This is a genomic window from Amycolatopsis sp. cg9 (assembly GCF_041346945.1).
Classification (GTDB): domain Bacteria; phylum Actinomycetota; class Actinomycetes; order Mycobacteriales; family Pseudonocardiaceae; genus Amycolatopsis.
Window position 1 is genome coordinate 3136491 of the sequence record NZ_CP166850.1, and the last position, 113330, is coordinate 3249820.

Here is a 113330-nt window from a genome sequence, read left to right on the forward strand (position 1 = left end):
ACCTGCCGGACCCGGACCTCGCGCTGCGCGCGCTGGACACCGCCGGCTTCGTCGTCAGCCTCGAACTCCGCCACAGCGCGGTGACCGAGCGCGCGGACGTCGTGCTCCCGGTGGCGACGTCGGACGAGAAGGCCGGCAGCTACCTCAACTGGGAGGGCCGCACCCGCCCGTTCGACGTCACCATCGAAGGCACCGGCGCCCTGCCGGACTGCCGGGTGCTCGACACCCTCGCCGTCGAGATGGACGCCGACCTGTTCACGCAGACCCCGGCCGCGGCTCGCGGTGACTTCGAGAAGCTCGGCAAGGCTTCGGCGCTGAACTGGGCGCACGTCGCCGTCGAGGTGCCGGCTCCGGCGACGCCGGCCGCCGGGCAGGCCGTGCTGTCGACCTGGCGCCAGCTCATCGACAACGGGTCGCTGCAGGACGGCGAGCCGCACCTGAAGGGCACCCAGCGCACCCCGGTCGCGCGGCTGTCCGCGAAGACCGCGGAAGGCCTGGGCACCACCGTGCGGGTGAGCACCGAACGCGGTGCGATCACGCTGCCGGTGGAGATCGCGGACCTGCCCGACGGCGTCGTGTGGCTGCCGGGCAACTCCGACGGCTCCGCCGTGTTCAAGACCCTCGGTGCCGGCCACGGCGCCCTGGTGGACCTCGCTGGGGGTGAACAGTGACACCGTTGCTTACCGAGGCCGCTGTCGGGAGCGTCCCGGACGCGGCGACGCGGGCGGCGCTGCTGGCGGACGACCCGTTGTGGCTGATCCTGCTGAAGTGCGTGGTCATCCTGCTGATCGGGCCGATCTTCACGATCTTCCTGATCGTCTGGGAGCGCAAGGCCGTCGGCCGGATGCAGAACCGGCCCGGCCCCAACCGCGTCGGTCCGGGCGGCTACCTGCAGTCCCTCGCGGACGCGATCAAGCTGCCGTTCAAGGAACAGATCATCCCGGACACGGCCGACCGCAAGGTGTACTTCCTCGCGCCGGTCATGTGCGTGGTGCCTTCGCTGATCGCGCTGTCGGCCATCCCGTTCGGCCCGGTGGTGTCGATCTTCGGCGAGCGGACCGTGCTGCAGCTGCTCGACCTGCCGGTCAGCGCGCTGGTGATCCTGGCCTGCTCCTCGATCGGCGTGTACGGCATCGTGCTCGCCGGCTGGGCGTCCGGCTCGCCGTACCCGCTGCTCGGCGGCATGCGCAGCGCGGCGCAGGTGATCTCCTACGAGATCGCGATGGGGCTCTCGATCGTCGCGGTGATCCTGCAGGCCGGCTCGCTCGACCTGGCCGACATCGTCGGCAAACAGCAGCCGGCGTGGTTCCTGTACCTGGTCCCGAGCTTCGTGATCTACCTGATCTCGATGGTCGGCGAGACCAACCGCGCCCCGTTCGACCTCCCCGAGGCCGAGTCGGAGCTGGTCGGCGGCTTCCACACCGAGTACAGCTCGATGAAGTTCGCGATGTTCTTCCTCGCCGAGTACGTCAACATGGTGATCGTCTCGGCGTTCGCGACGACGCTGTTCCTCGGCGGTTGGATGGCCCCGTGGCCGCTGTCGCTGATCGGGAACAACGTCCTCAACACCGGCTGGTGGCCGGTGCTGTGGTTCTTCGCCAAGATGTTCGTCCTGCTGTTCGGGTTCATCTGGCTGCGCGGCACGCTGCCCCGCCTGCGCTACGACCAGTTCATGCGCCTGGGCTGGAAGGTCCTGGTCCCGCTGAACCTGGTGTGGATCATCATGGTGACCTTCGCGAAGGTCATCGCCTGGAACACCGCGTCGATCATCATCGCCGCGGTCGCGATCTTCATCGTCGTCGCCCTGTTCTTCTACGTCCGCGCGTCGGGCCGCGAAGAGGAGAGCGAGACCGTTCCGGTGACCGGCGGCGGTTTCCCGGTCCCGCCGCTGGACCTCAAGGTCCCGCAGACCACCCCGCGTCAGAAGGCTTTGGCCAAGGCCGAGGCGAAGGCGGCCCGGCGCAAGCCGGCCGCCGTCGGTACCGCAAAGGAAGGAGCGCAAGATGGGGTTTCTTGATCCCGTCAAGGGCTTCGGCGTCACCTTCGGGATGATGTTCAAGAAGGTCGCCACCGAGGAGTACCCCGAGGCCGGCGCCCCCGCCGCCCCGCGGTACCACGGCCGGCACCAGCTGAACCGCCACCCGGACGGCCTCGAGAAGTGCGTCGGCTGCGAGCTGTGCGCGTGGGCGTGCCCGGCGGACGCGATCTTCGTCGAGGGCGGTGACAACACCGAGGAAGCCCGGTTCTCCCCTGGCGAGCGGTACGGCGCGGACTACCAGATCAACTACCTGCGCTGCATCGGCTGCGGCCTCTGCATCGAGGCCTGCCCGACGCGGTCGCTGACGATGATCAACTTCTACGAGCTGGCCGACGACGACCGCCAGCGGCTGATCTACACGAAGGAAGACCTGCTCGCCCCGCTGCTGCCCGGCATGGAGCAGCCGCCGCACCCGATGCGGCTCGGCGAGAACGAGCAGGACTACTACGTGAACGGTCCGGAGCTGGCTCGTGGGGAGGCCGCGAAGTGATCTCCGCACTGCTGGCCCAAGCCCCGACGGGCGCCGCGGCCGGCGTCTCCACCGGCGAGGCCATCGCGTTCTGGATCCTCGGCCCGCTCTGCCTGCTCGGCGCGCTCGGCATGATCTTCTCCCGCAACGCCGTGCACTCGGCGCTGTGGCTGGTCCTGACGATGCTGAGCCTGGGCGCGCTGTACATGATCCAGTCGGCGCCGTTCCTGGGCTTCACGCAGATCATCGTCTACACCGGCGCGATCATGATGCTGTTCCTGTTCGTGCTGATGCTGGTCGGCCGCGAGAGCTCCGACTCGGTCGTCGAAGTCCTCCGTGGACAGCGGCTGGCCGCCACCGTCCTCGGCATCGGGATGGCCGCGCTGCTGGCCACCGGCATCTACCGGGCGATGGAGAACGTCACCCCGGCGACGCCGCTCGACTCGGCGACGCCGGCCGGCGGCGGTCCCAAGGGCCTCGGCAAGCTGATCTTCACCGACTACCTTTTCCCGTTCGAGCTGACGTCGGCGCTGCTCATCACCGCCGCCATCGGCGCGATGGTGCTGGCCTTCACCGACCGGCACGCCAAGGGCGGGAAGCGCACCCAGAAGGAACTGGTCGTCGCCCGCTTCCGCGGCGAGCACGACCGGCCGTCGCCGCTGCCCGGCCCGGGCGTCTTCGCCACCGCCAACTCGGTGGCGACGCCGGCCCTGCTGCCGGACGGCTCGGTCGCCCCGGAGTCGCTCTCGGCGATCATCGAGTCCACCTCGGCGATCGAGCTGGCGAAGGAACGCAAGCTCGTCGCCGACGACGTCGAGCACCCGGACGCGCACGCGCTGGTCGGCTCGGACAGCTCGGAATCCGAAGGGGAGAAGGCATGACCCCGACGTACTACCTGCTGCTGTCGGCGCTGCTGTTCGCGCTGGGCGCGGTCGGCGTGCTGGTGCGGCGCAACGCGATCGTCGTGTTCATGTGCATCGAGCTGATGCTCAACGCCGTGAACCTGTCGCTGGTCACGTTCGCCCGGATCAACGGCGGGCTCGACGGCCAGATCATGGCGTTCTTCGTCATGGTCGTCGCGGCCGCCGAGGTCGTGGTCGGCCTGGCGATCATCATGGCCATCTTCCGCACCCGGCGCTCGGCCTCGGTCGACGACACCAACCTGCTGAAGTACTAGGAGACCCCCGAGTGACCGCATCATCGTGGCTGCTGGTGGCCCTGCCTGGCCTCGGCGCCCTGATCCTCCTGCTGGCCGGGAAGCGCGCGAAGGCCTGGGGGCATCTGCTCGGCTGTGCCACCGTCACCCTCGCCTTCGTCTACGGGCTGATCCTGTTCTTCACCGCCGACACGGGAACCACGACGGACACCAAGGTGTACTCGTGGATCCCGGTCGGCCAGCTGCAGGTGGACTTCGGGCTGCGGATCGACGCGCTGTCGCTGACGTTCGTGCTGCTCATCACCGGCGTCGGCATGCTGATCCACTACTACTCGATCGGCTACATGGCCGACGACGAGGGCCGGTACCGCTTCTTCGCGTACCTCAACCTCTTCGTCGCCTCGATGCTGGTCCTGGTGCTGGGCAACAGCTTCGTGACGCTCTACCTCGGCTGGGAGGGCGTGGGTCTCGCGTCCTACCTGCTCATCGGCTGGTACCAGGGCCGCCCGTCCGCCGCGACCGCGGCGAAGAAGGCGTTCCTGATGAACCGCGTCGGTGACGTCGGGCTCGCGCTGGCGATCTTCATCATGTTCAAGTACGCGGGCTCGACCGGCTACGCGCAGGTCTTCCAGGCGGTCGGCGACGGCAAGTTCTCGCCGGCGGCGATCACCGCGATGGCGATCCTGCTCCTGCTGGGCGCCTGCGGTAAGTCCGGCCAGTTCCCGCTGCAGGCCTGGCTCCCGGACGCGATGGAGGGCCCGACCCCGGTCTCGGCCCTGATCCACGCGGCGACCATGGTCACCGCCGGTGTCTACCTGGTGGCCCGCTCGAAGGACATCTTCAACGCCACCGAAGACGGCCGCCTGATCGTGACGCTGGTCGGCACGGTGACGCTGCTGCTCGGGTGCATCATCGGCTGCGCGTACGACGACATCAAGAAGGTCCTCGCGTACTCGACGGTCAGCCAGATCGGCTACATGATGCTGGCGGTCGGGCTCGGGCCCATCGCGTACGCGCTCGGCATCATGCACCTGGTCGCGCACGGCTTCTTCAAGGCCGGGCTCTTCCTCGGGGCCGGGTCGGTCATGCACGGCATGAACGACGAGGTCGACATGCGGAAGTTCGGCGGCCTGCGCAAGAAGATGCCGATCACCTTCATCACCTTCGGCCTCGGCTACCTGGCCCTGATCGGCATCCCGCCGCTGTCGGGCTTCTTCACCAAGGACGCCATCATCGAAGCGGCGTTCGGCCAGGGCGGCTGGCGCGGCTGGGTGATGGGCGGCGCGGCGCTGCTCGGCGCCGGGCTCACCGCGTTCTACATGACGCGCCTGATGGTGATGACGTTCTTCGGCAAGGAGCGCTGGAAGGACATCAAGTCCACCGACGGCCGCGACTTCCACCCGCACGAGTCCAAGCCGATCATGTGGGTCCCGATGGCCGTCCTGGCCGTCGGCTCGGTCGGCGCCGGCTTCTTCTTCGCCCAGGGTGAGCGCTTCGCCCACTGGCTGACCCCGTCGGTCGGCGAGCTGGAGGAAGCGCACCACGCGCCGTTCGACGCCTGGGTGATCTCGGTGGCGGCGGTCGTGCTGTCGCTGCTCGGCGTCGCGCTGGCGTACCTGATCTTCCGCCGCGAGATCCCGGTCGAACAGCCGCAGCGGGTCTCGTTCGTCACCCGCGCCGCGCGCAAGGACCTCTACGGCAACGCCCTCAACGAGACGCTGGTCGCCCGCCCGGGCACCTGGCTCTCGCGGGCGCTGGTGTTCGTCGACAACCGCGGCGTCGACGGCGCGGTCAACGGTCTCGCCGCCTCCCTCGGCGGCGGCTCCGGCCGGCTGAGGCGGCTCCAGACCGGGTTCGTCCGGTCCTACGCGCTGTCGATGCTCGGCGGCACGTTCCTGCTTCTGGCGGCTCTCCTGCTGGTGAGGTTCTCCTGATGACCTGGTTGCTCATCCTCATCCTGGTGCCGCTCGCCGGCTCCCTGGTGCTGGCGTTCCTCAAGGGGAACGACCGCGCCGCGGTGCTGGCCGCGCTGGCGTTCTCGATCCTCGAGTTCCTGCTGATCATCCCGTTCTGGCTCAGCTACTCGCCTTCGGGCGCGCGGCTGCAGATGACGTCGAGCTTCGACTGGATCCCCAGCTTCGGCGTGCACATCGCGTTCGGCACCGACGGCATCTCGCTGATCATGATCGCGGTGATCGCGCTGCTGGTGCCGATCGTCGTCGGCGGGCTCGGCACGCTGGACAAGCTGCCGGCGGGCCGCAGCGCGGGCGGGTTCCTCTCGCTGATCCTGCTGCAGGAAGCGCTCACGATCGGCGTGTTCGCCGCGACCGACGTCTTCCTGTTCTACGTGCTGTTCGAGATCATGCTGATCCCGATGTACTTCCTGATCGGCGGCTACGGCGGCGCGAACCGGCAGTACGCGGCGGTGAAGTTCTTCCTCTACTCGTTCCTCGGCGGCCTGATCATGCTGGCGTCGGCGATCGGGGCGTACTCGCTGGCGGCGGACAAGCTCGGGCACGGCACGTTCGACTGGGCCACGCTGGTGACGGTGGTGCGCGACGCGCCGCTGTCCACGCAGATCTGGCTGTTCCTCGGGTTCTTCCTGGCCTTCGCGATCAAGGCGCCGCTGGTGCCGTTCCACACCTGGCTGCCGGACGCGGCGGGGGAGGCGCCGATCGGCGTCGCCGTCCTGCTGGTCGGCGTGCTGGACAAGGTCGGCACGTTCGGGTTCCTGCGCTACTGCCTGCCGATGTTCCCGGACGCGAGCAAGACGCTGGCGCCGCTGGTGCTGGTGCTCTCGGTGGTCGGTGTCCTTTACGGATCCATCCTCGCCGCGGGCCAGCGGGACATGAAGCGGTTCATCGCCTACGTGTCCATCGCGCACTTCGGCTTCATCTCGCTGGGCATCTTCGCGTTCAACGAGCAGGCGATGGTCGGCTCGGCGACGTACATGCTCAACCACAGCCTCGCGACCGGCATGCTGATCGTGGTGATCGGCCTGGTCATCGCGCGCGGCGGGTCGTCGAAGATCTCGGACTACGGCGGCATGGCCAAGGTGACGCCGCTGCTGGCGGGGATGTTCCTCCTGGCCGGTCTGTCGACGCTTTCCCTGCCGGGCACCAACTCCTTCGTCTCGGAGTTCCTGGTGCTCATCGGGTCCTATGTGGACCAGCCGGTCTACACGATCCTCGCGACGGTCGGCATGGTCCTCGCCGCGGCCTACGTGCTGTGGCTCTACCAGCGGGTCATGCAGGGCCCGGTCCGCGGTGACGCCCTGATCGGCGTCGGCGGGGGCCCGGGCACCGCGATGGCGCCGGAGCTGGGCGCGAAGAAGGCGATCACCGACCTGAACGGCCGCGAGATCGCGATCCTCGCTCCGCTGGTCGTGCTGATCCTCGTCCTCGGCTTCTACCCGAAGCCGGTGCTCGACACAGTCACCCCGACGGTGCAGCAGACGCTGTCCGCGGTCCAGGGAGGCAAGTAACCGTGCTCGACATCCTCCTGACCCAGGCACCGGAGCCGGTGCAGGTGCCGTCGGTCGACTACCCGGCCGTGCTGCCGGTGCTGATCGTCTTCGGCGCGGCGTGCGTGAGCGTGCTGGTCGAGGCGTTCTTCCCGAAGGGCTCGCGGTTCCGCTCGCAGGTGATCCTGAGCCTGCTGGCGATCGTCGGCGCCGGCGTCGCACTGGTCCTCTACGCGACCGGGTCCGCCCCGGCGGGCGGCGTCACGACGTTCAGCCGCGCGATCTCGATCGACCGCCCGGCGCTGTTCCTCTGGGGCACGTTGCTCGCGCTGGCCCTCGGCGCGGTCCTGCTGATTTCGGACCGCGTGGTCGAGCCGGGCGGCGCGCTGGTCGCGCAGGCCGGCATCCGCCCGGGCACCGTCCAGGACCGCGCCCAGACGGCGACGGTCATGCAGACCGAGGTGTTCCCGCTGACGCTGTTCGCCCTCGGCGGCATGATGGCGTTCTGCGCGGCGAACGACCTGCTGACGATGTTCATCGCGCTGGAAGTGCTTTCGCTCCCGCTGTACCTGATGTGCGGCCTCGCCCGTCGTCGCCGCCTGCTGTCGCAGGAGTCGGCGGTCAAGTACTTCCTGCTGGGCGCGTTCTCCTCGGCGTTCTTCCTCTACGGGCTGGCGCTGCTCTACGGCTACGCGAACTCGGTGAAGCTGGGCGACATCGCCGCCGCGGCGGCCGGTTCGGACCGCTCGGACACGCTCCTGTTCGCGGGTCTCGGTCTGCTGGTGGTCGGCCTGCTGTTCAAGGGTTCGGTCGGCCCGTTCCACACGTGGACCCCGGACGTGTACCAAGGAGCCCCGACGCCGGTGACGGCGTTCATGGCGGCGTGCACGAAGGTCGCGGCGTTCGGCGGGATCTTGCGGGTCCTGTCGGTGGCGTTCTCGTCGACTTCGTGGGAGTGGCGCGGGGTTCTGTGGGGCGTGGCGATCATCTCGATGGTGATCGGCGCGGTGCTGGGCCTGACCCAGACCGACGTCAAGCGCATGATCGCGTACTCGTCGATCGCCCACGCGGGCTTCCTCCTCATCGGCGCGATCGCGATGACGAAGGACGGCCTGTCGAGCACGCTGTTCTACCTGCTGGCGTACGGCTTCACGACGCTGGCGGCGTTCGGCGTGATCAGCCTGGTCCGCGATTCCTCGGGCGAGGCAACGCACCTCTCGGCGTGGGCCGGGCTGGCGAAGCGGTCGCCCTTGGTGGCGGCGGTGTTCACGTTCTTGCTGCTGGCCCTGGCCGGGATTCCGCTGACGTCGGGCTTCGTCGGCAAGTTCGTGGTGTTCTCGGCGGCCCTCTCGGACGGAATGGCCCCGCTGGTGGTGGTGGCCCTGGTGTTCAGCGCGGTGGCGGCGTTCTTCTACCTGCGAGTGATCGTGCTGATGTACTTCTCGGAGCCGGCGGCCGACGGCCCCTCGGTGACGGTCCCGGGCTTCGGCACGGGAACGGCGATCTTCCTCGGCACGGCGGTCACCCTGGTGCTGGGCCTGGTGCCCGCGTTCGCACTGGGCTGGGCCGGTTCGGGCGGTTTCGCGCTCTGAGGTTTTCAGGCCGCCACCCCCGCGCTCCGGTGCGGGGGTGGCGGCTTTTTCAGCGCAGTTTGCCGCTCAGCTGTTTCGGCGCACCGGGCACGACGCTGATGAAGCCGTCAGCGAGCGCGATGCCCACGCGGCCGGCTTCGAGGTCGAGGTAGCTGACGGTCTTCCCGTCGGTCCGGAGCTGCCCGACGCCGAAGTGGGGCTGCTGGAGGAGAGCGTCGAGCTCCTGAGCCTCGCGGCTGCGAGCGGGGGCGTCGTCGAAGACGTCACTGACGGGCTGGTCCGGCCGAAAGTCCGCCTGCGGCAAGGTGAACGGCTTGATCGCCGCGGGTTCACCGGGCGGCAGTTTCGCGACGAGCGCGTCGGCGAGGTGGGTGTCGGGCGATACTCCATCGAGTTCGACCCGGTTCCCCCGGCAGACGACGGTGACCGCGGTCCGTCCGGTGGCGACGGCGAGAATGCCGATCTGCTCGGTCAGGTCGCGGGCGTAGGCGTGGAGCTCCGTCGCGGGCCGGTCGATGAGGTGGAGGACGTCCTCGAACTCGGGCGTGAAGCCGTTGCCTTGGGTGAAGCCGTATTCGCTGAGTTCTTCGAAAGCCGCGCGATTCACGTGGTTCTTCGCGGACGGCGGGATGTAGCGGAGACCGCCGGCGAAGACGGGGTGCGGGTCGCCACCACCGGTGTTGCGCAGGGCGGTGAGGAGGGTGTCGAGCGAGAAAGCGGCCTTGAGCATTACTTCTTGATCCGGTTTTCGCCGATCACCGGGGGCATCGGTTTTTCGGTGAAGCCGCCGAAGGTTTCGTCGGGGTCGGGGTTTTGGAGGTAGGTGTTCTTCTTCTTTTCCCGGTCTTCTTCCTTGCCGCGGCCGCCTGCTACGGGAGCGCCGATGGGCATGCCGTTGGCCCCGCGAGCCCCGGCGGCGCCTCGCGCGGGGGCGCCGGGGAGGCGTTCCTCGGGAAGCCGGGCTCCGGTTCCGGCGCCGGGGTTGCGTACGCCTGCGGGGTTTCGTTGGCCGGGCTGGTTGGTGCCACCGGAGTTGTAGCCGCCGGTGCCGTTGCCGCCGGTGCCGTACCCGCCGGTGCTGTACCCGCCGGTGCTGTACGGGCCGGTGCCCGGCCCGAATCCGGCGTTCCCACCGAGGTTGCTGATGGGCTGCCCGATGGGCCCGAACTCATAGCCGGTCTGTGCAGCGGGGGGCATGACGGGCTTGGGAACGTAGCTGTCGGCGTGCGTCTGGTCCGCGGTCCCGGGGCGGTTCGCGTGCGTGTCGCCGCCGATCCCGGGTTGCTGGACGTGGTTCCGGTCCTGGGCTTGAACCTGCGTCTGATTCGGCCGCTGGTCCTGCTGGGTCCGCTGGTCCTGTTGGGTTCGCCGGTCCTGTTGCGCGGGCACCGCGGGCTTCCGCGCCCACTCACCGGTGTCGGTCTGGTTGGTTTTGGGTTGCGTGCCATCGTCCATGGAGACGGGCGCCCCGGAGTCAGCGAGCTGCGCGTACTGGGCGGGCATCTGCCCCCCGTTGGCGGTGCTGGCGGAGTGGTAGGCACTGAAGGCGTCGATGTTGGCCTGGCTGTCGGCCTGCCACTTGGTGACTTTGGTGTTGTAGGAGTCCCAGCCTCCGCCGTTGAGCGCGTTGATGACGTCGTCGGCGCTGAGTTCGGGCGGTTGAGGAGCCACGGGCTTGACGGAGTTCTTGGCGGTCCCGAAGGACCCCATTTGAGCCCCGACAGCGGTCTGCGCGGTCTTGAGGTGAACAGCGTCGTCGGCAGCGGCGCGAACAAGGGGGAGCGTGGCGTCGGCGGCCGCGTCACCGGCACCGCCCTGCCAGCCGGACATGGTCTTGGCGCGGAGGGCACTGATCCGCTGAGTCCGCTCGACCATCCGATTGGCCAGCTGATCGGCACTGTCATGGGCGTCGCCCAGCGAGTCGATGCCTTTGCCACCCGTGATCTGCTCATAGATCTGCGCCGCAGTGAGCGGCCCTTCGGCGACCATTATTTCACCCCGCGAAGGTTGCCAAGTACCTGAGTGGCGATGTCGTGAGCGGCCACACAAGGATCTTTTTTGCCGATATTGCTTTCGGATTGCGCGACGTGGATGTCAACAGCCTGGATGTCGCTCACCCCGACCGCGACGGCACATCGGCCACGAGACGTCCGCTCGTCGTTGACACCGTAGGCGACGAGGGGAAATCCATTGATCGCTTCCAAAGGTTGGAAGAACTGATACTGCTTGTCCTTAGCCTCGTAGACGCTCGTCAGCCCCAGTTGGTCTGCGCTCATGAAGATGACTCCGACGCCGGCTTGGGAAACGTCCGCCGAATCCCACGAGCAAGTTGGTCCGGCGGGAGCCTGTAAGTCAGGCTTCCCTGACACATTGGAACCCAGGAGCTCGGCTATTTGAGAGTCAGTCAATGCGTCGCACGGAGCCTGTTTGAACCGGGTCACGTCGATCGGATGCTCCACCTTGGGAACCCCCGGGCCCGGTACTGCGCTGCTGCTCCCGGATGAGTGGCTCGCGCTGGGCGTAGGGCTGGAAGCCGACGGCGTTCCTGGGTTTGTTGTCGAGCACGCGGCCGCCGCGAACAACAATGCGCTGAGCATCGGGACGGTGCGGCGCATCAGAGGCTGCCTCCGGTCTGCGTGATCTCTGTGGAGTGGTCATCTTCGGCCCGTGCGTATTTGCCCAACGCGGCCTTGAGCTTGGCGGCCATGCTGCGGCAGTACTCTTCCCGGTCGGCGAGGGTCGACAGCAGTGCGTTTCCGGACTGCTGGATCTTCTCCGCGTTGCCGCCACTCGCGTACTCGAGGCCAGGGCCCTCGACGCGCGTGAGTGTGACGGCTTGCTCCTGGTCATGCTTGAACTCGTTCGCCAGCTCGTTCCACTCACGCACCAGCTCATGCAGCGTGGCCTCGTCATACCGAAACCCCGCCCCACCAGAACCATCCCCACCCGCCGGCCCATAGGACCCGGCCCGCCGTACCCCGTTCGGGCCCGGCAACTCCCAATCCTCACCCGGTGCGTAAACCGGCGGCTCAGACACACCCCACCACCGAAAACGTCGTCATCAGCTCTCCCCTAGCCAACAGCGTGCTCCACCCCGAGCACCCTGCGTATCCGACGCACCGCACCTTACCAGGGTTCCCAAACCCCGAACCCGGGCGCGAAACGGGGGCCGCGAAACCGTCGCGGCCCCCGGAAACGTCACGGTGTGGGAGAACAGGAAGTGTGTCCCAGCACCACCTGGCCGCTGATCCCCGAAGCCGGGAGGAAATCGATCCGCAGCATCGTCAACCCGATGCTTCCGTCGCCCGGGAGGTTCTGGATGTTGAACACCGCGTTCGCCAGTACCGTTCCGTTGGACTTCTTGATCGGGGACACGTACCCCACCGGTACCGGGCTCGGCGGGTTCGCGATGCCCGACATCCCGCCGAACGACCAGCTCGCGTTCGTCTGGGTCTGGGTGGCCGCGCACTTCACCGTGAACGTCGACAGCTTGACGCGCGGGCCGCCCGTGCTCACCAGGGCCGAGAGTTCGAAGTTCTTGCCCGTTGCCGTGGACATGGTCGATGTCGCGTCCGTTTCCGGGTCCGTCACCGTGGTCGTGCAGGACGAGGTGCCGCCGCCGAAGGTGATGCCCGTTTTCGAAACGACCTGGGCCGTTGCGCTGGTGGGGCCGTCGATCGAGCAGTGGCCCTGGGTCGGGACCTTGATCGTCGAGCCCGCTTTCGTGAACTCCGCCGAGCCGATGTTGGCCACGCCCGGTTGCGGGCTGGCCTGGGCCGGCGCCGCGAGTCCGGCCAACAACAGCAGCGTTCCGGCGAGAGCGGTGGTGGTGCGCATGTCGCTGTCCTCCTTGCCGACCGGGAGAGCCGCCGGTCCTCAAGGCTGAATATCCGCTCGCCGGAGACGTCCGTTGCGCCCGAAATCGTCAACCACCCGTTCGTGGATCATGAACCACCCCCTCCGGTGACCCGGGCGGGTGTCATGTTCGTCACCGTTTCCGCAGGACAGCGGGTAAACGACCGCGCGGGGTAGCCACTACGCTCAAGGGACAACCCGACCGGTGCACGAGTAGAAGCGGAGCCGACGTGTCTGTGCCTTCCCCAGCCCCCGGGGCGGGATCCCTCCCCGCTGCGCCGGGTGGCGCCCTCGAGGACCTGCGGGCGTCGGTCGGCTTGCGCATCGCCGACGAAGCCCTGCTCCGTGCGATCGCCGGCGGGCTGGCCGACGTCGAGAAGCTGCTGCGCGAGGTCGTCCGCAGCGACGTCCAGGCCGTCAACGACGCCGCGTTGCACCTGGTCGAGGCGGGGGGCAAACGCTTCCGTCCGCTGTTCACGCTGCTGTCCGCGCAGTTCGGCCCCAAGCAGGACGACCACGTCGTGATCGCCGCCGCCGCGGTCGAGCTGGTGCACCTGGCCACGCTCTACCACGACGACGTCATGGACGAGGCCGACATGCGGCGCGGCGCCGAGAGCGTCAACGCCCGCTGGGACAACACCATCGCCATCCTGACCGGCGACTTCCTCTTCGCCCACGCCTCGCGCCTGGTCGCCGACCTGGGCACGGACGCCGCGCGGATCATCGCCGAGACCTTCGGCGAGCTGGTCACCGGGCAGATGCGCGAGACCGTCGGCCCCGGACCGGGTGACGACGCCGTCGCGCACTACCTCACCGTGATCGCGCAGAAGACCGGCTCGCTGATCGCCACGTCCGGCCGGTTCGGCGGGATGATGTCCGGCGCCGCCGAGGAGCACATCGAGGCGCTGCGCCGGTTCGGCGACATCATCGGCACCGCGTTCCAGATCTCCGACGACATCATCGACATCGCGTCGCCGTCGGCCGAGCTCGGCAAGGCGCAGGGCACCGACCTGCGCGAAGGCGTCCGGACGCTGCCCATGCTCTACGCGCTGGCCGACCCCGGGACCGACCCCCGGCTGTTCGAGCTGCTGTCCGGCCCGATCGGCGACGACGCCCTCGTCCGGGAGGCGCTGGAGCTGCTGCGCGCCAGTAGCGGACTCGAACGCGCGCGCGTCACCCTTTCCGACTACGCTCAGCGCGCGCGAGCCGAGCTCACCGCGCTGCCCGCGTCCCCCGCCCGGGACGCGTGCGAATCGGTTGCCGACTACCTGGTCGCGCGCACGCACTGAACTAGGGGCAGAGATAGATGTCCATTTTCGGACAGGTTTGGCTGTGGAGCCTGGCGGCGTTCTTCGTCGGGGTGTTCCTCACCTGGCTGGTGCTGGTGCTGCCGCTCCGCAAGAGCGTCCGCAAGCTCGAAAGCGCGCTGGCCCAGGCCCACGCCGACGCCGCGCGCACGCCCGCGAACGCCGGCGCGGCGGGCACCCAGGTGTTCTCGCGGCCGGAGCCGCGGCCCGAGCCGGAGCCGTCCCGCCAGGAGACCTCCTACCCGGGCACGCTGGTCTCGACGCCGCCGATCCACCGCGACGACGTCCACGACGACATCGACCAGGACTTCGCCGAGCTCGACTCGCAGGTGCCGTCGCGGACGCCGCCGGAGCCCGAGCGCGAGGAGACCTACGAGCCGGAGCCGGAGCCCGCGGACGACGACGACCCGTACCGGACCGCGGCGACGCAGTTCCTGACGCCGGTCCCCGAGCCCGAGCCGGAAGCGGACCCGTACCGCTCCACCGCGACGGAGTACCTGGTCCCCGACGACGAACCCGAGCCCGCCACCCCGGCGCTTTCGCGCCTGGAGCAGCAGCTCGACCCGGACTCGACGGCGGGCTCGCTGTTCCAGTCGCCGTCCGCGGAGCAGCACTCCCCGGATCCGGACTGGTTCGACCACGAGCCGCCCGCCGAGCGGTCGGCGTTCGAGGAGCCGATGGAGCGCACGCGGTACCTCAGCGCACCCGTCGGTTCGGCGGAGGAAGAGGTCGAAGAGGCCGAGGAAGCCGAGCCGCCGCAGTACGCGTTCGGCGGTGACGAGGCGACCGGCGGCGAGCTGGACGTGCCGCCGGAGACCCCGGCCGAGGCGACCCAGGTCCTGCCGAAGCGGCAGCCGCGCGAGGCGACGGTCCGGGGTGGCTTCGACGCGCCCCAGCCGATCCAGCCGTCGATGCGCACGGTCGAGCGGCGCGACCCCGACCTGTCCGGCGGGCACAGCGGCTCGCTGTTCGAGCCCTCGGTGCAGCCGAACCAGGCCGCGGTCTCCGCGCCCGAGCCGCCGCCCGCGCGGCAGGCGGCCGGCGACGCGGTCCCGCCCGGCCCGTTCGGCCCCGGCTCGGCGATGCCCCGGCCCGGCGGCGGCGCGCCCAGCGACAGCTTCGCGGTGAAGGCGAGCGTCACGGCGTTGCGGTACTGCACGGAGGAGTCGGCGCAGTTCCCGAAGATGGTCGCCGAGGTCTGGTTCCGGACCGCCGAGGACGCCGAGCGCGTCGGGTTCCGCCCGCTCACCTGAGTTCCGTTTCGGCCGCCTGGAACAGGACCAGGGCGGCGCCGCCGGGGTCGGTGACGACCACCAGGGAGCCGACCGGCAGGTCGGTGCGCTCGCGCACGAGGGTTCCGCCCAGTGCCACCGCTTTCGCGGCCGCGGCGTCCACATCGGGCACCGGCGCGTAGGGCAGCCACTGCGGGGCCCGGTCGTCACCGGGGGCCAGTTCGGTGAGGCCGCCCCACGGTGCGCCGTCCGACGTCAGCAGGGGGCCGGTCGCCTCCCAGCCCAGCAACTCGGCGAAGAAGCGCTTGCTGCCGTCGGCGTCGGCGGTGCGGACGTCGAAGAACACGAAAGGTGAATCAGGTCGCATGACCTGAAACTTAGGACACCTGTCCCAATGGAGGCAACCCCAGCGACGAGGAAGGCCGCCACGCGCTGGGCGTGGCGGCCTTCGGAAGAGCGAAAAACTAGGCGACCGTCCAGGTGTCCTTGCCGCGCAGCAGACCCTGCAGGTCCGGCTTGCGGGCCGCGCGGGCCTGCTCGACCTGGGCGCGGGCGCCGTCGTCGTACGTCGGGCGCTCGACCTGGCGGAGGATGCCCGTCGGCACGTGGTTGAGGCTCTGGTCGCCCAGGCGCGACAGCGCGAACGCGTACGACGTGTCGTGGATCGACGGGTCGTGCACCACGACGTTGTCCTCGCCGATGTCGGCGACCTTCGCGACGTCCAGGCCGCCCCAGTCGCCCCGCTTGACGCCGAACTCCTGGTTCGGGCCGAAGCGGATCGGCTCGCCCGCGCGCAGCGGGATCAGGCGCGTGGCGGCCTCGTCGGCGTCCTTGAGGACGTCGAACGCGCCGTCGTTGAAGATCGGGCAGTTCTGGTAGATCTCCACCAGCGCCGACCCGCGGTGCTTCGCCGCCGCCTCGAGGACCTCAGTGAGGCCCTTGCGGTCGGAGTCCATCGCCCGGCCCACGAACGACGCCTCCGCGCCGATCGCCAGCGACAGCGGGTTGAACGGCGTGTCCACCGAACCCATCGGCGTCGACTTCGTGACCATGCCCTGGCCCGACGTCGGCGAGTACTGGCCCTTGGTCAGGCCGTAGATGCGGTTGTTGAACAGCAGGATCTTGATGTTCACGTTGCGGCGCAGCGCGTGGATCAGGTGGTTGCCGCCGATGGACAGCGCGTCGCCGTCGCCGGTGACGACCCACACCGACAGGTCTTCGCGCGTGGTCGCGAGGCCGGTCGCGATCGACGGCGCGCGGCCGTGGATCGAGTGCATGCCGTAGGTGTTGAGGTAGTACGGGAAGCGCGACGAGCAGCCGATGCCCGAGATGAACACGATGTTCTCGCGCTTGAGCCCCAGCGTCGGCAGGAACGACTGGACCGCGTTGAGCACGACGTAGTCGCCGCACCCCGGGCACCAGCGGACTTCCTGGTCCGACTTGTAGTCCTTCGCTTTTTGCGGCTCTTCGGTGGTCGGGACGAGGTCCAGACCCCCGAGAGTCGGCAGCCCCAGATCGATCGCGGTCACTTCGCCGCCTCCGTAGTAACGCCGGTGATGATCTCCGAGAACAGGTCCTGCAGCTCCTCGGCCTTGAACGCCATGCCGGCGACCTTGGTGTGGCTGTGCACGTCCACCAGGTACTTCGCACGCAGCAGCAGCGCGAGCTGGCCCAGGTTCATCTCCGGCACCACGACCTTGTCGTAGCTGCGCAGGACGTCGCCGAGGTTGGCCGGCAGCGGGTTGAGGTGGCGCAGGTGCGCCTGCGCGATCGGCATCCCGAGCTTGCGCACGCGCCGGCACGCGGCTCCGATCGGGCCGTAGGAGGAGCCCCAGCCCAAGGCCAGCACGCGCGCCTTGCCGCCGGACGGGTCGTCGACCACGACGTTCGGGACGTCGATGCCGTCGACCTTCGCCTGCCGCAGCCGGACCATCTTCTCGTGGTTGGCCGGGTCGTAGGAGATGTGACCGGTCTTGTCGGCCTTCTCCAGCCCGCCGATGCGGTGCTGCAGGCCCGGGGTGCCGGGGATCGCCCAGGCGCGGGCGAGCGTCTCGGGGTCGCGGACGTACGGCCAGAACTCGCCGGAGTCGTTGTCCGCGTTGGGCTCGGACGCGAACTCGACGCGCAGGTCGGGCAGCGTCTCGACGTCCGGGATCAGCCACGGCTCGGAGCCGTTCGCGATGGCGCCGTCCGAGAGCAGCAGCACCGGCGTGCGGTACTTCAGCGCGATGCGGGTGGCCTCGACGGCCGCGTCGAAGCAGTCCGCGGGGGACAGCGGCGCGACGATCGGGACCGGCGACTCGCCGTTGCGGCCGAACATCGCCTGCAGCAGGTCGGCCTGCTCGGTCTTGGTCGGCAGGCCGGTGGACGGGCCGCCGCGCTGGACGTCGATGACGACCAGCGGCAGCTCCACCATCACGCCGAGGCCGACGGCTTCGGACTTGAGCGCGACACCCGGGCCGGACGTCGAGGTGACGCCGAGCGCGCCGCCGTAGGACGCGCCGAGCGCCGCGCCGATGCCGGCGATCTCGTCCTCGGCCTGGAAGGTGATGATGCCGAAGTTCTTGTGCTTGGACAGCTCGTGGAGGATGTCCGACGCCGGCGTGATCGGGTACGTGCCGAGCAGGATCTGCAGGCCGGAGCGCTGCCCGGCCGCGACGATCCCGTAGGCCAGCGCCGTGTTGCCGGTGATCTGCCGGTAGGTGCCCTGCGCCAGTTTCGCCGGGGCGACCTCGAACGTCGTCGCGAAGGACTCGGTCGTTTCGCCGTAGTTCCAGCCCGCGCGGAAGGCGAGGATGTTCGCCTCGGCGATGTCCGGCTTCTTCGCGAACTTCTCGCGCAGGAACCGCTCGGTGCCCTCAGTGGGCCGGTGGTACATCCAGGACAGCAGGCCGAGCGCGAACATGTTCTTGCAGCGCTCGGCGTCCTTCTTGCCGAGGCCGGTGTCCGCGAGGGCGCCCTGGGTCAGGGTCGACATGGCGACCCGGTGCACCTGGTAGGCGGCGAGGGTGTCGTCGTCCAGCGGGTCGGTCGCGTAGCCGACCTTGGTCAGGTTGCGCTTGATGAAGTCGTCGGTGTTCAAGATGATCGTCCCGCCCTGCGGGACGTCGCTGAGATTCGCCTTCAGCGCGGCCGGGTTCATCGCCACCAGGACGTCCGGCCGGTCGCCGGGGGTGAGGATGTCGTAGTCGGCGAAGTGCACCTGGAACGAAGAGACGCCCGGGATGGTGCCCTGCGGGGCGCGGATCTCGGCGGGGAAGTTCGGCATCGTCGACAGGTCGTTGCCGAAGGCGGCGGCTTCGGAGGTGAAGCGGTCACCGGTCAGCTGCATACCGTCACCGGAGTCGCCCGCGAACCGGATGACCACCCGGTCGAGCTTGCTGACCTCGGTCGTCCTGGTCGCGGCGAGCGAGCCGTGACCAGCGCCGTTGCCGTTCGCACTCGTGCTCATGAGTCAGGGAATCCCTCTCTCCCGACGTTGCGGCCGTCGATCGCCTGCCCGGTGTCGCGACAGGCGGATCACCAGGCACTACCACGAGGTTAGCTCGCGCCCGGCGCCCATGTTTCCGCGCGTCCGGGGTCGCTGGCGACCTCTGTCATGCGCTGTCGGTCCTCTGTGCTGGTCCGACAAATACCTGTAACCGATGGTAACGGTTAACTTAGGGGCCCTGCTGTGATGCGCGTCTCGCGGCGCCGCGTCCACCTGGTGGGATTCAGGAGCGGGACCGGATCCGTGCCCGCATCGCCTCGACCCGTTCGGCGAACTCCGGGGACGCCAGCGACGCCAGCTGCGGCTCGAGCTCGACGTCCACGGCGTCCGCGTGGGCGGCCAGCGACGCGGTCGTCCGCAGGCTGCGCTTGGTGGCCAGGAGGGCTTCGCGCGGCGCGGCGACCGCTGGGGCGGCGAGCTCGCGGGCGGCGGAGAGGAGGTCTTCGTGCTCGCCGTCGACCACGCGCAGCGCCAGCCCGGCGCGAACCGCGCCCTCGGCGTCGAGCGGCTGCCCGAACAACGTCATCGCGGCGGCCTGCTGCGGCCCGGCGAGGCGCTGCGTCATCCAGGTCATCCCGCCGCCCGGGTGCAGCCCGAGCTCGAGGAACCGGGCGACGAACTTCGCCCGCGGCCCGGCGAGCCGCACGTCGGCGGCGAGCGCGAGGTTCAGCCCGGCCCCGACAGCCGCCCCGCCGACGGCGGCGATGGTCGGCAGCGCGCAGCGCGCGACGGCGAGGAAGCCGCCGTAGATGGCCCGCAGGCCGGCTTCGTCGGCGTGGGTGAGCGCGGCGAGGTCGGCACCGGCGCAGAAGGCCGGCGGCGCCCCGGTGACGACGACCGCGTGCACGGATTCGTCCCGCTCGGCGGCCTCGACGGCGGCGGCGAGCTGGGCGGAGAGCTCGAGGGTCAGCGCGTTGCGGCTCCCGGGCGCGTCGACGGTGAGGAGCGCGACGCCGCCGGCGTGCTCGCTGACGATGCTGTCGGTCATCGGGTCAGGGTATTAGTGGAGGCATGGGGGAACTGCTGGTGGTGCTGGTGGGCAACCTGCTCACGATGATCGACATGTCGGAGCTGTTCGGCGCCCGCCGCCGCCGGGCCAGGGCCGCGTCCTTCGCACGTGGTGAGCGGGTCTCGGTCCCGGCCGTGCTGCGCTCCGGGGAGCTGACGGAGGGCCGCGAACGCCGCGGCTGGATCGCGGTCGGCGAGGGCCCGGCGACGTGGCGGACGCCGGGCGCGGAGCCGGCACCGTTCGACCCGGGCGAGCTGACCATGCAGGCGGTCGACCAGCAGTCGGTCACGTTCCACGCGGCGGGCGGCCGCACGGAGCTGCGGCTGCACCCGGACGAGGCCCCGCTGGTGCTGCGGGCCCTGGCGGGCTGAGCGGCCGGAACTGTCGGCCCCCGCCGATAAGCTGGAAGACGGGGGCCGGAGGCACGCCCCGCGAAGCCGCCGGGCATCGTCGCGGGAGCGCGCGGCCGACGCGAGAACTCGCGAATGAGCACTCGAGGCGCGGTGACAGCCGCCCGAGGCGAGGGCCCCTACCGGTGGCAGGGAAAGGCGCACGCGGTCGGCGCGAGAACTCGCGAACGAGCGCTTGGGGGCCCGTGGCGAGGTTTCCCCTACCGGTGGCAGGGGAAAGGCACACGCGCCCGGGGCACGAGTCGGCCGAGTGGATCGCCCGCCTCACTCCTCCGGCGTCGGCGGCCGCTCCAGCAGCCGCGAAAGCACCACCGTCGACACCGTCCGGTCCACGATCTCCAGCCCCCGCAGCCGCTCCAGCGCTGTCTCCAGGTGGTGGATGTCCGCCGCCCGGAGGTGCACGATCGCGTCCGCCGCGCCCGACACCGTGTACGCGGCCACCACCTCCGGCAACGGCTCGAGCCGCGCCCGGATCCGCGCCGGCGTGATGTTGCCCTGGCACGTGACCTCGACGAACGCCTCCGTGCCCCAGCCGAGGGCCTCCGGGTCGACCACCGCCGTGAACCCGCGGAGGATGCCCGTTTCGAGGAGCCGGTCGACCCGCCGCTTGACCGCCGGGGCGGACAGGCCGACCACCTTGCCGATCTCCGCGTAGCTGGAGCGCGCGTTCGCCACGAGGCACGAAACGATTCGCTGGTCGATGGTGTTCACACGCAACACTTAGCACAGATGTGCGCATGGAACAGCGATTGATTGCGATATTAGGCAGACCTTACCCTGCAATCATGCAGGGAACATCGCCGATGCGCGTACCGACCACCCGTCGATACCTGATGTGCCCGCCGCGCTTCTTCGCGGTGGACTACGTGATCAACCCCTGGATGGACCCGACCCAGCCGGTCAGCGCCGACGTCGCCGTCGCGCAGTGGACCGAGCTGCGCGACACCTACCGCCGGCTCGGCCACACCGTCGAGGAGATCGACGCCCAGCCCGGCCTGCCCGACATGGTCTTCGCCGCCAACTCCGGCACCGTCGTCGACGGCCGCGTGCTCGGCTCGCGGTTCCGCGCGCCGCAGCGGGCCGCCGAGGCCGAGCACTTCCGCCGCTGGTTCGTCGAACACGGCTACCGCGACATCACCATGCCCGAGAAGATCAACGAGGCCGAGGGCGACTTCGCCTGGACGGGCACGCTGCTCCTCGCCGGCACCGGGTTCCGCACCGACCCGGCCGCGCACGCCGAGGCGCAGGAGGTGCTCGGGGTCCCGGTCGTCTCGCTGCACCTGGTCGACCCGCGTTACTACCACCTCGACACGGCCCTGTTCGTGCTCGCGGAGGCCACCGACACGACGCGCGCCCAGATCGTCTACTACCCGGAGGCCTTCTCGGCCGGCTCGCGCCGCGTGCTGGAGCGGTTGTTCCCGGACGCCGTGCACGCGACGAAGGAAGACGCCGAATGTTTCGGCCTCAACGGCGTCTCCGACGGACGCAATGTCGTCCTCCCGGTGGAGGCCACTCGATTGGGTGATCTGCTTGCGGAGCGTGGTTACGAGCCGGTCTACGTCGACATCTCCGAGCTGCGGAAAGCCGGTGGCGGGCCGAAATGCTGCACGCTGGAGATTCGCAAGGGGTGAATCCGTCCGGAACCTGTAACTCACCCGTTTGCCACGGCGATTAATCGACGTAACAAATCGACTACTCGCGGTGGCAGGCGGTGGAAGTGGTGGCGGTGGTCCTCGCTGTGCACGGGATAGGCCGGCCGGCTCGCCAGCTCGACCCGGGCGAGGACGAGCGCTGGCTGACTGTCGAGCAGTTCGACGACGTGCTCGACGTCGCCGAGCGGGACGACGTTCACCTGACCTTCGACGACGGCAACGAGTCCGACGTCGAGATCGCGCTGCCGAGGCTGGTCGACCGCGGGCTCACGGCGGAGTTCTTCCCGCTGGCCGGCCGCCTCGGGCAGCGCGGCTACCTCGACCGCGACGGCCTGCGCGAGCTCGTGCGCGCCGGGATGGAGATCGGCTCACACGGCTGGGAGCCGCGCGACTGGCGGCGGCTCGACGACCGCCACGCCCGTCGCGAGCTGACCGACGCGCCGAAGCTCCTCGGCGACCTGTGCGGGAAGCCGGTGCGGCGGTACTCGCTGCCGTTCGGCGCCTACGACAAGCGCGTGCTGGAGCGGCTGCGCCAGGCCGGCGCGACGCGGGTCTACACGAGCGACGGCGGAGCGGCTCGGCGCGACGGCTGGCTGCAGGCGCGCACGGAGCTCCACCACGAGCTCGACGTCACCTGGCTGGAGGGCGTGCTCGAAGGCGGGTACCGGCGGCCGAACTGGGTGACGCGGCTGTTCCGCCGCGGCTAGCGCCGGTTTTGTCCGGTCGTCCGACCAGCCGCTTTGCCGGTGACCGGCACACGGTCCAGACCAATTTCCCGAGCCTCCGCGCGATGAGCAGCGTTTTCGTCAAATCCGGCCGCACGATGGGAAATTCCCGCACCCGGAGGTCTTGAACCCGGCGCCGCCGGCGGTGCATCCTGGTGCCCCGCCGCCGTAAGGAAAGTTTCCTAACTAAAGGGAGCACCAGGAAATGCGGAAACTGATCCTGCTCGCGACCCTGGCGCTGGCCTCGGCCATGATGCCCGCCACGCTCGCCACCGCCGCGCCCATCGCGCCGGCGGCACCGGCCACCGTCGAAGCCGGCCCGACCGCGGCCCAGCTGCTGGCGAAGACGACCAGCTGCCGCCAGATTTCGAACGGCAAGTACAAGACCGACGAAGACGTCTCGGGCAAGACGGTCGCCGTCTGCGACGCCACCGGCGCCGTGTTCTGGAAAGCCGACATGGACATCGACTGCGACGGTCAGCGCACCACGCAGTGCAACGAAGACACCGACTGCTGCTTCCAGGACGACACCGCGTTCCACCAGTCCGACGGCAAGGCGCTCAACGCCGCGAAGCTGCCCTACATCGTCGTGCCGAGCTCCAGCAGCATCTGGAAGTACACGTCCTCGCAGCTGAAGGGCGGCGGGTCCTGCGCGGTGATCTACAACGGCAAGGTCGAGTACGCCGTCATCGGCGACACCGGCCCGTCGCAGATCATCGGCGAAGCGTCCTACGCGACGGCGAAGGACCTCGGCATCAACCCCGACCCGTCCAACGGCGGCACCGACTCCGGCGTCACCTACATCTGCTTCAAGAACTCGGCCGTCTCGCCGATCGAGAACCACGCCAACGCGGTGAGCAAGGGCGAGAGCCTCGCCACCACCTTCGTGAACAACAACTGAACCAGCGCATTCCCGGGGGCCGATCCGTTCAAGACGGATCGGCCCCCGGCTGCTGTGCTGGGCCGATGAGCAAGGAACTGCTGAAGCTGGCCAACATCGGTCCCGCGATGGTCCGCGACCTCGCCCGGCTCGGCATCACCGAGCCCGCGCAGCTCGCCGGGCGCGACGCCGTCGAGCTGTACGAACGCCTCTGCGAGACCGACGGCGTCCGGCACGACCCCTGCGTGCTCGACACCTTCATGTCGGCGGTCGACCAAGCAGGCGGCGCGCCGCCGCGGCCGTGGTGGACCTACACCCCGGAACGGAAGCGCCTGCTCGGCAGCCGCTGACCGAAACCGCGGCCACCGGGTTGATCACCCACGTGCACCTTGCAATTCGAGACCCGATTTTTACGCGAAAACCGTTACGCCTGACGGCCGTCTCACGCATTACCCCGTTCGCCACCCCCGCGGTAACGATCCAGGGGTGCCCGCCGACCAAGGGATGGGTCGCGCGGGAAAAGCGGAGGTTTGGCGTGAAGATCAGTGTCTTCGGGCTCGGTTACGTCGGTTGTGTTTCCGCCGCGTGCCTGGCGGGGCAGGGGCACCGGGTGGTCGGCGTGGACGTCAACCCGGTCAAGATCGACCTCATCACCGCCGGCAAGGCGCCGGTGGTCGAGGAGCGGATCGGCGAGCTGACCGCCGAAGTCGTCGCGAGCGGCGCGCTGAGAGCCACGACCGACGTCGCGGAAGCCGTCGCCGACAGCGAGATCTCGCTGGTCTGCGTCGGCACGCCGTCGGCGCCGAACGGCAGCCTCTCGACGGTCTACCTCGAGCGCGTCGCCGAGGAAATCGGCGAGGCGATCGCGCAGAAGAGCGAGCGGCACACCGTCGTCTTCCGCAGCACGATGCTGCCGGGCACCTGCCTGGACCTGCTGATCCCGATCCTGGAGAAGGCTTCGGGCCGCACCGCGGGCGTCGACTTCGGCGTCGCGGTGAACCCCGAGTTCCTGCGCGAGGGCACCAGCGTCCGCGACTTCTTCGACCCGCCGAAGACCGTGATCGGCGAGATCGACGAGGCCAGCGGCGACGCCGTCGCGGCGCTGTACGAGGGCCTGCCCGGGCCCGTCTTCCGCGTGCCGATCCCGGTCGCGGAAATGACGAAGTACGCCGACAACTCCTTCCACGGCCTGAAGATCGGCTTCGCGAACGAGCTCGGCTCGATCTGCCGGGCGCTCGGCCTCGACTCGCACCAGGTGATCGACGTCTTCCTCGCCGACACCAAGCTCAACGTCAGCCCGGCCTACCTCAAGCCCGGGTTCGCGTTCGGCGGCTCGTGCCTGCCGAAGGACCTGCGCGGGCTGGTCTACGCCGCGCACCGCGCCGACGTCAGCGTGCCGATCCTGTCGCACGTGCTCGCGTCCAACGACGAGCACCTGCAGCGCGCGTTCGACCTGGTCGCGCGCACCGGCAAGCGCAAGGTCGGGCTGTTCGGCCTCTCCTTCAAGCCGGGCACCGACGACCTGCGCGAGTCCCCGCTGGTCGAGCTGGCCGAGAAGCTGCTCGGCAAGGGCTACGACCTGAAGATCTACGACGCGAACGTCAGCCTCTCGCGGCTCATGGGCGCGAACCGCGAATACATCGAGGGCCGGCTGCCGCACCTCGGCCAGCTGCTCGCCGGGACCGTCGAAGAAGTCATGGACCACGCCGACGTCCTCGTCGTCGGCTGCAAGGACCCGGACGTGCTGGCGGCCTTGCCGCACGGCGGCGACCGGGTGCTCGTCGACCTCGTCCGCCTGCCCGACGCGGCGACGCGTCGCCTTGAAGAGGGATATGCCGGCCTTGCCTGGTAAAGCGCTCATCCTCGTCGAAAACCTCTCCGTTCCCTTCGACCGGCGGGTCTGGCAGGAGTCCACGACCCTGCGCGACGCCGGGTGGGAAGTCCACGTGATCTGCCCGCAGGGCACGAAACGCGACACCGAGGCCGAAGCCGTCGTCGACGGCGTCCACATCCACCGCTACCCGCTCAAGGCGGCGACCGGCGGCCCGGCCGGCTACCTGCAGGAGTACGGCAGCGCGCTGTGGCACACGCTGCGGCTGGCGCGGAAGGTCGGCCCGGTCGACGTCGTGCACGCCTGCAACCCGCCGGACCTGCTGTACGTGGTCGCGAAGGTGCTGAAGCGCCACGGCGCGAAGTTCGTCTTCGACCAGCACGACCTCTGCCCCGAGCTGTACCTCTCGCGCTTCGACCGCGGGCAGGACCTGCTCTACCGCGGGGTGTGCGCGCTCGAGCGCGCCACCTACCGCGCCGCCGACGTCGTCATCTCGACGAACGAGAGCTACAAGCAGGTCGCCCGGATCCGCGGTGGCAAGCGGCCCGAGGACGTCTTCGTGGTGCGCAGCGCCCCGGTCGTCGAGCGGTTCCACGAGGTCCCGGCCGAACCCGAGCTGAAGAAGGGCAAGCCCTTCATGCTCGCTTACCTCGGCGTGATGGGCCCGCAGGACGGCGTCGACTACGCCTTGCGCGCGCTCGCGAAGCTGCGCGACGAGGTCGGCCGCACCGACTGGCACGCGGTGTTCGTCGGCTCCGGCGACGCCTTCGACGACATGGTCGCGCTCTCGGCGAAGCTCGGGCTGGCCAACCAGGTCGAGTTCACCGGCCGGATCTCCGACGAGGACCTGGTCCGCTACCTCTCGACTGCCGACGTCTGCCTGTCGCCGGACCCGCTCAACCCGCTCAACGACGTCTCCACGATGAACAAGGTCATGGAGTACATGGCGATGAGCAAGCCGATCGTCTCGTTCGAGCTGCGCGAAGCGCGCGTCTCGGCCGGCGACGCGGCGGTCTACGCCCCGGCCAACGACGAGTCGGCGTTCGCGAAGCTCGTCTCCCAGCTGCTCGACGACCCCGAAGAGCGGGTCCGGATGGGCAAGCTCGGGCAGGCCAGGGTCGCCGGCGCCCTCTCGTGGGAGAACTCGGCGAAGAACCTGCTCGCCGCGTATGAGCACGCCGTGAAGTCCTGATCGCCGTTAGGTCAAGAACTCACCAGACCTGTAACCAATGCTCCCGGTCCGACGACGGTTCGGGTAACCGGCCGATCCACTGACCCCGTTCGGCGTACCCGTCTCAGGAATGGAGATACCGCCGTTGACTGAAGACACGGTGCGCCTGGCCCTGATCGGGCAGGTCGTCCGGCGACGATGGCGGCTGCTGGTCGCCCTCGCCGTCCTGGGCGCGGCCGTCGGCGCCGCGGCGTCGTTCCTGCTCTCGCCGGGCTACCAGACGTCGTCGAGCGTGCTGCTGCAAGGACCGCGGCAGGCCGACGAGCTGCTGACCCAGGCCGAGGTCGCGACCAGCTCGGTCGTCCTCGACCGCGCCGCCGCGCAGCTGGCCTGGCACCCCTCCGGCGCCGACCTGAAGAAGCAGGTCAAGACGTCGGTGGCGAACGGCAACGTCGTGACGATCACCGTCTCGGCCGACACCGCCGAGCACGCCCAGCAGCTCGCCGACCAGGTCGCGCAGCAGTTCGTCAAGTACTCCGGGCAGCTGGCGAGCAACTCCGCCGACGCCTCGGTCCAGCTGGCCCAGGAACAGCGCGAGACGCTGCGCAACCAGGTCAAGCTGACCACCGAGAAGATCAGTGACATCGCCAAGAACGTCGGCGGGGACCTCACCGTCGAAAGCGTCCAGGTCCGCACCCAGCTCGAAGGGCTGCGGACGTCGCTGGAGCAGGCCATCAACGACCTGAACCAGGCCGACCTCGCCACCGGTGTCGGCAACACCGTCGTGATGGGCAGCGCCGAACGCCCGGACGGGGCGGCCGCGCCGACGCTGACGCAGCTCGCCGTCGGCGGCGCGGTGCTGTTCTTCCTCGCCGGCGTGTTCGGCCACCTGTTCACCGCCCGCGCCGACCGGCGGCTGCGCGGCGAACCGCAGATCGCGTCCGCGCTCGGCGCGCCGATCCTCGCCGGCGTCGACGTCACGACACCGCAGGGCGACCAGCTGCCGGCGACCGGCTTCGCCGGCAAAGTGCGGCGGCTGCTCGGCGGCGACCGGCCGTGGGTGCTGCCGCCGGTGGCGACCTCGGCCGACGAGGTCAACCGGGACATCCGCTACCGGCGGGTGCTGGCCCGGCTGTCCACCGGCCCCGCCGACGTCCTGCTCCTGGTCGGCGACGACGACGAGACCGGTCGCCTGGCCGCCGAGCAGCTCGCCGGGCTGGCCGACCGGCTGTCCGTGCCGCTGCGCGTCTTCGAGTACTCGGCCGAGCGGCCGACCGTGCCGGACGCCGGTCCCGACTCCGGCGTCCTGGTGGTCCTCGGCGCCGGCACCCGCACCGCGTGGGAGCTCGTCCGGCTCGCCGAGGCCTGCGCCGACGCCGGCCAGGAGATCGTCGGAGCCGTCCTCACCCACCCCGTCCGACCGGCCGAGCCGGCGAAGAAACCCGAACCCGCGGCGGAAGCCCCCGAGAAAGCCCTGGCAGGTTCGGCGTGACGACTCCCTCCGAAACCCCGGCCGCGCCGCTGGTCGACCTCCAGCGCCTCTTCGTCGCGATCCGCCGCCGCAAGCGCTTCTGGCTCGCCACCGCACTGCTCGGGCTGGTCGCCGGCGCGGCGGTCGGGATCGTGCTGCCGGCCCCGCCGACCGCGGTCGCCAAGGTGATCGTCGTCCACCAGGACGACTCGCCGACCGACAGCGGCACGCTCATGCGCACCGACGTCGCCGTGCTGCAGACCACGCAGATCGCCGAAGGCGCGCTGAAGAAGCTCAACAGCACCGAAGCGCCCGAAGAGTTCATGAAGAACTACGCGGGCCTGGGCGTGACGAACAACGTCCTGCAGATCACCGTCAAGGCCAAGAGCAACGAAGAGGCCGTGGCGCAGGCACAGGCGCTGGCCGACACGTTCATCGCCGACCACGTCCAGCGCAGCCAGGCCGCGGCGGCCGCGCAGTCCAAGGCCATCCTCGACCAGCGCAAGAACGCCCAGGACGAGCTGGCCAAGGTCGACCAGCAGATCGCCGACGAGACCGGCAAGGGCCGCAACGCCAACGCCAGCACCCTGGAAGGCATGTACGGCCGCCGGGCCGCGCTCGCCTCGCAGGTCTCCGACTTCGACTCCCGCGCCCAGCAGGCCGGCATCGGCAGCCCGCAGGTCGCCGCGGGTACGCAGATCGTCGACGCGCCCCGCGCGCTCCCGAAGGCGTTCCTCAAGACCACCGCGACCAACTCCGGCATCGGGTTCGCGCTCGGCCTCGCCCTCGGGCTGGCGCTCGTCGCGGTCGGCGCGGTGTCGCGCGACCGGCCGGTGCTGCGCCGCGAAATCTCCGCGCACCTCGGCGCGTCCGTGCTCGCCCAGCTGCCGTCCAAGCGCCGGGGCCTGGCCAGGGTGTGGAAGCGCTCGCGGGTGGTGTCCGAACGCGAGCGCGTCGCCACGACGCTGGCCCGCGTGATCAAGAAGGACCCGCGCGGGGTGTCGGTCCTCGAACTCGGCGCGCCGAAGATCGCCGCCGCGCTCGCCCTCGACATCGCCGGGCAGCTGGCGGACGGCGGCCGCGCGAGCGTCGTGGACGACCTGCCCGGCGAGGACGTCCGCAAGCTGGCGGCGGAGACCAAGTCCGACGTCCCGGTGGTCGGCGCCGCGGAAGCGGACGGCGAACCGGGCGAGCGCCGCATCGGCGTCGGCACGGTCGCGCCCGGCACGGCGTGGACCGACCTGGAGCACCTCGGCAAGGAGACCGTGCTGGTCGTCAAGGCCGGGCACGCCAACACGCTCTGGCTGCACACCGTCGCGCGGCAGCTCGCCGACCAGCGCATCCCGATCATCGGCGTGGTGCTGGTCGACCCGGACCCGCGGGACAAGTCCGACGGCACCCTGTGGGACGGCCTGCACACGGCGTTGCGCGGCCGCGCCGGACAGGCGCCGGCCGCCCCGCCGGTCGTGGCGGAACAGGAAGAACGCCTGGACGAGCTGGCCGCCCGGATCGCCGAGCGCGTCGCCAAGGCCGAGCCGCCGACGCGCCGGTTCGCGCCGGTCCGGCCGGTGCTGCCGCCGGCGCTAGCCACGCCCAAACCGCCGGCGGCACCGCTGCCGGCCCCCGGCTCCGTCAGCGTCCCGGACCACCTGGACGCCCCGACGAAGAAGTTCGCCCCGGTCAAGCCCCCGAAGCGGCCGACGCCGTTCAAGCGCGACCACGGCGAGCCCGCCCACACGGGCGAACTGAACGCCGGACTCGAGCCAGAAAAGAGCGCGGAGGTCTCCTGACCCGCGCCGCGACCGAAGGGGAGCCCACTCGAGATGTGCGGCATCGCAGGCACCTACCTCTGGCCGGACGGTGGGCCGCTGACCGACCGGCTGACCAAGACGCTGGCCCACCGCGGGCCGGACGGCTCCGGCCGCTACGAGCACCGCGCCGGCCCCGGGGAAGTCCACCTCGGCCACCGGCGGCTGTCGATCGTGGACCTGTCCGAGACCGGGGCCCAGCCGATGGTCCACGACGGTCTCGCGCTGAGCTACAACGGCGAGCTGTACAACGCGCCCGAGCTGCGGGCCGAGCTGGAAGCCGCCGGCGTGCGCTTCCGCGGCACGTCGGACACCGAGGTGCTGCTGCAGGCGTGGCGGCGCTGGGGCACCGGCTGCCTGCCCAAGCTGCGCGGGATGTTCGCCTTCGCCATGTTCGAAGAGGGCACCGGCGAGCTGTTCCTGGTCCGCGACCAGCTGGGCATCAAGCCGCTGTTCTTCGTGCAGCGGGGCGGCGGGATCGCGTTCGCCTCGGAGCTCAAGGCCCTCGCCGGTGAGCTCGGCGGCTCGCTGCAGGTCGACAGCGGCGCGCTGATCGCGTCGCTGCTCTACTACTGGGTGCCGGACAGCCGCTGCGCCTACCAGGGCGCGGAGAAGCTGCAGCCGGGCACGTGGCTGCGCTGCCGCCCGGACGGCCAGGTCGACCGCGGCCGGTTCTGGTCGCTGCGGGAGGTCGCCGAGGAGGGCGCCGCCTTCGACGGCGAGGTCGACCTGCATTCCGTCATCGCGGAATCGACCGCCAAGCACCTGCTCTCCGACGTCCCGGTCGCGACGTTCCTTTCGGGCGGCCTGGACTCCAGCTACCTGACGGCGCTGGCCGCGCGTTCGCAGCCGGGCATTTCGGCCTACACCATCGGGTTCCGCGCCGAGGACGCCAAGTTCGAGGCGATGCCGGACGACCTCAAGTACGCCCGGATCGTGGCCGAGAAGTTCGGTGTCGACCTGCACGAGATCGAGATCGCGCCGCAGGTGCTCGACCTGCTGCCGAAGATGACCTACCACCTCGACGAGCCGATCGGCGACCCGGCGGCGATCAACTCGTTCCTGATCTGCTCGGCCGCGCGCGAGGCCGGCGTCAAGGTGATGCTGTCCGGGATGGGCGCCGACGAGCTGTTCGCCGGCTACCGCAAGCACCTCGCGAACCTGATCGCGCTGCGCTACCACAAGGTGCCGGGCGCGGTCCGGCGCCCGGTCGAGTCCATTGTGGACCGGCTGCCGGTGGCGTCGGCCAAGCGCGGGTACCGGTCGGTGCGGTTCGCCAAGCGGTTCCTGTCCTTCGCAGGGCTGCCCGAGGAGACGGCGTTCCGGCGCAGCTACACGATGTACGACCGCGCGGAGCTGCTGTCCCTGGTCAACCCGGACCTCGCGCCGGTCGTCGACGACGTCCTCACCGAGCACTCGGACACCTACCACGACCAGGCGCTCGACGACTTCGTCAACCGGATGTGCCTGGCCGACTCGCGATTGTTCCTGCCCGGGCTGAACCTGACCTACACCGACCGCTCGACGATGGCGGCGTCCACCGAAGTGCGCACGCCGTTCGTCGACGTCGAGGTCGTGCGGGCGGCGTTCAAGATCCCGGGGAACAAGAAGATCGTCGGCCGCGCCGGCAAGGTCGCACTGAAGAACGCGGCGCTGAACATCCTGCCCAGCGAGATCGTGCACCGGCCGAAGGGCCTGTTCAGCGCACCGCTGCGGGCGTGGATGAGCCGCGACCTGGCGCCGCTCGTGCGCGAAGTCGTCAACGACGGCGTGCTCGTCTCGTCCGGGTTCCTGCAGCGGGAGGCGTTGCAGCGCATGGTCGCCGAGGACGCCGCCGGTCAGGAAGACCGCGGCAAGCACCTCTGGCACGTCTTGACCCTTGAGTACTGGTACCGGAACGCGATGTCTGGAGCGGGAGCGAAGTGAAGCAGGTAGTCCAGAACTACAAGAGCGGGGAACTGGCGCTCCTCGAGGTCCCCGAACCCGCCTGCAAGCCAGGCGGGGTGCTGGTGCGCACGGTGTACTCGCTGATCTCGACCGGCACCGAGATGATGAAGGTGTCCGAGGCCAGCATGTCGCTGGTGGGCAAGGCGAAGGCCCGGCCGGACCAGGTCGCCAAGGTCATGCAGAGCGTCGCCACCAACGGGCTTTCGGCGACCTACCGCAAGGTGACGTCCAAACTGGACTCCTACACCCCGCTCGGCTACTCGCTCTGCGGCGTCGTCGAGCAGGTCGGCGACGGCATCACCGACGTCAAGGTCGGCGACCTCGTCGCCTGCGCGGGCAACGAGCACGCCCTGCACGCCGAGCTGAACTGGGTGCCCAAGAACCTCTACTCGCCGGTGCCCGCCGGCGTCGACCCGCGGCACGCGGCGTTCGGCACCGTCGGGTCCATCGCCATGCAGGGCGTCCGCCGCGGCGAACCGCAGATCGGCGACGTCGCCCTGGTCATCGGGCTCGGCCTGATCGGCCAGCTCGTCGTCCAGCTGCTGACGTCGTCCGGCGTGCGTGTCGTCGGCGTCGACCCCGACCCGGAGCGCTGCAAGCTCGCCGAGAGCCTCGGCGCGCTGACCTGCGCGCACCCGGCGTCCGGCATCGTCGACAACGCCGTGGCCGAGCTGACCCACGGCGCGGGCGTCGACCAGACGTACCTCGCGGCCGGTGGCAACACGAACGACCCGGTGGAGCTGGCCGCGAAGCTGTCCCGCGACCGCGGCCGCGTGATCGACATCGGCAAGTGCAAGCTCGACCTGCCGTGGAACGCCTACTACGAGAAGGAACTGGACGTCCGGTTCTCCCGCTCGTACGGCCCGGGCCGCTACGACCCGTCGTACGAGCTCGAAGGCCGCGACTACCCGATCGGCCAGGTCCGCTGGACCGAGCGCCGCAACCTCGAGTGCGTCCTCGACCTGATCGCGCGCGATCGCCTGGACGTCGAGCCGCTGATCACGCACGTCTCGGACTTCTCGTCGGCGGTCGAGACGTACAAGTCGCTGAACGAGGGCGAGCTGAAGGCCGTCGCGGTGCTGTTCCGCTACCAGGACGCGGTCGCCCGGACGGAGCCGGTCGTGACGTCGGCGCGCGTCGGCGTGGCTGCACGGACGGCCGCCGCGCTCCCCGCGGGACAGCCCGTGCGCCTCGGCTTCATCGGCGCGGGCAACTACGCGTCGTCGATGCTGCTGCCGCACCTGGTCGAGCGCTCGGACGTGCAGCTCAAGCACGTCGCGACGACGTCGGCGCTGTCCGGCGCCAACGCCCGCCGCAAGTTCGGCTTCGCCGAGGCGTCCACCGACATCGACAACGTCCTGGGCGACTCCTCGATCGACGCGGTCTTCGTGGTGACGCGGCACAGCTCGCACGCCGAGCTGACCCGCCAGGCGCTGCTGGCCGGCAAGACGGTGTTCGTCGAGAAGCCGCTGGCGCTTTCGGAGCCGGAGCTGCAGAAGGTGCTCGACGCGATCGAGGAGTCCGGCAACGACCGCCTCCAGGTCGGCTTCAACCGCCGGTTCGCCCCGCTCCTGAGCGAGGCCAGGGCCCAGTTCGGCCCCCGCGTCGGCCCGGCGACGGTCCGCTACCTGGTCAACGCAGGCCGCCTCGACCACGGCAGCTGGTACAACCAGACCGACACCGAGGGCTCCCGGTTCGCGGGCGAGGGAGGCCACTTCATCGACACGGTGAGCTGGCTGCTCGACGCCGACCCGGTGTCGGTGTACGCGACCGGAGACCTCCAGGTGACCCTCGGCTACGCCGACGGCTCGACGGCGGTGATCACCTACGCCGAGACGGGCTCGTCGGGCTTCCCGAAGGAAACCCTGGACCTGACGGCCGACGGCAAGGTCCTGAAGTTCGACGACTTCGTCCGCGCCTCGGTGTATTCGCGCAAGAAGTGGGCCAGCTCCCGCATCCCGAAGGGCCGCGACAAGGGCCAGGCCGCCGAGGTCGACGCCTTCCTGACGGCGGTCCGCACGGGCGCGCCGATGCCGATCTCGGTCGCCTCCCTCGCCGCGACGACGTTGGCCACGCTGGCCGCGCAGGCGAGCGTCGCGAACGCGGCCCCGGTGCGGATCGAGCTGCCGCAGAAGGCGGGTGCCCCGGCATGATGGGTCCCGGCTGGTACCTGCGCCGGCTGTCCCGGATGGGGCCGGCGGAGGTCGTCGGCCGCGCGCGGCACGCCGTCGTCCAGCGGCAGTGGCGGTCGGCCTTGCCGGCGGCGCCGGACTGGCCGTCGCACCCCCGGTTCACCGCGGCGCTGCCGGCCGGCGTGCTGGGCAAGGTGTCCGCCGAGGCGGTTTCACGGCTCCTGACGACCGCCGACGAGCTGATGGCCGGCCGCGCCGAGTACTTCGGCGTGGTCCGCACGGACCTGGTGTCACCGGACTGGTTCCTCGACCCGAAGACCGGCCGCCGCGCGCCCTCGGACGTGTACGCGTTCGACGTCCCGTACCGGTCGGAGGACGCGGTCGGCGACATCAAGCAGATCTGGGAGCCGTCGCGCCACCAGCACCTGACCGTGCTGGCCGCGGCGTACGCCCTGACCGGCACCCCGGCGTACGCCACGCGCGTGGCCGCCCACCTGCGTTCGTGGTGGGCGGAGAACCCGCCGCTGCGGGGCCCGCACTGGGTGAGCGGCATCGAGCTGGGCATCCGCCTGCTGTCGTGGGTCTGGACGCGCCGCCTGCTCGACGGCTGGGCGGGGGCGCCCGAGCTGTTCGAGGACAATCCGGACTTCCAGCTCCAGCTGTGGCACCACCAGAACTGGCTCGCGACCCTGCGCAGCCACGGCTCGTCGGCCAACAACCACGTGATCGCCGAGGACGCGGGCCTGCTGGCGGCGGCGTGCGCGTTCGGCTGGTTCCCGGAGTCGGCGGCCTGGCGGGCTTCGGCGACGCGTTCGCTGGACGTCCAGCTCGGCCGCAACACGTTCCCGTCGGGGCTGAACGCCGAACTCGCGTCGGAGTACCACGGCCTGGTCCTGGAGCTGGGCCTCGCGGCCGCGCTCGAGGCCGACGCGGCGGGCGCACCGGTGCCGGACTCGACGTGGGACGTCCTGCTCCGGATGACCGACGCCCTGGCGTCCATTGTGGACAACAAGCTGCACCCCCCTCGCCAGGGCGACGCCGACGACGGCTTCGGCCTGATCGTCGACGGCGTCTCGACCGATCGCTGGGCGTCGCTGCTGGCCACCGGCGAGGTCCTGTTCGGCCGCCTGGCTTGGTGGCCGGCGATCCCGGGCGACGACGTCCGCACGCCGCTGCTGGCGGCCATGGCCACGCGCACCCCCCGGGCATCGGGCACCCGGCCGGCCCGCCGCCCGTCGCACCTGCGCGACGCGGGCATGACGATCTTGCGCTCAGGCCCGGTGTGGGCCCGCTGCGACGGCGGCCCCCACGGCTTCCTGTCGATCGCGGCCCACGCCCACGCGGACGCGCTGTCAGTGGAGATCCGCCACGACGGCGTGGAGATCCTGGCCGACCCGGGCACGTTCTGCTACCACGGCGAGCCCCAGTGGCGGTCGTACTTCCGCTCGACCCTCGGCCACAACACCCTCGAGCTGAACGGCCGCGACCAGTCCACCTCGGGCGGCCCGTTCTTGTGGACCCGCCACGCGGTGACGAAGGTCCTGGACATCCGCACCCCACCCGACGGCCCCAGCCACTGGTCAGCGGCCCACGACGGCTACGCCCCGGCGATCCACCGCCGCACGGTGGAGCTGGACGGAGAGGTGGTGACGATCCTCGACGAGGTACTGGGCGAAGCGGGTTCGGCGGGCCGTCTGGCGTTCCACCTGGGCCCGGAGGTGACGGTCATGCTCGACGGAACAACGGCCCACCTCCGCTGGCCTGCCCCTGACGGGGTGGCTGCTGCGGTCGCCGCAGGTGGGGCGGGGCGGCCTGGTTCCGCCCCTGGCGGGGTCACGGCTGCGGCCGACCAGCCGAGCCGGCCCGGGTCCGCGCCGGGCGGGCCGAGCCAGCCCGGATCCGCGACCAGCACTGGCGCCGGTGGCGAGCTTGAGCCGCTCGCCGGCCGGGCGTCGGGTGTCGTCAGCGAGGCCGGGTCCGAATCCGCGCCCGGTGGCGTGGACGGTGTCGCGACCGCGGGCCAAGAGGGCGCGGCCCAATCCGCCTCCAGCAGTGCGGCCGGGCCCGATTCCCAGCTCGGTGCTCCTGCCGCCGGTCGGGCGGGCGCGGCCGATCCGCTCGTCGGCCGGGTGTCCGGTTCGCTCGCCGGGGCCGGTGGGGGCGTGCGGACCGCGGTGCTCGAGTTGCCGCCCGAGTTGTCGTGGAGCGTGCACCGCGGTGAGGTCGAGCCGCCGCTCGGCTGGTACTCCGCGGGCTTCGGCCGGAAGGAACCATCGACCACCCTCATCGGTTCCGGGACTCCCGGACAGCTCACCACCCTGCTCCGCTTCAGTTAGGACCTCCCGTGACAGCCCGCCGCCTCCGACTCCGCCGTGCCGCTCCGCTGCTCGGTGTCCTGCTCACGGTCGCGGCGTGCTCGGGCGGCCCGGATACCGACGGGGGACCGGCACAGGCCACTCCCGCGCCCAGCGGTTCGGTCGCCGCCGTGTGCGACAAGGAGCCCGCCGGTCCGACGGCCGCGCCGGCGGGAGCCGTCATCGTCGACCCGGGGGTGCCGGGTGACCTCGCGGCGAAGACGCGCTCGGCCGGGCCGGGCACGACGTTCTGGCTCAAGCCGGGCAAGCACGTCCTCGGCGACGACAAGTACGACCAGGTGTCCCCCAAGGACGGCGACGTCTACATCGGCGCACCGGGCGCGATCGTCGACGGCCGCAAGATCAACCAGTACGCCTTCACCGGGCACGCGGTGAACGTCAAGATCACCTACGTGACGGTGCAGGGCTTCGCGGCACCGCACGACGAAGGCGTCGTCAACCACGACTCCGGCGACGGCTGGGTGATCGAGCACTCGACCATCCAGGACAACGACGGCGCCGGCCTGATGGCGGGTGCGCGCCAGCAGGTGCGCGGCAACTGCCTGCGCCGCAACGGCCAATACGGGATCAACGCCTACTCCGGCAGCACCCCGCTCACCGCGCTCGTCGTGGAGGGCAACGAGATCGCCGGCAACAACACCGGCGACTGGGAGACGAAGATCGAGGGCTGCGGCTGCAGCGGCGGGATCAAGTTCTGGGACGTGAACGGCGCCGACGTGCGCGGCAACTGGGTGCACGACAACCGTGGCACCGGGCTCTGGGCCGACACGAACAACAACGACTTCCTCATCGAGGGCAACCTCATCGAGGGCAACGACGGTGCCGCGCTGATCTACGAGATCAGCTACAACGCCGTCATCCGGGACAACACGATCCGCAAGAACAACTGGGCCGACGGCCGCCGGTACGCCGACCGCGGCGACAACTTCCCGACACCGACGATCTACATCTCCGAGTCGGGCGGCGAGCCGCGGATCAAGGCACGCACCGCGAAGATCGAGATCTCGCGCAACTACCTGGAGAACAACTGGTCCGGGATCACGTTGTGGGAGAACGCCGACCGCTTCTGCAACAGCCCGGCCAACACCTCCTCCGGCGACTGCACCCGGCTGGTGCCGAACGTGAAGCAGTGCGCGGCCCCGGCCATCACGACCGGCCCGCTGCTGGCCGACTGCCGCTGGAAGACCCAGCACGTCGACATCCACGACAACAAGTTCATCCTCGACCCGGCGGTCGTCGGCTGCCAGGCCGCGTGCGGCCGGATGGGCCTGCTGTCGAACTTCGGCACCTACCCGGACTGGTCGCCGTACAAGGGCGAGGCGGTCCAGGAATCGATCACGTTCAAGCAGGACAACCGCTGGCACGACAACAGCTACGCCGGCCCGTGGACGTTCATCGCGTACACGACCGACCGCATCCTCGAGATCGGCGAGTGGGAAGGTTCGCCGTACTCGCAGGACACCGGGAGCACGTACACCGCACAGGGCGGGGGCTGACATGACGGCGCACACCGCATCGGTGGCGGGCATCCGCGGCGAGGCCGCGGCCGAACCGACGTCCGCGACGCCGAAGTGGGCGGGGCTGGCCTGGGCCCTGCTGATCCTCAACACGCTCGGCTCGACCGGCGCGAAGACGGTCATCCCGCTGCCCCGCTCGGTCAGCCAGCTGGTCACGATGGGCGCGCTGATGACGGCCTTCGTGATCGCGCTGGTGCTGAACAAGCACCTGCGGATCCGCCCGAGCGCCTACCTGCTCCTGCTGACGCTGCTGCTGATGTCGAGCATCCTCTCCAGCGCCGATCTGAAAGAAGGCGCCGGCGCGCTGTTCCGGTGCTTCCGGCTGACGATCTTCGTGACCACGCTCTGGCTGCTGACCCGCTGGTGGGACGGTGGCTTCGCGTTCGTCCGCTACCACATCCGCACCTACGCCGTCGTGCTCGCGTCCGTGGCGATCGGCCTGGTGATCTCCCCGGGCAACGCGATGCCGGACATCTACGGTGGCCGGCTTTCGGGGGCGATCTGGCCGCTGACCCCGCCACAGATCGGCCAGTACGCGGCGGTCATCGCCGGGCTCACGCTCCTCCTCTGGTTCGGGCGCCGCACGACGTGGCGCAGCGCGGTGTTCATCGTGGTGCCGGTGGTGGGGCTGCTGATGCTCACGCACACCCGTACGGCAACGCTCGGCCTCGTCGCCGGGCTCTCGGTGGCCTTCCTTTCGATGCTGCTGACCAGCGCCCGCGCGCGGAAAGTGTTCGCGTGGACGGTCGGCGTCGGCGGGGTCGCCGGCCTGGTGCTCGCGGGCGCGCTCCAGACGTGGTTCCTCCGCGGGCAGAGCGCGGACAACTTCTCCAGCCTCACCGGCCGGGCGAAGGTGTGGGACGCCCTGCTGGAGGCCCCGCGGACGACCGCCGAATACATCTTCGGCGTGGGCCTGACCGACAAGTCCTACGACGGCCTCCCGATCGACAACAGCTGGCTCGCGGTCTACCACGAGCAGGGCTTCGTCGGAATCGCCCTCGTCGCCGCGTTCCTCCTGACGCTGATCGTCGTCGCGCTCCTGCGACCGCCTTCGCTGGCGCGGGCGTGCGCGATCTTCCTGATCACCTACTGCGTTTCGGCCTCCTATACCGAAGCTGGTCTCGGCGACGCGTCGCCGTATCTGCTGCACCTGGCCGTGGCCGCGTCACTGCTGGTCCGCGGGGTGCCGCAGTCCGACGAACAAGCATTCATCCCGGCGAAGGGGGCAAGCGCGTGAGGGTGCTCGTGGTGCACAACCGGTACCGGTCCGAGCAGCCGAGCGGCGAGAACAACGTCGTCGACGCCGAAGTCTCGCTGCTGGCCGAGGGCGGTCACGAGGTGTCGCTGTTCGAACGCCGCAGCGACGACATCGCGGCGATGCCGCTGCCCCGCAAGGCCGCGGTGCCGCTGATGGTGCCGTGGAACCCGGCCGTGCGGAAGGAGCTCGCCGCCCGGCTGCGCGCGAAGCGCCCGGACGTCGTGCACATCCACAACACGTTCCCGCTGCTGTCGCCCTCGGTGGTCGCCGCCTGCGCGGACGCGGGGGTGCCCGCGGTCGCGACACTGCACAACTACACGATGGTCTGCCCGCCCGGCACGCTCCACCGCGACGGCCGCATCTGCACCGAGTGCGTCGGCGGCTCGCCGTTGCCGGCGGTGAAGCACGGCTGCTACCGCGGTTCGAGCGCGGCCACGCTCCCGATGGCGGCGAGCATGGTCGCGAACCGGCGCCGGTGGTGGACGGGCGTTTCGCGGTTCTTCTGCATTTCGGCGGCGCAACGCGACCTCCTGGTGTCGGCCGGGATGCCCGGCGAGCGGATGGCGGTGAAACACAACTTCGTCACCGACCCCGGCGTCCGCCGCACCGGCGACGGGTCGCACGTCCTGTTCCTCGGCCGGGTCACCGAGGAGAAGGGGGTCGGCCTGCTGATGCGGGCCTGGGACCGCCTCGGCGGCGCCCTGGGTGTGCCGCTGGTCATCGCCGGCACGGGACCGATGCAGGACGAGGTCGCGACCTGGGCGGCCGGACGTTCCGACGTCTCGTACGTGGGTCTCCGCAACAAGGCCGAGTGCCGCGCGCTCACGGCCGACGCGGTCGCGGTGGTAGCCCCGTCGACGTGGCTGGAAGCGTTCGGCCTCGTGGTGGTCGAGGCGATGGCGGCGGGCGTGCCCACGGTCGCGGCCGCCCACGGGGCGTTCCCGGAGCTCGTCGAGGACGGCATCACCGGCCTCCTGCACCAGCCGGGCGACGAGGTGTCGCTCGCGGAACGGCTGCGCGAGATCGTCGGCGACCGCAACCGCGAGATGGGCGACGCGGCCCGCGTCCGGTACGAGAAGGACTTCACCCCGGCGGTCGGCCTGGACCGGCTGATCGCCGGGTACAAGGCGGCGATCGAGGCGTGAAGCAGCTGGTCCGGACGGCACCCGCGGTCCTGCCGGCCGCGCTGCGCACCCCGCTGGCGATGTCGGGAGCGCTGGCGACCGCGGTGCTCGTCGCCCTCGGCATCCTCCACTTCCACGACTCCGGGTTGACGGGGATCGACGCCGCCGTCCTGCCGTCGCTCGACGGGGTCGAGCCGCCGTGGCGGTACGTCGCGCTGGTCATCGACTTCGGTGGCGAGCCCGTGGGGTCGGTCGTGCTGGTCGCCCTGATCGCAGCGGTGTGTTTCCTGGCCCGCCGTGCCCGGACCGCCGTGCTGACGGTGCTGGGCGTCCTGGTCACGGTGGCGGTGACGACGGTCCTGAAGCCGATCGTCGGGCGCACCATCCACGGCGAGTTCCTGTCGTACCCGAGCGGGCACACGGCCTTGGCGACGGCGCTCGCGCTGGTCATCGGCCTGCTGCTGGTCGACCGGCTGGGACTCGGCCGCGGAACCGCGGTGCCGTTGGTCCTCGGCTTGGCGTTGGTCGCCGGGATCGCGATGGGGTGGGCCGAGGTGGCGTTGGGGGCGCACTACCCGACGGATGCCGTCGGGGGGTTCTGCGCCGCGCTGGCGGCCGTCCCGGCGACCGGCTGGGTGGTGGATCGGGTCGCCGACCGGCTCTGAGGTTGAGGTGGCGGCCGCTTGGTAGCGGAGCCACTCTGACGGTTGGCCAGTGGACGGTTCCGGCAGCGGGAGGACGTCGGCGACCGGCTCAGCCTGTCGACCGGCGGGACCGGGCCCGCGGACCGCGCTGATCGGTCCGGCGGCGCTGTCGGTCCGCGTGGGTTTCGTTCGTCGGTGGGGTGTCCGACTCGTGAAGGAGATCCCCATGATCGAAGAGCTGATCGCCGCCGAACGGCGGGAGCTGGCTGCCGTGCTGGACGGGCTTTCGGCGGCCGACTGGCCGGCGCCGACCTTGTGTGCGGGCTGGCGGGTGCCCGAGGTCGTCGCGCACATGACCATGCCGTTCCGGTTCTCGGGCGGGCGGTTCGTGCGTGAGCTGCTGAAGTCCGGCGGCCGCTTCAACGCCATGGCCGACCGCGTGGCCCGCCGGGACGCGGCCGAACTGTCCCGGGAAGCGCTGGTCGCCTCGCTGCGCGACAACGCCGACCACCCGTGGCGGCCGCCGGGCGGTGGTCCGGAAGGCGCCTTGAGCCACGACGTGATCCACGGGCTGGACATCACGACCGCCCTCGGCCTGGAGCGCCGTGTTCCGCGGGAGCGCCTCGAAGTGATTTTCGCTGCGATGAAGCCGAAGCAGGTCAAGTACTTCGGAACCGACCTGGACGGCGTCGCCCTGCGCGCCGACGACCTCGACTGGTCGTACGGCTCCGGCACTCCGCTCACCGGGGCGGCCCAGGACCTGCTGCTCGTGCTGTGTAATCGGCGGTTGCCCGCCGGACGTCTTCGAGGGGAGCCGAGCGCGCGCTTCACCACGGTCTGAGTTCCTTCCGCAGCTGGTCCATTGTGGACAAATTGGGTGCGCCGAAGCGCAACGCCTGGAAACCGGCGTCACGGGCGGCGGTGACGTTTTCTTCGCGGTCGTCGATGAGCAAGACCCGTTCGGGCACCACGTCGAGCCGGTGGCACAGCGTGGCGAAGGCTTCCGGATCGGGCTTGCGCACGCCGATGTCCCCGCTGACGAACCAGTTGGTGAGGTACTCGCCGAGCCCGAACCGCTCGCGCAGCAGCTTCGACCACTCGCTGACGTCGTTGCTCAGGCAGGCGAGCCGCACGCCGGTGGGTTCGAGTTCGGCGAGCAGGGCGACCGCGCCTTCGGTGAGGCGGTGGTTCAGGCAGTATTCCTCGTCCGATGCCCGGGGCGTGCCCGCTGCCGCCCAGAAGTCCGCGGAAGACATCTTGCCGAGGCTGCATTCCCGGTACAGCTGAGCGATTCCGGCCCGGTCCAGCACGCAGCCGTGGCTGCGGAGGTACGGCACCAGCAGGCCCGCGACATCGTCGGCACACGAGTAGAGCACGCCCATGGCGTCGAACGCGACGACGTCGATCGCGTCACGGTCGCGGGCCGGGGGAACGGTGGTCGAAGGAGCCATGTCTTCGACGGTACCGAACACACGTGCGACCGCCATCGCTTGATCGGGTGAAGCGAACGCTGTCCGAAATTCTCCGCTCGCGACTTTTCCCTTGTGTGACAGGGGAAAGAGCGATGGTTGAAGCGAGGTGTCACTGGAAACTGTCGGACCCGGTCGGCAAGCTCGTGATCAGCAGCCGGCGGACCCACCGTCGAACGAAGAGCATTCGTCCTGCGAGTAGGGCTCCGCCCGCCAGCCCGCAGCGTCGACCGTCCTGGAGGTGTCATGCACGACGAAGGCCCACGGCCCGGTGTAGGAGTTGCCGTGCCACCGGTTTCCCTGGTGGAACGTGATCGCGTCCTCGACGACGGTTCCCTTGTAGGGGGACCAATCCGGGAAGGTCCCGTAGTTCGAAAGCAGCGCCATCCGCCCGCACAGGCTCGTGCAGCCGACCCGGCCGGGGTCGAACCGGAAGGTGTTCCCGTGGACTTCGACCAGCTGCGTCTTCCAGCGGCAGTCGTCGTAGGCGGGCGGTTTCTCGATCGTGCCCGCGGCGCACGACGACTTCTGCGCGACCTCGGTGCAGTAGCCCGAAGACGTGTTCGCCGGGCTGTTGCAGAAGCGGTCGGCGTTCTCCCACACCGTGATCCCGGACCAGTTGTCTTCGAAGGTGTTCCCGCTGATGTCGACGGCCGAGGTCCGCGCCGGCACGCGTGGTTCACCGCCGGATTCCGACAGGTACACCGTCCCCACCGGGAAGTTGTCGCCGCGGGCGGCGAACGCGCGGCCCTGCACCAGCGTGTTGCCGCGGAACGTGTTGCCGCGCAGCACGAGGTTGTAGCTGGTCTCGTAGAACAGCGCCTCGGCCGCGTTCGCCTCGAACAGGTTGTCCTCGACGAGGAAGTCGTTGTTGTTCGTGTCGGCCCACAGGCCGGCGCCGTGGTTGCCGTGCACCCAGTTGCCGCGGACGTCGGCCCCGTTCACAGCCCAGAACTTGGCCCCGCCGCTGCACCCGCAGCCCGGCACCTTGGTCTCCCAGTCGCCGGTGTTGTTGCCGGTGATCTCGTTGCCCTCCAGGACGAGCCCGGTGATGCCGTCGCCTGCCTGGTAGGCGTTGAGCCCGTACTGGCCGTTGTCGCGCAGGCAGGTGTGCCGGACGACCTGGCGCGCGCCGGCCATCAGCCCCGCGCCGGCGTTGTTCTCGATGGTGGTGTTCTCGATGAGCCAGCCGTCGCCGGAGTCGTGGTTGACCACGCCCTGGTCCTGGCGGGCGGCGAAGCCGCGGATGGTGAGCCCGCGGATTTCGACGTCCCGCGCCCGCTGGGTGAAGGCCGCGAGGTTGACGCCCCGGCCGTCGACGACCGCGCCCGGGGCGCCGAGGTAGACGTCGCCGTCCTTCGGGGCGACCTGGCCGAACTCGTCCGTGCCGAGCGTGTGGGTGCCGGGGCGGAGCCAGAACGTCGTGCCGGGCGGGTGCGCCGCCGTCTGGGCGGAGAGGTCTCCGTCGACGCCCGGATCGACGGAGACGGCCCCGGAAGGCGCTTCCTCGTGCTCCGCGGGCTGGTGGTCGCACACCGGCCCGGGCCGGTCGGCGGCCCGCGCGATCGCCGGGCAGGCCACGGCGATCAGGAGCGAGCAAGCAGCGACGAGAACCGCACGAGATCTGCCCATGGCAGGAAGCTACGCACGAACGGGCCGGAAAGCAGTCCCCCTCCGGTGTCCTCATCGGACCCAGGGGGTGAATCCGGCCCGGCGGCGCGGTCGGCGATGCCCGCCGGGGAGTCCGCGAGGCGGGTTCCCCGGCCGGCCTCCGGCGGTGCCGGGTCAGGCGTGCTTGCGGAACACGGGCTGCACCGGGCGCCCGCCCATCCACGGCGTCGGGTCCTGGGCGTCGAGCGCCTTCCGGTACACCGTGCAGGCCTGGGCGACCACGTCGATCGTCTTGTCGATGTCGGCCTCGGTGAGCGCGGCACTGACCACGAAGGACGGTCCGAGCACGCCGCCGCTGATCAGCTCGCGCAGGAACAGCGTCCGGTAGGGCTGCGACGGCCTGCCCTGCTCGTCGAGCGTGCCGAAGACGAGGTTGCTGGCCCGGCCGCGGACGACGACGTGGTCCTCGACGCCGATCCCGGCCGCCACCTCGCGGACGCCTTCGGCGAGCCGGTCGCCGAGGGCGTGGAGCCTGCCGACGACGTCCTCGTCGCGGTAGACGTCCATCACCGCCATCGCGGCGGCGAGCGAGTGGGTCTCGGCGCCGTGAGTGGTGGACAGCAGGAACACCCGCTCGCGGTCGGTGCGCAGGCCGCCGATCTCCATCAGGTCCCGCTTGCCGGCCAGCGCCGAGACGGCGAAGCCGTTGCCGAGCGCCTTGCCGAACGTCGAGAGGTCGGGCGTGACGCCGTAGAGGCCCTGCGCGCCGTGGGCGGACCACCGGAAGCCGGTGATCATCTCGTCGAAGACCAGCACGACGCCGTACTTGGTGGTCAGTTCGCGCAGGCCCCGCAGGTACCCCGGCGGCGGCTCCACCGCCGCGGCCGCCTCCAGGATCAGGCACGCGATCTCGCCGTCGTGGCGCTGCAGCAGTTCCTCCGTGGCCTGCAGGTCGCCGTACGGGAAGGACACCGTCGCCTCGGTCGTCTCGTCCGGGATGCCGGCGTTCATCGGCGTGGTGCCGATGAACCAGTCGTCGGTGGAGAAGAAGGCGTGGTCGGCGCACTTGGCGACGAGCTTGCGGCCGGTGGCGGCGCGGGCCAGCCGGACGGCGGCGGTCGTGGCGTCGGAGCCGTTCTTGGTGAACTTCACCATGTCGGCGGTCGGCACGTTCTCGAGGAACCGCTCGGCGGCCTCGGCTTCGATGATCGACGGGCGGATGAAGTTGCTGCCCTTGTCGAGCTCGCCGCGGACCGCTTCGAGGACCCTCGGGTGGGCGTGGCCGAGGATGACCGCTCGCAGGCCCGCGCCGTACTCGATGTACTCGTTGCCGTCGACGTCCCAGACGTGGCCGCCGCGGCCGTGGGAGATGACCGGAGCCATCCCTTCGGGATACTGGTCCGAGCCCTTGGCGTAAGTGTGCGCACCGCCCGGGATGACCCGGTGCAGCCGCTCGTTCGCCTCCGTGGAGCGGGGCAAGTTCGTTCCCATGGGGGTCACCTCGTTGGTTTCAACGCCTCTCCGAGAGACGGCGCGAGCTCATCCCGGTCACTGACCATTGTGACCGACAGTGGCCACGAAATGTCCAATTCTGGGTCTTTGTACGAAATTGTGATGTCTTCCGACGGGTCGTGGGGCCGATCGATACGGTACGACACGTCAGAGACTTCGGTGAGTGACTGGAATCCGTGCGCGCAGCCCGCCGGGATGTACACGGAAACCTGCGTCTCACCGGAAAGTTCGAACGTTTTGACATTGCGGAACGTGGGCGAATCCGGTCGGAGATCCACCACGACGTCGAAGATCGCGCCGTACGAGCACCGCACCAGCTTCGCCTCGCCGGCCCCGCCGCGCAGGTGCATCCCGCGGACGACTCCCTTGCGGGAGCGGGAAAGGCTGTCCTGGGCGAAGCCGTCCGGATCGATCCCCACCGACGCGACGACCTCGCGGTCGAACGTCCGGCTGAAGAAGCCGCGCTGGTCCGCGTGCGGAGTCGGCTCGAACAGGTACGCGCCCTCGATCTCGGGCACCGGAATGGCCTTCATCGCGCACCCCCGAAGAGGGCCGCCGAAAGGGCGGCGAACTGGTCCTTGAGTCGTTGAACGTTGTTCTCGTTCCGTTCCGCCAGGATTTGGCGCAGTTCCGGTGAACGGTTTTCGAGTTCGGTGAACTGCTCGACGAGCCGGTCGAAGTCGACGGTCTTCGCCCGCTGGGTGAAGCCGTCGAGGCCCATCTCCGCCATGAGCACGTCGTTCTTCGGCGCGTACCCGATCGCGACGGTCGGTTTCGCGACCTTCAGCGCGCAGAGCACGTTGTGGTAGCGCGTGGCCACCACGCTGTCCACCGCCGCCATCTCGTGCATCAGCTCGTCCAGGGTCTCCGCCGGAGCCGCCGTCACCAGCGGGGAAGCGGTCTTCTCGAGGATCTCGTCGACGACCTGCCGGTCGATCTGGTCACCGATGAACAGCCGGACGGGTCTGTCCTGGTCAACGAGCCAGGCGACGAACCGGTTCATCGTGTCCACGTAGTGGCGGTAGATGCGGTCGCCGTCGGCGCGGTCGTCGTTGCCGCCGTAGTAGGCCATCACGCCGACGCCGACGGTGCCCGGCGGGCCGTCGGCGGCCGGAGTGGGGAGGGAGAACGCGAGGTCGGGGTAGACCTCGTCGCGGCTGGTGTCGACACCCATGGCGCGCATGGCGTCGCGGGAGATGTCGTCCCGGTAGGAGCGGTAGGCGGCCAGGCGGCCGGCCCAGCGGACGAGCGTCCGGGTGGCCCGCGCGCTGATGTGGTTCGCGCCGACGCTGACCAGTGCGATCTTGGTACCGAAGAGTCGCCCGGTGGCGGAAAGGAGGAAGAGCGAATACGGGAAACCCCACGGACGCAGCGGAAGCGTCGCTTCGAGGACGCCCATGCCGGGCACGATGACGACGTCCTGCTCGCGGACCCAGGCGGCCGTGCGGCCGATGTCGACCAGCTTGCCGAGTCCCTTGAGGACGATCGACCGGAGGCCGGACGCCGTCTCGTACTCGGCCTGGTTCCAGTGCAGGGGCGTGGTGTCGACGCCGTACCGCTCGCGGACGATGTCCGGGCCGCCCACCAGGCCGGTCAGGACGGCGTCCGGGTGTTCGGCGCGCAGGTAGCCGAGCACGGCTTCGAGGGAACCGTCGTTGCCGAGGTTCCCCGAGCCGAGCAGGCCGAAGACGCCGACGCGCGGGGCACGCTTCACGCGAGCCTGCTTTCCCGGCCGGCCACGATCTCGTTGACCGTGGTGACGTCGGAGGCAGTCGGGGCGCGGTCCTCGACGCGCTCGCCGTGGCCGGAGCGCGCCCGGTTGGTCAGCCAGGCGCCGAGGTGCCCGAAGCACTCGCGCTTGTCGGCGGCCGAGATCGGCGCGCGCCGGATGAGGTCCGCGAACCCGTAGACGTACTCGCCGAGCAGGCGGACGGTGGGATTCCGGAGCCGGTTCGCGCGCCGCGGGTCCAGATTCGCGCACCGGCTCCGGATGGTCGGGTTGGCCCGTTCCGCGCGGCCCGGGTGGTCGCGGCGGAAGTAGAGCAGCTCGGGCACCTGGTGGAACGGGCCGTGCAGGGCCATCTCGGCCGAGTACGTCCGGTCGGCGTGGTGGTAGCTGTCGAGCGGCTTGACGCGGCGGAGGACGTCGGCGCGGATGACGCCGTAGAAGTCGTCGCCGCCGGGCTCGAACAGGATGCTGCGGAACCGGTCCGGCGCGTGCGGGGACGCGGTGTCCAACGTGTACTGGAGCGGCTGGACGATGCGGCCGTCGCCGTCGATGATGGCCTGGTCGCAGTGGGCGAGGATGACGTCCGGGCGCTCGTCGAGGGCGTCGACGCACCGCTTGAGCAGGTCGCGGGCGTACAGGTCGTCGTGCGAGACCCACTTGAAGAGCTCGGTGCGGGAGACGTCGAACACGAAGTTGTGGTTCGGCGTCGCGCCGATGTTCTTCGGCTGGCGGACGTAGCGGATGCGCGAGTCCTTCTCGGCGTAGCGGCGGCAGATCTCGTCCGTGCCGTCGGTGGAGGCGTTGTCCGAGATGACCAGCTCGAAGTCTTCGTAGGTCTGGCCGAGCAGGGCGTCCAGCGACTCGGCGAGGTACTCCTCGCCGTTGTACACCGGGAGGCCGAGGCTCAGCCGCGGGACGGTGGTCATGGAGTCCTCATTCCTTGATGGGCTCTTTGATCGGCTCGAAGACGACGGTGGGCTCGTCGGCGCCCGGCGGGACGTAGTCGCGCAGCCCGAGCCGCAGCTGCAGCCACCAGACGACGGAGCCGGTGAGCGTCGCGGTCGCGACGCCCCACGCGGACCCGGCCGCACCGCCGAGGAAGGCGCCGGCGATGCCGAACGTGACGTAGAACAGGGAGGCGATCAGTTGCGAACGCAGGCTCCGCTTGGCCGCGCCCAGTGCGCGGAGGCCGGCGGCCGCGCCGGTGGCGAAGCTCGCGCCGACCACGGCCAGGGTGACCGGGAGGATCAGCGGGGACGACGAGTCCCACACCGAGCCCATCACCCAGCGGCCGGCGCGGTCGGGCAGCAGGAGCAGCAGGCCGAGGCCCCAGCACAGGGCGGCGGCGGCCTGCCCGCCGCCGAGGATCATGCAGAAGTGCTTCAGCCGGTGCGGCGCCCGCTGAAGCACCCGCGCGCCCTCGGCGACGGTGACCAGGGAGAGGCCCATGAGCAGGGCCAGGAACGGGCCGAGGAGCTGTTCGGCGCCGCGGACCGCGCCGACCGCGGTGATGCCGGTGATGGCGCCGAGGCCGTACGCGCGGAGCTGGGACGCGCCGCTGTTGCTGACGTTCTCGACCAGGTACCGGACGCTGAGGTCGCGTTGGTTCCGGAGCCAGCCGGCCAGCTCGCGCGGGTGCGGGAGGATCCCGGTCTGGAACCAGCCGTAGACCGCGGCGATCGCGGCCGCGATGCCCCAGGCCAGGACGAACGCGACGACCGTGCCGACCCGGCCGGCGATGAACAGCGCCGGGAGCAGCGCGACGCCGCACACGAGGTCGTTGAAGAACGCCTTCTTCCCCTGGCCGCGGGCGAAGAACGCGAACCGCCAGGCGTCCTGCAGCAGCAGGCCCGGCAGGACCACGGCGAGCGCGACGAACGCGTTGCCGAGCGGGCCGCCCGCGGCCAGCCCGGCGACCAGGCTGATCAGGCCCGTCACGCAGCCGACGCCGATGGCGGTGCCCGACGCGCTGGCGACCCCCAGGCGCCAGCGGTCTTCGGGCACCGCGCTGAACCGCACCATCAGCGGGTCGGTGGCCAGGCCGCGCGACACGTTCAGCACCACGCCGTAGGTCACCCAGGCGAGGCTGAAGATGCCGAACGCGAACGTGCCGAGCTCGCGGGCCACGTACAGCCCGACGGCGAAGTTGGTCAGGCTGGACACCGCCTGGTCGCCGAGGCCCCAGCTCAACCGCCCGGCCATCGCGCGCACCGCGCCCGATCGGAAGATCGAGCGCGGTGCACGGCGGTGGTTGGCCACGTCGCTCACTCCTTGACCAGACCGGCGTCGTGCAGGGCGCGGGCGGCGACGTCGACGATGTCGAAGGGCAGCCCGGCGCGCTCGGCGATGTCCAGGAGGCTGTGCTCGCCGTCGGAGAGGTTGAGCACCCACAGCATCGCCATCTGGGCCTGCTTGGCGTCGCTGCGGCCGCCGAGCGAGTCGTACAGCCCACGCTTGCCGAGCTGCGGCTCGCCGTACGGGCTGAGGTTGACGTACCGGCGGTTGCGGTCCAGGACGCCGACGGCGTCCCGCAGTGCGCCGAGCGTGTCCTCCATGGCCGCGGGCGAGACGAAACCCGGGTTGTCGGCGGAGGTGTGGTACTCGGGGTAGCCCGCGTACGGCGTCCGCGTCAGGGAGCCGACGCCGAGGTTGAAGCCCGGCGAGCAGAACTGGCGCTCGTCGTAGCCGTACGGCGAGAAGTCGACGACGCGGTGTTCGCGCGAACGCAGCACGTGCTGCAGCACGCGGTCGATCTCGGCGTCGTCGCGGCGGGACTTCTTGTACGTCAGCGGTCCCGGGTCGCCCGCGCAGGCCAGCACCAGCCCGTGACGGACCTTCTCGATCCGCGAGGCGTTGCGGGCCAGCCAGGTGATCGAGCCGATCGTGCCCGGCATGAACAGGAACCGGTAGGTGTAGTGCGGCTGGGTGAGAGCCAGCTGCTGCGCCAGCGAGACCGCCACCGCGATGCCGGCCAGGTTGTCGTTCGCCAGCGACGGGTGGCAGACGTGGCAGGACACGATGACCTCGTCGGTGACGCGCCCTGGCACGACGTGCTCGCCGTAGGTCAGCGAGCCGTCTTCCAGGGTCGAGTCGATGACGACGTCGTACTCGCCGTCGGGCAGCGCGTCGAGCTTCTCCTGCGCGAGGCAGAAACCCCAGGCCGGGGCGTAGTAGCTGGTCCGGTAGGGCACCCACGACGGCTGGTCCGGCAGCGTGTGCAGGTGCTCTCGCAGCTCGCTGAGCGGCATCCGCTGCCGCACTGGGACGCTGTACCCGACGACGTGCAGGTTCGACTCCTGGAAGTCGATCACGCGCTCACCAGAGGGAGCCGCGACGTAGGCGTCGCGGATGTTCCACTCCTGCGGGATCGTCCAGTCCAGCACCGCCGTGCCGGTCGGGACCTCGTGCCGCTCCAGCGCGATGTGCTCGCCGATGACGTCCAGGGTCTGCCGCACGCCGTCGCCGGTGATGCTGCGGCAGATCGGGTACAGTCGCTCGACCAGGGCATGCAGCTCCGCGCCCGTCCGCAGCTGCGAGCCCGCCATCAGCGTCGCCGCATGGTGTCGTCGATGCGGCCGGCTTCGCCCTCGCTCTTCAGCCAGGCGAGCCGGGTGAACAGCTGCTGGAACGACTCGCGGGTGAGCCCGAACTTCCGGTAGGCCTCGATCAGCTCGACGGCGCCGTCCTTGACCGACCACTCGCAGGCGAAGCCGGGGATGGCCGCGCGGAAGCGCGAGAAGTCGACGCGGTAGGAGCGCGGGTCGGAGCCGGCCTCACCGGTGATGTTCAGCGTCGAGCCCGGCACGGCCTCGACGACCTCCTGGGCGATCTCGGCGACGGTGACGTTGTTGTCCTCGGTGCCGATGTTGAAGGCCTTGTTGTGCACGGCCTCCTTCGGCGCCGTCAGCGCGGCGGTGAACGCGCGCGCGATGTCCTGGGCGTGCACCAGCGGCCGCCACGGCGTGCCGTCCGACAGCACCAGCACCTCGCCGGACAGGTGAGCGTGCGCGGTCAGGTTGTTCAGCACGATGTCGCCGCGCAGCCGGGGCGAGTAGCCGAACGCCGTCGCGTTGCGCATGTAGACCGGGGTGAAGTCGTCGTCGGCGAGCTCGTGGACGTCGGCCTCGACGCGCACCTTCGACTCGGCGTAGGGCGTCACCGGCTTCAGCGGGGCGTCCTCGTCGACGAGGTTGTCGCCGCCGGCGCCGTACACCGAGCAGGTCGACGCGTAGATGTACCGCTGGACGCCGGCTTCCTTCGCCAGCTTCGCGAGCTTCACCGACGCGTGGTGGTTGATGTCGTAGGTCAGCTCCGGCGCGAGCGAGCCGAGCGGGTCGTTCGACAGCGCGGCCAGGTGGATCACCGCGTCGAAGCCGGTGACGTGCTCCGCGGTGACGTCCCGCAGGTCGACGACGTGGCCGGCCGGGTCGGCCGGGACCGGACCGAGCAGGCAGGACTCGAACAGCCCGGAGTCGAGGCCGACGACCTCGTGGCCGGCGGCGGCGAGCACCGGGGCCATCACCGTCCCCAGGTAGCCCTTGTGCCCCGTCAGCAACACCCGCATCGGATTCAGCCCTTCAGGTCGAGAGTGAGTTTCTTGACGAAAAACGCTTCGGCGTACTTCGCGGCCGCTTCGATGCCGCGGATCCGGGCGAGCCCGAGGAAGGCCTCGCGGTCGTACCAGGGCCGGTGCCGCTGCGACGCGTAGTGCGTCTGCAGCAGCCGGACCTTCTCCTCGGCGACGTCGTCGTCGAGCGGCTGGTAGACCGAGGGAGCGCCGAGGTCGCCGTCCCACTTGACGATCTCGTAGCCCAGCGCCAGGTGGTCGCGGAACGCCGTCGGCACCAGCTTCGCGAGCCCGCGGTGGTCCTGGTGCGCGTCGTCGGTCCGCGGCGCCAGGATGACGTCCGGGTCGGTCCGCCGCCGCAGCTCCTCCAGCGCGTTCTTGGCCTCTTCCCAATGCGCCGGGAAGCGCCCGTCCGGCAGCTTCAGCACCGTGACGTCGACCTGCGCGCCCGGGCAGAACGCAGCCAGGGCCGCCCGCTCCTCGTCCTCGCGGGGCGTACCGCCGCCGGAGAGGACCAGGGCGTCGACGCGCAGGCCCGGCCGGGACGCGCACAGCGTCAGCAGCGTGCCGCCGGCGCCGATCGCGATGTCGTCGCAGTGCGCGCCGAGTGCGACGACGCCGCCGAGCCGTCCCGGCCGCAGCCCGATCACGCGGTGCTCGCGACGGGCTGCTCCCAGAGCGCCCAGGGCTTCTTGCCGCGCGTGTACGCGTCGTCGAGCGCCGCGCGCTCCTTGACCGTGTCGGTCGGCTTCCAGAACCCGCGGTACGGGTAGGCCAGCAGCCGGCCGCGCTTGGCCAGCTCGCCGCAGCCGTCGGCGACCAGGTCGCCGTTCTCCGGGATGTGGTCGAAGACCTCCTGGCGCAGCACGAAGTACCCGCCGTTCTCCCACAGCGGCATTTCGCTGACCGCGGTGATCGAGCCGACCATGCCGCCTTCGTCCATCTCCACGCAGTGGAACGACGACTGCGGCGGGACGACCATCATCGACGCGCCCGCGTCGGTGTTCGAGAACCGCTCGATCATGTCGGGCAGCGGGACGTCGGACAGGACGTCGGCGTAGTTCGCGAGGAACATTTCGTCGCCGTCGAGGTAGTCGCGGACGCGGCGCAGGCGCTCACCGATCGGCGACTCGATACCGGTCTGCACGAAGGTGATCGTCCAGTCGGCGATGTCGGTCGACAGCAGCTCCGCCTGCCCGTTGCGCAGGATGAAATCGTTGGAAATGGTTTCCTGGTAGTTCAGGAAGAAGTTCTTGATGTGCGCCGCGCCGTAGCCGAGGCACAGGATGAATTCGGTGTGGCCGAAATGCGCGTAGTAGCGCATCACGTGCCAGATGAGCGGTCTCGGCCCGACCATCGCCATCGGCTTCGGGACGTCGTCGGCCGCGCCGTTGCGCATCCGCATCCCGTAGCCACCGCAGAAGAGAACGACCTTCACGTCACTGCACCTCGACGATTTCCAAGTGGGGGATCGGGAACACGAGCTTTCCGCCCCAGGCCCCGATGTAGGAGAGTTGTTCGGTCAGTTCCTCCCGGAGGTTCCACGGGAGGACGAGCACGTAGTCGGGCCGATCGGCTTCGATCCGCTCCGGCGGCAGCACCGGAATGCGCGTACCCGGGGTGAACCGGCCGTGCTTGTACGGGTTGCGGTCGACCGTGTACTGCAGCAGGTCCGTCCGGATGCCGCAGTGGTTCAGCAGGGTGTTGCCCTTGCCGGGGGCGCCGTAGCCGACGACGGTCTTCCCGTCGTTGCGCGCCTCGATGAGGAACTTCAGCAGGTCCAGCCGCACGCGGGTGACGCGCTCGGCGAACTCGGTGTACCCGGACAGCTCGTGCAGCCCGGCCGCCTTCTCGCGCTCCAGCACGTCGGTCATCCGCTCGCTGGGCTCGCCCGCCACCTCGGCCGGCCGCGCCCACAGCCGGATCGACCCGCCGTGCGTCGGCACGAGTTCGACGTCGACCACGGTCAGGCCGCCGGTCGCGAGGGCGCGCCGCGCGGATTCGACCGTGTAGTACTGGAAGTGCTCGTGGTAGATCGTGTCGTACTGGTTCTTTTCGATCAGCGTGAGCAGGTGCTGGACCTCGATGGAGACCCAGCCGTCGTCGGCGACCAGCGCCCGCAGGCCCTTCGTGAAGCCGAGGACGTCGGGGATGTGCGCGTAGACGTTGTTCGCGGCGACGAGGTCCGCGGGCCCGTGCTCCTCGCGGACCTGCAGGCCGGTTTCTTCGGAGAGGAACGCGGTCAGGGTGGGCACGCCGGCGTCGCGCGCGGCTTGCCCGACGTTCACCGAAGGTTCCACGCCCAGACACCGGACACCGTGGCCGACTACGTGCTTGAGCAGGTAACCGTCGTTGCTCGCGACCTCGACGACGAAGGACTTTTCGCCGAGCCCGAGCCGCTCGACCGCGCCGTCGACGAACCGCTTCGCGTGCTCGACCCACGACGTCGAGAAGGACGAGAAGTAGGCGTACTCGGTGAAGGTTTCGTCGGGGTCGATCAGCGGGGGGATCTGGGCGAGCCAGCAGTCGGTGCACACCTTCAGGTGGAGCGGGAAGGTGGCTTCCGCCTCGTCGAGCTGTTCGGCGGTCAAGAATCGCTCACACGGGGGAGTCGCGCCGAGGTCGACGACGCTGGCCGTGTTTGTCGAACCGCAGAGTCGACATGTGGTCATCTACCAGGCTCCTTGGCTCGCGGTCGCGATGTGCGCTTAACACGTCGAGCAGGAACGGATCGCCGTTACAGCGACGCGTGTGGGCCTGGTGGACCGATTCGGAACCGCAACCTGGAGCGGCAAACTGTGGCGGAGATCACCGAGGGTACCCGTCCGGACCCGTAACGTCCACAGTGGACCGGTCCTAGGCTGGTCGGATGACTTCGGAGACGGGTCCCCGCCTGAGCGCGGTCGCGGGTGTGGTGCTGACGATCCGCTTCCTCACCGAGCTGGCCCTGCTCGGCGGCCTGGCGCTGGCGGGCACCCAGCTCGGCAGCGGCGTGGCGCTGGCGATCGTCGACGCCGTCCTGCTGCCGCTGGTGGCCGCCGCGCTCTGGGGTCTGTTCATCGCTCCGCGCGCCCGCCGCCGGCTCCCGGAACCGGCCCGCTTCCTGGTGGAGTTCGCCCTGTTCGCGGGCACCGGCGTGGTGCTGGCGCTGGTCGGGTGGGTGGTCGCGGGGATCGCGCTGGCGGTGGTCGGCATCGGCGTCGCGGCGCTGACCCGCGTCGTCGCGAAGGACGGTTGATTTTACTGTTCGATTACCCGCCGCTCTGCCGTTAGCGTGATGAACAGAAAGCGTTCCGTCACCGGGGAGGGTGAGGTGGGCACGCTGCGGGTGGATTTTTCGGCGCTGCGGGACCAGGCACAGGCGCTCGACACCGCCTTCGACCAGGCGGAAGAGCTGCTCACGCGGCTCGAACAGGAATTGAGGGACGCGCTCGGCGAGTGGCTCGGCGACGGGCAGTCCGCCTTCGCGCGGCGGTACGCCGACTGGGTGGCCGCGGCGCGCGAACTGCACGCCGATCTGCCGCGAATGCGGGACCTCGTGCTGACCGCGCACGACAACCACGGTGCCGCGCTGTCGGCGAACCTGGACATCTGGCGTGGCGCGGATCGATGACGGCGGGGCGCCGCAGGGCGTCGTCGACGTCACCCCCGAGGACTTCCACGCCGTCGCGCTGGACTTGGCCGACGGGCAGGAGCGGCTGCACCGGATCCGGCTGGACCTGTTCGCGGCGCTGGACGGAAACGCCGGCGCGGCGGGTGCGGGTGACGGAGCGGAGGCCTTCGACCGCGGGTACCGGAGCGCGATGCGAACGGCGGTCGCGGCGTTCTTCCGCGCCTACGACGTGCTCGGCTCGGTCGCCGCGGGGATCGATCAGGCCGGTCTGAACCACTGGACCGCGGACAACCGGTCCCACCCCCGGCCGGGCGAGCCGCCGTGGACGCCGCTCGTTCCGCCGAAAGCAGGCGGTGACCCGGCGTGGCCGAGCCTGCTGGGCGCGGAGCAGTGGTGGCTGCCGCACGAGATCGCGCGGTACGTGCCGAACGCCGACACGGGCAGGCTGACGAACATCCAGATGGCGTTCGAGCAAGCCGGCGACGCCGTCCGAGCGCTGGTGGCCGACCTCAAGAACCGCATGTTCACGCTGGTGGAGAACAACGACTCCGCGGACGTGGATGCGCTCAACGCCTTCTGGGATCGGTTGGCGGGCGGCCATGATTCCGCGATCTTCTTCGTGCTCCCGCAATTTCTCGAAAAACTGTCGACGGCTTTCGCGGACTTCCGCGTCTGGGTCGTCGACACCCGCCAGCGCATCGAAGACTCGGTCCGCGACGTGGTCGACGGCGCCGGGCTCGGGCTCGCGATCGCCGGCATCGTCAGCATCCTCACCGAGGGCGCGTTCGACGTCCTCGCGGGCGCGGCCGAACTACTGGGGATCGACGTCATCGGCGTGCTGGCGGCCCCGATCGCGGAGCTGTCGGCCGGCGCGGTGGCAACGCTCGAAGGCGCGGAAGTCCTCGGCGCGGTCGCGGGCGGGCTGACGGCCATGGCGATGGCGATCGAGAACACCCCGGAGCCGAACATCGAGCAGGCGGACACCGCGAAGCTCGGGGACGAGCTCGGTGAGCAGCCCTCGCGGAAGCCGGAGCCGAAGTACCCCGAAAAGCAGCTGCAAAGTCATTTCAAACACGCGAAGGACTTCGGAGTGGACTCCAATTGGAGCCGCGCGGCCGCGAAAGAGTACGAGCAAGCGCTCCGGCGGTTCGCCGAAGATCCGGCGAACGAGGTGAACCTCGCCGGCACCTATCGCGGCGATCCCGCTATTCTGATCTACAACCGGTCTTCGCGGGTGTGTGAGGTCCTGCGACCCGACGGCACGTATTGGACCGGCTGGAAGCTGAACCCGCAGCAGCTCGAGAACGTCGTGAAACGGGGGTCGCTCTGAAATGACGCAGCACGTGGATCCGGCGAAGGTCCGGACCGATCTGCGGCCGTACGTCGAGGTGATCGACCTCTTCGTTTCAGGTGCCATCGGCGCTCCCGAGTTCGAGACGCGCTATCTGGCACTCGCCAAAGCGGACGAAACGATTCGGGACCAAGCCGCCTACGACGTCCTCCAACGGCTTTTCGGTGATGTGGACGAATACTTCGACGATCCCGACGAAAGCCCGGAGGAGCGGGCGAGGGTGGCTGAGCTGCTCCGCGGACAGGCACATGACGCGCTCGCCGAGCTGATCCGGTTCTGAAGCAGAACGCGCTGAGGCCCCCGCGCCGCACCGCGGAGGCCTCAGCGAACCCGCGGCTCAGATCTTTTCCGCCGCCGGGATCACGTCCGTGCCGAACTTCTCCAGCACCGCCGGGTTGTGGACGTGCGGGACCATGCCCAGGGCCACGTCGATGCCCAGCCCGTGCAGGCGCTCCAGCTCCGCCAGCAACTCTCCGGACTTCGAACCGTCCTCGCCGATGTCCAGGATGTGGTAGACGGTCTTGGTGATCGAGTCGTAGTCGCGGCCCTCGTTCTCGCAGTGCTGCTTGAGGACGTCGAGCTTGTGCTCCAGCTCCGGGCTGTTGAACAGGTTGCACTGGTCGGCGTACTTCGCGACCAGCCGCAGCGTCTTCTTCTCGCCGCCGCCGCCGATCATGATCGGGGGGCGGGGGTCCGACAGGGCCTGCGGGACGTTCAGCAGCCTCGACGCGTCGAAGTGCTTGCTCTTGAACGGCTCGTCGCCGTCCGCCCACATCTGGAGCACGTACTGGAGGTTCTCCTCCAGCAGCTCGAAGCGCTCCGCGACCGGCGGGAACGGGAAGCCGAGGCCGCGGGATTCGTCCTCGTTCCAGCCCGCGCCGATGCCGAGGATCGCGCGGCCGCCCGAGAGGACGTCCAGGGTCGTGATCGCCTTGGCCAGCAGGCCCGGGTGGCGGTAGAGGACGCCGGTGACCACCGTCAGGAGCTTGGCGCGCTCGGTGTGCGCCGCGATGAAGCCGAGGGTCGTGTACGCCTCGAGCATGTCGTTCTCGACGGGGCCGACCCCGCCGATCTGGAAGAAATGGTCCATCACGGCGATGGAGTCGAAGCCCGCGCTGTCGGCGGTGCGGACGACGGCGGCCAGGTCGGCGCCCAGCGCGGACGCCCCGTTCGGCCAGGTGAAGTCGGGGATCTGCAGTCCGAGTTTCATGCTTTCCGACCGTATACCTGGAGTCGCCCCAGCTGCGGGCTCAGAAATCGCCGACGACCGAAACCCGTCCGTTCAGGGGATCGGTGACCCACACCGCGCGCGTGCGCTGGTCGACCGCGACGTCGCCGGGGTTGACGCCCAGCGACAGCTCGCCGGTCAGCGTGCCCGTCGCACCGTCGACCCGGCTGAGGCCGTTCTGGCCGCCGTTGGTGTACACCGTGTTCGTGCCCTGGTGCACGGCCAGCGCGGAGGATTCGCTGCGCAGCAACACGGTCTTGCGCTCGGCGTGGGTGGCCGCGTCCACAATGGACATGTGGTGGATGCCGGAGTTGGCGACGTACACCGTGCCGCTCGCCGCGTGCACCGCGACGGCCGTCGGCCGCGCCCCGACCTTCACGCTGGCGACGAACTTGCCGCTGTCGATCGAAAACACCTCGACCGAATCCGTCGCCGTGCTGGCGCAGTAGGCCAGCTTGCGGCCGGGGTCGACGGCGATCCCGGCGAGGCTCGGCTTCGGGCCCGGCACCAGGGCCGCCAGCGTGCAGCTGACGCCGTCGAGCACGGCGAGCGTGCCGGTACCGGCGCTCGCCGCGTAGACGCGGTTGGCCTGCTCGTCCACCGCCAGCGCCGACGCGCCCGTCCCGGCGCCGACCACGCTCACCAGGTCGTGCGTGCGGGCGTCCAGCACCACCACGGTGCCCGCCGGCGGGTTCGCGACGTAGATCCGCCCGGCCTTCGCGTCGACGGCGACGTCACCCGGCTCGCCGCCGACGTGGACCAGCGCGACCACCGAGGCGCTCCTCGGGTCGACGACGGACACCGCGCCCGACTCGGGATCGGCGACGTAGGCGAGCCCCGTGACGGGATTCACCGCCACCCCGGTCGGCGTGCCGCCGACGTCGATCGAGCGGACCTCCTCCGCGCGTGCCACCCCGGGCAGGACCAGTGCCCCGGCACCCGCCGTGACCAGCGCGAACAGGGTCCTCCGGCCTATCGGGCGACCTCGCATCGGCGCCTCCGCTCGTGATCAACTCGCCTCCCGAGGGTAACCCGCGCGATCCTCATGTGAAGGAACTTCGCGTCGCCCGATCGCGTTGTTTCCGATGGGTAACCCACTTCCAGAGCGGACGGAGGCGAGCGCGCGTGCACGGGCACCAGAACGGACTCAAGACGGCGTTGCTGCTCGGCCTGCTGTCGGCGATCATCGTCGCGATCAGCGGGCTGTTCGGGCGCGGCGCCCTGGTCATCGGCCTGGTCATCGCGCTCGGGATGAACGCGTACGCCTACTTCAACTCGGACAAGCTGGCGCTGCGCGCGATGCGGGCGCGGCCGGTGTCCGAGGTCGAGCAGCCCGCGATGTACCGGATCGTGCGCGAGCTGGCGCACGTCGCCCGCCAGCCGATGCCGCAGCTCTACCTGAGCCCGACGGTCGCGCCGAACGCGTTCGCGACCGGCCGCAGCCCCCGGCACGCGGCCGTCTGCTGCACCACCGGCATCCTCGACCTGCTCGACGAGCGCGAGCTGCGGGCCGTGCTCGGGCACGAGCTGTCCCACGTCTACAACCGCGACATCCTGATCTCGTGCGTCGCCGGCGCGCTGGCCAGCGTGATCAGCGTGCTCGCGAACATCGCGCTGTTCTTCGGCGGCAACAACCGCGACGGCAGCCCGCTGGTCAGCCTCATGTTGATCTTCGTGGGGCCGATCGCGGCCGCGGTCATCCGGATGGGCGTGAGCCGGTCGCGGGAGTACCAGGCCGACGCGTCCGGCGCGGAGCTCACCGGCGACCCGCTGGGCCTGGCCTCGGCGCTGCGGAAGCTCGACGCGGGCACGCGGGCGCGGCCGCTGGTCGCCGAACCGCAGCTGGTGTCGCAGTCGCACCTGATGATCGCGAACCCGTTCCGGCCCGGCGAGGGCCTGAGCAAGCTGTTCTCGACCCACCCGCCGATCGCCGACCGGATCCGGCGGCTCGAGGAGATGGCCCGCCGCGGGCCGGGCGGGCTCTAGGCCGACGCCCCCGCCGCGACGGCGACCGCCTTCACGTAGTCGCCGTAGCCGGACTTCGCCAGCTTCGCGCCCAGCGCGTAGCACTCGTCGGCGTCGATGAAGCCCATCCGCAGCGCGATCTCCTCCAGGCACGCGATGCGCACGCCGGTGCGGTGCTCCAGCACCTGCACGAACTGGCCGGCCTCGAGCAGCGAGTCGTGCGTGCCGGTGTCGAGCCAGGCGAACCCGCGGCTGAGCTCGACCAGCGTCGCGCGGTCCTGGCGCAGGTAGGTCAGGTTGACGTCGGTGATCTCCAGCTCGCCGCGCTTCGACGGCTTCAGCGAGCGCGCGATGTCGACGACGTCGTTCTGATAGAAGTACAGCCCGGTGATCGCCTTGTTCGAGCGCGGCTTCTCGGGCTTTTCTTCGATCGTGCGCAGCTTGCCGTCCGGGCCGACCTCGCCGACGCCGTAGCGCTCGGGGTCCTTCACCGGGTAGCCGAACAGGACGCAGCCGTCGAGCTCGCGCACGGCCTGCTGCAGGCGGCTGGAGAAGCCCTGGCCGTAGAAGATGTTGTCGCCGAGCACGAGCGCCACGTCGTCGTCGCCGATGAAGTCCGCGCCGATCACGAACGCCTCGGCCAGCCCGTTCGGGCTGGGCTGCTCGGCGTAGGAGAACGAGACGCCGAACTGGTCGCCGCTGCCCAGCAGCCGCCGGAACATCGGCAGGTCGGTGGGGGTGGAGATGATGAGGATCTCGCGGATCCCGGCCAGCATCAGCACCGAGATCGGGTAGTAGACCATCGGCTTGTCGTAGACCGGCAGCAGCTGCTTCGACACCGCCTGCGTGATCGGGTGCAGGCGGGTCCCGCTGCCTCCGGCCAGCACGATGCCCTTCATGAACTGCCTCCCTTTCCTCGGCCACGACTGCGTCCCCACCCTACGGGCTGGGCCGGTGCGGCCGATCGAGAAGCGCTAGAAGGCCGGTCCTTTGCCGAAGTAGGCCTTGCAGCCCAGGTTGTACTCGGTGGCGACCTCCAGCACGTTCTTGCCGCCGTCGACCGGCAGCAGCGTCGAGGAGTAGTTGGGGCAGAAGTTGTTGTAGATGCCGGTGATGTGCACGGGAGCGGGCAGCTCGTACCAGTGACCGGTGCCGAAGTTGTCGTTCGCCAGCAGGACCTGCCCGTTGTTCGGCTGCGGCTTCCCCTTGGCGTTGGTGTAGATCTGCCCGACCATGACGATCCGCACACCGTTCGGGCCGCCGGGGAACAGCGTGATGGTCTGCGCGTGCTGGAAGTAGTTGCCGTTCGCGGTGTTCACCCGGGTGCCGGGGTCGGCGGGGTCGCCCCAGTTGGCGCCGTCGGCCGAGATCTTGAAGTACGGGTCGCAGTAGCGGTCGCGGTAGTTGCAGATCTCGTAGGCGAAGTAGTAGCGGCCGTCGGGCAGCCGCCGGATGATCGGCATGCCGGGGCGGACGCGGTCCGGCGGGATCGCCATGGTGAGCTGCTTGGTGCCCCAGGTCACACCGTCGGTCGAGGCGACCCGGTTCAGCACCTGCGCGTACTTCGGCGCCTGCGTCTCGTCGGCGTAGTGCAGCCAGAGCGTGCCGCCGGCGTCGACCGTGAACTCGGGCTCCCAGATGCCGTCGATGTTGTGCGACCGCGCGGCCTCGGCCAGGAAGCTCCACGCGCGGCCGCCGTCCTTGCTGGCCCAGATCCGGATCCCGACGCGGCGCTGCGGACCGGCGTCCTGCCGGTAGGACGCGGCCCACAGCAGCGTGCCGGCGCGGAGCTTGCCGACCCGCTGCGGCAGCTCGTAGACGGTGCCGCAGCACATCCCGTAGCGGCCGTCGGGGTCGTGGATCTCGCCGATCTTGTGGAACGACTCGCCCTCGTCCGTGCTCTCCATGACGGGGGTGAACTTGCCGCCGGCGTCCTCGCTGGTCAGCGTGGCGATGATGCGCCCGCGGCCGATGATCGAGTGGTCGAGCCGGATGAGCCGCGCGTACGAGCCGTACCCGGGCACGAGCTGCTTGCGCTCGGCCGCGCTCGCGGGGGTGAGCAGCGTCGCGAGGAGCGTCAGCGGCAGCACGAAGACGAGAAAACGGCGCATCCTGACCCTCTTCCACGCGGTGACCGCGCGATTACAACACGCTGATCGGGTCCGCCGTGGACAGTCACACGGCCCATTCGCGCGTTCGGGGGGTTTGCTGTGCGCCATCGGGTGATCAATTGCGCTGGGTGACGGTAACGCGGCGGCGGAGAACGTCGAAAGATCACCGGAGGGCCGAGTGGTGGCCCCGAGGGGGAACGATGAAACTACGGCTGTTCGGCGTGCTCGTTGTGGTCTTCGCGGCGGGCTGCGCACCCGGCGGCGGCTACGGGACGATCGAGACGGCCTCGCCCGCCGCTTCGGCGCAGCTGCCGACGTCGACGGCGCCCCCGGCCCCGCGCGAGGTGCCGGCGGAGACGCACACGGGCAAGGGCAGCGGCGAGTTCGAGACCAGCTGGCCGGCCGACCAGATGGGGTTCTTCACGTTCGACTGCCCGAAGTGCACGTCGAACGTGATCATCGACTCCGACGGCGGCGAGCACGGCCTGGTCAACGCGATCGGCGCGTACAAGGGCACGACGTGGCTGAACACGTACGAGGACCGGCCGACGAAGCGGGTGACGGTCCACGCGAACGCGGCGTGGACGGCGACGATCTCGGACTTCCGGAGCCTGCCGACGGCGGTGGCGGGGCAGGAGTCGAAAGGCAGGGGCGAGGCGGTCCTGCGGCTGCCGGCCGGGGTGTCGAAAGTGAAGTTCGCGGCCAAGACGCGGGGGAACATCGCGCTGTGGATCAACGCGGGCGACTTCCGCGATCTGCTGCTGAACCAGATCGGGGACGTGCAGGTGGAGCGGGACGTCCGGGGGCCGGGGTACCTGAAGGTGAACGGGTACGAGGCGAGCTGGACGCTGACGCCGTCCTGAGCGGGCACCCGGTGGCCGGGTGCCCGCGCCGACGTCAGCGGTAGTTCGTGAACTGCAGCGCGATCTCGAAGTCCTTGCCCTTCAGCAACGCGATCACGTCCTGCAGCTGGTCCTTCTTCTTGCCCGACACCCGCAGCTGGTCGCCCTGGATCTGGGCCTGGACGCCCTTCGGGCCTTCGTCGCGGATGAACTTCGCGATCTGCTTCGCCTTGTCCGAAGCGATGCCCTGGAGGATCTTGCCGCCGATCTTGTAGATCTTGCCCGAGAGGGCCGGCTCGCCCGCTTCGAACGCCTTCAGGGAGATGCTGCGCTTGATCAGCTTCTCCTTGAACACCTCGACCGCGGCCAGGGCGCGCTCCTCGGTCTCGGACTCGATCGCGATCGCCTCCTCGCCGGACCAGTTGATCGTCGTGCCCGTGCCGCGGAAGTCGAACCGCGTTCCGAGCTCCTTGCTCGCCTGGTTGAGCGCGTTGTCCACCTCCTGGCGGTCGACCTTGCTCACGACGTCGAAAGAGGGATCCGCCACGTGTCCTCACACCTCGTACTCGCTTGTCAGGGGCCACCCAGCCTAGCCCCCACCGGGGGATGGGTATCCCGGTTGACCCCCGCCCGGACCCGTTGGGTAAGCTTCTCCCCGGCCGGTTCGCCCGGCCTTGGCGGGTTACCCGAGTGGCCAAAGGGGACTGGCTGTAAACCAGTTGGCTTACGCCTACGGGGGTTCGAATCCCTCACCCGCCACCCCGGGAAAGCCCCGTGTCACGATGTGAGCCGTGACACGGGGCTTTTTCGTCGTTCGTCAGCTATGCCGCGATTGTGTGAATTGTCGATGAATAACGCCGTGCTGCGATTGACCACACGATTCGGCGGGCGTTGTGCCGCGCAACGGGTGAAGATTCATTCGCCCTTTCGCCCGCATTTCGAAGTATTTCCTTGAATCGGTAACGGCCTTCGGGATCCTCCCGACCCCTGCAGGGGGCAGGGGACAATCCAGTGGAGGTGCGCATGCCGGTACGCGGGACGCTCGAAGACCCGACGCGCGAGCAGCTCGTGCGGGTCCAGTACGCCGATGCCGAGCTCGTCGCCGACTACGCCGATGCCTACTCCGGGTGGGGGCCGGCCGCGCGGTACCACCGTTCGCGGCTCCACGCCGTCGACCGGGTGCTGCGGGAACACCCGGGTGGCGCGCTCCTCGACGTCGGGTGCGGGCCGGGGATGATGGTGCGGCACCTGCTCGACGACCGGCCGGGGGACTTCGCCGTGACCGGGTGCGACCGGTCCGCCGCGATGGTCGACGCCGCCCGGCGGCGCGCCGGAAAAGGTGCGGATTTCTCCGTCGGTGACATCCGGGAAATGCCGTTCGCCGACGGCGCTTTCGACATCGCGCTCGCGATGGGCGTGCTCGAATACGTGGACATCGGGCCCGCACTGCACGAAATCGCCCGCGTGGTCCGGCCCGGCGGGCTCGTGGCCGTCACCATGCTCAACCCGCGCAGTCCGTACCGGCTCGTCGAATGGGGGTTGTACTGGCCGGCGCGCCGGATGCTCGGCGGGCTCGAAGAAGCTTTCCACGTCCCGCGGCGGCACGGGGCGCGCCGCACCGGGATCCGGGCTTACGCGCCGCGGCGGCTGCGCCACGAGCTGTGGCGGGCCGGGCTGCAGGCCGAGGACACGCTCTTCTACGACGTCACCGCGCTGCTGCCGCCGTTCGACCGGCTCGTCCGCCGGCCGGACCGTCCGGAGAGGACGGTCGCGCGCGGGATCGCGGGCCGGCTCGGCACCGGGTACCTGATCGCCGCCCGGCGGCTCTGAGCGTGCGCGAACGGCCGGTTTCCCTGGGGGGAAGGGGGAAACCGGCCGTTCGTCAGGTGGCGGCGCTCGGGGTTACGCCGCCTGGGGAACCGGCGTGGACGCCGGGGTCAGTGCGAGGTCGAGGACCTCGCGGACGTTCGCCACCGCGTGGACGTCCAGCTGGGACAGCACTTCGGCCGGGACGTCGTCGAGGTCCGGCTCGTTGCGCTGCGGGATGATCACCGTCTTCATCCCCGCCCGGTGCGCGGCGAGCAGCTTCTGCTTGACGCCGCCGATCGGGAGGACCCGGCCGGTCAGCGACACCTCGCCGGTCATCGCGACGTCCGCGCGGACCACGCGGCCCGAGAGCAGCGACGCCAGCGCCGTCGTCATCGTGACGCCCGCCGACGGCCCGTCCTTCGGGACCGCGCCCGCCGGGACGTGGACGTGGATGCCGCGCTTCTTCAGGTCGCCCACCGGCAGCTCCAGCTCCGCGCCGTGCGACCGCAGGTACGACAGCGCGATCTGCACCGACTCCTTCATCACGTCGCCGAGCTGGCCGGTCAGCTGCAGCCCGGACGCGCCGGACTCCTCGTCGGCCAGCGACGCCTCGATGTAGAGGACGTCACCGCCGGCGCCGGTCACCGCCAGGCCGGTCGCCACGCCCGGGGTCGCCGTGCGCTGGGTCGAGGCCGGCAGCGACGACTCCGGGATGTGCCGCGGGCGGCCCAGGTAGGTGTCCAGGTCGGGCGCGTCCACCGTCAGCGGCAGCGAAACCTCGTCCAGCGCCACCTTGGTCGTGATCTTCCGCAGCACCTTCGCGATGGTCCGGTTCGCGTTGCGCACGCCCGCCTCGCGGGTGTACTCGGTGGCGATCCGGCTGAACGCGGCGTCGGTCAGCACCACGTCGGCGGTGCCCAGGCCGGCGCGCTCCAGCTCGCGGGGGAGCAGGTGGTCGCGGGCGATGGTGACCTTCTCGTGCTCGGTGTAGCCGTCCAGCGTGACGAGCTCCATGCGGTCCAGCAGCGGGCCGGGGATGGTCTCGAGCGCGTTGGCCGTGGCCAGGAACACGACGTCGGACAGGTCCAGCTCGACCTCGAGGTAGTGGTCGCGGAACGTGTGGTTCTGCTCCGGGTCCAGCACTTCGAGCAACGCCGCGGTCGGGTCGCCGCGGTAGTCGGCGCCGACCTTGTCGATCTCGTCGAGCAGCACGACCGGGTTCATCGAGCCGGCTTCCTTGATGGCGCGGACGATCCGGCCGGGCAGCGCGCCGACGTACGTGCGGCGGTGGCCGCGGATCTCCGCCTCGTCGCGGATGCCGCCCAGTGCGACGCGGACGAACTTGCGGCCCATGGCCTTCGCGACGGACTCACCCAGCGACGTCTTGCCGACCCCGGGAGGGCCCGCGAGGGCGAGCACGGCGCCGGAACGACGCCCGCCGACCGGGGCGAGACCCGATTCCGCGCGGCGCTTGCGCACGGCCAGGTACTCGATGATGCGTTCCTTCACGTCGTCGAGGCCGGCGTGGTCGGCGTCGAGCACCGCCCGGGCGGCGGCGATGTCGTAGACGTCCTCGGTGCGCTCGTTCCAGGGCAGCTCCAGGACGGTGTCCAGCCACGTGCGGATCCAGCCGCCCTCGGGGGACTGCTCGGACGTGCGGTCCAGCTTGTCCACTTCGGCCAGTGCGGCCTTCTTGACGGCGTCGGGCAGTTCGGCGGCCTCGACGCGGGCGCGGTAGTCGTCGTCCTCGGCGGTGCCGTCGAGCTCGCCGAGCTCCTTGCGGATGGCTTCGAGCTGGCGGCGCAGCAGGAACTCCTTCTGCTGCTTCTCCATGCCCTCGGCGACGTCCTTGCGGATCGTGTCGGTGACCTCGAGCTCGGCCAGGTGCTCCTTGCTCCACTCGAGCGCCTTCTCCAGGCGCGCGCTGACGTCGAGCGTGGTCAGCAGCTCGACCTTCCGGTCGGTGTCGAGGTACGGCGCGTTGCCGGAGAGGTCGGCGATCGCGGACGCGTCTTCGACCTGCTGGACGGCGTCGATCAGCTGCCAGCCGCCGCGCTGCTGGAGGATCGAGATGACGACGGCCTTGTACTCGGCCGCGAGCTTCGCGGTCTGGTCGTCGGTGGTTTCGGGGGCGTCCTCGGCGTGCACCCAGCGGGCGGCGCCGGGGCCGTCGGCGATCCGGCCGACGAGCGCGCGGGACGTGCCGCGCAGCAGCACGGCGGCCTTGCCGCCGGGCACGCGGCCGATGCGCTCGACCGTGGCGACGGTGCCGAACTCGGCGTACTCGCCGTGGACGCGCGGGACGATGAGGACCTCGGCCTTGGCGGCGCCGGTCGACCGGATGCCGGGGAAGGACGCCTGGGCCGGGGTCTTGGCCTGGGCGGACTCCACCGCGGCCCGCGTCTCGGTGTCGCTCAGGTCGAGCGGGACGACCATGCCCGGCAGCACGACGTCGTCATCGAGCGGGAGCACGGGCAGGAGGCGGGTGTCGGACATGTGCACTCCTCGGTTAGTTGAGTCTGCCTAGCTCAACTCTCCGATGGGTGTGTTTGTTTCCGATGGTGCGTTCGCCCACAGCGATCAAGAAAACCGCAGGTCAGCCGCCTGGTCGTGCCGCGATGCCGCACCACGCGTACGGGCGGGCTTCCGCCTCCAGCGCGTTCAGCTTCCGGTCGGGCCGCCAGTCCGGCAGGTGCACGATGCCGGGTTCCAGCAGCGGCCAGTCGCCGAACAGCGGCGCGATCTCTTCGCGGTCGCGCAGCCAGACCGGGTTGCTCGTCTTGCGGTACTGCTCGACGAACCAGCGCAGCCCTTCGAGCGTCTCGCCGCTGCCGTCGCCCTCGCTCATCTGCGAGATGGCCAGCCAGCTGCCGGGCGCGAGCGCGTCGCGGTACCGGGCCAGCAGCCCCTCCGGGTCGTCGTCCGGGCCGACGAAGTGCAGCACCGCCATCATCATCAGGCAGACCGGCTGCGAAAAGTCGATGAGCCGCTTCGTCTCCTCGGCGCGCAGGACGGCCTTCGCGTCCCGCATGTCCGCCTGCACGATGCCGGCCCAGTCGGTCGCCGCCTCCTCTTCGAGGATCAGCGTCGCGTGCGCCACGGCGACCGGCTCGTAGTCGACGTAGACGACCCTGGCGTCGTGCTCGTCGGGCAGCTCGGCCTCGACGACCTCGTGCACGTTCCCGGCGGTCGGGACGCCGGAGCCGAGGTCGATGAACTGCCGGATCCCCGCCCGCAGGGCCGCCCGCACCGCGCGGTTCATGAACTCGCGGTTCTGCTTCGAGCCGGGCCGCACCAGCGGCCACTGCTGCTCCATGCGCCTGCCGAATTCGCGGTCCACGGCCCAGTTCTGGGTGCCGCCCAGGTACCAGTCGTAGATCCGGGCCGCGGACGGCTTTTCGGTGTCGACGCCCTCGGGCGCTCTCGGCGCGGAATCCCGCTGGTCGCTCACTCCCGGCTCCCCTCGCTCTGCGGGAGCCAGCCTATAAGGACCGCGCGCCGCCGGTAATCCTCCGTTTGTTCAGCGCACGGCCGGGCGGCGCTGCCAGTACGTCCACAGCGGCCGGTACCCCTGGGCGTACCAGAACGGCGTCGACAGCGGGTTCGCCGCCGCGTGGTGCAGCAGGACGACGTCGGCGCCCCCTTCGTCCAGGACGTGGTGGGCGTGGGTGGCCAGCGCGGTGCCGACGCCGGACGAGCGCGCCGCCTCCGCGACGGCCAGCCACGACAGGTAGCCGACGCGGGCCGCGGCGACGCGGTCGCTGATCCACCCGGTCTCGCCGGGGTGCTGGATGCTCACCATGCCGAGCGGGCGGCCGTACAGCTCGGCGATCCACAGTGGCGGTTCCGGCCGGTTCAGCTGCTCGGCCAGGTCCTTGGCGAGGATGTCCTCGACACCGGTGCGCCAGTTCACCGTGCCGTACTGGGCGTCGTAGGAGTGCAGCTCCATGCCGAGCTCGACCGCGGTTTCGAGGTCGCCGGGCTCCGCGCGGCGGATCTTGACGCCCGGCGTGCCGAGCGGGGTCGCCGGGACCATCCGCTGGGACGGCCGCACGGCGACCACCCGCAGCGGCGCGAACCCGTGGTGCAGCATTTCGCGCGCGCCGGCGGCGTCCCGGCTCGCGCGGGGGACGACCGCCGCGGTCTCGGTGTCGCCGTGCTCGGCGACCGCGCGCAGATGTTCATCCCATCGAGTGAGGAGGGCGTCCAGGGCCCCGGCCGGCTGGGGGCCGGCCAGCTGGAGGTCGAGGCGGTGCTCGGTCAGCGCGCGCCAGGGCGCGTTGGGGGCGTCGCGGTCGACCTGGACGCGGGAAGCGAGCCCGGAAGCGGCGGAGTCACCCGTCGCCACCTCCAGGACCACGGCGTTTTCGGCCGCTTCGAACGGGGTCGAGCCGGGGAGCAGGGAGTCCACCGCCGCGAGCCGTGCCGCGTGTTCGGTGGCGATCGCATCGCTGTGCATGGGGCACATTCAAGCGCTACCCGGGCCTCGATGCGCCAGGAACCACCCGAGCGTCGCACACCTGCTGTTTCACCCCTTGGTCCACGCAGGTCAGCGCCGTCGAGGCATTGTTAACCCTGGGGTGATCTCCTACTGTCTCGAAAGGGACACGGGTACGCCCTACGGGGTACGGTATGGCCCTTGTCCACACCCGAAGTCACGGATCAGCACCGGTGGACAAGCCGGGAGGGAAGGTCGGATGCCGGACACCAACGCCCACGGCGACGCCGTCGCGCAGGCGCAGCCCGGGCCGGGAGCCGCTTCCGGGACACCACCGCAACCCGCCGCCTCCGCCGAAGCCCGCACGGACGAACGCCGGTTCCGCGCCTACACCTTCGCCGTACTGAGCCTCGGGCTCGTCGCCGCGTTCGCCGTCGGCTCGTGGCAACCGTTCCACTGGGACAGCAAGCTGCTGTGGATCGGGCCGGTGCTCGCGGTCGCGTTCCTGCTCGCCGAGCAGCTGGGCATCAACGTCGACGTCCGCAGCGGTATCTCGTGGACCATCTCCTTCACCGAGATCCCGCTCGTCATCGGGTTCTTCGTCGCGCCGTTCGAAGTCGTGCTGGCCGCGCACCTGGTCGCCGGGATCGGCACGCTGCTCGCGCGGAAGGTCGCCGGCCGCGTCCTCTACAACGCGGGCGCGTTCCTGCTCGAGATCACCGGCGCGTTCGCCGTCGCCGGGCTCGTCAAGTACGCCGTCGGGGCCGGCACCGGCGACAAGTTCCCGTGGGTCGCCGCGCTGGCGGGCACCCTGACCGCGCCGCTCGTGAGCACCCTGCTCGCGCTGGCCGCGGTCCGCGTGCTGCGGCGCCGGATGCGGGTCAGCACCGCGGTCCGGCTCACCGCGCGGATCCTGGTCGTCGGGTTCGTCAACGCGTCCGTCGGCCTCTCCGGCTACCTCGTCATTTCGAACACGCCCAAGGCGTGGCCGCTGGTGCTCGCCGTCTTCCTCGGCCTGACCGCGCTGTACTGGGCCTATTCGGACCTGCTGCGCGAGCAGCGGGACATGGAAGCGCTCTCCGACGTCAGCCTGATGGTGGCCCGCTCCGGCCAGCTGGCCGCGGCCCGCCCGGCCGGTCGCGCCGACGAGCTCGTCGGCGGCGTCGACGTCCGCGAGTGGGCGACGATCGCCGAGCGCATCAAGGACCAGCTCGCCGCGGGCCGCGTCGTGCTCCGGCTGCGGCTCGAGGCGAAGGACCCGCTGCGCGTCGTCGTCGCGGGCGACGACCTGCCGCCCGCCGACCCCGCCGCCGACGACCCGCTGCTGCGGCTGCCCGGCGCGCACGTCCGCCACTTCCGGATCACCGAGGCCAACCCCGACGTCCGCGCGGCGCTGCTCGACCGCGGCGCGCAGGAGGCGCTCGTCGTCCCGCTGCGCAGCGCGAACCAGCTGCTCGGCGTCGTCGAGGCGCACGACCGGCTGTCGCGCTGGCGCGGGTTCGGCAAGTACGACGTCCAGCTGCTCGGCACGATGGCCAGCCACCTCGCGACGTCGCTGGACAACCGGCGGCTGCTGGCGACGCTGCGCCACGACGCCTACCACGACCCGCTCACCGGGCACCTCAACCGGCTGGGCTTCCGGCAGGTGGCGAAGGAACCGCTGCGTGACTTCGCCACCAACGCCGTGGTGCTCCGCATCGACCTCGACGTCTTCTCCACGGTCAGCGACGCGCTGGGCTACGCCTGGGCGGACCGGATGGTGATCGCCGCCGCCCGCCGCATCCGCGACGCGCTCGGCCCCGACGTCCCGCTCGCCCGGCTCGAAGGCGCGTCCTTCGCGGCCCTGCTCGTCGGCTGCCCGCCGGAGGACGCCCACCACGCGGCGGAACGGCTGCGCGAAGGGCTTTCCGCGCCGTACCCGGTCGACCGGCTGTCGGTCGAGGCGAACGCGATGATCGGCTACGCGACGACGACCCCCGAGGAGTCGGGCGACGTCGTCGACATCGAAGGCCTGCTGCAGCGCGCCGACGTCGCCGTCCGCGCCACGAAGGGCGGCGAAGAGGTCCGCGGCTACGTGCCGAGCATGGGCCAGATCTTCCTGCGCCGCTTCCAGATGGTCACGCAGTTCCGGCAGTCCCTCGAGGACGGCCAGGTCAGCGTCCACTACCAGCCGAAGATCACGCTGCCGAACCGGCAGGTGGCCGGCGTCGAGGCGCTCGTCCGCTGGGTGCACCCGGAGTTCGGGCGGCTCGGCCCGGACGAGTTCGTCCCGGCCATCGAAGCGGCGGGCCTGATCGGCGTCCTGACGTCGTTCGTGCTCGGCGAGGCGCTCAAGCGCTGCCGCAAGTGGCTCGACGAAGGCCTGCGGATCTCGGTGGCGGTCAACCTGTCGGTGCGCAACCTGGCCGACGAGGACTTCCCGAACAAGGTCGCCCGCGCGCTGGAGCACCACGGCATCCCGCCCGAGCTGCTGACGTTCGAGCTCACCGAGTCCGGCGTGATGTCCGACCCGCAGAAAGCGCTGCCGATCCTGCGCGAGCTGCACTCGCTGGGCATCGTGCTGGCGGTCGACGACTTCGGCACCGGCTACTCGTCGCTGGCCTATCTGCGGCAGCTGCCGGTCGACCAGGTCAAGATCGACAAGAGCTTCGTCCTCGGCATGGGCACCGACCTCGGCGACCTCGCCGTGGTGCGGTCGATCGTCGAACTGGGCCATTCGCTCGGGCTCACGGTGGTGGCGGAAGGCGTCGAGGAGGACGTCGCCCGAGACCAGCTGGAGGCGATGGGCTGCGACGTCGCCCAGGGCTACCTGATCTCGCGGCCGCTGCCGGAGGACCGCCTGGAGGCGTGGCTGCAGGCCCGCACCGCGCGCTCGCCGGGCCGGCACTCCGAGACCGTGCTGACCCTGCTGACCTGAGGTTTTGTGCTAAGGGGACCCCGGTTGCACGGCCGGGTGACGGGCCTTGCTAATCTTTCCAAGTCCTCGCGAGAGGCCAGGCCCCTTTAGCTCAGTCGGCAGAGCGTCTCCATGGTAAGGAGAAGGTCTACGGTTCGATTCCGTAAAGGGGCTCCGCGAGTGGGCGAGCTATGCGCGGGGAAAACCCGCGCCTAGCTCGCTTCGCGGTGTCCGTCTGGGGGCCAAGCCCCCAGGCCCCGCCAGGGGCAAGCCCCCTGGACCCCCGGGGTGGGCACGACAGGGCGGTGTAGCTCAGTTGGCAGAGCAAGCGGCTCATAATCGCTGTGTCGCCGGTTCAAGTCCGGCCACCGCTACGCGGTAACGACGGGGCTGGCCCCCGGACCTGAGAGAGAAGGAAACGCTGTGGCTGCCACCGACGTGCGACCCAAGATCACGCTGGCGTGCGAAGAGTGCAAGCACCGCAACTACATCACCAAGAAGAACCGGCGCAACAACCCGGATCGCCTGGAGATGAAGAAGTTCTGCCCGAACTGCGGTACGCACCGGACGCACAAGGAAACCCGCTGACGTAGCGCGTTCACACCAGCTTCGAAGAGCCGCCCTGGACCACCGGGGCGGCTCTTTGCTGTTGGTAGCCTGGCCGGCGTGCCTTTGGACGAGTCGTTCACCGGGCGGGTCTACCCGCCGCAGACCAGCTACGAAGTGAGCCGGGAGAAGATCCGGGAGTTCGCCGACGCGATCGGGGACGCGAACCCGCTCTACCGGGATCCCGAAGCCGCGAAAGCCGCCGGCCACCCGGACGTGATCGCGCCGCCGACGTTCCTCACGATCATCAACCTCGCGTCGATCAACTCGATCGTCACGGACCCCGAGCTCGGCCTCGACTACTCGCGGATGGTCCACGGCGACCAGCAGTTCACCTACAGCCGCCCGGCCCACGCCGGTGACACGCTGCTGCTGACGACCCACATCGACCGGATCATGGCCAGGGCCGGCAACGACTTCATCAACCTGCGCGCCGAAATCACCGACGGCGACGGCGCGCACATCGCCACCACGCGCGCTCAGCTCGTGGTGCGGGGGGAGGACGCGTGAACACCGGCGACGAACTGCCCGCCCTCGAGGTCCGGATCACCCGCGAACAGCTGGTGCGCTACGCCGGCGCGGCGCTGGACTTCAACCCGATCCACTGGAACGAGTCCTTCGCCAAGGACGTGGGCCTCCCGGACGTCATCGCGCACGGCATGCTGACGATGGCCGTGGCCGGCCGCGTCGTGACCGACTGGCTCGGCGACCCGGGCCGCCTGGTCGACTTCAGCGCCCGCTTCACCCGCCCGGTCGTCGTCCCGAACACGCCCGAGGGCGCGCTCGTGGAGATCACCGGCAAGGTCGGCGAAGTCTCCGGCGACGGCACCGCCCGCATCGACCTCGTGGTGAAGTTCGACGGCAAGACCGTGCTCGGCAAGCCGCAGGCGCTCGTCCGGGCCTAAGGCAGCTTCAGGACCGCCAGCACGGCGTCGGCCATGCCCTGCTCACCCCGCGCGTTCGGGTGCAGCGGGGCGGCCGGCGACGCGGGCAGCAGGCCCTCCACCCACCGCGTGTCGGATGCCGAGCAGACGTCGTGGCCCTTGCCCGGCGTCGCCGTGTCCGCGTAGCCCGCGCGGTGGTTGTCCGCCTGGTCCTCGAGCATCTTGTTCAGCTTGCCCAGCGCTTCGCGGAAGTACGCGATGTCGCCGCTGCCGAAGGGCAGCACCGGCCAGCAGCCGTCGCCGTCCGGGAGGACCGTCGGGTAGCCGACGACCACGACCTTCGCCTTCGGGGCCTTCGTGTGGATGCGGTCGAGGATCGCGCCGACCTTCGGGGCGGCCGCGTCGATCCGCTCCGCGAGCTGGTCGTGGCCGCCCGCGGTCAGCTTGTCCCTGCACGGCGACGCGGTCGAGTGCGCCGTCGCGCAGCCCGCCGCGTACGCGAAGAAGCCGACGTCGTTGCCGCCGATGCCGATGGTCACCAGCGTGGTGTCCTTGGTGACGGCGTCGAGCTGCGCCGGGTTCGTGCCGTCGTCCGTCTTCTGCGGGGCGGTCAGGTGCGCGGTCGTCGCGCCGCCGCAGCTGACGTCGGCGAACTGGGCCGGCTTCAGCTTCGCCGAGACCAGGTGCGGGTAGTTGTCGTCCGAGCGCTGGCAGCCCGCCGGGGTGCCCGCCTGCCGCCCGGTGCGCGGCGAGGACGTGTACGAGTCGCCCAGCGCCACGTAGCGGCCGCTGCCGCCGCCGGTGTCCGCGCCGTCCGGTGGTGCCGACGACGAGCCGTGCTGCCACTTGTAGTACCCGAAGCCCAGGAGCGCGAGCACGAGTACGACGACGAGACAGCCGCCCCCACCGCTTTTCTTCGCCACTTCTTCGTTTCTACCGAAGGAGCGCGTCCGGCGAGCTAGCCAATCCGGGTGATCCGCTGCGCGACGAGGTCGTTCACCAGCCCGGCGCCGGTCTCCGGATCGTCCACGCTGACCAGCACGGTCCGGCCGTTCTCGAGCGCCAGCGACAGCCCGGGCCCGCCGCGCACCTTGTACGCCGTCGTGCCGGTCACCGGGTTGAAGCGCAGGCCGAGGCCGCCGTCGCCGAACGTCGCCAGCTCGCGCGCGGTGGCTTCGCGGATGTCCGCCAGCTCGAGGTGCCGCCAGGGGAAGCCGAGGAGGCCGAAGCGGATCGTCACGCCCTTGGCGTCCACGGTCGCCTTCAGCCGGTAGGTCAGGACCGCGATCGCGGTGCCGACGAACGCGATCCAGGCGGCCGTCGGCCACGGGAGCCCGGCCGGCAGGAACGCGATCGCGCCGGGGACGAGCAGCAGCACCCAGAGCATCGCCGGGTTCGCCGCGCGGCCCGACCAGAACGCGCGCTGCCCGGGCTCGAGCCCGACGCTGGGCCGGTGCGCCGACGTTTCGCGGACCGGCGAGGGCAGGCCACCGACGACCGCCGCCACGGCGCCGAGGGCGGCCGCGCCCAGCATGAACAGCACGACGACGGCGCCGCCGCGGGCCGCGTGCCAGTCCGGCGCGTCGAGGTTCGAGACGAGCACCGAAAGCAGGACCGCGGCCGGGAGGGCGGCGAACGCGGCACCGACGCCGACGGTCGGGCGGGGCAGCGGCCGTCCCCGGCGCAGCGCGGTGACCGCCGTCGTCGCGAGGAGGACTACCGCGACCGCGCCGAGCGCCAGGCACACGGTGACGAACACCCCGAGCGGCGTCGAGCCGTTCGGCGCGCTGGTCCAGTGCGTCGCGAGGGGATCGGGCAGCCGGCCCGCCCACGCGTCCGCGAAGACGCCCGTCACGGCGAGCGCGGCGCCCGGCAGCACGGCGGTGGCGAGCAGGACCCGGATCAGCTTGGTCATGTGTACTTCTCCTTCAGCACCCCGGTGAGTTCGTCCAGGCCGACGCCCGCGCGCTTCGCCTCGCGGACCAGTTCCGCGGCCAGCTCGGCGAGCCGGGCCTGGGCCGAAGCCCCGCCGAGCACGACCGCGCCGCGCCGTCGCCGCAGGTCGATCAGGCCTTCGTCGCGGAGGACCGCGTACGCCCGCAGCACGGTGTGGACGTTGATCTCGAGCGACGCCGCCAGCTCGCGGGCGGGCGGCAGCTGCTCCCCGGGCGCGGGACTGCCGTCGGCCAGGGAACGGCGGAGCGACGCCGCGACCTGCTCGAAGAGCGGGACGGTCGAACTCGGATCGATCCGGACGAACATAGTTCTAACTATAATAGAACTATCGAGCGCCGAGGGAGACTTGCGTCACACTTTCGCGAGGGCGGTCAGCTCGCCTTGGCGATGAGCTCCCCGGCGAGGTCCAGGGCGTGATCGACGTCGTGCGCGACGTAGTGCAGGTCGACGAGCACCTCGGAAATGCCCAGCTCGCGGGCCACGTCGAGGCAGGGCGGGACGTCACCGGCCGTCTCGACGCCGGTGCCCCGCCGCGGGTTGATCCGCAGCACCCGGCGCAGCGCGTCCGGGTCGCGCCCGGCCCGTTCGGCGGCTTCGCGGGCGACCGACCACAGGCCGTCGAGGTACTGAGCCGGCATCCACCCCGCCAGCCAGCCGTCCGCGCGGCGCCCGACCCGGGCCAGCGCCGGCGGGGAGAACCCGCCGAGCAGCACCGGCGGTCGCGGCCGCTGCGCCGGGCGCAGGCCCACTGTCGACGGCGCGATCCGCCACTGCGGACCCTCGTGCGCCACCGGATCGCCGGTCCACAGCGCCTCCAGCGCGTCCAGGACCGCGTCGAGCCGCTTGCCGCGGCCCTCCCAGGGGACGCCTGTCGCGAAGTACTCCTCGCGCAGCCAGCCCAGCCCGAAACCGACGTCGAGCCGTCCCGAGCTGGCCAGATCGAGCGAGGTCAGGGCCCTGGCGAGCAGCACGGGGGAATAGACCGGGCCGGTCAGCGCGCTCATCCCGAGGCGGGCCGTCCGGGTCACGGCGGCCGCGGTGGCCAGCGTCGTGAACGGGTCGGCGAAGGTCTCGAACTCCTCGGGGTACGGGTGCTCCGGTGTCCCGCCGCCGGGGTACAGGTCCGACGGCTCCCGGGGCGTCAGGATCCGGTCGCCGACCCAGAGCGAGCCGAAGCCGAGGTCCTCCGCGGCGGTCGCGAAGCGGGCGACGGCGGCGGGGTCGGCGAGGGCGCCGTACTGGGGCAGCGCGAGCCCGAGGCGCGTCCCGTCCACCGCCATCCGACCGGGGGTGTCCGTCATGGCGGACATCCTGGCATGATCACGTGGTCGGCGGAGAGTTTTCCGCAGGCCGGCCGGGGTTCGGCGGTCGATCGGGGGGCGCGGTTGCGGGCTCTCGCGAGGCTTGCCGTAGACTTCGGGACTTGGAACGCACTACGGTCATCCCCGCCTGGATGGTGGGGATGATGGAATGCGTCCTCCGGGGCTCCGAGCGATCGGGACTCCACAGGGGTGTAGCTCAATTGGCAGAGCAGCGGTCTCCAAAACCGCAGGTTGCAGGTTCAAGTCCTGTCACCCCTGCGTAACGGAACTGGTGGAGCGGAGGAGTGGTCGTGAGCGACAGCGACGCCAGCGGCGGCGAGCAGGAGCAGGACGGCAACGGGCAGAAGCCCGAGAGCCAGTCCCGTCCCGTCACAGCCGCTGCCCGGCGTGAGCGCCGTGCGACCGCTCGTCCGGCGGGCAAGTCCGCGGCACGTGCGGACGACAAGACCCGCCCGGCCGGGAAGTCGGGGGAGAAGACCGCCCCCGACGCCAAGGGCGCGCCGACTCCGAAGCGGGACCAGAAGGCGAAGAAGGCCTCCGTGTTCGCACGGCTGGTGCGTTTCATCCGCGAGGTGTGGGCGGAGCTGCGCAAGGTCATCTGGCCCAACCGCAAGCAGATGGTCACCTACACCGCGGTCGTGCTGGTCTTCGTGGTGTTCATGGTGGCACTGGTGAGCGTCTTGGACTTCGCGTTCAAGAAGGGCATCGGCGCGATCTTCGGCTGACCCGCCGCCGTGCCGCGCGGGCCGGCCTGACCGACCCGGCAATGATCAACTGAGAGGACGGAACGTGACCTCCGACAACGGCACATCAGCCGGTCACGACCTGACCGAGCTTTCCGACGAGCAGGTGCACGCGGCACTCGGTGACGAGGAGTCCGAGCACCTGGAGCCCGTCGAGGTGTCCGACGAGGTCGACGAAGCCGCTTCCGTTGACGAGGGCGACGACGCGGCCGAGGCCGCGGAGCCCGAAGCCGACGACGAAGACCCGGTCGCCAAGCTGCGCGCCGAGCTCCTCGCCGCGCCCGGCGAGTGGTACGTCGTGCACTCGTACGCCGGTTACGAGAACAAGGTGAAGACCAACCTCGAGACCCGGACGCAGACCCTGGACGTCGAGGACTACATCTTCCAGATCGAGGTCCCGACCGAAGAGGTCACCGAGATCAAGAACGGCCAGCGCAAGCAGGTGCAGCGCAAGGTGCTGCCCGGCTACATCCTGGTCCGGATGGACCTGAACGACGCCTCGTGGAGCGCGGTGCGCAACACGCCGGGTGTCACCGGGTTCGTCGGCGCCACCTCGCGGCCGTCGCCGCTGACCGTGGACGAGGTGCTGAAGTTCCTCGCCCCGCAGGTCGAGAAGGAAGCCCCGGCCAAGGCCAGCAAGGGCGAGTCCGCCTCGGCCACGCCGCTGGGCGCCCCGGCCGTCGAGGTCGACTTCGAGGTCGGCGAGTCGGTCACGGTCATGGACGGCCCGTTCGCGACGCTGCCGGCGACGATCTCCGAGGTCAACGTCGACGGGCAGAAGCTGAAGGTCCTGGTGTCGATCTTCGGCCGGGAGACCCCGGTCGAGCTGTCGTTCACGCAGGTCTCCAAGATCTGACGGCCGGCCTTCTCGGCCGCAGTCCCCACGTCCACGGCAGGTACGCGGGGAACGTAGTACAGGACAGGAAAAGAAATGCCACCCAAGAAGAAGAAGCTTGCGGCGATCATCAAGCTGCAGATCAAGGCGGGTGCGGCCAACCCCGCGCCGCCGGTCGGCCCGGCGCTGGGTCAGCACGGCGTCAACATCATGGAGTTCTGCAAGGCCTACAACGCCGCGACCGAGTCGCAGCGCGGGGACGTCGTCCCGGTCGAGATCTCCGTCTACGAAGACCGGTCGTTCGACTTCAAGCTGAAGACGCCGCCGGCCGCCAAGCTGCTGCTGAAGGCCGCGGGCGTGGAGAAGGGCTCCGGCGAGCCGCACAAGACCAAGGTCGCCAAGGTCACCTGGGACCAGGTCCGCGAGATCGCCAAGACCAAGGAGACCGACCTCAACGCGCACGACATCGACCAGGCCGCGAAGATCATCGCCGGCACCGCCCGGTCGATGGGCATCACGGTCGTCGACGCCTGAGTTTTTCAGCAGTACGTGGGAGAGCCGAGTGCTGGCTCTGACACCACACTGATCCGTTTTTGAAGTAAGGACAGAAGCATGACCAAGCACAGCAAGGCTTACCGCCAGGCTGCGGAGCTCATCGACAAGGCGCGCCTGTACGCGCCGCTCGAGGCCGCGAAGCTGGCGAAGGAGACCTCCAAGACCAAGATGGACGCGACCGTCGAGGTCGCGATGCGTCTCGGTGTGGACCCCCGCAAGGCCGACCAGATGGTCCGCGGCACCGTGAACCTGCCGCACGGCACCGGTAAGACCGCCCGCGTCATCGTCTTCGCCGTCGGCGACAAGGCCGCCGAGGCCGAAGCCGCCGGCGCGGACGCGGTCGGCACCGACGAGCTGATCGAGCGCATCCAGGGTGGCTGGCTCGACTTCGACGCCGCGATCGCGACGCCGGACCAGATGGCCAAGGTGGGCCGCATCGCCCGCATCCTCGGCCCGCGTGGCCTGATGCCGAACCCGAAGACCGGCACGGTGACCCCCGCGGTCGAGAAGGCCGTGAAGGACATCAAGGGCGGCAAGATCAACTTCCGCGTCGACAAGCAGGCCAACCTGCACCTGGTGATCGGCAAGGCTTCCTTCGACACGGAGAAGCTGGTCGAGAACTACGCCGCCGCGCTGGACGAGATCCTCCGCGCCAAGCCGTCCTCGGCGAAGGGCCGCTACCTGAAGAAGGTCACCTTCACCACGACGATGGGCCCGGGCATCCCGGTCGACCCGCTGCGGACCCGCAACCTCCTCACCGAGGAAGCTGCCATCTGAGAACCTTATTCTGGTCAGGTCGGCGCTGCGGACCGCAACCAGTTCGCTTCAGGCGAGCTTTGCGCCGGCCGACGGCTGAATAAGGTTCTGAGTCGGACATCACCAGAAAGGGCGTCCCCGCTTGCTGCGGGGGCGCCCTTTCTTCGTGTCTGATGGACGCCATGCCGACTTTCGCGTCGTTCGACGGGCTCCGGTTGAACTACACCGTGTGGGAGGGCGACGCCGCCCACCGCCCGGTGCTGCTCCAGCACGGCTTCGCGGCCGACACGAACGCGAACTGGATCTCCACCGGCGTCGTGGCGGCGTTGCGCTCCGCCGGTTTGACCGTGATTTCCCTGGACGCGCGCGGCCACGGCCGTTCGGAGAAGCCGCACGACGAGGCCTGCTACACCGATGACTCAATGGCCCGCGACGTCTCGGCCCTGCTGGACGAACTGGCCCTCGACGAGGTCGCGATGGTCGGCTACTCGATGGGCGCGATCATCGCCCTGACCGCAACGGCGGCGGACAAGCGCATCCGCTGCCTGGCCACCGGCGGCGTCGGCTCGGGCATCGTCGACTTCGGCGGCGTCGACCTCCGGGTGGTGAAGCCGGCGGACATCGCTTCGGCCCTGCTGGCGGAGGACCCGTCGACGGTCCCGCCATCAGGCGTCCCATTCCGGTTGCTGGCCGACGCGACCGGCGGCGACCGGCGTGCGTTGGCCGCGGTGGCGCTGGCGTCGAAGGAAAGCCACCTGGACCTGTCCTCGATCGGAGTGCCGACGTTGGTGCTGGCGGGCGACCAGGACCAGCTGGCCGCGGAGCCGGAAAGGCTGGCGGCAGCGATCGCGGGGGCGCGGCTGGTCCGCATCCCGGGCGACCACATGACGGCGGTGATGTCGCCGGCGTTCTCGGAGGCACTGGTGGCGTTCCTGTCGGCACCCCACCCGCGCTGACGGCTCAGCGGGTCGTCGGCGTCGGCGCCGGGCACGGGGTCGGCTCGTTCGTGTGCGCCGTGATGAGCCACTGGCCCTTTTCGACCTTCTGCACGGTGAACGCGCCGAGCGCGGGGCCGCCCTCGATGCCGAACTGGCACGAGCTGATCGTGAAGCGGTCGCCCGGAACGGGTTCCGAGACGTACGACGGCATCGACTCGGCGTACTTGTTCTTGTTGGTGACCTTGCGGTTCAGCTCGTGGACCGCGACCTGGCAGTCCGCGTAACCCAGGTCCTGGGCGAACTTCTGCTGGATCGGCTCGTCCATCCGCCCGCAAGCCTGCGGGACGAGGTTCTGCGCGACGGCGTCGTAGACCTCTCGAACGGCTTCGTACGGGCTGGTCGAAAGGATGTGGTTAGTCTGGTACTTCCCGCCGCCCTCCTGGGCGAGCTGGGCCGACGTCTTCCCCGAGTCGTTCGGGAAGAAGTGGTTGTACAGCCACGTGCCCGCGACACCCAGGATCACCAGCGCCAGAACCCACGCGATGACCTTCTTCCCGAGCCAGCTCACCCACTTCGGCGCGCGGCGGCGCTCAGCGGGCACCAGCTGGTACCCCGGCGGGATCATCGGCGGCTGGGCGCCGCCCTGCTGCGGAGCCGGCTGGGACGGCGGGGCCTGGACCAGACCCGCGTCCGGCGGCGGGGCCGGCTGGTTGCCCTGCTGGGACTGGGTGAAGCGCAGGTAGTCCTGGAACTGCTGGAACTGGCGGAACTGCTCCAGCTGTGCCGGATCCATCGGCGGCTGCTCCGGGGAAGCGGGCGCGCCCGATGGCTGGGGGAGTGCCGGGAGGCCGCCCGCCGGGGTGGGTGCGTTCGAGCCCGCCGGTTCGAGTTCCGAGCCCGGCTTTCCGTCATCGCGCTGCTCCGCCACGTCACCATGATGCCCTCCGGGGCGACGCGGGGAACCCTCAGCCGCCCTAAACGCAGGTCAGAGCGGCCCCCGGGAGAAGCCTGCGCGAACCACCCGGTATAGTTGACGACGGTTCTACCGAAGACCGCTGGTTTTCCCCGCTTCCGTGGGGAACGAAGGTCCCGCACTCGCCGGGCGGCCCGCGCAGGAGGAACGAGGCTCCGGCACGTGTGCCGGAATGACGCCCCGCGCCTGCTCGCGCGTGGGCGTTTCGTCGTTTGGGGGGCTCCTCGACGCCAGTGGAAACACTAGCCAAGAGAGGAGGCGACCATGGCGAAGCCCGACAAGGTGGCGGCCGTCGCCGAGATCGCGGAGAGCTTCCGCAACAGCTCGGCCACCGTCGTTACCCAGTACACCGGCCTCTCCGTGTCCCAGCTGTCCCAGCTGCGCCGCGCTCTCGGCACCAGTGCCAAGTACCGGGTCGCGAAGAACACCCTCGTCAAGCGTGCCGCGGAAGACGCGGGCGTCACGGGGCTCGAGGACCTGTTCGTCGGTGCCACCGCCATCGCCTTCGTCGAGGGTGAAGCGGTCGACGCCGCCAAGGCGCTTCGCGACTTCGCGAAGGACAACAACGCGCTTGTGATCAAGGGCGGCTACATGGACGGCAAAGCGCTGTCCGTGGACGAGATCAACAAGATCGCCGATCTCGACAGCCGTGAGGTCCTGCTCTCCAAGGCAGCGGGCGCGTTCAAGGCGAAGCTGTCCCAGGCCGCCGCGCTGTTCCAGGCGCCGGCGTCCCAGGTCGCCCGCCTGGCTGCCGCGCTGGAGGAGAAGCAGCGCAACGCCGCCGGTACCGAAGCAGCCGAAGCACCCGCCGAGAGCTGAACCACCCCCACCCCGAACGTCTAGTTCGTTTTTCTGAGAGGAAGCCATCATGGCGAAGCTGAGCACCGCCGAGCTGATCGACGCCTTCAAGGAGCTCACCCTCCTCGAGCTGTCCGAGTTCGTGAAGGAGTTCGAGGAGACCTTCGACGTCACCGCCGCCGCGCCGGCCGCCGTCGTGGCCGCCGCCCCGGGTGCCGCTCCGGCCGCCGCCGCCGAGGAGCAGGACGAGTTCGACGTCGTCCTCGAGGGCGCCGGCGACAAGAAGATCCAGGTCATCAAGGTCGTCCGCGAGGTCGTCTCGGGCCTGGGCCTGAAGGAGGCCAAGGAGCTGGTCGAGGCCGCTCCCAAGGCCCTCCTGGAGAAGGTCGACAAGGAGGCCGCCGAGGCCGCCAAGGAGAAGCTCGAGGCCGCGGGCGCCAAGATCTCCATCAAGTGATCCCGGGCGCGCGAGCGCCTGAGCACCACCTCGTGAAGGGGCGGGCATCCACCTGGATGCCCGCCCCTTTCGTCGTACCCGGGCACCGATCCCCCTAGGGGTGGTGTCCGAATAGCCCCGGGTCCCTAAATCGTGGGTTCCGGGCTGCGTGAATCTGCACCGATGCCCCGAATGGACTACCGTGCTGCCAGTTGCCGATCACGGCGGGGTGACGATGGGTCCGGGTCTGGCCAGAAAATAAAACTGGTGAGTAACCTGTTCGCACTCAGCTCGTTGCACCTGGTTGACGCGGGTTCGTGGGCGCCACAGGCCCGCACCCGCCGCCGGCGTGGGTGGCAGGGTGTGGCAGCGGGCGCAATGACGCGGAACAGCTCCTGGAGGTGCGATGGGTGCCGAGGTGGTCATCGAAGGTCTGACCAAGTCCTTCGGTAAGCAGGCCATCTGGCGGGACGTCACGTTGACCCTGCCCCCGGGCGAGGTGTCGGCGATGCTCGGACCGTCCGGAACCGGCAAGTCGGTGTTCCTCAAGTCGATGATCGGCCTGCTCAAGCCCGACCGCGGGCGCTGCGTGATCAACGGCGTCGACATCGTCACCTGCTCCGAACACAAGCTCTACGAGATCCGGAAGCTCTTCGGCGTCCTCTTCCAGGACGGCGCGCTGTTCGGCTCGATGAACCTCTACGACAACGTCGCTTTCCCGCTGCGCGAGCACACGAAGAAGTCCGAGACGGAAATCCGCCGGATCGTCCTCGAAAAGCTCGACATGACGGGTCTGAACGGCGCCGACAAGAAGCTCCCCGGCGAGATCTCCGGCGGTATGCGCAAGCGCGCCGGCCTCGCCCGCGCCCTGGTGCTCGACCCCGAGATCATCCTGGTCGACGAGCCGGACTCGGGTCTCGACCCGGTCCGCACGACCTACATCTCGCAGCTGTTCCTCGACGTGAACGCGCAGATCGACGCGACGTTCCTGATCGTCACGCACAACATCAACCTGGCCCGCACGGTGCCGGACAACCTGGGCATGCTCTTCCGCAAGGAACTGGTCATGTTCGGCCCGCGCGAGGTGCTGCTGACCAGCGAGGAGCCGGTCGTCAAGCAGTTCCTCAACGGCCGGATGCAGGGCCCGATCGGCATGTCCGAGGAGAAGGACTCCGCCCAGATGGCCGCCGAGCAGGCGATGTTCGACGCCGGCCACCACGCGGGCGGGGTCGAGGACATCTCCGGGGTGCCGCCGCAGATGCAGACGACGCCGGGCGTGCCGCAGCGGATGGGCGCGGTCCGCCGCAAGGACCGGGTCATGGAGGTCCTGCACCGGCTGCCGCAGCCCGCGCAGGAGGGCATCATCGCCTCCCTGAGCCCGGAGGAGCAGCGCCACTACGGCGTCAGCCCCCGCCGCGTCGCCCAGGCCCAGCAGCAGCAACAGCAGCAGGTGCCGGCCGGCGCCCGCCCGCAGGGTGACGGCGTCCCGAACCAGCACCACGGGCAGCTGCCCGCCGACCAGGTGGCGCGCATCCCGGGCGGCGGCCAGCCGCCGAGACCCGGCTCGCACCGGATGCCACCGCCGCGCGACAACGGGCCAGGTGGCCGGTGAGTTCTCCCGCAACACAGGCGAAGATCCCCGGGATCGGCATGCTCCGAGAGACCGGGAACCTGTTCGCACTCGGCCTGGACATCGTCCGCGGCCTGTTCCAGCGCCCGTTCCAGCTGCGGGAGTTCATCCAGCAGTCGTGGTTCATCGCGAGCGTGACCATCCTGCCGACGGCCCTGGTGGCGATCCCGTTCGGCGCGGTCATCTCGCTGCAGTTCGGTTCGCTCGCCCGCCAGCTGGGCGCGCAGTCCTACACCGGCGCGGGCTCCGTGCTCGCCACCGTGCAGCAGGCCAGTCCGCTGGTCACCGCGCTGCTGGTGGCGGGCGCGGGCGGCTCCGCCGTCTGCGCCGACATCGGCGCCCGGACCATCCGCGAAGAGATCGCCGCGATGGAGGTGCTCGGCGTCTCCGCGGTGCAGCGGCTGATCGTGCCGCGCACCCTCGCGATGATGCTGGTCGCGTTGCTGCTCAACGGCATGGTCAGCGTCATCGGTGTGCTGGGCGGCTACTTCTTCAACGTCGTGCTGCAGGGCGGGACGCCGGGTGCCTACCTGGCGAGCTTCTCCGCCCTCGCCCAGCTGCCCGACCTCTGGGTCGGTGAGCTCAAGGCGCTGATCTTCGGGTTCATCGCCGCCGTCGTCGCGTCCTACCGGGGTCTCAACCCTTCCGGCGGCCCGAAGGGCGTCGGGGACGCGGTGAACCAGTCGGTGGTCATCACGTTCCTCATGCTGTTCGTCGTGAACTTCGTGATCACCCTGATCTACCTGCAGATCGTGCCCGGAAAGCTGGACTAGCGCCATGACGTTCCTCCAGGGCGCGAAACGCGTCGCCAACCGACCCCTGCAGACGCTGGACACCCTCGGTGACCAGATGTCGTTCTACGGCCGGGCACTGCTGTGGACGCCGCGGACGCTGCGCCGTTACACCAAAGAGGTCCTCCGGCTGCTGGCCGAGGTGAGCTTCGGGTCCGGCTCGCTCGCGGTCATCGGCGGCACGGTCGGCGTGATGGTCGGCCTGACGCTGTTCACCGGTGTCCTCGTCGGTCTCCAGGGCTACTCGGCGCTGAACTCGATCGGGACGTCGGCCTTCACCGGCTTCCTGACGGCGTTCTTCAACACGCGCGAGATCGCGCCGCTGGTCGCAGGCCTCGCCCTGAGCGCCACGGTCGGCGCCGGCTTCACCGCGCAGCTGGGTGCGATGCGGATCTCCGAGGAGATCGACGCGCTGGAAGTCATGGGTGTGCCGAGCCTGCCGTACCTGGTGACCACGCGGATCATCGCCGGGTTCGTCGCGGTCATCCCGCTCTACATCATCGGCCTGCTGAGCTCGTACCTCGCGTCACGACTGGTCGTCATCTACATCTACAACCAGTCCGCCGGTACCTACGACCACTACTTCGACCTGTTCTTACCACCGCAGGACGTGCTCTATTCGTTCATCAAGGTGCTGCTCTTCAGCGTCTTGATCATCCTGTCGCACTGCTACTTCGGCTACCGCGCGACCGGCGGCCCGGCCGGCGTCGGCGTCGCGGTCGGCAAGGCCGTGCGCCTCTCCATCGTCACGGTGTCGATCATGAACTTCTTCATCGGGTTCGCCATCTGGGGAACCGACGTCACGGTAAGGATCGCGGGATGAGGACGCTCCGACGCAGGCTGCTCGGCCTGCTGCTCATCGCCGTGATGGTCGGCGGGGTGGCGCTGTCCATCGCGCTCTACGACAAGGCGTTCACGCCGGTCGTCACGGTCAAGCTCCAGGCCGACAAGATCGGCAACCAGCTGATCAAGCAGTCCGACGTGAAGGTGCGCGGGCTGATCGTCGGCTCGGTCGAGGACATCACCGCCACCGCCGACGGCGCGGAGCTGACCCTGGCACTCAAGCCGGAGTCGGCGAAGCTGATTCCGGAGAACGTCTCGGCGCGGTTCCTGCCGAAGACGCTCTTCGGCGAGCGGTTCGTCTCGCTGGAGATCCCGAAGGACCCGTCGGCCAAGACGCTGGCCAGCGGCGACGTCATCCCGCAGGACCGCACGTCGAGCGCGGTCGAGCTGGACCAGGCGTTCGAGCACCTGATGCCGGTGCTGCAGGCCGTGCAGCCGCAGAAGCTGTCGGCGACGCTCACCGCGATCTCGACGGCGCTGCAGGGCCGCGGCGACCAGCTCGGCGAGACGCTGACGCAGCTGGGCACCTACATCGGCGAGCTGAACCCGCACGAGCCGGAGCTGCAGCACAACCTCAAGGCGCTCGCGGAGTTCTCCGACCACCTGAAGGACGCCGCGCCGGACCTGGTGCAGAGCCTCGACAACCTGAGCACGACCACCCGGACCGTGGTCGACCAGCAGCAGAACCTGTCGAACCTCTACGGCAGCCTGACCCAGGCCTCGATCGACCTGCAGACCTTCCTGCAGAACAACAAGGAAAACATCATCTCCCTCGCCGACACCGCCCGGCCGACGGCCGAGCTGCTGGCGAAGTACGCGCCGGAGTACCCCTGCGTGATCTCCCAGATGGCCGACAACGTCCCGCTGATCGACCAGGCGCTCGGCAAGGGCACCGACAAGCCCGGCCTGCACGCCACGATCGAGATCATCGTGCCGCGCGCGCCGTACGAGGCGGGCAAGGAAGAGCCGCGGTTCGAGGACAAGCGCGGGCCGCGCTGCTACGACATGAAGGACATCCCGAAGCCGTTCCCGTCCGAGCCGCCGGACGGCGCGTTCCAGGACGGGACCAAGCACCAGGCCGCGCCGAAGACGGTCGGCGAAGGCCTCAACCCGGCGAAGTTCAAGGCGGACGCGGCCGGCAACGGCGCGGGCGCCGGTGACCTGGCCTACTCGAGCGCGGAACAGGGCTTCCTGGCCGACCTGCTCGGCCCGCAGCTGGGCATGAACGCGGCGGACGTCCCGGGCTGGAGCGCCCTGCTCGTCGGCCCGCTGTACCGGGGCGCGGAGGTGACGGTCAAGTGAGGGGCCTGCTCGCGCCGCTGATCAAGCTCGGCATCTTCGTCGTGGTCACCGTGCTGTTCACGACGATCCTCGGGATCAGCATCGCCAACATCAACACCACCAGCACCAACGCCTACAAGGCGCGCTTCACCGACGCGACGCTCCTGCTGCCCAACGACGACGTCCGCATCGCCGGCGTCCGGGTCGGGCAGGTCAAGGACGTCAAGATCGTCGACAAGCGCCAGGCCGAGGTCGAGTTCGAGGTCGACGCCGGCCGGCAGCTGCCGGCCGGGGTGACCGCGCAGATCAAGTTCCGCAACCTGGTCGGCCAGCGCTACGTCTCCCTCGGCGAAGGCGAGAACAGCGGCGGCAAGACGCTCGGCCCCGGCGGCACCATCCCGTTGGAGCGGACCACCCCGGCGCTGGACCTGACCGAACTGTTCAACGGCTTCAAGCCGCTGTTCACCGCGCTCAACCCGGACGACGTCAACAAGCTGTCGTACGAGGTCATCCAGGTCCTGCAGGGCGAGGGCGGCACCGTCGAAAGCCTGCTCTCGCACACCGCGTCGCTGGCCACCACGATCGCGAACAAGGACCAGGTGATCGGTGAGGTCATCGACAACCTCAACTCGGTCCTCGACACGGTCAACGCGCACACGCCGCAGCTCAACGACCTGATCATCAAGCTGCAGCAGCTGACCTCCGGCCTCGCCGCCGACCGCAAGCCGATCGGCGACGCGATCGAGAGCCTCGGCAACCTGGCCCAGACGACGTCCGGGCTCCTCGGCGAGGTCCGCGAGCCGCTGAAGAACGACATCAGCGCGCTCGGCAACCTCACGGACCAGCTCAACAAGAACGAGCCGGAGCTGGAGCACTTCATCCAGTTCCTGCCGACCAAGGTGAGCACGCTGACCCGCACCGCGGACTACGGGTCCTGGTTCAACTTCTACGCCTGCGAGTTCACCGGGAGCGTCAGCTTGCCGCCGCTGATCAACGACGTGCCCCTGCCCCTGATCCCGGCCAACCGGGAGAGGTGCAAGGGATGAAGTCCTTCCAGAAGCGCAACCCCGTCCCGATCGCCCTGGTCGGCATCGCCGTGCTGGCGCTCGGCTTCCTCGCCGCGCTCAACTCCGACGACCTGCCGGTGATCGGCGGCGGCACCACCTACACCGCCGAGTTCAGCGAAGCCTCCGGCCTGCAGAAGGACAACGACGTCCGGGTCGCCGGCGTCAAGGTCGGCAAGGTCAGCGACATCGAGCTCGACGGCGCGTCGGTCAAGGTGTCGTTCAAGGTCAAGGACGCCTGGCTGGGCGACCGGACCAGCGCCGCGATCAAGATCAAGACCCTGCTCGGCCAGAAGTACCTGTCGCTGGACCCGCAGGGCCAGGGCGCGCTCGACCCGGCCACGGCGATCCCGCGGGACCGCACGATGGCCCCCTACGACGTGCTCGACGCCTTCCGCGGGCTCTCCCAGACCGTCGACAACATCGACACCAAGCAGCTGGCGCAGAGCTTCGACACCATCTCGCAGACCTTCGCCAACACGCCGGAAGACGTGAAGGGCGCGCTGTCGGGCCTGTCGAAGCTGTCGGACACCATCGCGTCGCGCGACCAGCAGCTGTCCAACCTGCTGGCGAACACCCGCGAGGTGTCGCAGACGCTGGTCGACCGCGACGCCGAGGTGCAGAAGCTGCTCACCGACGGCAACAAGCTGCTGGACGAGCTGTCGAAGCGCGAAGACGCGATCACGTCGCTGCTGAACGGCTCCCGTGAGCTGGCGACGCAGCTGCAGGGCCTGATCGACGACAACGACAAGCAGCTCGACCCGGTGCTCACCTCGCTGGACCAGCTGACGTCGATGTTGCAGCGCAACCAGGACTCCCTGGCCGACGGCATCAAGAAGTTCGCGCCGTTCATCCGCGTCTTCACCAACACCATCGGCAACGGGCGCTGGTTCGACAACTACATCTGCGGTCTGCTGCTGCCGTCGTTCGGCCCGATCAACGAAGAGGGGTGCTACACGAAATGAGTGACACCCGCTTCGGCCAGGCCCTCACCCGGGGCTTCACCATCGCGATCGTCCTCGCGCTCGTCGTCGCCGGCGGGATCTGGTGGACCCTGAAGGACGCCGGCCGCAACCACCTGACCGCGTACTTCGCCGGCGCCGTCGGCCTTTACGAGGGCAACAGCGTGCGGATGCTCGGCGTCGACATGGGCACGGTCACCAAGATCCAGCCCATGGGCAACCAGGTGAAGGTCGAGCTCGAGTACGACCGCTCGGTCGCCGTCCCGGCCGACGCGAAGGCGCTCATCGTGGCGCCGTCGCTGGTGTCGGACCGCTACGTCCAGCTCGCCCCGGCCTACACCGGCGGCCCGCGGATCTCCGACGGCGCGGTGATCGGCCTCGACCGCACCGAGGTGCCCCTCGAAGTCGACCAGCTGGCGTCCAGCCTGGCCCGGGTCAGCGAGACCCTCGGCCCGAACGGCGCCAACAAGAACGGGTCGCTGTCGAACCTGCTGAACACCGCGGCGGCCAACGTCGACGGCAACGGCCAGGCGCTGCACGACACGATCACCAAGCTCGGCCAGGCGGCCGGGACGCTGGCCGGCAACAAGGACGACCTGTTCTCCACGGTGGAGAACCTCGGCAAGTTCTCGCAGACGCTGGCCGACTCCGACAAGTCGGTCCGCAACTTCGAGAGCCAGCTCGCCGACGTCAGCGGCTACCTCGCTTCCGAGAAGGACAACCTGGCCGCGACCGTGCAGCAGCTGGGCACCACGCTCACCGCGGTGCAGTCGTTCATCGACGCCAACCACGACCGGCTCAAGTCCAACGTGGACAAGCTGGCCGGGGTCACCAAGGTGCTCGTCGACCAACGCAGCTCGCTCGCCGAGATCCTCGACGTCGCCCCGGTCGGTCTGAGCAACCTGGTCAACACCTACAACGGTTCGGCGGGCACGCTCGACGCCCGGCCGAACCTCAACGAGCTGACCCAGCCCCCGCTGGTGATGATCTGCCGGCTGCTCAAGCAGACCCCGGACGCGCTCGACGCGCTCGGCAACATCTGCGAGGGCATCGCCGGCGTGGTCGACGGGCTGGTCCCGCTGCCCTCCGTGGCGCAGACCGTCCAGGCGTTGCAGGCGGGCAAGCTCCCGCCGCTGCCGCTGCCCATCGCCGGGCAGCTCTACGGCACGGGAGGTGGCCAGTGAGGAAGCTGCTGACCGTCGGGACGCTCGCCACGGCGTCCGCGCTGGTGCTCTCCGGCTGCGCGTTCAAGGGCATCTACGACCTGCCGCTGCCCGGCGGCGCCGACCTCGGCGACCACCCGTACACGGTGAACGTCGAGTTCCGGGACGTGCTCGACCTGACCCCGCAGGCCGGGGTGAAGGTCAACGAGGTGCCGATCGGCCGGGTCGAGAACGTCGGCCTGACCAAGGACGGCTGGCACGCGCTGGTCACGCTGAAGGTCAACGGCGACGTCAAGCTGCCGGCCAACGCGCTGGCCAACGTCAAGCAGTCGAGCCTGCTCGGGGAGAAGTACGTCGAACTGGCTTCGCCGGGCGACGACCAGGCCCAGGGCAAGCTGGCCGACAACGCGACCATCCCGCTGGCCAGGACGAACCGCAGCGTCGAGGTCGAAGAGCTGCTCGGGGCGCTGTCGCTGCTGCTCAACGGCGGTGGCGTCGACCAGCTCAACACCATCACCAAGGAGCTCAACAACGCCACGTCCGGCCGCGAGCCGGACATCAAGGCGCTGCTGGACAACGCGAACCAGCTGGTCACGAACCTCGACCAGCAGTCGCGCAACATCACCCGCGCGCTCGACGGGCTGAACCGGCTGTCCTCGACCCTGAACGGCCAGAAGGACAAGCTGGTCGGCGCGGTCGACAACCTCGCACCGGGCCTCGGCGTGCTGGAGTCGCAGCGCGGCCAGCTGGTCACGATGCTGCAGGCGCTCGACAACCTCTCCGGGGTCGCCACCGACACCGTGAACCGGTCGCAGAAGGACCTCGTCGCCGACCTCAAGGCGCTGACGCCGACGTTGCAGAAGCTCGGCGAGGCGGGCAACGACCTGCCGAAGGCCCTGCAGATCCTGCTGACGTTCCCGTTCAGCGACCAGGCCGTCAACGACGTCAAGGGCGACTACTTCAACCTGTTCGCGAAGGTGGACCTGAACCTGAAGACCGTCGTCGAAAACCTCGGCAACAGCCGCCAGAACGCGCTCGCCGGGCAGCTCCCGCTGCCGGGGCTCACCGGCGGCGTCGAGGGCACCCCCGCCAACCAGCCGCCGCCACTGCCGATCCCGGGCGAGAGCGGGCAGCGGTCCGGGCAGTCGCAGCCGGGCCTCGGCAATCTCTTCGGGCTCCTGTCGGGAGGTGCGGGCTGATGCTGGTGCGCCGGACGAAGATCCAGCTGATCGCGTTCGCGGTCATTTCGGTCGTCGCGATCGTGTACGCGCTGATCCGGTTCGCCGGGCTCGGCACCGTGTTCGGCAACGACGGCTACACGGTGAAGCTGCAGCTCAACGAGTCGGGCGGCATCTTCACCAACGCCGAAGTCACCTACCGCGGCTACAACATCGGCCGGGTCGGCGAAATGCGGCTCACCCCGACCGGGCTCGAGGCCGACCTGAACATCGACCCGTCCGCGCCCCAGGTGCCGGCGGACCTCGACGCGGTCGTCGCCAACCGGTCGGCGGTCGGCGAGCAGTACGTCGACCTGAAGCCGAAGGCCGACAAGGGCCCGTACCTGGCCGCGGGTTCGGTGATCCCGGCGGCCAAGACGACCACCCCGGTCAGCACCGACCGGCTGATCGGCGACCTCGACTCGCTCGCGGCGTCGGTCCCGGTCGACTCGCTGCGCACGGTCGTCGACGAGTCCTACGACGCCTTCCGCGGCACCGGTGGGGACCTCCAGAAGCTCCTGGACACCGCGCGCAGCTTCACCACGACCGCGCAGGAGTACCTGCCGCAGACGATCCAGCTGCTGGACCAGGGCGGGAAGGTGCTGGACACGCAGAACGACGAGGCGGCGAACTTCGCGTCGTTCAGCAAGAGCCTCAACGAGCTCACCGGCACGCTGAAGAACTCCGACGGCGACCTGCGCAAGCTCATCGGCATCACGCCGCAGGTGGCCGCCCAGGTCAGCCAGGTGCTGAAGGAGTCCGGGCCGGGCCTGGGCGCGCTGACGGCGAACCTGCTCACCACGGCCAACCTGACCGTGACCCGGCTCGACGGCATCGAGCAGGGCCTGGTCACCTACCCGGCGCTGGCCGGCGCGGCGAGCAGCGTCGCGCCCGGCGACGGGACCGCCCACCTGGGCCTGGTGCTCAACCTGTTCAACCCGCCGGCCTGCACCAAGGGCTACATGCCGTATTCGCAGTACCGGACCGGGAACAACCTGTCGCCTCGGCCCGCGGACGACAACGCGTACTGTGCCGAACCGAAGGGCAGCCCGATCAACGTCCGCGGCGCGCAGAACGCGCCGTACGGCGGTGTCCCGGTCGCGCCGTCCGACGCCGACGTCTCGGCCAACGCGAACCGGCCGGCCGAGGAGCTGGCGGAGGAGCGCAACAGCCGCGGCGTGCCGGGCATCGTCGGCAGCCCCGGCGTCAGCCTGAACAGCCTGGGTGCGCTGCTCGGACTGGCCTGACGTGGATTTGATGACCGCCACCTACCCTGGAGTGCCATGAGTACGGACGAGCCGGCCGCCGTCGAGGACACCGGCGTCACCCCGACGCCGGCCGAGGAGCCGTCTTCCTCGCGGACCCTGGTGCTCGGCGCCGGCGCGCTGGCACTGGCCGCGCTGATCGCCGCCGCGTTCTTCGGGATCCAGTGGTGGGCGGCCGCGGCCGACGACAACGCCGAGCTGGCGGCTTCGCGCGAGGCCGTCGTCAAGGCGGGCAGCAACGCGCTGAAGGCCTACACCGAGGTCGACTACACCGACCTCGACGGCTTCTTCGCCCGGCAGAAGTCCGTGTCGGACGACAAGATGGCCCAGCAGATCGACCAGTCGGCGCCGACGTTCCGCAAGGCGCTCGCCGACGCCAAGACGAAGGTCACCACGGACGTCCAGGACATCGCCGTCGAGGAGCTGGACGACCACGAAGGCAAGGCCAGCTTTCTCGCTGCCATCGCCACGACCGTCACCCAGGGTGACAAGAGCAGCGCGAAGCCGTTGCGCCTCGAAGTGTCGATGACCCGCGTGGGCGACGCGTGGAAGCTGTCCGGCATCGACAGCGTCCCGCTCGTCGCGGCCGGCCAGTAGCGTCACCCAGAAGGAGCCCGTAGTGCCCCCCTCCCGCCGCCAGCCGCCTCGCAGCAGCAGCACCCCGCCGTCGCGCCGGCCGCGCGTGGCCGGTCTGCGCAAGCCGCCGACGGACGAGTCCGCCGCCGAGCGGACCGGCCAGCTCCCCGCCGTGCCCGCCGAGCCGCGCAAGCCGCGCCCCCGGCCGGCCCCGCGCCCGGTGCCGCGGCCGGCCGCCAAGCCCGAGTCGTTCGAAGCGACCAGCGGGCAGCTCGACACGGCGCCCTCCGCCGAGGACACCGCGGTGTTCGCCGCCGTCGGCACCGAGGAGGAGCCCGAGGTCGACGCGCTCACCGGTGAGCCGGCCGCGGTCGAGGACGAAGCGGCCCCCGCCCGCCCCGCGCCGCGCCGGAAGAAGCGCGACACGGGCATCGCGAAGCCGACGGAAGAGTCCGAGGTCCCGGTGGCCCCGGCGGAACCGGCGAAGCCCGCGGCGTCGCCGGCGCGGAAGCCGTACGTGGTCGCGGGCGCGCTGGTGCTGGTGGCGCTGGTCCTGGGCGGGCTGGCGTTCTGGTTCAAGTACGAAGAGGTCCAGGTCTCCTCGGCGACCAGCAACACCGCGCTGCTGGACGTCGCGAAGACGGCGCAGGTCAAGGACTCGGTGTCCAAGGCGGCCGAGGCGCTGTTCTCCTACGACTTCAACAACATCAAGAAGACCGAGGACGCGGCCAACGACCTGCTGGCCAACGACGACGTCCGCGCCAAGTACAACTCCCTGATGGGCGAGGTCAAGCGGCTCGCGCCGGAGCAGAAGATGGTCGTGACCTGCAAGGTGACGCGGTCGGCGGTGATCATGCTCAACGGCGACCTGGCGAAGGTGATGGTCTTCGTCGACCAGACCTCGACCCGCACGGACACGAAGAAGACGACCGCGGGCACGGCCCAGCTCCACTTGAACGCCCAGCTCCAGGGCGACAAGTGGAAGATCACGGACATGGACACGTACAACGCGCCGAAGGTCCCGGCGGCCACCCAGGCCCCGGCTTCGTCGGCACCGCCGGCGTCCCCCTCCCCGACGAAGTAGCTTCGCGAGCGGGCTCCCCGGGCCGGCCGCTCGGCGGGGCACGGCTGCGCTGCCGGTGGCCGAAGCCGCTTCGGCAGCGAAGCGGCTTCGCGCGAGAAGGTGGGCCGTGCGGTGCCCGGCGGGCCCGGGCCGGGCACCCCGGGCGGCCCGGAGCGCTCTTGTACGGCGTTCAGGGGCTCGTGGAACCGCCGGTGCCATCCGAGGCCGCCGAGGGGTCCGTCGCGGCCTCTCGGACCCCTCTCCGCCGCCGTGGCGCCTGGGGCACGAGTGACCGCTGTGACTCGGCCGCGCGGGCCTCCGAACGGCCCTCCGCGACACCCCTCAGCGCACCTCCGGGAGAACTTCTCCGGCCGTGCCGAGGTGGTGTGCGGCACAGGCCCGGCGACGGAATCCGTGGAAAAACCGCAGGTCGAACCGCTTTACTGGCGCTACCAGCCGGTAACCTGCATGATATTCGGTCGCTTACGCTCCGCTGAACCTCTTCAACGCTGCGCCAACCGGCGGGACCCCCGTGTGGCATCTTGACTCTCGGCGCCGCTGGGTTCACGCTTACTCCCGACGGCGAAACCGGCGGCCCTTGCGGGAGGGACAACCGGCTCGCCTGGAGGCATACCTGAAGACGTCGCGAGGCAGGCTGGGCCCCATCGGGAGCGCCCCCTGGACAGACCGCGCCGTTCGGGCTAGACTGCCTCTTTGCGCTGCCCTCTTTCAGGCTGCCCGGAGCCGGTAGTTAGGATAGTGGGCACACGGCACCCTTGACAGTCGCTCATAGCTGTTGCTATGGCGGCCGTCACCGCTCATTGTCCCCGGAAGGACGCATCTTGGCAGTCTCTCCCGCGAACCAGGCCACTGCTGCGACCACCTCGGCTGAATCTCGCTCGGAGTCCACGGGAATCCCCGGCGCGCCCAAGCGGGTTTCCTTCGCAAAGATTCGCGAACCGCTCAGCACCCCCAACCTGCTCGACGTCCAGATCCAGTCGTTCCAGTGGTTCACCGGGGACGAAGCGTGGTTCGAACGCCGTGTCGAAGAAGGTGAAGAAAACCCGATCGGCGGCCTCGAAGAGGTCCTGAACGAGATCTCCCCGATCGAGGACTTCTCCGGTTCGATGTCCCTGTCCTTCTCCGCCCCGCGCTTCGACGAGGTCAAGGCCTCGATCGAGGAGTGCAAGGACAAGGACATGACGTACGCCGCGCCGCTGTTCGTCACGGCCGAGTTCGTCAACAACAACACGGGCGAGATCAAGAGCCAGACGGTCTTCCTGGGCGACTTCCCGGTGATGACCGACAAGGGCACCTTCATCATCAACGGCACCGAGCGTGTCGTCGTGTCCCAGCTGGTCCGCTCGCCGGGCGTCTACTACTCGAAGGACGTCGACAAGACGACCGACAAGGACGTCTTCAGCGTCCGCGTGATCCCGAGCCGGGGTGCCTGGCTCGAGTTCGACGTCGACAAGCGCGACACCGTCGGCGTCCGCATCGACCGCAAGCGCCGCCAGCCGGTCACCGTGCTGCTGAAGGCGCTGGGCTGGACCACCGAGGCGATCCGCGAGCGCTTCTCCTTCTCGGAGACGCTGCTGGCCACCCTCGAGAAGGACCACACCGCCGGCACCGACGAGGCGCTGCTCGACATCTACCGCAAGCTGCGCCCGGGCGAACCGCCCACGAAGGAGAGCGCGCAGACCCTGCTGGAGAACCTGTTCTTCAAGGCGAAGCGCTACGACCTGGCCAAGGTCGGCCGGTACAAGGTCAACAAGAAGCTGGGCCTCGAGACGCCGTACGACACCGGGACGCTGACCGAAGAGGACATCGTCACCACCATCGAGTACCTGGTCCGGCTGCACGCCGGCGAGGACAAGATGGACGCGGCGAACGGCACCGAGATCCCGGTCGAGACCGACGACATCGACCACTTCGGCAACCGCCGCCTGCGCACCGTCGGCGAGCTGATCCAGAACCAGATCCGGGTCGGTCTCTCCCGCACCGAGCGCGTCGTGCGCGAGCGCATGACCACGCAGGACGTCGAGGCGATCACGCCGCAGACCCTGATCAACATCCGCCCGATCGGCGCGGCGATCAAGGAGTTCTTCGGCACCTCGCAGCTGTCGCAGTTCATGGACCAGAACAACCCGCTGTCGGGCCTGACGCACAAGCGTCGTCTGTCGGCCCTCGGCCCGGGTGGTCTGTCCCGTGAGCGCGCCGGCATGGAGGTCCGGGACGTCCACCCGTCGCACTACGGCCGCATGTGCCCGATCGAGACGCCGGAAGGCCCGAACATCGGCCTGATCGGCTCGCTCTGCTCGTACGCGCGGGTCAACCCGTTCGGCTTCATCGAGACGCCGTACCGCAAGGTCGTCGAGGGCCGGGTCACCGACCAGGTCGACTACCTGACCGCGGACGAAGAGGACCGGTACGTCAAGGCCCAGGCCAACGCGCCGATCTCGGACGACGGCACCTTCGTCGAAGACCGCGTCATGGCCCGCCGCAAGGGTGGCGAGGTCGAGCTGATCGACCCGCTCGACATCGACTACATGGACGTCTCGCCGCGGCAGATGGTCTCGGTCGCGACGGCGATGATCCCGTTCCTCGAGCACGACGACGCGAACCGCGCCCTGATGGGTGCGAACATGCAGCGCCAGGCCGTGCCGCTGCTGCGCAACCAGGCCCCGTACGTGGGCACGGGTGTGGAGCTGCGCGCCGCGGTCGACGCCGGTGACGTGCTCGTCGCCGAGCAGGCCGGCATCGTCGAGGAGCTCTCGGCGGACCTGATCACGATCATGCACGACGACGGCACGCGGAAGAGCTACGGACTGTACAAGTTCCGCCGCTCGAACCACGGCACCTGCTTCAACCACCGCCCGATCGTCAACGAGGGCGACCGGGTCGAGCAGGGTCAGGTCATCGCCGACGGCCCGTCCACCGAGAACGGTGAGATGGCGCTCGGCAAGAACCTGCTCGTCGCGGTCATGCCGTGGGAGGGCCACAACTACGAGGACGCGATCATCCTCTCGGAGCGCCTGGTGCAGGACGACGTCTTGACGTCGATCCACATCGAGGAGCACGAGATCGACGCCCGCGACACCAAGCTGGGCGCCGAGGAGATCACCCGGGACATCCCGAACGTCTCGGAGGAGGTACTGGCCGACCTCGACGAGCGCGGCATCATCCGGATCGGTGCCGAGGTCCGCGACGGCGACATCCTGGTCGGCAAGGTCACGCCGAAGGGCGAGACCGAGCTGACCCCGGAGGAGCGCCTGCTCCGTGCGATCTTCGGCGAGAAGGCCCGCGAAGTCCGCGACACCTCGCTGAAGGTGCCGCACGGCGAGACCGGCAAGGTCATCGGCATCCGCGTGTTCTCGCGCGAGGACGACGACGAGCTGCCCCCGGGCGTCAACGAGCTGGTCCGCGTCTACGTGGCCCAGAAGCGCAAGATCCAGCCGGGCGACAAGCTCGCCGGCCGGCACGGCAACAAGGGTGTCATCGGCAAGATCCTGCCGGTCGAGGACATGCCGTTCATGGAGGACGGCACCCCGGTCGACATCATCCTGAACACGCACGGTGTGCCGCGACGGATGAACATCGGCCAGATCCTCGAGCTGCACCTGGGCTGGCTGGCCTCGCAGGGCTGGACGATCGAGGGCAACCCCGACTGGGCCGCCAACCTGTCCGAGGAGCTCTACGACGTCGCGCCGAACACGAACACCGCGACCCCGGTGTTCGACGGCGCGAAGGAAGAGGAGCTCACCGGGCTGCTCGGCGCGACCAAGCCGAACCGCGACGGCGAGCGCATGGTCAAGGAGAACGGCAAGGCCACGCTGTTCGACGGCCGCTCCGGCGAGCCGTACCCGTACCCGGTGTCCGTCGGCTACATGTACATCCTGAAGCTGCACCACCTGGTCGACGACAAGATCCACGCCCGCTCCACCGGTCCGTACTCGATGATCACGCAGCAGCCGCTGGGTGGTAAGGCGCAGTTCGGTGGCCAGCGCTTCGGTGAGATGGAGTGCTGGGCGATGCAGGCGTACGGCGCCGCCTACACGCTGCAGGAGCTGCTGACGATCAAGTCGGACGACGTGGTCGGCCGCGTGAAGGTGTACGAGGCCATCGTCAAGGGGGAGAACATCCCCGAGCCGGGCATCCCGGAGTCGTTCAAGGTGCTCCTCAAGGAGCTCCAGTCGCTGTGCCTCAACGTCGAGGTGCTCTCCAGCGACGGCGCGGCGATCGAGATGCGCGACTCCGACGACGAGGACCTCGAGCGCGCCGCGGCCAACCTCGGCATCAACCTGTCCCGCAACGAGTCGCCCTCGGTGGACGACGTCGTGCACTGATCGCGAGCTGAGCTGGGCCCGGCCTCCCGCGGGGCCCAGCTCGCCCGCCGACCCCTCTTCTAGCCGATACAACCCCAAGGGGACTTAGACGTGCTGGACGTCAACTTCTTCGATGAGCTCCGCATTGGTCTCGCCACGGCCGACGACATCCGTCAGTGGTCGTACGGCGAGGTCAAGAAGCCGGAGACCATCAACTACCGGACGCTCAAGCCCGAGAAGGACGGCCTCTTCTGCGAGAAGATCTTCGGTCCGACCCGGGACTGGGAGTGCTACTGCGGCAAGTACAAGCGCGTCCGCTTCAAGGGCATCATCTGTGAGCGCTGCGGCGTCGAGGTGACCCGCGCCAAGGTGCGCCGCGAGCGGATGGGCCACATCGAGCTGGCCGCCCCGGTCACCCACATCTGGTACTTCAAGGGTGTTCCGTCCCGCCTGGGCTACCTGCTGGACCTGGCGCCGAAGGACCTCGAGAAGATCATCTACTTCGCTGCTTACGTCATCACGGGCGTGAACACGGAGCTGCGCCACAACGACCTGCCGACCCTCGAGAACGAGATCGGCGTCGAGCGCAAGAACCTCGAGACCAAGCGCGACGCGGACATCGAGGCCCGCGCGCAGAAGCTGGAAGCCGACCTGGCCGAGCTGGAGGCGGAGGGCGCCAAGTCCGACGTCCGCCGCAAGGTCAAGGAGGGCGGCGAGCGCGAGATGCGCCAGCTGCGTGACCGCGCCGGTCGCGAGCTGGACCGCCTCGAGGAGGTCTGGACGACCTTCACGAAGCTCGACACCCGCCAGCTGATCGCCGACGAGCTGCTCTACCGCGAGCTCGTCGACCGCTACGGCGAGTACTTCACCGGCGGCATGGGCGCGGAGGCCATCCAGAAGCTGGCCACCGAGTTCGACGTCGCCGCGGAGGCCGAGAGCCTGCGCGACACGATCCGCAACGGCAAGGGGCAGAAGAAGCTCCGCGCGCTGAAGCGGCTCAAGGTCGTCGCGGCGTTCCAGGCCACCGGCAACGACCCGCGCGGCATGGTGCTCGACGCCGTCCCGGTGATCCCGCCGGACCTGCGCCCGATGGTGCAGCTGGACGGTGGCCGCTTCGCGACCTCCGACCTGAACGACCTGTACCGCCGGGTGATCAACCGGAACAACCGCCTCAAGCGGCTGATCGACCTCGGCGCGCCCGAGATCATCGTCAACAACGAGAAGCGGATGCTGCAGGAGGCCGTCGACGCGCTGTTCGACAACGGCCGCCGCGGGCGTCCGGTCACCGGCCCGGGCAACCGGCCGCTGAAGTCGCTGTCCGACCTCCTCAAGGGCAAGCAGGGCCGGTTCCGCCAGAACCTGCTCGGCAAGCGCGTCGACTACTCGGGCCGTTCGGTCATCATCGTCGGCCCGCAGCTGAAGCTGCACCAGTGCGGCCTGCCGAAGGACATGGCGCTCGAGCTGTTCAAGCCGTTCGTCATGAAGCGGCTGGTCGACCTGAACCACGCGCAGAACATCAAGTCCGCCAAGCGGATGGTGGAGCGCTCGCGGCCGCAGGTGTGGGACGTGCTGGAAGAGGTCATCACCGGCCACCCGGTGATGCTGAACCGCGCGCCGACGCTGCACCGCCTCGGCATCCAGGCCTTCGAGCCGCAGCTGGTCGAGGGCAAGGCCATCCAGCTGCACCCGCTGGTCTGCGAGGCGTTCAACGCGGACTTCGACGGTGACCAGATGGCGGTGCACCTGCCGCTGTCGGCCGAGGCGCAGGCCGAGGCCCGGATCCTGATGCTGTCGGCGAACAACATCCTCTCGCCGGCGTCGGGCCGCCCGCTCGCCATGCCGCGTCTGGACATGGTGACGGGTCTGTTCCACCTGACCCGCCTCAACGAGAAGGCCGAGGGCGCGGGCAACGCGTACTCGTCGCCGGCCGAGGCCATCATGGCGTTCGACCGCAAGGCGCTGGGCCTGCACGCCCCGATCAAGATCCGCGTCACCGACCGTCAGCCGGCGAAGGCCGACGAGGCGCGGCTCGCGGAAAAGGGCTGGGAGCCGGGCAAGGCGTGGCTGGCCGAGACGACCCTGGGCCGCGTGCTGTTCAACGAGCTGCTGCCGGCGGACTACCCGTTCATCAACGAGCCGATGCCGAAGAAGCGTCAGGCCGCGATCGTGAACGACCTCGCCGAGCGGTACTCGATGACCCAGGTCGCGCAGACCCTGGACCGCCTGAAGGACGCCGGGTTCTACTGGGCGACCCGCTCGGGCGTCACCGTCGCCATCTCGGACGTGCTCACCCCGGTGGGCAAGAAGGCCATCCTCGACGAGTACGAGGGCAAGGCCTCCCAGGTGGAGAAGCGCTACCAGCGCGGTCAGCTGTCGCACACCGAGCGCAACAACGAGCTCGTCAAGGTGTGGACGCAGGCCACCGAAGAGGTCCACAAGATCATGGAGACGGCGCTGCCGGACGACAACCCGATCGCCATGATCGTGAAGTCGGGCGCGGCGGGCAACATGACGCAGGTCCGGTCGCTGGCCGGCATGCGTGGCCTGGTGTCGAACCCGAAGGGTGAGTACATCCCGCGTCCGATCAAGGCCAACTTCCGTGAAGGCCTGTCGGTGGCGGAGTACTTCATCGCGACGCACGGTGCCCGGAAGGGTCTGGCGGACACGGCGCTCCGGACCGCCGACTCGGGTTACCTGACCCGGCGTCTGGTGGACGTCTCGCAGGACGTCATCGTCCGCGAGATCGACTGCGGCACGACCCGCGGCATCATGATGCCGATCGGCGAGGACATCGGCGACGGCAAGGTGCTGCGCGACCAGCACGTCGAGACCTCCGTGTACGCGCGGAACCTCGCGACGGACGCGGTGGACGCCAAGGGCAACGTCGTGCTGAACGCGGGTGACGACATCGGCGACCCGGCCATCGAGAAGCTGCTCTCCAGCGGCATCTCGAAGGTCAAGGTCCGCTCGGTGCTGACCTGCGAGTCGGCCGTCGGCATCTGCGCGACCTGCTACGGCCGCTCGATGGCGACCGGTCAGCTCGTCGACGTCGGCGAGGCCGTGGGTATCGTCGCGGCCCAGTCGATCGGTGAGCCGGGTACGCAGCTGACGATGCGTACGTTCCACCAGGGTGGTGTCGCCGGTGACGACATCACGACCGGTCTGCCCCGTGTCCAGGAGCTCTTCGAAGCTCGGGTCCCGAAGGGCAAGGCGCCGATCGCCGACGTCGATGGCCGCGTGCGCATCGAGGAGAGCGAGCGGTTCTGGAAGATCACGCTGATCCCGGACGACGGCGGCGAAGAGATCGTCTTCGACAAGCTGTCCAAGCGTCAGCGGCTCGCGAACACCCCGAACGGCCCGCTGGGCGACGGCGACCACGTCAACGTCGGCCAGCAGCTGCTCGAGGGCACGCCGGACCCGCACGAGGTCCTGCGGGTCATGGGGCCGCGCGAGGCGCAGATGCACCTGACGGACGAGGTCCAGAAGGTGTACCGGGCGCAGGGTGTGTCGATTCACGACAAGCACATCGAGGTCATCGTGCGGCAGATGCTGCGCCGCGTGACGATCATCGACTCCGGTGCGACGGACTTCCTCCCGGGCGAGCTGCCCGAGCGGACCAAGTTCGAGGCGACGAACCGCGCCGCGGTCGCCGAAGGCGGCGAGCCGGCTTCGGGCCGCCCGGTGCTGATGGGGATCACGAAGGCGTCGCTGACCACGGACTCGTGGCTGTCGGCGGCCTCGTTCCAGGAGACCACGCGAGTCCTGACCGACGCGGCCATCAACGGCCGCTCGGACAAGCTCGTCGGCCTCAAGGAGAACGTGATCATCGGTAAGCTGATCCCGGCCGGTACGGGCATCAACAAGTACCGCAACATCCAGGTGCAGCCGACGGAAGAGGCCCGGGTCGCGGCGTACGCGATCCCGTCCTACGACGACGGCTACTACACCCCGGACGTGTTCGGTACGGGCACCGGTGCCGCGGTCCCGCTGGACGACTACGACTTCGGCCGCGACTTCCGCTGAAGCTGAGTCACGAGAAAGGCCCCTGCCGGGTTTCCGGCGGGGGCCTTTCTCGTTCCCGGGCTCAGCGCGGCGCGTGGCGGGTCACCGGGAAGTCGAAGTACGTGTCCGGGAACGGCTCGTCGTTCAGCGTGTAGTGCCACCACTCCTCGGGCAGGTTCCGGAACCCCGCCGCGGCCATCGTGGTCCGCAGCAGGTCGCGGTGCTCCCTCGCGACGCCCGTGATCGCCGGGTTGTCGGTGTGGGCCAAGGGGTCGAAGCAGTCGTAGCCCGTGCCCATGTCGACCGTGTTGTCCGGGAAGCGCTGGTCGCGCGGGGCGAAGCACGGCTCGAGCGGCTCGCCCGGGACGTACGGCCGCTGGAACCGCGCCGGGAGCCGCACGATCGTCAGGTCGATCGTGCTGCCGCGGCTGTGCCCGGACTTCTCCGCGATGTAGCCGTCGGCGAAGAGCCGGTCCTTGGCGACGTTCGGGTAGAACTCGGCCTTCATCTTCTCGTCGGCGAGGTCCTTCGCCCACCGGACGAAGCGGTCGACCGCGCGCTGCGGCCGGTAGCAGTCGTAGACCTTGAGGGTGTAGCCCTGCTTCCGCAGCCGCTGCTGGGCCTTCCGCAGGCCGTCGGCGGCCTGGCGGGTCACGATGCAGCTGGGGGCGAGGTAACCGTCGACGCGCCGGCCGACGAAGTCGTGCTGCGTGGCGTAGCGGATGTCCTGCAGGATGGAAGGAGCGGCGTCGGACAGCGCGACGAAGCTCGTGGACGTGGCTTGGGCCGCGCTGGGGACGGCGAGGGCCGCGGCGGCGGCGAGGGTGACGGCGGCGAGCGCCCGGAAGATCGGCATGCCTCTCGTTTAGCACCTCCGACGCCGGACATTCAGCCGCCTTTCGGGCAGCACTTCGGGATCCGTAACGGCCGGTAGCCGCGCCGTTGTCGGCAAATCTCTCGTCCCCGGCGCCGCGGCCGGGTGGCGAAGATGGGCCGTGGCTGACTCTGTGCCCTTCACGGACAACTTCTCGGACCTCTCCAACACGCAGGGGTACCAGTTCGAGTTCCGCTGCGAGCGCTGCGGGAACGGCTTCCGCTCCGCGTTCCAGCGCGACAACGTCGAGACCGGGCGAAGCGTGCTTCGCGCCGTCGGCTCGTTCTTCGGCGGTACGCTCCGCGACCTGAGCAACTCGGCCGACCAGTGGCGCTACGACCGCGCGACGAACTCGCCGGCCAAGGACAAGGCGCTGGCCGCCGCCGTCCAGGAAATCACCCCCAGCTTCCGCCAGTGCCGCGGCTGCGGCGACTGGATGTGCCACGACCAGTGCTGGAACGAGGAGATCGGCCAGTGCCTGCGCTGCTCGCCGAGCGTCGCGGAGGAGATCTCGCGCGCCCAGGCGTCGGCCCAGCGCGACCAGATCTGGGACAAGGCCCGCGAAAAGGACTGGACCTCCGGCCTCGACCTCGACACCCGCGCCAAGGTCACCTGCCCCGGCTGCGGCCTCAAGGCCGACGGCGGCAAGTTCTGCTCGTCCTGCGGCACTTCCCTGGCCCTGAAGGTCCGCTGCGGCGGCTGCGGGAGCGAGGGCAACAAGCCGGGAGCGCTGTTCTGCTCGGACTGCGGCAGCAAACTCTGACCGAAGTTCCCGGCACTTCACAACGAATCCATAACGAGCAGCCCCGGCGTTCAGGCGCCGGGGCTGCGCCATTGTGACCAACCGTGACACCTCCGGTTGGTCTAGACGTTCTGCTCACCCATTCGGCCTAGCGGAACTCGTCAACTCGGCCCACCTCGTGGGAGTTTCACCCGATCGGGTCGGGTCTCATTCTTTGATCACGGCTGGACGCTCCGCCCGCTTGACGCGAACATTTCGCCCGTGCCCGCCGAGGGTCGGTGGGCAGCGCTTTCCGTTGTGTCCCAACGGTTCCGTGGTGAACCGGCGATTCAACGCGCCCATTTTCGCGCGAGAACAGGGAGAACCATGCGATCAAGTCCGTTGCGTCCGGGCCGGTGGCGAAAGGTGGTGACCGGCGCCGCGGCACTCGCCCTCGCGGTCGGTGCGGTCACGTACACCGGTTCGTCCACCGGCGCGTACGCCGACGTCCAGACCATCACCGACGCGAAGACCGCGGCCGACGGCAAGCAGTACTGGGTGCAGAACCACCTGGTCACCAAGGGCCTCGCCGCCCAAGCGCGTTCGGCGGGTGGCACGCCCAAGAAGTGGCTGCTCGTCTGGGCCGGTGACGAGAACATCGCCGACACGCTCGTCAAGGACGTCAAGAACCTGCCGGGCACGCTCGGCGGCGGGCTCAACAAGATCAAGAACGCCCTGCCGGGGCCGGACTTCCTCGCCGTGATCGACGCGACGCAGGGTTCGCCGACCTACGGCAAGGTCGTCAACACCGCCACCGTCGGGCCGCTCGTCGAGAACGAGCCGCACCACATGCAGTACGTGTGGCACAAGGGCGACACCATCTACGCCGGCGCGCTGTTCGCCGCGGCGACGTACGCCTTCGACGTCAGCGCGCTGCCGCAGCTGAAGCTCAAGGGCGTCAGCCTGCCGACGAACACGCTCGGCGGGTCGGTCCCGGACGCCTACTGGGTGCTCAAGGACGGCACGGCGTACGGCACCTACATGGGCGGCCCGGTTGTCCCCGGCCCGCACGCCTACGCGGACGGTTCCACGCAGATCGGCAACGGCTTCGCGGGCAGCCCCGGCGAGGTCGTCCACTTCGGACAGAACGCCGAAGTGCTTTCCGAGTCCCCGGCGGCGACCCCGCAGGGTGACAACCAGAAGCTCTGCGACAACCTGCCGCAGCTGGGCAAGCCGACCTGCGCCAACCCGCACGGGATCCAGGCCCGCGAGGACCTGAACACGCTCGTCACGTCCGACTACGCCGAGCCGCGCAACATCATCCTCGACCCGGTGAAGCAGCCGTCGCCGTACCTGCGGCGGCCGACCGTGCGGACCTGGGACATCTCCGACCGCAACCACCCGAAGCTGAAGTCGGTGTCGTACCTGCAGGACGGCCCGCGTGCCGATCCCGCCGACCCGCTGCACGCCGAGAGCCGCGCGGTCATGGAGACCACGGTGACGAACCTGCCGGGGCACAAGGGCGCGTTCGCCCAGACCATGCAGGGCGGCGCGGTGTTCTACACGCCGGACATCACCGCGGCCGAGCCGCACTGGATCGAGGTGTTCGACGACGGCGCCGCGAACAAGTCCATCTACGCCAACAACGACTCGAACGGCGCCAGCTCCAACGGCGGCTGGATCCAGACGAGCCCGGACGACAAGTACCTCTACCGCGCGATCGTCGGGCGGCAGAAGGGCACCCTCTCGGCCGACGACCCCGGCACCACCGGTGGCGTCTACGTCCTCGACATCCAGAAGCTGCTCGCCGCCGGCGACAAGGTCGAGGACATCCAGGGCCGGGTCGACACCAAGGCGAAGGCGCAGCAGGGCGGGGGCGGCGACCTGCCGACCGTCGTCGGCGCGGCACCGATCAACCCCGGCACGCCGGGCGCGGGCCCGCACTGGGGCGCCTACGACAACTGGGCGCTCGGCAGCGACGGTTTCTACCACGAAACCGACACGCCGCAGCACCTCGCGGTGTCGAACTACTTCGTCGCGCGGTCCGGTTTGGACGGTGACCACAAGGTCAACCTGCTGAACCTGGGGCCGGACGGGAAGGTCGCGGTCGACCAGAACTTCCGGGACGAGTTCACCGGGCAGGTCGGCATCAACTTCAACCGCAAGTCGTGGCCGCACGGGGACTTCGGCAACGCCAAGCCGCACTCCGAGCTGTTCGTGGTCGCGGACGCCGACATCAAGTAGCCGACCGCGGGCGGGGTCGTCCGCGACCCCGCCCGCTTCTCCTCGGAAGGTCCCGATGGAACACGACCACTCCGCGTCCACCGGTTCGTCCACTGTGGACATCTTGGCGCTGGTGCTCCGGCTGGCCCTGTTGCTGTCCACGGCGTTCCTCGCCGGCGGTGGCCTCCTGCGGCCGCCGGGGCAGCGGCCGCCGCGCACGCTGTACGTCCTCGGCGGGGTTTCGGCGCTGCTCGCCGTGGTGTCGGCCTTCGCCGTCGACGTCAACGTGGTCGCGCTGGCGATCCACGTCGTGCTGGCGGTGGCGGTGCCGCTCCTCCCGCGGGCCACCCGCTGGACGTCGGCCGCGCTGCTGGCGCTCGTCGTGCTGGAGACGTCGCTCGGCGGCACCGGCGTCGAGTTCGCGATCGACACGGTGTTCGTCGCCGGGGCGGCCGTGTGGTTCGGCTTCGCGCTGCTCGGACCGGCGACGACGGCAGCCGTCCGGCCCGGGCCCCTCGCGCTCACCCTCGGCGGTCTGCTGGTCCTGGCCGGCGCCGTCCGGTTCGGGCTGTCCGGCCTCGGCTTCGACCGGCGGCTCTACTCGACGCTCTTCGGGCTCGCGGTGGTCGCCGTCGTGGTGCTTCCGGTCGTGGTGAGCGTGCTGGCCGGGGTCTTCAACGCTCGCGCTTACCGGTTGGGCGTGCTCGGCGTCGCGCTCGGGTTCCTCGCGTGGAGCGCGCTCGGCGCGATCCCGGCACCCCCGCCGCTGCCCGTGCCGGGCGTGCCGCTGCTCGCCGACGACGCCGGGTTCCCGGTGCTGGTCAGCCCGCAGCGGCCGGGGCGCAACGTCGTCCACTTCCCGGCGAGCGCGGGCGGCGACCTGTCCGCCGGCGTGCGCGGCGGCCTGGTCTCCCCGGCCGTCGCGCGGCCCGGGGCCGAGGGCACGTGGGCCGAGGTCGAGCTGCCGCCCGGCCGCAGCGACCTCGAGATCCGCCGCGGCGACCGCACCACGGTCGTCGAGGTCGACGCGGGGACCGCGGCCGGCCCGGCGATCACCGACGCCGACGCGCCGGAGTGCGCTTCGGCCGCGCTCGGCGGCCTGGTCGCCGGCCGCGCCGACGTGCTGAGCGCCTGCCCGTCCGACGCGCTGACGCCGGAAGACGGGGAAGCGCTGGTCAAGCTGGTCGAGTTCCTCGCCGGGCGCAAGCCGGCCGCGCTCACGCTGGTCGAGGACGACTCACCGCGCGGAGTCGCGGCCGCGAAGCTGGTGCGGGAAACCGCGGCGCGCACGGGACTCGCCGTGCGGCCGGATGCCGGGCCCGACACCGCCCTCGTCGTCGTCTCCGGCTGGGCCGCCGGGTACACGGCGATGACGCGGGCCGCCGAGCTGCAACGCCTCGAACCCACCCACCAGTACGGGCTGTACCTGGCCCCGTGGCTGCTGAACGGGCCGATCGTCAACGCCGTGGCGAGCGCTTCGCTGCCGCTGCGGTTCGACCCGCGGGAGGCGACCGCGGTCGGGTACGCCGTGGCGGTCGGCAACCGCTTCGGCGGCGAAAGCCCGACCCTCGGCGGCTTCCGGAACTGGCTCGGTGCCGGCGGTGCCGCCGCGGGCGACGTCCAGATCTTCGCCGCCGCCCAGGTCAACGCCATGCCGATGTACCCCACCGAACCCCACGCCACCGGAATGGTGATGGACCGCGACTACGCGGGCCAGTGGGTCCCCGACGGAACCATCGTGCCGATCACGTCGGTTCTCCGCTGAAAACCCTGCAAGGAAAGGAAAAACGCATGAAGCGTCTTGCTGCCCGCGTGCTGCTGCCGCTCGTCGCGGCGACGGCGTTCACGGGCCTGGCCGCGGGCGTCGCCAGTGCCGACCCGACCGACGGTTCCGTCTGGCTCGTGCCCGGCGTCGACCTCGGCAGCGTGCTCGGGCCGATCGGCCAGCCGGTCGACCTGCTCGCCCCCGTCTTCGACCTGATCACCGCTGTTTCCTGAAAGGCAGAAAACCCATGAAGAAGACCCTCGCTCGCGCGGCCGGTGCCGCGGTCCTCGCCGGTGCCGCCCTGTTCGCCGCGGCCGGCCCGGCGCTCGCGGCCGACGCCCCCGGCGTCGTCGTGGTCGACGAGCCGGACACCAGCGGCCTGAACAACATCTGGACGTTCGCCCCGCTCGGCGTCCCGGTGCTCGGCCTCATCCAGTCGGTCAACGGCGTCCCCGGCAAGCTCCTGCCCTCCTTCTGACCCGCGGGCGGCCCCCGCACCCCGGGGGCCGCCCCCTTCCCTCGGAGTCCCCATGAACCGGCAGCTGATCGGCAGGCTCGGCATCGCGGTGATCGCGATCGCGGCGGTGACCGCCGGCATCTTCATCCTCGGCGACGACGGCTCGTCCCCGCCGGCCCCGGCGGTCGCCGTGGTGGGGGAGCCGTCGCTGTCGTCCGTCCCGCCGCGCACGGTCATGGCGACGGCGACGTACACCTCGACCCCGCCGGCGCCGTCCGGCTACCAGGTGACCTACGAGCTGGCGGGCACCGGCACGGCGACGGTCGTCTACGACTCGAACGGCCTCGGCCTGGTCCACCAGGAGCTCGAAGTCCCGTTGCCGTGGCGGAAGGAGCTCAGCTGGGCTTCGGCCGGGTCGGTGCAGCTGCTCGGGCAGGGGAGTGGCGCGGTGGAGTGCCGCATCTCCCTCGGCGGCCGCGTGGTGACGGCCCAGAAGGCGGCGCCCGGCGAGGTCGCCGCGTGCACCGGACGGCTCAGCTGAGGGCCTTCGCGAACCAGTGCTCGGCGAACTGCCCGTCGTTGAAGGGGGCGACCTCGTCGTAGCCGATCTTCGCGTAGAGCGCGCGGGCTTCGACGAGGTCGTGGCGGGTGTCGAGCCGCATGAGCGCCGAGCCGAGCCCGCGGGCGGCTTCCTCGGCGGCCGCCACCAGCGCGGGGCCGCCGCCGGTGCCGCGGTGGGCCGGCTTGATGAAGACCTTCGTCAGCTCGGTGATCCCGGGCTCGACGACGCGCGTCCCGGCGCACCCCGCGACTTCGCCGTCCCGCCTGCCGACGAAGAACGCCCCGGTGGGCGGCACCAGATCGGTGCCGGGCGCCTCGGCGACGTAGTGCGTGAGCTCGGCTTCGGTGACCGGGCGCCCGAAGTAGCGCGAAGCGACTTCGTCCATGTACTCGCGCATGATCGCGACGGCGTCGGGGTGGGCCACGTCGATCCGGGTGATCGTCCAGTTCACGTACCCATCCTGGGGACGCTGTCCAGCGAATTCGCCCGGCCACCGGCACCATGGGGACATGACGACTGTCACGAAGCGCCTAGCGGTGGTGGCCGTCCTGCTGATCACGGTGGGCGCGGTCCTGCTGTCGGTGGGCGCGATCGGCTTCCGGGCGACGTCCGACCAGCCCGACGCCAACATCGGCGCGGGGTTCGCCCTGCTGGCCGGCCCCTACGTGGTGGGACTGGGCCTGGTGTTCGCGTTGTCGGCGGGCTTGACCCACCTCACGACGCGCCGTCGCTGACGCCCCACAGCCCTTCGGGCAGCCGGTCGGCCAGGTCGGCGAGGTAGCCGGCCTCGGCGACGACGTTCTGCCGCGTCGCGCAGCCCTGCGCCCAGGTCCGCGCCGAGCCGTGCGCCACGACGACGTCGCGCCCGGCGAAGCGCGGGTTCGCGGCCAGCCACCGGGACAGCTCGGCCGCCAGCCGCGGGGCCGACGGCACCGCCACGCCCTGCCCCGCGGTGATGCGCACCTCCGGGCTCGGGGGCACCTGCACCTGCGTGACGTGGATGTCGCGGAAGTACGTGTGGTCGTCGAAGTGCCGGTACGGCTCCTGGGCGTCGACGGCGATCACCGCCCGGTCGCGGTGGCGGAACTCGACCCACGTCGTGTGGGTGCTCCCGGCCAGCGGGCGGCCGCTCGGGTGGAGCACCCCGAAGGTCGGCACCGCCCGCGCGTCACTGGGGACGCCGCTGTCGAAGGTGCCGCCGCGCTCGGCCGCGAAGGCCTTGAACCAGTGCTCCTTGCGGCTTTCGACGAACTTCGTGTGCGAGCGCCACCAGATCGCCCCCGCCGCCGCGAACACCGCGGCGATCAGGACGATCACCACCACCAAGAGCATCAGAAGTCCAGGTCCTCGCGGGTCTCGTCGTCGGATTGGTTCCGGCCGGTCTCGCCGTAGTCGCTCGCCTTCTTGGCGTTCTTGACGTGGCTGTTGAGCTTGCCGAGGTGGTCGTTGAGCGTCTTCGCCGGGTTGTCGCCGGGCTTGGCCGGGTTGAACCCGAAGACGCCCTTGGCGGCCGCCTCCCCGCCCTTCTGCGCGATCTCGGACAGGGCGTTCTTCCCGGCCCGCTTGCCGATCATGCCCTCGGCGCCCTTGAGCTTGTCGACCAGGCCCATGCCCGCGTCGCGCTGCCCGATCTCGGCCAGCTTCTTCGCGGTCTTGCCCTCGGTGAACACCTTGCCGAGCTTCGTCGCCGCCAGCTTGGCCTTCATCTTCTGCAGCCAGTCGAGGATCTTCTGCAGCAGCTCGCGGACCTTCGAGACCTTCTTCGTCGTCTTCGCGGCGGTCGTGCCGAGCTTGACCTCCGATGCCGTGCCGGCGGTCGCGACCGACGCCCCGCAGCTGGGCACCGCGGCCGCCAGCGCCGGGATCCAGATCATGATCAGCCAGGTGACCAGCTCGGTGAGGATCGCCTTGATCAGGTCCTCGATGAAGCTCATCAGCATGCTGCTCAGCTGCAGCATCTGCGCCATGTCGCCGGACTTCGCGGAGACGCCGCCGATGCCGTGGGCGAACTCGCCCAGCGACTTGCGCGCCGCGTCGCCGGCGTCGCCCTTCCAGTCCGCCAGCGACGTGTCGGCGACCTCGGCGAAGTTCTTCGCCAGCTGGTCCAGCCCGGTCGCGATGGCGTTGAAGTTGTCGGCCGCGATCCCGAGCGCCGGCCCGTCGCCGCTGACGAAGTGGATCGCGTCCTGGATCGGCTGGACGGCGCCGATCAGGAAGTTCAGCCCCTGCCCGACGAGCCAGCCGAGCGGGTCGGTGGCGATGTCGGTGATGGTGCTCGCGCTCGACTGGATGAAGGACGCCGTGTCGGTCGCGATCGTGCCCAGCCCGAGGGCGATGTCGACGCCGTCCGGGTGCGGCGCGGTGGCGGCCTTGGCCACCGAGACGACGTCCTTGCCCACGGTGACGGCGCTGCCGACGAACGGGGTCGCCTTGACCGCGTTGTCGACGTTCACCCCCAGCACCGTGTTCGGGTCGTCGCTCTTGACGCTGACGCCGCTCGCGACGTCCTGGAACTCCGCCATCCTCGTGGCCCCCTCAGGGCTTCTTCGGGCCGTCGAGCAGGACCTCGACCTGCCCGAAGAAGGCCTTGTGGTCGTCTTCGGTGCCCTGGTAGACGTTCGCCGCGTCGGTGAACTTGCCCTGCGCCGACGTCAGGCCCTCGGCCATCGACGCCAGCAGGTCGCGCAGCTCGTGCAGCGTTTCGTCGTACCCGTGCTTGGTGAACAGGCCCACCACGCCCCACGACTTGTCGCCGACATCGGCCTGGCCGACCTTCTCGGTGAACTTCGCGCCTTGGTCCTTGTACTTGCCGAGCACGCCGACGTACTTCCGCAGCGCGTCGACCTCGACCTGGTAGCCGCCGGTCCCGTCGGGCATCAGTCCTCCTCATCGAACAGGTTCCGCAGGAAGGTGTCGCCCGCGGACCCACCGGCCGCCGGCGGTGCCGGGGGCGGCGTGGGGTCAGTGGCGCTGTCGGACGGCCGCAGCACCCGCTCCTCCGAGAAGTCCTCCGGCGCGGCCGGCCGCTCGCGGGCCGGCGTCTCGTCCGCCAGCTTCGACCGCATTTCTTCGACGGTGGTTCCGAACGCTTCCGCCTGCGTCTCCAGGACCTGGTCGACCAGGCCGAGGTCGTCGCCGAGGTGCTCCTGGACGAGCACGGCCTGCCGCCGGGCCGCCTCGCCGACCGCCTCCCGCAGCGTCGCCATCAGGGCCGCGGACAGCGCCTGCGGGCCCTTCGCCAGCGCGGCGTCGGTGAACTTGACGTCGAGGACCGCGCCGCCCGGCCCGGTGACCACGGTCACCCCGCCGTCCGGCGACGACGCGCCCGCCCGCAGCTCGGACAGCTGCTGCTGCATCGCGCCGAGACCGGCGAACCGGTCGTCGACGTTCCGGATGCTCGACTGGAACCGCTCGAACTCGGTCACCAGCTGCTCGAACTCGGCCGCCATGCCGCTCGTCCCCTCCCGATCGCGTGTCTGCCCATCGTGACCCTTCGACGGCGGTGTGACGCACGGAACGGCCGATCCGATCCCACTGCATCACCCGGTCGGGTAATGGGTAGGTTTCCGGCCGCAAGGGGAAGCAGGGAAGAACGCTAGGAGTGTGTGATGACCAGCAGCGAAGGGGCCGACCGGCCCGACGAGGAGCCGAAGTCGACGGGGAGCCACGCGGCGCCCGAGGGGGCCGGCGTGCACCCGCTGATCGACCTCTCGCGCGACCCGAACCCGGGCAAGCCCGACCACGCGAAGCCCGAAGAGGACTGACGCGCCACCCGCCGTCCGGCCGCGCGGTCTGCCGTCTTGAATGACTCATCCAGGTCTTCGGAGGTCCTGGATGAGTCGTTCAAGACCGCCGGACCGGCGCCGCGGGACCGCCGGAACATCCCGCGGTCCGCGTGCGTTGAGAACACCGTCGGGGGAGAAGCGCGAGCCGGGAAGTGCGGCCGCCACACCGGGGCGACCGTACTGCGGAACATTCCCCGGCCGGGCGGTGCCGAGAGGTAGGCTGGTCGTTCGCCGACCTTCAGACCCCCCGCCGCGTTCCGTC

At 70.1% G+C, this 113330-nt stretch carries 107 protein-coding genes and 4 tRNA genes (1 of these 111 only partly in view); 70 read left to right on the plus strand and 41 right to left on the minus strand.

Annotated features, from left to right (window positions below; genetic code table 11):
• The 8 genes in view from AB5J73_RS15030 to nuoN are tightly spaced (at most 11 nt apart) and all read left to right on the plus strand, a layout consistent with a single transcriptional unit that may run on beyond the window.
• A protein-coding gene (locus AB5J73_RS15030) for an NADH-quinone oxidoreductase subunit G (RefSeq protein ID WP_370970324.1) crosses the window boundary here: on the plus strand, nt 1–671 show its 3' portion. It extends 1801 nt beyond the left edge of the window; the window shows 671 of its 2472 coding nt (coding positions 1802–2472); the start codon falls outside the window, past its left edge; it ends in the stop codon at nt 669–671.
• The gene (gene nuoH / locus AB5J73_RS15035; protein ID WP_370970325.1) at nt 668–2017 is read left to right on the plus strand and encodes an NADH-quinone oxidoreductase subunit NuoH; all 1350 of its coding nucleotides are present in this window, start codon (nt 668–670) and stop codon (nt 2015–2017) included. The genes AB5J73_RS15030 and nuoH overlap by 4 nt, the downstream gene beginning before the upstream one ends.
• The gene (gene nuoI, locus AB5J73_RS15040) at nt 2004–2528 is read left to right on the plus strand and encodes an NADH-quinone oxidoreductase subunit NuoI (protein WP_370970326.1); all 525 of its coding nucleotides are present in this window, start codon (nt 2004–2006) and stop codon (nt 2526–2528) included. The genes nuoH and nuoI overlap by 14 nt, the downstream gene beginning before the upstream one ends.
• The gene (locus AB5J73_RS15045; RefSeq protein WP_370970327.1) at nt 2525–3388 is read left to right on the plus strand and encodes an NADH-quinone oxidoreductase subunit J; all 864 of its coding nucleotides are present in this window, start codon (nt 2525–2527) and stop codon (nt 3386–3388) included. The genes nuoI and AB5J73_RS15045 overlap by 4 nt, the downstream gene beginning before the upstream one ends.
• Nucleotides 3385–3684 carry an NADH-quinone oxidoreductase subunit NuoK gene (gene nuoK / locus AB5J73_RS15050; protein WP_003081840.1) on the plus strand — a complete coding sequence of 100 codons (300 nt, stop codon included), beginning with the start codon at nt 3385–3387 and terminating at the stop codon, nt 3682–3684. Before AB5J73_RS15045 ends, nuoK begins: the two co-directional genes overlap by 4 nt.
• 11 nt (nt 3685–3695) lie before the next feature.
• Nucleotides 3696–5597 (plus strand): NADH-quinone oxidoreductase subunit L, encoded by a 1902-nt coding sequence (gene nuoL, locus AB5J73_RS15055; RefSeq protein ID WP_370970328.1) that lies wholly within the window; start codon nt 3696–3698, stop codon nt 5595–5597.
• Nucleotides 5597–7147: an NADH-quinone oxidoreductase subunit M gene (locus tag AB5J73_RS15060; RefSeq protein WP_370970329.1), complete on the plus strand. Its 1551-nt coding sequence runs from the start codon at nt 5597–5599 to the stop codon at nt 7145–7147. Before nuoL ends, AB5J73_RS15060 begins: the two co-directional genes overlap by 1 nt.
• A 2-nt stretch (nt 7148–7149) precedes the next feature.
• The gene (nuoN, locus tag AB5J73_RS15065) at nt 7150–8718 is read left to right on the plus strand and encodes an NADH-quinone oxidoreductase subunit NuoN (protein ID WP_370970330.1); all 1569 of its coding nucleotides are present in this window, start codon (nt 7150–7152) and stop codon (nt 8716–8718) included.
• 49 nt (nt 8719–8767) lie between these two features.
• On the opposite strand, the gene AB5J73_RS15070 is transcribed toward nuoN, so the two are convergent.
• The 5 genes from AB5J73_RS15070 to AB5J73_RS15090 all read right to left on the minus strand — a co-directional run bounded on the left by AB5J73_RS15070 (nt 8768) and on the right by AB5J73_RS15090 (nt 12555).
• Nucleotides 8768–9448: an ESX secretion-associated protein EspG gene (locus AB5J73_RS15070; protein WP_370970331.1), complete on the minus strand. Its 681-nt coding sequence runs from the start codon at nt 9446–9448 to the stop codon at nt 8768–8770.
• Nucleotides 9448–10707, minus strand: coding sequence for a hypothetical protein (locus AB5J73_RS15075; RefSeq protein WP_370970332.1), 1260 nt, complete (start codon nt 10705–10707; stop codon nt 9448–9450). The genes AB5J73_RS15070 and AB5J73_RS15075 overlap by 1 nt, the downstream gene beginning before the upstream one ends.
• Complete coding sequence (locus AB5J73_RS15080; protein ID WP_370970333.1) at nt 10707–11333, minus strand: DUF3558 domain-containing protein; 627 nt, start codon at nt 11331–11333, stop codon at nt 10707–10709. The genes AB5J73_RS15075 and AB5J73_RS15080 overlap by 1 nt, the downstream gene beginning before the upstream one ends.
• A complete protein-coding gene (locus AB5J73_RS15085) occupies nt 11333–11605 on the minus strand; it encodes a hypothetical protein (RefSeq protein ID WP_370970334.1) in 273 nt (90 codons plus the stop codon). Before AB5J73_RS15085 ends, AB5J73_RS15080 begins: the two co-directional genes overlap by 1 nt.
• Before the next feature lie 311 nt (nt 11606–11916).
• Nucleotides 11917–12555 (minus strand): hypothetical protein, encoded by a 639-nt coding sequence (locus tag AB5J73_RS15090; protein ID WP_370970335.1) that lies wholly within the window; start codon nt 12553–12555, stop codon nt 11917–11919.
• A gap of 254 nt (nt 12556–12809) precedes the next feature.
• Between AB5J73_RS15090 and AB5J73_RS15095 the strand changes: the two genes are divergently transcribed.
• Together AB5J73_RS15095 and AB5J73_RS15100 are read left to right on the plus strand one after the other, a co-directional pair.
• Nucleotides 12810–13862 carry a polyprenyl synthetase family protein gene (locus AB5J73_RS15095; protein ID WP_370973159.1) on the plus strand — a complete coding sequence of 351 codons (1053 nt, stop codon included), beginning with the start codon at nt 12810–12812 and terminating at the stop codon, nt 13860–13862.
• Between the two features lie 17 nt (nt 13863–13879).
• On the plus strand, nt 13880–15133 hold the full coding sequence (locus AB5J73_RS15100) for a hypothetical protein (protein ID WP_370970336.1): 1254 nt from the start codon (nt 13880–13882) through the stop codon (nt 15131–15133).
• On the opposite strand, the gene AB5J73_RS15105 is transcribed toward AB5J73_RS15100, so the two are convergent.
• From AB5J73_RS15105 to AB5J73_RS15120, 4 genes are all read right to left on the minus strand, one after another.
• Nucleotides 15126–15479: a VOC family protein gene (locus AB5J73_RS15105; RefSeq protein ID WP_370970337.1), complete on the minus strand. Its 354-nt coding sequence runs from the start codon at nt 15477–15479 to the stop codon at nt 15126–15128. The two genes, AB5J73_RS15100 and AB5J73_RS15105, sit on opposite strands and share 8 nt — an antisense overlap.
• 97 nt (nt 15480–15576) lie before the next feature.
• Nucleotides 15577–16641 carry a 2-oxoacid:ferredoxin oxidoreductase subunit beta gene (locus tag AB5J73_RS15110; protein ID WP_370970338.1) on the minus strand — a complete coding sequence of 355 codons (1065 nt, stop codon included), beginning with the start codon at nt 16639–16641 and terminating at the stop codon, nt 15577–15579.
• The gene (locus AB5J73_RS15115; protein WP_370970339.1) at nt 16638–18563 is read right to left on the minus strand and encodes a 2-oxoacid:acceptor oxidoreductase subunit alpha; all 1926 of its coding nucleotides are present in this window, start codon (nt 18561–18563) and stop codon (nt 16638–16640) included. Before AB5J73_RS15115 ends, AB5J73_RS15110 begins: the two co-directional genes overlap by 4 nt.
• A 262-nt stretch (nt 18564–18825) precedes the next feature.
• Nucleotides 18826–19590, minus strand: a complete 765-nt coding sequence (locus AB5J73_RS15120; protein WP_370970340.1) for an enoyl-CoA hydratase — start codon at nt 19588–19590, stop codon at nt 18826–18828.
• 23 nt (nt 19591–19613) lie between these two features.
• On the opposite strand from AB5J73_RS15120, the gene AB5J73_RS15125 reads away from it, so the two are divergent.
• The gene (locus AB5J73_RS15125) at nt 19614–19982 is read left to right on the plus strand and encodes a hypothetical protein (protein WP_370970341.1); all 369 of its coding nucleotides are present in this window, start codon (nt 19614–19616) and stop codon (nt 19980–19982) included.
• A 303-nt stretch (nt 19983–20285) separates the two neighbouring features.
• Here the strand turns inward: AB5J73_RS15125 and AB5J73_RS15130 are convergent, their stop codons facing one another.
• The gene (locus AB5J73_RS15130) at nt 20286–20732 is read right to left on the minus strand and encodes an Lrp/AsnC family transcriptional regulator (protein WP_026468878.1); all 447 of its coding nucleotides are present in this window, start codon (nt 20730–20732) and stop codon (nt 20286–20288) included.
• Between the two features lie 74 nt (nt 20733–20806).
• Between AB5J73_RS15130 and ddaH the strand changes: the two genes are divergently transcribed.
• From ddaH to AB5J73_RS15210, 16 genes are all read left to right on the plus strand, one after another.
• Complete coding sequence (gene ddaH, locus AB5J73_RS15135; RefSeq protein WP_370970342.1) at nt 20807–21652, plus strand: dimethylargininase; 846 nt, start codon at nt 20807–20809, stop codon at nt 21650–21652.
• Between the two features lie 95 nt (nt 21653–21747).
• On the plus strand, nt 21748–22380 hold the full coding sequence (locus tag AB5J73_RS15140; RefSeq protein ID WP_370970343.1) for a polysaccharide deacetylase family protein: 633 nt from the start codon (nt 21748–21750) through the stop codon (nt 22378–22380).
• Between the two features lie 223 nt (nt 22381–22603).
• Nucleotides 22604–23299 carry a glycoside hydrolase family 75 protein gene (locus AB5J73_RS15145; RefSeq protein ID WP_370970344.1) on the plus strand — a complete coding sequence of 232 codons (696 nt, stop codon included), beginning with the start codon at nt 22604–22606 and terminating at the stop codon, nt 23297–23299.
• Nucleotides 23300–23364: 65 nt separating this feature from the next.
• The gene (locus AB5J73_RS15150) at nt 23365–23628 is read left to right on the plus strand and encodes a helix-hairpin-helix domain-containing protein (RefSeq protein ID WP_370970345.1); all 264 of its coding nucleotides are present in this window, start codon (nt 23365–23367) and stop codon (nt 23626–23628) included.
• A gap of 185 nt (nt 23629–23813) precedes the next feature.
• Nucleotides 23814–25130 (plus strand): nucleotide sugar dehydrogenase, encoded by a 1317-nt coding sequence (locus tag AB5J73_RS15155; RefSeq protein WP_370970346.1) that lies wholly within the window; start codon nt 23814–23816, stop codon nt 25128–25130.
• Nucleotides 25111–26301, plus strand: a complete 1191-nt coding sequence (locus tag AB5J73_RS15160) for a glycosyltransferase family 4 protein (protein WP_370970347.1) — start codon at nt 25111–25113, stop codon at nt 26299–26301. Before AB5J73_RS15155 ends, AB5J73_RS15160 begins: the two co-directional genes overlap by 20 nt.
• 109 nt (nt 26302–26410) lie before the next feature.
• Complete coding sequence (locus AB5J73_RS15165; RefSeq protein ID WP_370970348.1) at nt 26411–27772, plus strand: exopolysaccharide biosynthesis protein; 1362 nt, start codon at nt 26411–26413, stop codon at nt 27770–27772.
• Complete coding sequence (locus AB5J73_RS15170; protein ID WP_370970349.1) at nt 27769–29541, plus strand: Wzz/FepE/Etk N-terminal domain-containing protein; 1773 nt, start codon at nt 27769–27771, stop codon at nt 29539–29541. Before AB5J73_RS15165 ends, AB5J73_RS15170 begins: the two co-directional genes overlap by 4 nt.
• A gap of 33 nt (nt 29542–29574) precedes the next feature.
• A complete protein-coding gene (asnB, locus tag AB5J73_RS15175; RefSeq protein ID WP_370970350.1) occupies nt 29575–31485 on the plus strand; it encodes an asparagine synthase (glutamine-hydrolyzing) in 1911 nt (636 codons plus the stop codon).
• Nucleotides 31482–33659, plus strand: coding sequence for a bi-domain-containing oxidoreductase (locus tag AB5J73_RS15180; protein WP_370970351.1), 2178 nt, complete (start codon nt 31482–31484; stop codon nt 33657–33659). The genes asnB and AB5J73_RS15180 overlap by 4 nt, the downstream gene beginning before the upstream one ends.
• Nucleotides 33656–35974 (plus strand): alginate lyase family protein, encoded by a 2319-nt coding sequence (locus AB5J73_RS15185; RefSeq protein ID WP_370970352.1) that lies wholly within the window; start codon nt 33656–33658, stop codon nt 35972–35974. The genes AB5J73_RS15180 and AB5J73_RS15185 overlap by 4 nt, the downstream gene beginning before the upstream one ends.
• A gap of 8 nt (nt 35975–35982) precedes the next feature.
• Nucleotides 35983–37509 carry a right-handed parallel beta-helix repeat-containing protein gene (locus AB5J73_RS15190; protein ID WP_370970353.1) on the plus strand — a complete coding sequence of 509 codons (1527 nt, stop codon included), beginning with the start codon at nt 35983–35985 and terminating at the stop codon, nt 37507–37509.
• A gap of 1 nt (nt 37510) precedes the next feature.
• The gene (locus AB5J73_RS15195; protein WP_370970354.1) at nt 37511–38767 is read left to right on the plus strand and encodes an O-antigen ligase domain-containing protein; all 1257 of its coding nucleotides are present in this window, start codon (nt 37511–37513) and stop codon (nt 38765–38767) included.
• On the plus strand, nt 38764–39933 hold the full coding sequence (locus tag AB5J73_RS15200; RefSeq protein WP_370970355.1) for a glycosyltransferase family 4 protein: 1170 nt from the start codon (nt 38764–38766) through the stop codon (nt 39931–39933). Before AB5J73_RS15195 ends, AB5J73_RS15200 begins: the two co-directional genes overlap by 4 nt.
• A complete protein-coding gene (locus AB5J73_RS15205) occupies nt 39930–40577 on the plus strand; it encodes a phosphatase PAP2 family protein (RefSeq protein ID WP_370970356.1) in 648 nt (215 codons plus the stop codon). Before AB5J73_RS15200 ends, AB5J73_RS15205 begins: the two co-directional genes overlap by 4 nt.
• A 205-nt stretch (nt 40578–40782) precedes the next feature.
• On the plus strand, nt 40783–41397 hold the full coding sequence (locus AB5J73_RS15210) for a maleylpyruvate isomerase family mycothiol-dependent enzyme (RefSeq protein ID WP_370970357.1): 615 nt from the start codon (nt 40783–40785) through the stop codon (nt 41395–41397).
• Here AB5J73_RS15210 and AB5J73_RS15215 read toward each other — a convergent pair.
• The 12 genes from AB5J73_RS15215 to AB5J73_RS15270 form a co-directional block, all read right to left on the minus strand.
• Nucleotides 41384–42007, minus strand: a complete 624-nt coding sequence (locus AB5J73_RS15215) for an HAD family hydrolase (RefSeq protein WP_370970358.1) — start codon at nt 42005–42007, stop codon at nt 41384–41386. The two genes, AB5J73_RS15210 and AB5J73_RS15215, sit on opposite strands and share 14 nt — an antisense overlap.
• 168 nt (nt 42008–42175) lie before the next feature.
• Nucleotides 42176–43657 (minus strand): right-handed parallel beta-helix repeat-containing protein, encoded by a 1482-nt coding sequence (locus tag AB5J73_RS15220; protein WP_370970359.1) that lies wholly within the window; start codon nt 43655–43657, stop codon nt 42176–42178.
• A 153-nt stretch (nt 43658–43810) separates the two neighbouring features.
• Entirely contained in the window at nt 43811–45127 is a 1317-nt protein-coding gene (locus AB5J73_RS15225; RefSeq protein WP_370970360.1) for a glutamate-1-semialdehyde 2,1-aminomutase, read from the minus strand.
• 5 nt (nt 45128–45132) lie between these two features.
• Entirely contained in the window at nt 45133–45681 is a 549-nt protein-coding gene (locus tag AB5J73_RS15230; protein WP_370970361.1) for a dTDP-4-dehydrorhamnose 3,5-epimerase family protein, read from the minus strand.
• Nucleotides 45678–46862, minus strand: a complete 1185-nt coding sequence (locus tag AB5J73_RS15235) for a polysaccharide pyruvyl transferase family protein (protein WP_370970362.1) — start codon at nt 46860–46862, stop codon at nt 45678–45680. The genes AB5J73_RS15230 and AB5J73_RS15235 overlap by 4 nt, the downstream gene beginning before the upstream one ends.
• Entirely contained in the window at nt 46859–47803 is a 945-nt protein-coding gene (locus tag AB5J73_RS15240; protein ID WP_370970363.1) for a glycosyltransferase family 2 protein, read from the minus strand. Before AB5J73_RS15240 ends, AB5J73_RS15235 begins: the two co-directional genes overlap by 4 nt.
• Before the next feature lie 7 nt (nt 47804–47810).
• Complete coding sequence (locus tag AB5J73_RS15245) at nt 47811–49136, minus strand: hypothetical protein (RefSeq protein ID WP_370970364.1); 1326 nt, start codon at nt 49134–49136, stop codon at nt 47811–47813.
• Nucleotides 49137–49141: 5 nt separating this feature from the next.
• Nucleotides 49142–50422, minus strand: a complete 1281-nt coding sequence (locus tag AB5J73_RS15250; protein WP_370970365.1) for a DUF4910 domain-containing protein — start codon at nt 50420–50422, stop codon at nt 49142–49144.
• On the minus strand, nt 50422–51441 hold the full coding sequence (locus AB5J73_RS15255; RefSeq protein WP_370970366.1) for an NAD-dependent epimerase/dehydratase family protein: 1020 nt from the start codon (nt 51439–51441) through the stop codon (nt 50422–50424). The genes AB5J73_RS15250 and AB5J73_RS15255 overlap by 1 nt, the downstream gene beginning before the upstream one ends.
• A gap of 5 nt (nt 51442–51446) precedes the next feature.
• Nucleotides 51447–52094 (minus strand): PIG-L deacetylase family protein, encoded by a 648-nt coding sequence (locus tag AB5J73_RS15260; protein ID WP_370970367.1) that lies wholly within the window; start codon nt 52092–52094, stop codon nt 51447–51449.
• Nucleotides 52091–52882, minus strand: coding sequence for a glucose-1-phosphate cytidylyltransferase (locus AB5J73_RS15265; protein ID WP_370970368.1), 792 nt, complete (start codon nt 52880–52882; stop codon nt 52091–52093). The genes AB5J73_RS15260 and AB5J73_RS15265 overlap by 4 nt, the downstream gene beginning before the upstream one ends.
• Before the next feature lies 1 nt (nt 52883).
• Nucleotides 52884–54116, minus strand: a complete 1233-nt coding sequence (locus tag AB5J73_RS15270) for a class I SAM-dependent methyltransferase (protein ID WP_370970369.1) — start codon at nt 54114–54116, stop codon at nt 52884–52886.
• 197 nt (nt 54117–54313) lie between these two features.
• On the opposite strand from AB5J73_RS15270, the gene AB5J73_RS15275 reads away from it, so the two are divergent.
• From AB5J73_RS15275 to AB5J73_RS15290, 4 genes are all read left to right on the plus strand, one after another.
• The gene (locus AB5J73_RS15275; protein WP_370970370.1) at nt 54314–54682 is read left to right on the plus strand and encodes a YrdB family protein; all 369 of its coding nucleotides are present in this window, start codon (nt 54314–54316) and stop codon (nt 54680–54682) included.
• A gap of 75 nt (nt 54683–54757) precedes the next feature.
• Nucleotides 54758–55057: a WXG100 family type VII secretion target gene (locus AB5J73_RS15280; RefSeq protein WP_370970371.1), complete on the plus strand. Its 300-nt coding sequence runs from the start codon at nt 54758–54760 to the stop codon at nt 55055–55057.
• The gene (locus AB5J73_RS15285; protein ID WP_370970372.1) at nt 55008–56387 is read left to right on the plus strand and encodes a colicin D domain-containing protein; all 1380 of its coding nucleotides are present in this window, start codon (nt 55008–55010) and stop codon (nt 56385–56387) included. Before AB5J73_RS15280 ends, AB5J73_RS15285 begins: the two co-directional genes overlap by 50 nt.
• Nucleotide 56388: 1 nt before the next feature.
• Complete coding sequence (locus AB5J73_RS15290; RefSeq protein ID WP_370970373.1) at nt 56389–56688, plus strand: colicin immunity domain-containing protein; 300 nt, start codon at nt 56389–56391, stop codon at nt 56686–56688.
• A 57-nt stretch (nt 56689–56745) separates the two neighbouring features.
• Here the strand turns inward: AB5J73_RS15290 and AB5J73_RS15295 are convergent, their stop codons facing one another.
• Together AB5J73_RS15295 and AB5J73_RS15300 are read right to left on the minus strand one after the other, a co-directional pair.
• The gene (locus AB5J73_RS15295; protein WP_370970374.1) at nt 56746–57618 is read right to left on the minus strand and encodes an LLM class F420-dependent oxidoreductase; all 873 of its coding nucleotides are present in this window, start codon (nt 57616–57618) and stop codon (nt 56746–56748) included.
• A gap of 40 nt (nt 57619–57658) precedes the next feature.
• Nucleotides 57659–58627, minus strand: a complete 969-nt coding sequence (locus tag AB5J73_RS15300) for a YncE family protein (protein WP_370970375.1) — start codon at nt 58625–58627, stop codon at nt 57659–57661.
• Between the two features lie 134 nt (nt 58628–58761).
• On the opposite strand from AB5J73_RS15300, the gene htpX reads away from it, so the two are divergent.
• The gene (gene htpX / locus AB5J73_RS15305; RefSeq protein WP_370970376.1) at nt 58762–59622 is read left to right on the plus strand and encodes a zinc metalloprotease HtpX; all 861 of its coding nucleotides are present in this window, start codon (nt 58762–58764) and stop codon (nt 59620–59622) included.
• On the opposite strand, the gene rfbA is transcribed toward htpX, so the two are convergent.
• Together rfbA and AB5J73_RS15315 are read right to left on the minus strand one after the other, a co-directional pair.
• The gene (gene rfbA, locus AB5J73_RS15310; RefSeq protein WP_370970377.1) at nt 59619–60500 is read right to left on the minus strand and encodes a glucose-1-phosphate thymidylyltransferase RfbA; all 882 of its coding nucleotides are present in this window, start codon (nt 60498–60500) and stop codon (nt 59619–59621) included. The two genes, htpX and rfbA, sit on opposite strands and share 4 nt — an antisense overlap.
• A gap of 75 nt (nt 60501–60575) precedes the next feature.
• A complete protein-coding gene (locus AB5J73_RS15315; RefSeq protein WP_370970378.1) occupies nt 60576–61712 on the minus strand; it encodes a sialidase family protein in 1137 nt (378 codons plus the stop codon).
• Between the two features lie 200 nt (nt 61713–61912).
• Here AB5J73_RS15315 and AB5J73_RS15320 point away from each other — a divergent pair, with 200 nt between their 5' ends.
• Nucleotides 61913–62575: a hypothetical protein gene (locus AB5J73_RS15320; RefSeq protein ID WP_370970379.1), complete on the plus strand. Its 663-nt coding sequence runs from the start codon at nt 61913–61915 to the stop codon at nt 62573–62575.
• A 34-nt stretch (nt 62576–62609) separates the two neighbouring features.
• On the opposite strand, the gene AB5J73_RS15325 is transcribed toward AB5J73_RS15320, so the two are convergent.
• The gene (locus tag AB5J73_RS15325; protein ID WP_370970380.1) at nt 62610–63101 is read right to left on the minus strand and encodes a YajQ family cyclic di-GMP-binding protein; all 492 of its coding nucleotides are present in this window, start codon (nt 63099–63101) and stop codon (nt 62610–62612) included.
• Between the two features lie 129 nt (nt 63102–63230).
• Here AB5J73_RS15325 and AB5J73_RS15330 point away from each other — a divergent pair.
• Nucleotides 63231–63313 (plus strand) — tRNA-Tyr (locus AB5J73_RS15330).
• A 264-nt stretch (nt 63314–63577) separates the two neighbouring features.
• On the plus strand, nt 63578–64384 hold the full coding sequence (locus AB5J73_RS15335) for a class I SAM-dependent methyltransferase (RefSeq protein WP_370970381.1): 807 nt from the start codon (nt 63578–63580) through the stop codon (nt 64382–64384).
• 72 nt (nt 64385–64456) lie between these two features.
• Here AB5J73_RS15335 and lon read toward each other — a convergent pair whose 3' ends face one another.
• The 3 genes from lon to AB5J73_RS15350 all read right to left on the minus strand — a co-directional run bounded on the left by lon (nt 64457) and on the right by AB5J73_RS15350 (nt 68822).
• The gene (gene lon / locus AB5J73_RS15340) at nt 64457–66859 is read right to left on the minus strand and encodes an endopeptidase La (protein ID WP_370970382.1); all 2403 of its coding nucleotides are present in this window, start codon (nt 66857–66859) and stop codon (nt 64457–64459) included.
• 100 nt (nt 66860–66959) lie between these two features.
• On the minus strand, nt 66960–67814 hold the full coding sequence (locus tag AB5J73_RS15345) for an SAM-dependent methyltransferase (protein ID WP_370970383.1): 855 nt from the start codon (nt 67812–67814) through the stop codon (nt 66960–66962).
• Nucleotides 67815–67883: 69 nt separating this feature from the next.
• Nucleotides 67884–68822, minus strand: coding sequence for a GNAT family N-acetyltransferase (locus AB5J73_RS15350; protein ID WP_370970384.1), 939 nt, complete (start codon nt 68820–68822; stop codon nt 67884–67886).
• A gap of 238 nt (nt 68823–69060) precedes the next feature.
• On the opposite strand from AB5J73_RS15350, the gene AB5J73_RS15355 reads away from it, so the two are divergent.
• From AB5J73_RS15355 to AB5J73_RS15380, 6 genes are all read left to right on the plus strand, one after another.
• Entirely contained in the window at nt 69061–71718 is a 2658-nt protein-coding gene (locus AB5J73_RS15355; RefSeq protein ID WP_370970385.1) for a putative bifunctional diguanylate cyclase/phosphodiesterase, read from the plus strand.
• 80 nt (nt 71719–71798) lie between these two features.
• A tRNA-Thr gene (locus AB5J73_RS15360) sits at nt 71799–71871 on the plus strand.
• Between the two features lie 127 nt (nt 71872–71998).
• Nucleotides 71999–72071: transfer RNA gene (locus tag AB5J73_RS15365), tRNA-Met, on the plus strand.
• Nucleotides 72072–72120: 49 nt separating this feature from the next.
• Nucleotides 72121–72285, plus strand: coding sequence for a 50S ribosomal protein L33 (gene rpmG / locus AB5J73_RS15370; protein ID WP_005152047.1), 165 nt, complete (start codon nt 72121–72123; stop codon nt 72283–72285).
• A gap of 78 nt (nt 72286–72363) precedes the next feature.
• Nucleotides 72364–72813 carry a MaoC family dehydratase N-terminal domain-containing protein gene (locus tag AB5J73_RS15375; RefSeq protein WP_370970386.1) on the plus strand — a complete coding sequence of 150 codons (450 nt, stop codon included), beginning with the start codon at nt 72364–72366 and terminating at the stop codon, nt 72811–72813.
• Nucleotides 72810–73208 carry a MaoC family dehydratase gene (locus AB5J73_RS15380; RefSeq protein ID WP_370970387.1) on the plus strand — a complete coding sequence of 133 codons (399 nt, stop codon included), beginning with the start codon at nt 72810–72812 and terminating at the stop codon, nt 73206–73208. The genes AB5J73_RS15375 and AB5J73_RS15380 overlap by 4 nt, the downstream gene beginning before the upstream one ends.
• Here the strand turns inward: AB5J73_RS15380 and AB5J73_RS15385 are convergent.
• The 4 genes from AB5J73_RS15385 to AB5J73_RS15400 all read right to left on the minus strand — a co-directional run bounded on the left by AB5J73_RS15385 (nt 73205) and on the right by AB5J73_RS15400 (nt 76444).
• Nucleotides 73205–74110: an SGNH/GDSL hydrolase family protein gene (locus AB5J73_RS15385; protein WP_370970388.1), complete on the minus strand. Its 906-nt coding sequence runs from the start codon at nt 74108–74110 to the stop codon at nt 73205–73207. The genes AB5J73_RS15380 and AB5J73_RS15385 overlap by 4 nt on opposite strands.
• Nucleotides 74111–74145: 35 nt before the next feature.
• On the minus strand, nt 74146–75102 hold the full coding sequence (locus AB5J73_RS15390) for a hypothetical protein (protein WP_370970389.1): 957 nt from the start codon (nt 75100–75102) through the stop codon (nt 74146–74148).
• Nucleotides 75099–75449, minus strand: a complete 351-nt coding sequence (locus AB5J73_RS15395) for a GntR family transcriptional regulator (protein WP_370970390.1) — start codon at nt 75447–75449, stop codon at nt 75099–75101. Before AB5J73_RS15395 ends, AB5J73_RS15390 begins: the two co-directional genes overlap by 4 nt.
• Nucleotides 75450–75514: 65 nt before the next feature.
• Nucleotides 75515–76444 (minus strand): TIGR03619 family F420-dependent LLM class oxidoreductase, encoded by a 930-nt coding sequence (locus AB5J73_RS15400; RefSeq protein ID WP_370970391.1) that lies wholly within the window; start codon nt 76442–76444, stop codon nt 75515–75517.
• Nucleotides 76445–76650: 206 nt separating this feature from the next.
• Here AB5J73_RS15400 and AB5J73_RS15405 point away from each other — a divergent pair.
• The 6 genes from AB5J73_RS15405 to AB5J73_RS15430 all read left to right on the plus strand — a co-directional run bounded on the left by AB5J73_RS15405 (nt 76651) and on the right by AB5J73_RS15430 (nt 80310).
• Nucleotides 76651–76723, plus strand: a tRNA-Trp gene (locus AB5J73_RS15405).
• A 26-nt stretch (nt 76724–76749) separates the two neighbouring features.
• Nucleotides 76750–77190 carry a preprotein translocase subunit SecE gene (gene secE / locus AB5J73_RS15410; RefSeq protein WP_370970392.1) on the plus strand — a complete coding sequence of 147 codons (441 nt, stop codon included), beginning with the start codon at nt 76750–76752 and terminating at the stop codon, nt 77188–77190.
• 64 nt (nt 77191–77254) lie between these two features.
• Nucleotides 77255–78064 carry a transcription termination/antitermination protein NusG gene (gene nusG, locus AB5J73_RS15415; protein ID WP_370970393.1) on the plus strand — a complete coding sequence of 270 codons (810 nt, stop codon included), beginning with the start codon at nt 77255–77257 and terminating at the stop codon, nt 78062–78064.
• A gap of 75 nt (nt 78065–78139) precedes the next feature.
• On the plus strand, nt 78140–78577 hold the full coding sequence (gene rplK / locus AB5J73_RS15420; RefSeq protein ID WP_043781763.1) for a 50S ribosomal protein L11: 438 nt from the start codon (nt 78140–78142) through the stop codon (nt 78575–78577).
• Nucleotides 78578–78655: 78 nt separating this feature from the next.
• Nucleotides 78656–79375: a 50S ribosomal protein L1 gene (rplA, locus tag AB5J73_RS15425; RefSeq protein ID WP_370970394.1), complete on the plus strand. Its 720-nt coding sequence runs from the start codon at nt 78656–78658 to the stop codon at nt 79373–79375.
• Between the two features lie 161 nt (nt 79376–79536).
• Complete coding sequence (locus AB5J73_RS15430) at nt 79537–80310, plus strand: alpha/beta fold hydrolase (protein WP_370970395.1); 774 nt, start codon at nt 79537–79539, stop codon at nt 80308–80310.
• A gap of 4 nt (nt 80311–80314) precedes the next feature.
• On the opposite strand, the gene AB5J73_RS15435 is transcribed toward AB5J73_RS15430, so the two are convergent.
• Entirely contained in the window at nt 80315–81220 is a 906-nt protein-coding gene (locus AB5J73_RS15435) for a hypothetical protein (RefSeq protein ID WP_370970396.1), read from the minus strand.
• Nucleotides 81221–81529: 309 nt separating this feature from the next.
• On the opposite strand from AB5J73_RS15435, the gene rplJ reads away from it, so the two are divergent.
• From rplJ to AB5J73_RS15510, 15 genes are all read left to right on the plus strand, one after another.
• On the plus strand, nt 81530–82084 hold the full coding sequence (gene rplJ, locus AB5J73_RS15440) for a 50S ribosomal protein L10 (RefSeq protein ID WP_086860692.1): 555 nt from the start codon (nt 81530–81532) through the stop codon (nt 82082–82084).
• Between the two features lie 49 nt (nt 82085–82133).
• A complete protein-coding gene (gene rplL / locus AB5J73_RS15445) occupies nt 82134–82520 on the plus strand; it encodes a 50S ribosomal protein L7/L12 (protein WP_086860691.1) in 387 nt (128 codons plus the stop codon).
• Nucleotides 82521–82905: 385 nt separating this feature from the next.
• A complete protein-coding gene (locus AB5J73_RS15450) occupies nt 82906–84111 on the plus strand; it encodes an ABC transporter ATP-binding protein (protein ID WP_086860689.1) in 1206 nt (401 codons plus the stop codon).
• 38 nt (nt 84112–84149) lie between these two features.
• Nucleotides 84150–84902: an ABC transporter permease gene (locus AB5J73_RS15455; RefSeq protein WP_103351767.1), complete on the plus strand. Its 753-nt coding sequence runs from the start codon at nt 84150–84152 to the stop codon at nt 84900–84902.
• 4 nt (nt 84903–84906) lie between these two features.
• On the plus strand, nt 84907–85743 hold the full coding sequence (locus tag AB5J73_RS15460) for an ABC transporter permease (RefSeq protein WP_003060266.1): 837 nt from the start codon (nt 84907–84909) through the stop codon (nt 85741–85743).
• Nucleotides 85740–87065: an MCE family protein gene (locus AB5J73_RS15465; protein ID WP_370970397.1), complete on the plus strand. Its 1326-nt coding sequence runs from the start codon at nt 85740–85742 to the stop codon at nt 87063–87065. The genes AB5J73_RS15460 and AB5J73_RS15465 overlap by 4 nt, the downstream gene beginning before the upstream one ends.
• Entirely contained in the window at nt 87062–88090 is a 1029-nt protein-coding gene (locus AB5J73_RS15470) for an MCE family protein (RefSeq protein WP_370970398.1), read from the plus strand. Before AB5J73_RS15465 ends, AB5J73_RS15470 begins: the two co-directional genes overlap by 4 nt.
• The gene (locus tag AB5J73_RS15475; RefSeq protein ID WP_370970399.1) at nt 88087–89073 is read left to right on the plus strand and encodes an MCE family protein; all 987 of its coding nucleotides are present in this window, start codon (nt 88087–88089) and stop codon (nt 89071–89073) included. Before AB5J73_RS15470 ends, AB5J73_RS15475 begins: the two co-directional genes overlap by 4 nt.
• Nucleotides 89070–90254 (plus strand): MCE family protein, encoded by a 1185-nt coding sequence (locus AB5J73_RS15480; RefSeq protein ID WP_370970400.1) that lies wholly within the window; start codon nt 89070–89072, stop codon nt 90252–90254. Before AB5J73_RS15475 ends, AB5J73_RS15480 begins: the two co-directional genes overlap by 4 nt.
• Nucleotides 90251–91432, plus strand: a complete 1182-nt coding sequence (locus AB5J73_RS15485) for an MCE family protein (protein ID WP_370970401.1) — start codon at nt 90251–90253, stop codon at nt 91430–91432. Before AB5J73_RS15480 ends, AB5J73_RS15485 begins: the two co-directional genes overlap by 4 nt.
• A complete protein-coding gene (locus AB5J73_RS15490) occupies nt 91432–92697 on the plus strand; it encodes an MCE family protein (RefSeq protein WP_370970402.1) in 1266 nt (421 codons plus the stop codon). The genes AB5J73_RS15485 and AB5J73_RS15490 overlap by 1 nt, the downstream gene beginning before the upstream one ends.
• Before the next feature lie 36 nt (nt 92698–92733).
• Nucleotides 92734–93312: a hypothetical protein gene (locus AB5J73_RS15495; protein ID WP_370970403.1), complete on the plus strand. Its 579-nt coding sequence runs from the start codon at nt 92734–92736 to the stop codon at nt 93310–93312.
• 85 nt (nt 93313–93397) lie between these two features.
• Nucleotides 93398–94375 (plus strand): hypothetical protein, encoded by a 978-nt coding sequence (locus AB5J73_RS15500; protein ID WP_370973162.1) that lies wholly within the window; start codon nt 93398–93400, stop codon nt 94373–94375.
• A gap of 821 nt (nt 94376–95196) precedes the next feature.
• A complete protein-coding gene (locus tag AB5J73_RS15505) occupies nt 95197–98700 on the plus strand; it encodes a DNA-directed RNA polymerase subunit beta (RefSeq protein ID WP_370970404.1) in 3504 nt (1167 codons plus the stop codon).
• A gap of 90 nt (nt 98701–98790) precedes the next feature.
• Nucleotides 98791–102702, plus strand: a complete 3912-nt coding sequence (locus tag AB5J73_RS15510; RefSeq protein WP_370970405.1) for a DNA-directed RNA polymerase subunit beta' — start codon at nt 98791–98793, stop codon at nt 102700–102702.
• Between the two features lie 61 nt (nt 102703–102763).
• Here the strand turns inward: AB5J73_RS15510 and AB5J73_RS15515 are convergent, their stop codons facing one another.
• Nucleotides 102764–103537 carry a M15 family metallopeptidase gene (locus AB5J73_RS15515; protein WP_370970406.1) on the minus strand — a complete coding sequence of 258 codons (774 nt, stop codon included), beginning with the start codon at nt 103535–103537 and terminating at the stop codon, nt 102764–102766.
• A 139-nt stretch (nt 103538–103676) separates the two neighbouring features.
• On the opposite strand from AB5J73_RS15515, the gene AB5J73_RS15520 reads away from it, so the two are divergent.
• The 6 genes from AB5J73_RS15520 to AB5J73_RS15545 all read left to right on the plus strand — a co-directional run bounded on the left by AB5J73_RS15520 (nt 103677) and on the right by AB5J73_RS15545 (nt 109262).
• Nucleotides 103677–104318 (plus strand): zinc ribbon domain-containing protein, encoded by a 642-nt coding sequence (locus AB5J73_RS15520; RefSeq protein ID WP_370970407.1) that lies wholly within the window; start codon nt 103677–103679, stop codon nt 104316–104318.
• A gap of 345 nt (nt 104319–104663) precedes the next feature.
• Nucleotides 104664–106520 carry a hypothetical protein gene (locus tag AB5J73_RS15525; RefSeq protein WP_370970408.1) on the plus strand — a complete coding sequence of 619 codons (1857 nt, stop codon included), beginning with the start codon at nt 104664–104666 and terminating at the stop codon, nt 106518–106520.
• Between the two features lie 55 nt (nt 106521–106575).
• Nucleotides 106576–108264 carry a hypothetical protein gene (locus tag AB5J73_RS15530; protein ID WP_370970409.1) on the plus strand — a complete coding sequence of 563 codons (1689 nt, stop codon included), beginning with the start codon at nt 106576–106578 and terminating at the stop codon, nt 108262–108264.
• A gap of 26 nt (nt 108265–108290) precedes the next feature.
• Nucleotides 108291–108497, plus strand: a complete 207-nt coding sequence (locus tag AB5J73_RS15535) for a hypothetical protein (RefSeq protein WP_290062581.1) — start codon at nt 108291–108293, stop codon at nt 108495–108497.
• Nucleotides 108498–108511: 14 nt separating this feature from the next.
• Entirely contained in the window at nt 108512–108742 is a 231-nt protein-coding gene (locus tag AB5J73_RS15540; protein ID WP_370970410.1) for a hypothetical protein, read from the plus strand.
• A 52-nt stretch (nt 108743–108794) separates the two neighbouring features.
• Nucleotides 108795–109262, plus strand: coding sequence for a hypothetical protein (locus AB5J73_RS15545; protein WP_370970411.1), 468 nt, complete (start codon nt 108795–108797; stop codon nt 109260–109262).
• Here AB5J73_RS15545 and AB5J73_RS15550 read toward each other — a convergent pair.
• Nucleotides 109255–109734 carry a GNAT family N-acetyltransferase gene (locus AB5J73_RS15550; protein ID WP_370970412.1) on the minus strand — a complete coding sequence of 160 codons (480 nt, stop codon included), beginning with the start codon at nt 109732–109734 and terminating at the stop codon, nt 109255–109257. The genes AB5J73_RS15545 and AB5J73_RS15550 overlap by 8 nt on opposite strands.
• 58 nt (nt 109735–109792) lie before the next feature.
• Between AB5J73_RS15550 and AB5J73_RS15555 the strand changes: the two genes are divergently transcribed.
• On the plus strand, nt 109793–110017 hold the full coding sequence (locus tag AB5J73_RS15555) for a hypothetical protein (RefSeq protein ID WP_257921863.1): 225 nt from the start codon (nt 109793–109795) through the stop codon (nt 110015–110017).
• Here AB5J73_RS15555 and AB5J73_RS15560 read toward each other — a convergent pair.
• Genes AB5J73_RS15560 through AB5J73_RS15575 form a run of 4 tightly spaced genes read right to left on the minus strand, consistent with a single transcriptional unit; the run spans nt 109998 to nt 112732 of the window.
• The gene (locus AB5J73_RS15560) at nt 109998–110615 is read right to left on the minus strand and encodes a hypothetical protein (RefSeq protein WP_370970413.1); all 618 of its coding nucleotides are present in this window, start codon (nt 110613–110615) and stop codon (nt 109998–110000) included. The two genes, AB5J73_RS15555 and AB5J73_RS15560, sit on opposite strands and share 20 nt — an antisense overlap.
• Nucleotides 110615–111805, minus strand: coding sequence for a hypothetical protein (locus AB5J73_RS15565; RefSeq protein ID WP_370970414.1), 1191 nt, complete (start codon nt 111803–111805; stop codon nt 110615–110617). Before AB5J73_RS15565 ends, AB5J73_RS15560 begins: the two co-directional genes overlap by 1 nt.
• Before the next feature lie 13 nt (nt 111806–111818).
• On the minus strand, nt 111819–112160 hold the full coding sequence (locus tag AB5J73_RS15570; RefSeq protein WP_086857725.1) for a hypothetical protein: 342 nt from the start codon (nt 112158–112160) through the stop codon (nt 111819–111821).
• Complete coding sequence (locus AB5J73_RS15575) at nt 112160–112732, minus strand: YbaB/EbfC family nucleoid-associated protein (RefSeq protein ID WP_370970415.1); 573 nt, start codon at nt 112730–112732, stop codon at nt 112160–112162. The genes AB5J73_RS15570 and AB5J73_RS15575 overlap by 1 nt, the downstream gene beginning before the upstream one ends.
• A 159-nt stretch (nt 112733–112891) precedes the next feature.
• Between AB5J73_RS15575 and AB5J73_RS15580 the strand changes: the two genes are divergently transcribed.
• Nucleotides 112892–113047 (plus strand): hypothetical protein, encoded by a 156-nt coding sequence (locus tag AB5J73_RS15580; protein ID WP_370970416.1) that lies wholly within the window; start codon nt 112892–112894, stop codon nt 113045–113047.
• Nucleotides 113048–113330: the final 283 nt, after the last annotated feature.

Bases quoted from the DNA above. Each gene is read 5' to 3' on its own strand.
- nuoI (WP_370970326.1), top strand. From the start codon at position 2,004: ATGGGGTTTCTTGATCCCGTCAAGGGCTTCGGCGTCACCTTCGGGATG.
- nuoK (WP_003081840.1), top strand. From the start codon at position 3,385: ATGACCCCGACGTACTACCTGCTGCTGTCGGCGCTGCTGTTCGCGCTG.
- AB5J73_RS15060 (WP_370970329.1), top strand. From the start codon at position 5,597: ATGACCTGGTTGCTCATCCTCATCCTGGTGCCGCTCGCCGGCTCCCTG.
- AB5J73_RS15070 (WP_370970331.1), bottom strand. From the start codon at position 9,448: ATGCTCAAGGCCGCTTTCTCGCTCGACACCCTCCTCACCGCCCTGCGC.
- AB5J73_RS15075 (WP_370970332.1), bottom strand. From the start codon at position 10,707: ATGGTCGCCGAAGGGCCGCTCACTGCGGCGCAGATCTATGAGCAGATC.
- AB5J73_RS15080 (WP_370970333.1), bottom strand. From the start codon at position 11,333: ATGCGCCGCACCGTCCCGATGCTCAGCGCATTGTTGTTCGCGGCGGCC.
- AB5J73_RS15090 (WP_370970335.1), bottom strand. From the start codon at position 12,555: ATGCGCACCACCACCGCTCTCGCCGGAACGCTGCTGTTGTTGGCCGGA.
- AB5J73_RS15100 (WP_370970336.1), top strand. From the start codon at position 13,880: ATGTCCATTTTCGGACAGGTTTGGCTGTGGAGCCTGGCGGCGTTCTTC.
- AB5J73_RS15105 (WP_370970337.1), bottom strand. From the start codon at position 15,479: ATGCGACCTGATTCACCTTTCGTGTTCTTCGACGTCCGCACCGCCGAC.
- AB5J73_RS15115 (WP_370970339.1), bottom strand. From the start codon at position 18,563: ATGAGCACGAGTGCGAACGGCAACGGCGCTGGTCACGGCTCGCTCGCC.
- AB5J73_RS15120 (WP_370970340.1), bottom strand. From the start codon at position 19,590: ATGACCGACAGCATCGTCAGCGAGCACGCCGGCGGCGTCGCGCTCCTC.
- AB5J73_RS15125 (WP_370970341.1), top strand. From the start codon at position 19,614: ATGGGGGAACTGCTGGTGGTGCTGGTGGGCAACCTGCTCACGATGATC.
- ddaH (WP_370970342.1), top strand. From the start codon at position 20,807: ATGCAGGGAACATCGCCGATGCGCGTACCGACCACCCGTCGATACCTG.
- AB5J73_RS15145 (WP_370970344.1), top strand. From the start codon at position 22,604: ATGCGGAAACTGATCCTGCTCGCGACCCTGGCGCTGGCCTCGGCCATG.
- AB5J73_RS15150 (WP_370970345.1), top strand. From the start codon at position 23,365: ATGAGCAAGGAACTGCTGAAGCTGGCCAACATCGGTCCCGCGATGGTC.
- AB5J73_RS15160 (WP_370970347.1), top strand. From the start codon at position 25,111: ATGCCGGCCTTGCCTGGTAAAGCGCTCATCCTCGTCGAAAACCTCTCC.
- AB5J73_RS15165 (WP_370970348.1), top strand. From the start codon at position 26,411: ATGGAGATACCGCCGTTGACTGAAGACACGGTGCGCCTGGCCCTGATC.
- asnB (WP_370970350.1), top strand. From the start codon at position 29,575: ATGTGCGGCATCGCAGGCACCTACCTCTGGCCGGACGGTGGGCCGCTG.
- AB5J73_RS15185 (WP_370970352.1), top strand. From the start codon at position 33,656: ATGATGGGTCCCGGCTGGTACCTGCGCCGGCTGTCCCGGATGGGGCCG.
- AB5J73_RS15195 (WP_370970354.1), top strand. From the start codon at position 37,511: ATGACGGCGCACACCGCATCGGTGGCGGGCATCCGCGGCGAGGCCGCG.
- AB5J73_RS15210 (WP_370970357.1), top strand. From the start codon at position 40,783: ATGATCGAAGAGCTGATCGCCGCCGAACGGCGGGAGCTGGCTGCCGTG.
- AB5J73_RS15215 (WP_370970358.1), bottom strand. From the start codon at position 42,007: ATGGCTCCTTCGACCACCGTTCCCCCGGCCCGCGACCGTGACGCGATC.
- AB5J73_RS15220 (WP_370970359.1), bottom strand. From the start codon at position 43,657: ATGGGCAGATCTCGTGCGGTTCTCGTCGCTGCTTGCTCGCTCCTGATC.
- AB5J73_RS15225 (WP_370970360.1), bottom strand. From the start codon at position 45,127: ATGGGAACGAACTTGCCCCGCTCCACGGAGGCGAACGAGCGGCTGCAC.
- AB5J73_RS15230 (WP_370970361.1), bottom strand. From the start codon at position 45,681: ATGAAGGCCATTCCGGTGCCCGAGATCGAGGGCGCGTACCTGTTCGAG.
- AB5J73_RS15240 (WP_370970363.1), bottom strand. From the start codon at position 47,803: ATGACCACCGTCCCGCGGCTGAGCCTCGGCCTCCCGGTGTACAACGGC.
- AB5J73_RS15250 (WP_370970365.1), bottom strand. From the start codon at position 50,422: ATGGCGGGCTCGCAGCTGCGGACGGGCGCGGAGCTGCATGCCCTGGTC.
- AB5J73_RS15255 (WP_370970366.1), bottom strand. From the start codon at position 51,441: ATGCGGGTGTTGCTGACGGGGCACAAGGGCTACCTGGGGACGGTGATG.
- AB5J73_RS15270 (WP_370970369.1), bottom strand. From the start codon at position 54,116: ATGACCACATGTCGACTCTGCGGTTCGACAAACACGGCCAGCGTCGTC.
- AB5J73_RS15275 (WP_370970370.1), top strand. From the start codon at position 54,314: ATGACTTCGGAGACGGGTCCCCGCCTGAGCGCGGTCGCGGGTGTGGTG.
- AB5J73_RS15290 (WP_370970373.1), top strand. From the start codon at position 56,389: ATGACGCAGCACGTGGATCCGGCGAAGGTCCGGACCGATCTGCGGCCG.
- AB5J73_RS15295 (WP_370970374.1), bottom strand. From the start codon at position 57,618: ATGAAACTCGGACTGCAGATCCCCGACTTCACCTGGCCGAACGGGGCG.
- AB5J73_RS15300 (WP_370970375.1), bottom strand. From the start codon at position 58,627: ATGCGAGGTCGCCCGATAGGCCGGAGGACCCTGTTCGCGCTGGTCACG.
- rfbA (WP_370970377.1), bottom strand. From the start codon at position 60,500: ATGAAGGGCATCGTGCTGGCCGGAGGCAGCGGGACCCGCCTGCACCCG.
- AB5J73_RS15315 (WP_370970378.1), bottom strand. From the start codon at position 61,712: ATGCGCCGTTTTCTCGTCTTCGTGCTGCCGCTGACGCTCCTCGCGACG.
- AB5J73_RS15320 (WP_370970379.1), top strand. From the start codon at position 61,913: ATGAAACTACGGCTGTTCGGCGTGCTCGTTGTGGTCTTCGCGGCGGGC.
- AB5J73_RS15335 (WP_370970381.1), top strand. From the start codon at position 63,578: ATGCCGGTACGCGGGACGCTCGAAGACCCGACGCGCGAGCAGCTCGTG.
- lon (WP_370970382.1), bottom strand. From the start codon at position 66,859: ATGTCCGACACCCGCCTCCTGCCCGTGCTCCCGCTCGATGACGACGTC.
- AB5J73_RS15350 (WP_370970384.1), bottom strand. From the start codon at position 68,822: ATGCACAGCGATGCGATCGCCACCGAACACGCGGCACGGCTCGCGGCG.
- AB5J73_RS15355 (WP_370970385.1), top strand. From the start codon at position 69,061: ATGCCGGACACCAACGCCCACGGCGACGCCGTCGCGCAGGCGCAGCCC.
- AB5J73_RS15390 (WP_370970389.1), bottom strand. From the start codon at position 75,102: ATGACCAAGCTGATCCGGGTCCTGCTCGCCACCGCCGTGCTGCCGGGC.
- AB5J73_RS15395 (WP_370970390.1), bottom strand. From the start codon at position 75,449: ATGTTCGTCCGGATCGATCCGAGTTCGACCGTCCCGCTCTTCGAGCAG.
- AB5J73_RS15400 (WP_370970391.1), bottom strand. From the start codon at position 76,444: ATGACGGACACCCCCGGTCGGATGGCGGTGGACGGGACGCGCCTCGGG.
- rplK (WP_043781763.1), top strand. From the start codon at position 78,140: ATGCCACCCAAGAAGAAGAAGCTTGCGGCGATCATCAAGCTGCAGATC.
- rplA (WP_370970394.1), top strand. From the start codon at position 78,656: ATGACCAAGCACAGCAAGGCTTACCGCCAGGCTGCGGAGCTCATCGAC.
- AB5J73_RS15430 (WP_370970395.1), top strand. From the start codon at position 79,537: ATGCCGACTTTCGCGTCGTTCGACGGGCTCCGGTTGAACTACACCGTG.
- rplJ (WP_086860692.1), top strand. From the start codon at position 81,530: ATGGCGAAGCCCGACAAGGTGGCGGCCGTCGCCGAGATCGCGGAGAGC.
- rplL (WP_086860691.1), top strand. From the start codon at position 82,134: ATGGCGAAGCTGAGCACCGCCGAGCTGATCGACGCCTTCAAGGAGCTC.
- AB5J73_RS15450 (WP_086860689.1), top strand. From the start codon at position 82,906: ATGGGTGCCGAGGTGGTCATCGAAGGTCTGACCAAGTCCTTCGGTAAG.
- AB5J73_RS15455 (WP_103351767.1), top strand. From the start codon at position 84,150: ATGCTCCGAGAGACCGGGAACCTGTTCGCACTCGGCCTGGACATCGTC.
- AB5J73_RS15460 (WP_003060266.1), top strand. From the start codon at position 84,907: ATGACGTTCCTCCAGGGCGCGAAACGCGTCGCCAACCGACCCCTGCAG.
- AB5J73_RS15465 (WP_370970397.1), top strand. From the start codon at position 85,740: ATGAGGACGCTCCGACGCAGGCTGCTCGGCCTGCTGCTCATCGCCGTG.
- AB5J73_RS15475 (WP_370970399.1), top strand. From the start codon at position 88,087: ATGAAGTCCTTCCAGAAGCGCAACCCCGTCCCGATCGCCCTGGTCGGC.
- AB5J73_RS15480 (WP_370970400.1), top strand. From the start codon at position 89,070: ATGAGTGACACCCGCTTCGGCCAGGCCCTCACCCGGGGCTTCACCATC.
- AB5J73_RS15490 (WP_370970402.1), top strand. From the start codon at position 91,432: ATGCTGGTGCGCCGGACGAAGATCCAGCTGATCGCGTTCGCGGTCATT.
- AB5J73_RS15495 (WP_370970403.1), top strand. From the start codon at position 92,734: ATGAGTACGGACGAGCCGGCCGCCGTCGAGGACACCGGCGTCACCCCG.
- AB5J73_RS15515 (WP_370970406.1), bottom strand. From the start codon at position 103,537: ATGCCGATCTTCCGGGCGCTCGCCGCCGTCACCCTCGCCGCCGCCGCG.
- AB5J73_RS15525 (WP_370970408.1), top strand. From the start codon at position 104,664: ATGCGATCAAGTCCGTTGCGTCCGGGCCGGTGGCGAAAGGTGGTGACC.
- AB5J73_RS15530 (WP_370970409.1), top strand. From the start codon at position 106,576: ATGGAACACGACCACTCCGCGTCCACCGGTTCGTCCACTGTGGACATC.
- AB5J73_RS15535 (WP_290062581.1), top strand. From the start codon at position 108,291: ATGAAGCGTCTTGCTGCCCGCGTGCTGCTGCCGCTCGTCGCGGCGACG.
- AB5J73_RS15540 (WP_370970410.1), top strand. From the start codon at position 108,512: ATGAAGAAGACCCTCGCTCGCGCGGCCGGTGCCGCGGTCCTCGCCGGT.
- AB5J73_RS15545 (WP_370970411.1), top strand. From the start codon at position 108,795: ATGAACCGGCAGCTGATCGGCAGGCTCGGCATCGCGGTGATCGCGATC.
- AB5J73_RS15555 (WP_257921863.1), top strand. From the start codon at position 109,793: ATGACGACTGTCACGAAGCGCCTAGCGGTGGTGGCCGTCCTGCTGATC.
- AB5J73_RS15560 (WP_370970413.1), bottom strand. From the start codon at position 110,615: ATGCTCTTGGTGGTGGTGATCGTCCTGATCGCCGCGGTGTTCGCGGCG.
- AB5J73_RS15565 (WP_370970414.1), bottom strand. From the start codon at position 111,805: ATGGCGGAGTTCCAGGACGTCGCGAGCGGCGTCAGCGTCAAGAGCGAC.
- AB5J73_RS15570 (WP_086857725.1), bottom strand. From the start codon at position 112,160: ATGCCCGACGGGACCGGCGGCTACCAGGTCGAGGTCGACGCGCTGCGG.
- AB5J73_RS15575 (WP_370970415.1), bottom strand. From the start codon at position 112,732: ATGGCGGCCGAGTTCGAGCAGCTGGTGACCGAGTTCGAGCGGTTCCAG.
- AB5J73_RS15580 (WP_370970416.1), top strand. From the start codon at position 112,892: ATGACCAGCAGCGAAGGGGCCGACCGGCCCGACGAGGAGCCGAAGTCG.